General features: G+C 72.6%; 106 protein-coding genes, 2 rRNA genes and 1 riboswitch (2 of these 109 running past the window's edge). Of the genes, 55 read left to right on the top strand and 53 right to left on the bottom strand.

Annotated elements, in window-relative coordinates; genetic code table 11:
* The 12 genes from OHS33_RS06000 to OHS33_RS05945 all read left to right on the top strand — a co-directional run.
* Positions 1 to 1347, top strand: a 23S ribosomal RNA gene (locus OHS33_RS06000) (it extends 1776 nt beyond the left edge of the window).
* Between the two features lie 74 nt (positions 1348 to 1421).
* Positions 1422 to 1538, top strand: a 5S ribosomal RNA gene (rrf, locus tag OHS33_RS05995).
* A 142-nt stretch (positions 1539 to 1680) separates the two neighbouring features.
* Positions 1681 to 2289 carry a CDP-alcohol phosphatidyltransferase family protein gene (locus OHS33_RS05990; protein WP_330329330.1) on the top strand — a complete coding sequence of 203 codons (609 nt, stop codon included), beginning with the start codon at positions 1681 to 1683 and terminating at the stop codon, positions 2287 to 2289.
* A 103-nt stretch (positions 2290 to 2392) separates the two neighbouring features.
* The gene (locus OHS33_RS05985; protein WP_330329329.1) at positions 2393 to 4888 is read left to right on the top strand and encodes a mannose-1-phosphate guanyltransferase; all 2496 of its coding nucleotides are present in this window, start codon (positions 2393 to 2395) and stop codon (positions 4886 to 4888) included.
* 87 nt (positions 4889 to 4975) lie between these two features.
* A complete protein-coding gene (locus OHS33_RS05980; protein ID WP_330334924.1) occupies positions 4976 to 5881 on the top strand; it encodes a DUF881 domain-containing protein in 906 nt (301 codons plus the stop codon).
* Positions 5878 to 6210 carry a small basic family protein gene (locus tag OHS33_RS05975; protein ID WP_125651314.1) on the top strand — a complete coding sequence of 111 codons (333 nt, stop codon included), beginning with the start codon at positions 5878 to 5880 and terminating at the stop codon, positions 6208 to 6210. Before OHS33_RS05980 ends, OHS33_RS05975 begins: the two co-directional genes overlap by 4 nt.
* A 4-nt stretch (positions 6211 to 6214) precedes the next feature.
* A complete protein-coding gene (locus tag OHS33_RS05970) occupies positions 6215 to 7003 on the top strand; it encodes a DUF881 domain-containing protein (RefSeq protein ID WP_330329328.1) in 789 nt (262 codons plus the stop codon).
* 82 nt (positions 7004 to 7085) lie between these two features.
* The gene (locus OHS33_RS05965; protein ID WP_330334923.1) at positions 7086 to 8027 is read left to right on the top strand and encodes an FHA domain-containing protein; all 942 of its coding nucleotides are present in this window, start codon (positions 7086 to 7088) and stop codon (positions 8025 to 8027) included.
* Positions 8028 to 8072: 45 nt separating this feature from the next.
* Positions 8073 to 8840, top strand: coding sequence for a transcriptional regulator FtsR (gene ftsR, locus OHS33_RS05960; protein ID WP_330329327.1), 768 nt, complete (start codon positions 8073 to 8075; stop codon positions 8838 to 8840).
* Between the two features lie 52 nt (positions 8841 to 8892).
* Positions 8893 to 9366: a bifunctional nuclease family protein gene (locus OHS33_RS05955; protein WP_283461037.1), complete on the top strand. Its 474-nt coding sequence runs from the start codon at positions 8893 to 8895 to the stop codon at positions 9364 to 9366.
* 180 nt (positions 9367 to 9546) lie between these two features.
* Positions 9547 to 10188, top strand: a complete 642-nt coding sequence (locus tag OHS33_RS05950; RefSeq protein WP_330329326.1) for a MerR family transcriptional regulator — start codon at positions 9547 to 9549, stop codon at positions 10186 to 10188.
* A gap of 116 nt (positions 10189 to 10304) precedes the next feature.
* Positions 10305 to 11738, top strand: a complete 1434-nt coding sequence (locus tag OHS33_RS05945; RefSeq protein WP_330329325.1) for a DNA polymerase IV — start codon at positions 10305 to 10307, stop codon at positions 11736 to 11738.
* On the opposite strand, the gene OHS33_RS05940 is transcribed toward OHS33_RS05945, so the two are convergent.
* Positions 11735 to 12133 carry a PRC-barrel domain-containing protein gene (locus OHS33_RS05940; protein WP_330329324.1) on the bottom strand — a complete coding sequence of 133 codons (399 nt, stop codon included), beginning with the start codon at positions 12131 to 12133 and terminating at the stop codon, positions 11735 to 11737. The genes OHS33_RS05945 and OHS33_RS05940 overlap by 4 nt on opposite strands.
* A gap of 114 nt (positions 12134 to 12247) precedes the next feature.
* Positions 12248 to 12346: riboswitch (glycine riboswitch) on the top strand.
* A 198-nt stretch (positions 12347 to 12544) separates the two neighbouring features.
* Between OHS33_RS05940 and gcvP the strand changes: the two genes are divergently transcribed.
* Complete coding sequence (gcvP, locus tag OHS33_RS05935) at positions 12545 to 15430, top strand: aminomethyl-transferring glycine dehydrogenase (protein ID WP_330329323.1); 2886 nt, start codon at positions 12545 to 12547, stop codon at positions 15428 to 15430.
* Positions 15431 to 15527: 97 nt separating this feature from the next.
* Here the strand turns inward: gcvP and OHS33_RS05930 are convergent, their stop codons facing one another.
* A complete protein-coding gene (locus tag OHS33_RS05930; protein WP_330329322.1) occupies positions 15528 to 15734 on the bottom strand; it encodes a DUF5999 family protein in 207 nt (68 codons plus the stop codon).
* Positions 15735 to 16032: 298 nt separating this feature from the next.
* On the bottom strand, positions 16033 to 16668 hold the full coding sequence (locus OHS33_RS05925) for a hypothetical protein (protein ID WP_330329321.1): 636 nt from the start codon (positions 16666 to 16668) through the stop codon (positions 16033 to 16035).
* Positions 16669 to 17163: 495 nt separating this feature from the next.
* Here OHS33_RS05925 and OHS33_RS05920 point away from each other — a divergent pair, with 495 nt between their 5' ends.
* Both OHS33_RS05920 and OHS33_RS05915 read left to right on the top strand, forming a co-directional pair.
* Positions 17164 to 18699 carry a glutamate-cysteine ligase family protein gene (locus tag OHS33_RS05920; protein WP_330329320.1) on the top strand — a complete coding sequence of 512 codons (1536 nt, stop codon included), beginning with the start codon at positions 17164 to 17166 and terminating at the stop codon, positions 18697 to 18699.
* A gap of 87 nt (positions 18700 to 18786) precedes the next feature.
* Positions 18787 to 19584: a CPBP family intramembrane glutamic endopeptidase gene (locus OHS33_RS05915; RefSeq protein ID WP_330329319.1), complete on the top strand. Its 798-nt coding sequence runs from the start codon at positions 18787 to 18789 to the stop codon at positions 19582 to 19584.
* Positions 19585 to 19601: 17 nt separating this feature from the next.
* On the opposite strand, the gene OHS33_RS05910 is transcribed toward OHS33_RS05915, so the two are convergent.
* Both OHS33_RS05910 and OHS33_RS05905 read right to left on the bottom strand, forming a co-directional pair.
* Positions 19602 to 20432, bottom strand: a complete 831-nt coding sequence (locus OHS33_RS05910; RefSeq protein ID WP_330329318.1) for a PhzF family phenazine biosynthesis protein — start codon at positions 20430 to 20432, stop codon at positions 19602 to 19604.
* Between the two features lie 77 nt (positions 20433 to 20509).
* Complete coding sequence (locus OHS33_RS05905; RefSeq protein ID WP_330329317.1) at positions 20510 to 20863, bottom strand: hypothetical protein; 354 nt, start codon at positions 20861 to 20863, stop codon at positions 20510 to 20512.
* Between the two features lie 158 nt (positions 20864 to 21021).
* Between OHS33_RS05905 and OHS33_RS05900 the strand changes: the two genes are divergently transcribed.
* Complete coding sequence (locus OHS33_RS05900; protein WP_330329316.1) at positions 21022 to 21636, top strand: PadR family transcriptional regulator; 615 nt, start codon at positions 21022 to 21024, stop codon at positions 21634 to 21636.
* 93 nt (positions 21637 to 21729) lie between these two features.
* Here the strand turns inward: OHS33_RS05900 and OHS33_RS05895 are convergent, their stop codons facing one another.
* Positions 21730 to 22158: a type II toxin-antitoxin system Rv0910 family toxin gene (locus tag OHS33_RS05895; RefSeq protein WP_330329315.1), complete on the bottom strand. Its 429-nt coding sequence runs from the start codon at positions 22156 to 22158 to the stop codon at positions 21730 to 21732.
* A gap of 139 nt (positions 22159 to 22297) precedes the next feature.
* On the opposite strand from OHS33_RS05895, the gene OHS33_RS05890 reads away from it, so the two are divergent.
* Both OHS33_RS05890 and OHS33_RS05885 read left to right on the top strand, forming a co-directional pair.
* Entirely contained in the window at positions 22298 to 23383 is a 1086-nt protein-coding gene (locus tag OHS33_RS05890; RefSeq protein WP_330329314.1) for an EamA family transporter, read from the top strand.
* Between the two features lie 160 nt (positions 23384 to 23543).
* The gene (locus OHS33_RS05885) at positions 23544 to 24542 is read left to right on the top strand and encodes a DMT family transporter (RefSeq protein ID WP_330329313.1); all 999 of its coding nucleotides are present in this window, start codon (positions 23544 to 23546) and stop codon (positions 24540 to 24542) included.
* On the opposite strand, the gene OHS33_RS05880 is transcribed toward OHS33_RS05885, so the two are convergent.
* Positions 24524 to 25213, bottom strand: a complete 690-nt coding sequence (locus tag OHS33_RS05880; protein ID WP_330329312.1) for a pyridoxamine 5'-phosphate oxidase family protein — start codon at positions 25211 to 25213, stop codon at positions 24524 to 24526. The genes OHS33_RS05885 and OHS33_RS05880 overlap by 19 nt on opposite strands.
* 37 nt (positions 25214 to 25250) lie before the next feature.
* On the opposite strand from OHS33_RS05880, the gene OHS33_RS05875 reads away from it, so the two are divergent.
* The gene (locus OHS33_RS05875) at positions 25251 to 26582 is read left to right on the top strand and encodes an aminotransferase class I/II-fold pyridoxal phosphate-dependent enzyme (RefSeq protein WP_330329311.1); all 1332 of its coding nucleotides are present in this window, start codon (positions 25251 to 25253) and stop codon (positions 26580 to 26582) included.
* 78 nt (positions 26583 to 26660) lie between these two features.
* Here the strand turns inward: OHS33_RS05875 and OHS33_RS05870 are convergent, their stop codons facing one another.
* Positions 26661 to 27638: a DMT family transporter gene (locus tag OHS33_RS05870; protein WP_330329310.1), complete on the bottom strand. Its 978-nt coding sequence runs from the start codon at positions 27636 to 27638 to the stop codon at positions 26661 to 26663.
* Between the two features lie 74 nt (positions 27639 to 27712).
* Here OHS33_RS05870 and OHS33_RS05865 point away from each other — a divergent pair, with 74 nt between their 5' ends.
* A complete protein-coding gene (locus OHS33_RS05865; RefSeq protein WP_330329309.1) occupies positions 27713 to 28612 on the top strand; it encodes a LysR family transcriptional regulator in 900 nt (299 codons plus the stop codon).
* 36 nt (positions 28613 to 28648) lie between these two features.
* Here the strand turns inward: OHS33_RS05865 and OHS33_RS05860 are convergent, their stop codons facing one another.
* Entirely contained in the window at positions 28649 to 29107 is a 459-nt protein-coding gene (locus OHS33_RS05860; protein ID WP_330329308.1) for a pyridoxamine 5'-phosphate oxidase family protein, read from the bottom strand.
* 87 nt (positions 29108 to 29194) lie between these two features.
* On the opposite strand from OHS33_RS05860, the gene OHS33_RS05855 reads away from it, so the two are divergent.
* Positions 29195 to 29839: a cysteine hydrolase gene (locus OHS33_RS05855; protein ID WP_330329307.1), complete on the top strand. Its 645-nt coding sequence runs from the start codon at positions 29195 to 29197 to the stop codon at positions 29837 to 29839.
* An 8-nt stretch (positions 29840 to 29847) separates the two neighbouring features.
* Here the strand turns inward: OHS33_RS05855 and OHS33_RS05850 are convergent, their stop codons facing one another.
* The 5 genes from OHS33_RS05850 to OHS33_RS05830 all read right to left on the bottom strand — a co-directional run bounded on the left by OHS33_RS05850 (position 29848) and on the right by OHS33_RS05830 (position 35870).
* Entirely contained in the window at positions 29848 to 30231 is a 384-nt protein-coding gene (locus OHS33_RS05850) for a hypothetical protein (protein WP_330329306.1), read from the bottom strand.
* 350 nt (positions 30232 to 30581) lie between these two features.
* Entirely contained in the window at positions 30582 to 31499 is a 918-nt protein-coding gene (locus OHS33_RS05845; protein WP_330329305.1) for a MurR/RpiR family transcriptional regulator, read from the bottom strand.
* Positions 31500 to 31625: 126 nt separating this feature from the next.
* The gene (locus tag OHS33_RS05840) at positions 31626 to 33398 is read right to left on the bottom strand and encodes an aKG-HExxH-type peptide beta-hydroxylase (RefSeq protein WP_330329304.1); all 1773 of its coding nucleotides are present in this window, start codon (positions 33396 to 33398) and stop codon (positions 31626 to 31628) included.
* 346 nt (positions 33399 to 33744) lie between these two features.
* A complete protein-coding gene (locus OHS33_RS05835; RefSeq protein WP_330329303.1) occupies positions 33745 to 34857 on the bottom strand; it encodes an effector-associated domain 2-containing protein in 1113 nt (370 codons plus the stop codon).
* Positions 34854 to 35870, bottom strand: coding sequence for an alpha/beta fold hydrolase (locus OHS33_RS05830; RefSeq protein ID WP_330329302.1), 1017 nt, complete (start codon positions 35868 to 35870; stop codon positions 34854 to 34856). The genes OHS33_RS05835 and OHS33_RS05830 overlap by 4 nt, the downstream gene beginning before the upstream one ends.
* Before the next feature lie 335 nt (positions 35871 to 36205).
* Between OHS33_RS05830 and OHS33_RS05825 the strand changes: the two genes are divergently transcribed.
* Positions 36206 to 37549, top strand: coding sequence for a cation:proton antiporter (locus tag OHS33_RS05825; protein WP_330329301.1), 1344 nt, complete (start codon positions 36206 to 36208; stop codon positions 37547 to 37549).
* 69 nt (positions 37550 to 37618) lie between these two features.
* Here OHS33_RS05825 and fxsT read toward each other — a convergent pair whose 3' ends face one another.
* From fxsT to OHS33_RS05810, 3 genes are read right to left on the bottom strand one after another with little or no spacing between them, the layout of a single operon-like run.
* Complete coding sequence (fxsT, locus tag OHS33_RS05820) at positions 37619 to 42028, bottom strand: FxSxx-COOH system tetratricopeptide repeat protein (protein WP_330329300.1); 4410 nt, start codon at positions 42026 to 42028, stop codon at positions 37619 to 37621.
* Positions 42028 to 43095 (bottom strand): AAA family ATPase, encoded by a 1068-nt coding sequence (locus OHS33_RS05815; RefSeq protein WP_330329299.1) that lies wholly within the window; start codon positions 43093 to 43095, stop codon positions 42028 to 42030. Before OHS33_RS05815 ends, fxsT begins: the two co-directional genes overlap by 1 nt.
* Positions 43092 to 44603 (bottom strand): VMAP-C domain-containing protein, encoded by a 1512-nt coding sequence (locus OHS33_RS05810; RefSeq protein WP_330329298.1) that lies wholly within the window; start codon positions 44601 to 44603, stop codon positions 43092 to 43094. The genes OHS33_RS05815 and OHS33_RS05810 overlap by 4 nt, the downstream gene beginning before the upstream one ends.
* Before the next feature lie 141 nt (positions 44604 to 44744).
* Between OHS33_RS05810 and OHS33_RS05805 the strand changes: the two genes are divergently transcribed.
* From OHS33_RS05805 to OHS33_RS05775, 7 genes are all read left to right on the top strand, one after another.
* Entirely contained in the window at positions 44745 to 45584 is an 840-nt protein-coding gene (locus OHS33_RS05805; RefSeq protein ID WP_330329297.1) for a HipA family kinase, read from the top strand.
* On the top strand, positions 45581 to 45964 hold the full coding sequence (locus OHS33_RS05800; RefSeq protein WP_330329296.1) for a DUF3037 domain-containing protein: 384 nt from the start codon (positions 45581 to 45583) through the stop codon (positions 45962 to 45964). Before OHS33_RS05805 ends, OHS33_RS05800 begins: the two co-directional genes overlap by 4 nt.
* A gap of 146 nt (positions 45965 to 46110) precedes the next feature.
* Positions 46111 to 46872 (top strand): 3-oxoacyl-ACP reductase FabG, encoded by a 762-nt coding sequence (fabG, locus tag OHS33_RS05795; protein ID WP_330329295.1) that lies wholly within the window; start codon positions 46111 to 46113, stop codon positions 46870 to 46872.
* Between the two features lie 20 nt (positions 46873 to 46892).
* A complete protein-coding gene (locus OHS33_RS05790; RefSeq protein ID WP_330329294.1) occupies positions 46893 to 47654 on the top strand; it encodes an SDR family oxidoreductase in 762 nt (253 codons plus the stop codon).
* 152 nt (positions 47655 to 47806) lie between these two features.
* Positions 47807 to 49390 carry an ABC transporter substrate-binding protein gene (locus OHS33_RS05785; RefSeq protein WP_443065241.1) on the top strand — a complete coding sequence of 528 codons (1584 nt, stop codon included), beginning with the start codon at positions 47807 to 47809 and terminating at the stop codon, positions 49388 to 49390.
* An 88-nt stretch (positions 49391 to 49478) separates the two neighbouring features.
* A complete protein-coding gene (locus OHS33_RS05780; RefSeq protein WP_330329292.1) occupies positions 49479 to 50156 on the top strand; it encodes a uracil-DNA glycosylase in 678 nt (225 codons plus the stop codon).
* A 134-nt stretch (positions 50157 to 50290) separates the two neighbouring features.
* Positions 50291 to 50776, top strand: coding sequence for a hypothetical protein (locus OHS33_RS05775; RefSeq protein WP_330334922.1), 486 nt, complete (start codon positions 50291 to 50293; stop codon positions 50774 to 50776).
* 39 nt (positions 50777 to 50815) lie between these two features.
* On the opposite strand, the gene OHS33_RS05770 is transcribed toward OHS33_RS05775, so the two are convergent.
* Together OHS33_RS05770 and OHS33_RS05765 are read right to left on the bottom strand one after the other, a co-directional pair.
* Entirely contained in the window at positions 50816 to 51280 is a 465-nt protein-coding gene (locus OHS33_RS05770) for a hypothetical protein (RefSeq protein WP_330329291.1), read from the bottom strand.
* Positions 51281 to 51489: 209 nt separating this feature from the next.
* Entirely contained in the window at positions 51490 to 52011 is a 522-nt protein-coding gene (locus OHS33_RS05765; RefSeq protein WP_330329290.1) for a DinB family protein, read from the bottom strand.
* A gap of 97 nt (positions 52012 to 52108) precedes the next feature.
* On the opposite strand from OHS33_RS05765, the gene OHS33_RS05760 reads away from it, so the two are divergent.
* Complete coding sequence (locus OHS33_RS05760) at positions 52109 to 53014, top strand: Gfo/Idh/MocA family protein (protein ID WP_330334921.1); 906 nt, start codon at positions 52109 to 52111, stop codon at positions 53012 to 53014.
* Here the strand turns inward: OHS33_RS05760 and lnt are convergent.
* From lnt to OHS33_RS05735, 5 genes are all read right to left on the bottom strand, one after another.
* A complete protein-coding gene (gene lnt / locus OHS33_RS05755) occupies positions 52959 to 54551 on the bottom strand; it encodes an apolipoprotein N-acyltransferase (RefSeq protein WP_330329289.1) in 1593 nt (530 codons plus the stop codon). The genes OHS33_RS05760 and lnt overlap by 56 nt on opposite strands.
* A gap of 65 nt (positions 54552 to 54616) precedes the next feature.
* Complete coding sequence (locus tag OHS33_RS05750) at positions 54617 to 55084, bottom strand: nuclear transport factor 2 family protein (protein ID WP_330329288.1); 468 nt, start codon at positions 55082 to 55084, stop codon at positions 54617 to 54619.
* 70 nt (positions 55085 to 55154) lie between these two features.
* Entirely contained in the window at positions 55155 to 55331 is a 177-nt protein-coding gene (locus OHS33_RS05745; RefSeq protein ID WP_330329287.1) for a hypothetical protein, read from the bottom strand.
* Positions 55332 to 55461: 130 nt separating this feature from the next.
* Positions 55462 to 56340, bottom strand: a complete 879-nt coding sequence (locus OHS33_RS05740) for an undecaprenyl-diphosphate phosphatase (RefSeq protein ID WP_330329286.1) — start codon at positions 56338 to 56340, stop codon at positions 55462 to 55464.
* A 47-nt stretch (positions 56341 to 56387) separates the two neighbouring features.
* A complete protein-coding gene (locus OHS33_RS05735; RefSeq protein WP_330329285.1) occupies positions 56388 to 57107 on the bottom strand; it encodes a TVP38/TMEM64 family protein in 720 nt (239 codons plus the stop codon).
* 291 nt (positions 57108 to 57398) lie between these two features.
* Between OHS33_RS05735 and tuf the strand changes: the two genes are divergently transcribed.
* The 3 genes from tuf to OHS33_RS05720 all read left to right on the top strand — a co-directional run bounded on the left by tuf (position 57399) and on the right by OHS33_RS05720 (position 60397).
* On the top strand, positions 57399 to 58580 hold the full coding sequence (gene tuf, locus OHS33_RS05730) for an elongation factor Tu (protein ID WP_330329284.1): 1182 nt from the start codon (positions 57399 to 57401) through the stop codon (positions 58578 to 58580).
* Positions 58581 to 58657: 77 nt separating this feature from the next.
* Complete coding sequence (locus tag OHS33_RS05725) at positions 58658 to 59503, top strand: patatin-like phospholipase family protein (protein ID WP_330329283.1); 846 nt, start codon at positions 58658 to 58660, stop codon at positions 59501 to 59503.
* A gap of 102 nt (positions 59504 to 59605) precedes the next feature.
* Complete coding sequence (locus tag OHS33_RS05720; RefSeq protein ID WP_330334920.1) at positions 59606 to 60397, top strand: spermidine synthase; 792 nt, start codon at positions 59606 to 59608, stop codon at positions 60395 to 60397.
* A gap of 18 nt (positions 60398 to 60415) precedes the next feature.
* On the opposite strand, the gene OHS33_RS05715 is transcribed toward OHS33_RS05720, so the two are convergent.
* A complete protein-coding gene (locus OHS33_RS05715; protein WP_443065238.1) occupies positions 60416 to 61726 on the bottom strand; it encodes an MFS transporter in 1311 nt (436 codons plus the stop codon).
* 69 nt (positions 61727 to 61795) lie between these two features.
* Positions 61796 to 62827 (bottom strand): hypothetical protein, encoded by a 1032-nt coding sequence (locus OHS33_RS05710; protein WP_330329282.1) that lies wholly within the window; start codon positions 62825 to 62827, stop codon positions 61796 to 61798.
* 96 nt (positions 62828 to 62923) lie between these two features.
* Between OHS33_RS05710 and OHS33_RS05705 the strand changes: the two genes are divergently transcribed.
* The 4 genes from OHS33_RS05705 (at position 62924) to OHS33_RS05690 (ending at position 67100) form a co-directional block, all read left to right on the top strand.
* Positions 62924 to 63391, top strand: a complete 468-nt coding sequence (locus OHS33_RS05705) for a DUF4442 domain-containing protein (protein ID WP_330329281.1) — start codon at positions 62924 to 62926, stop codon at positions 63389 to 63391.
* An 84-nt stretch (positions 63392 to 63475) separates the two neighbouring features.
* Positions 63476 to 63679 (top strand): type II toxin-antitoxin system VapB family antitoxin, encoded by a 204-nt coding sequence (locus OHS33_RS05700; protein WP_330329280.1) that lies wholly within the window; start codon positions 63476 to 63478, stop codon positions 63677 to 63679.
* Between the two features lie 187 nt (positions 63680 to 63866).
* A complete protein-coding gene (locus tag OHS33_RS05695; RefSeq protein WP_330329279.1) occupies positions 63867 to 66386 on the top strand; it encodes a beta-glucosidase family protein in 2520 nt (839 codons plus the stop codon).
* A gap of 60 nt (positions 66387 to 66446) precedes the next feature.
* Positions 66447 to 67100, top strand: coding sequence for a DedA family protein (locus OHS33_RS05690; protein WP_330329278.1), 654 nt, complete (start codon positions 66447 to 66449; stop codon positions 67098 to 67100).
* Positions 67101 to 67159: 59 nt separating this feature from the next.
* Here the strand turns inward: OHS33_RS05690 and OHS33_RS05685 are convergent, their stop codons facing one another.
* Complete coding sequence (locus tag OHS33_RS05685; RefSeq protein WP_330329277.1) at positions 67160 to 67714, bottom strand: gamma carbonic anhydrase family protein; 555 nt, start codon at positions 67712 to 67714, stop codon at positions 67160 to 67162.
* Between the two features lie 130 nt (positions 67715 to 67844).
* Here OHS33_RS05685 and OHS33_RS05680 point away from each other — a divergent pair, with 130 nt between their 5' ends.
* Positions 67845 to 68630, top strand: coding sequence for an acyltransferase (locus OHS33_RS05680; RefSeq protein WP_443065237.1), 786 nt, complete (start codon positions 67845 to 67847; stop codon positions 68628 to 68630).
* A 328-nt stretch (positions 68631 to 68958) separates the two neighbouring features.
* Positions 68959 to 73008 (top strand): Pls/PosA family non-ribosomal peptide synthetase, encoded by a 4050-nt coding sequence (locus OHS33_RS05675; RefSeq protein ID WP_330329276.1) that lies wholly within the window; start codon positions 68959 to 68961, stop codon positions 73006 to 73008.
* Positions 73009 to 73052: 44 nt separating this feature from the next.
* Here the strand turns inward: OHS33_RS05675 and OHS33_RS05670 are convergent, their stop codons facing one another.
* Complete coding sequence (locus OHS33_RS05670) at positions 73053 to 73916, bottom strand: DMT family transporter (protein ID WP_330329275.1); 864 nt, start codon at positions 73914 to 73916, stop codon at positions 73053 to 73055.
* A gap of 95 nt (positions 73917 to 74011) precedes the next feature.
* Between OHS33_RS05670 and OHS33_RS05665 the strand changes: the two genes are divergently transcribed.
* Positions 74012 to 74590 carry a helix-turn-helix domain-containing protein gene (locus OHS33_RS05665; protein WP_330334917.1) on the top strand — a complete coding sequence of 193 codons (579 nt, stop codon included), beginning with the start codon at positions 74012 to 74014 and terminating at the stop codon, positions 74588 to 74590.
* A 13-nt stretch (positions 74591 to 74603) separates the two neighbouring features.
* On the opposite strand, the gene OHS33_RS05660 is transcribed toward OHS33_RS05665, so the two are convergent.
* Positions 74604 to 75008 (bottom strand): CoA-binding protein, encoded by a 405-nt coding sequence (locus tag OHS33_RS05660; RefSeq protein WP_330329274.1) that lies wholly within the window; start codon positions 75006 to 75008, stop codon positions 74604 to 74606.
* Positions 75009 to 75104: 96 nt separating this feature from the next.
* Between OHS33_RS05660 and OHS33_RS05655 the strand changes: the two genes are divergently transcribed.
* Positions 75105 to 75731, top strand: coding sequence for a YigZ family protein (locus OHS33_RS05655; RefSeq protein ID WP_330329273.1), 627 nt, complete (start codon positions 75105 to 75107; stop codon positions 75729 to 75731).
* Between the two features lie 42 nt (positions 75732 to 75773).
* Here the strand turns inward: OHS33_RS05655 and OHS33_RS05650 are convergent, their stop codons facing one another.
* Together OHS33_RS05650 and OHS33_RS05645 are read right to left on the bottom strand one after the other, a co-directional pair.
* Positions 75774 to 76727 (bottom strand): M56 family metallopeptidase, encoded by a 954-nt coding sequence (locus tag OHS33_RS05650; RefSeq protein WP_330329272.1) that lies wholly within the window; start codon positions 76725 to 76727, stop codon positions 75774 to 75776.
* Positions 76724 to 77119, bottom strand: coding sequence for a BlaI/MecI/CopY family transcriptional regulator (locus OHS33_RS05645; RefSeq protein ID WP_330329271.1), 396 nt, complete (start codon positions 77117 to 77119; stop codon positions 76724 to 76726). Before OHS33_RS05645 ends, OHS33_RS05650 begins: the two co-directional genes overlap by 4 nt.
* A gap of 210 nt (positions 77120 to 77329) precedes the next feature.
* Here OHS33_RS05645 and OHS33_RS05640 point away from each other — a divergent pair, with 210 nt between their 5' ends.
* Complete coding sequence (locus OHS33_RS05640) at positions 77330 to 78514, top strand: exonuclease SbcCD subunit D (RefSeq protein ID WP_330329270.1); 1185 nt, start codon at positions 77330 to 77332, stop codon at positions 78512 to 78514.
* Positions 78511 to 81525, top strand: a complete 3015-nt coding sequence (locus OHS33_RS05635; RefSeq protein ID WP_330329269.1) for an SMC family ATPase — start codon at positions 78511 to 78513, stop codon at positions 81523 to 81525. The genes OHS33_RS05640 and OHS33_RS05635 overlap by 4 nt, the downstream gene beginning before the upstream one ends.
* A gap of 62 nt (positions 81526 to 81587) precedes the next feature.
* Here OHS33_RS05635 and OHS33_RS05630 read toward each other — a convergent pair whose 3' ends face one another.
* On the bottom strand, positions 81588 to 82034 hold the full coding sequence (locus OHS33_RS05630; RefSeq protein WP_330329268.1) for an Lrp/AsnC family transcriptional regulator: 447 nt from the start codon (positions 82032 to 82034) through the stop codon (positions 81588 to 81590).
* A 94-nt stretch (positions 82035 to 82128) separates the two neighbouring features.
* On the opposite strand from OHS33_RS05630, the gene OHS33_RS05625 reads away from it, so the two are divergent.
* Positions 82129 to 82656 (top strand): rhodanese-like domain-containing protein, encoded by a 528-nt coding sequence (locus OHS33_RS05625; RefSeq protein ID WP_330329267.1) that lies wholly within the window; start codon positions 82129 to 82131, stop codon positions 82654 to 82656.
* 94 nt (positions 82657 to 82750) lie between these two features.
* Here the strand turns inward: OHS33_RS05625 and OHS33_RS05620 are convergent, their stop codons facing one another.
* From OHS33_RS05620 to OHS33_RS05605, 4 genes are all read right to left on the bottom strand, one after another.
* On the bottom strand, positions 82751 to 84448 hold the full coding sequence (locus OHS33_RS05620) for a DUF885 domain-containing protein (protein ID WP_330329266.1): 1698 nt from the start codon (positions 84446 to 84448) through the stop codon (positions 82751 to 82753).
* Between the two features lie 165 nt (positions 84449 to 84613).
* Positions 84614 to 86104 carry a GNAT family N-acetyltransferase gene (locus OHS33_RS05615; RefSeq protein WP_330329265.1) on the bottom strand — a complete coding sequence of 497 codons (1491 nt, stop codon included), beginning with the start codon at positions 86102 to 86104 and terminating at the stop codon, positions 84614 to 84616.
* Between the two features lie 120 nt (positions 86105 to 86224).
* Complete coding sequence (locus tag OHS33_RS05610; protein ID WP_330329264.1) at positions 86225 to 87787, bottom strand: alkaline phosphatase D family protein; 1563 nt, start codon at positions 87785 to 87787, stop codon at positions 86225 to 86227.
* A gap of 153 nt (positions 87788 to 87940) precedes the next feature.
* Positions 87941 to 88798 (bottom strand): alpha/beta fold hydrolase, encoded by an 858-nt coding sequence (locus OHS33_RS05605; RefSeq protein WP_330329263.1) that lies wholly within the window; start codon positions 88796 to 88798, stop codon positions 87941 to 87943.
* 316 nt (positions 88799 to 89114) lie between these two features.
* On the opposite strand from OHS33_RS05605, the gene OHS33_RS05600 reads away from it, so the two are divergent.
* Complete coding sequence (locus tag OHS33_RS05600) at positions 89115 to 89897, top strand: GntR family transcriptional regulator (RefSeq protein WP_330329262.1); 783 nt, start codon at positions 89115 to 89117, stop codon at positions 89895 to 89897.
* Between the two features lie 80 nt (positions 89898 to 89977).
* On the opposite strand, the gene OHS33_RS05595 is transcribed toward OHS33_RS05600, so the two are convergent.
* Both OHS33_RS05595 and OHS33_RS05590 read right to left on the bottom strand, forming a co-directional pair.
* The gene (locus OHS33_RS05595) at positions 89978 to 91147 is read right to left on the bottom strand and encodes an ROK family transcriptional regulator (protein WP_330329261.1); all 1170 of its coding nucleotides are present in this window, start codon (positions 91145 to 91147) and stop codon (positions 89978 to 89980) included.
* A gap of 155 nt (positions 91148 to 91302) precedes the next feature.
* Complete coding sequence (locus OHS33_RS05590; RefSeq protein ID WP_330329260.1) at positions 91303 to 91527, bottom strand: hypothetical protein; 225 nt, start codon at positions 91525 to 91527, stop codon at positions 91303 to 91305.
* Positions 91528 to 91739: 212 nt separating this feature from the next.
* On the opposite strand from OHS33_RS05590, the gene OHS33_RS05585 reads away from it, so the two are divergent.
* Positions 91740 to 92102, top strand: a complete 363-nt coding sequence (locus OHS33_RS05585) for a hypothetical protein (protein WP_330329259.1) — start codon at positions 91740 to 91742, stop codon at positions 92100 to 92102.
* On the opposite strand, the gene OHS33_RS05580 is transcribed toward OHS33_RS05585, so the two are convergent.
* From OHS33_RS05580 to bioB, 11 genes are all read right to left on the bottom strand, one after another.
* Positions 92099 to 92692: a hypothetical protein gene (locus OHS33_RS05580; RefSeq protein WP_330334916.1), complete on the bottom strand. Its 594-nt coding sequence runs from the start codon at positions 92690 to 92692 to the stop codon at positions 92099 to 92101. The two genes, OHS33_RS05585 and OHS33_RS05580, sit on opposite strands and share 4 nt — an antisense overlap.
* A complete protein-coding gene (mug, locus tag OHS33_RS05575; protein ID WP_330334915.1) occupies positions 92689 to 93231 on the bottom strand; it encodes a G/U mismatch-specific DNA glycosylase in 543 nt (180 codons plus the stop codon). The genes OHS33_RS05580 and mug overlap by 4 nt, the downstream gene beginning before the upstream one ends.
* Complete coding sequence (purB, locus tag OHS33_RS05570; RefSeq protein ID WP_330329258.1) at positions 93228 to 94661, bottom strand: adenylosuccinate lyase; 1434 nt, start codon at positions 94659 to 94661, stop codon at positions 93228 to 93230. Before purB ends, mug begins: the two co-directional genes overlap by 4 nt.
* Positions 94662 to 94732: 71 nt before the next feature.
* Positions 94733 to 95512, bottom strand: coding sequence for an SGNH/GDSL hydrolase family protein (locus tag OHS33_RS05565; RefSeq protein WP_330329257.1), 780 nt, complete (start codon positions 95510 to 95512; stop codon positions 94733 to 94735).
* Positions 95513 to 95584: 72 nt separating this feature from the next.
* Positions 95585 to 96604, bottom strand: coding sequence for a hemolysin family protein (locus OHS33_RS05560; RefSeq protein ID WP_330329256.1), 1020 nt, complete (start codon positions 96602 to 96604; stop codon positions 95585 to 95587).
* Complete coding sequence (locus tag OHS33_RS05555; protein WP_330329255.1) at positions 96601 to 97989, bottom strand: hemolysin family protein; 1389 nt, start codon at positions 97987 to 97989, stop codon at positions 96601 to 96603. The genes OHS33_RS05560 and OHS33_RS05555 overlap by 4 nt, the downstream gene beginning before the upstream one ends.
* Positions 97990 to 98174: 185 nt before the next feature.
* On the bottom strand, positions 98175 to 98603 hold the full coding sequence (locus tag OHS33_RS05550) for a GNAT family N-acetyltransferase (RefSeq protein WP_330329254.1): 429 nt from the start codon (positions 98601 to 98603) through the stop codon (positions 98175 to 98177).
* Positions 98604 to 98651: 48 nt separating this feature from the next.
* Entirely contained in the window at positions 98652 to 99326 is a 675-nt protein-coding gene (locus OHS33_RS05545; protein WP_330329253.1) for a class I SAM-dependent methyltransferase, read from the bottom strand.
* Positions 99327 to 99459: 133 nt separating this feature from the next.
* A complete protein-coding gene (bioD, locus tag OHS33_RS05540) occupies positions 99460 to 100197 on the bottom strand; it encodes a dethiobiotin synthase (protein WP_330329252.1) in 738 nt (245 codons plus the stop codon).
* A gap of 53 nt (positions 100198 to 100250) precedes the next feature.
* Positions 100251 to 101573 (bottom strand): adenosylmethionine--8-amino-7-oxononanoate transaminase, encoded by a 1323-nt coding sequence (locus OHS33_RS05535; RefSeq protein ID WP_330329251.1) that lies wholly within the window; start codon positions 101571 to 101573, stop codon positions 100251 to 100253.
* On the bottom strand, positions 101566 to 102855 hold the full coding sequence (bioB, locus tag OHS33_RS05530) for a biotin synthase BioB (RefSeq protein WP_330329250.1): 1290 nt from the start codon (positions 102853 to 102855) through the stop codon (positions 101566 to 101568). Before bioB ends, OHS33_RS05535 begins: the two co-directional genes overlap by 8 nt.
* A 155-nt stretch (positions 102856 to 103010) precedes the next feature.
* On the opposite strand from bioB, the gene OHS33_RS05525 reads away from it, so the two are divergent.
* The gene (locus OHS33_RS05525) at positions 103011 to 104183 is read left to right on the top strand and encodes an 8-amino-7-oxononanoate synthase (protein ID WP_330329249.1); all 1173 of its coding nucleotides are present in this window, start codon (positions 103011 to 103013) and stop codon (positions 104181 to 104183) included.
* 14 nt (positions 104184 to 104197) lie between these two features.
* On the opposite strand, the gene OHS33_RS05520 is transcribed toward OHS33_RS05525, so the two are convergent.
* Together OHS33_RS05520 and OHS33_RS05515 are read right to left on the bottom strand one after the other, a co-directional pair.
* On the bottom strand, positions 104198 to 104419 hold the full coding sequence (locus tag OHS33_RS05520) for a DUF397 domain-containing protein (protein ID WP_330329248.1): 222 nt from the start codon (positions 104417 to 104419) through the stop codon (positions 104198 to 104200).
* Between the two features lie 12 nt (positions 104420 to 104431).
* Positions 104432 to 105307: a helix-turn-helix domain-containing protein gene (locus tag OHS33_RS05515; RefSeq protein ID WP_330329247.1), complete on the bottom strand. Its 876-nt coding sequence runs from the start codon at positions 105305 to 105307 to the stop codon at positions 104432 to 104434.
* 195 nt (positions 105308 to 105502) lie between these two features.
* Between OHS33_RS05515 and OHS33_RS05510 the strand changes: the two genes are divergently transcribed.
* A complete protein-coding gene (locus OHS33_RS05510; protein ID WP_330329246.1) occupies positions 105503 to 105949 on the top strand; it encodes an ATP-binding protein in 447 nt (148 codons plus the stop codon).
* Positions 105950 to 105987: 38 nt separating this feature from the next.
* On the opposite strand, the gene OHS33_RS05505 is transcribed toward OHS33_RS05510, so the two are convergent.
* A complete protein-coding gene (locus tag OHS33_RS05505) occupies positions 105988 to 106377 on the bottom strand; it encodes a VOC family protein (RefSeq protein WP_330329245.1) in 390 nt (129 codons plus the stop codon).
* 357 nt (positions 106378 to 106734) lie between these two features.
* Between OHS33_RS05505 and OHS33_RS05500 the strand changes: the two genes are divergently transcribed.
* The 7 genes from OHS33_RS05500 to OHS33_RS05470 all read left to right on the top strand — a co-directional run bounded on the left by OHS33_RS05500 (position 106735) and on the right by OHS33_RS05470 (position 113226).
* Positions 106735 to 107037 (top strand): urease subunit gamma, encoded by a 303-nt coding sequence (locus OHS33_RS05500; protein WP_283456084.1) that lies wholly within the window; start codon positions 106735 to 106737, stop codon positions 107035 to 107037.
* 15 nt (positions 107038 to 107052) lie between these two features.
* Positions 107053 to 107364 carry an urease subunit beta gene (locus tag OHS33_RS05495; RefSeq protein ID WP_330329244.1) on the top strand — a complete coding sequence of 104 codons (312 nt, stop codon included), beginning with the start codon at positions 107053 to 107055 and terminating at the stop codon, positions 107362 to 107364.
* Positions 107357 to 109078 (top strand): urease subunit alpha, encoded by a 1722-nt coding sequence (locus OHS33_RS05490; RefSeq protein WP_330329243.1) that lies wholly within the window; start codon positions 107357 to 107359, stop codon positions 109076 to 109078. The genes OHS33_RS05495 and OHS33_RS05490 overlap by 8 nt, the downstream gene beginning before the upstream one ends.
* Before the next feature lie 13 nt (positions 109079 to 109091).
* Positions 109092 to 109766 carry an urease accessory protein UreF gene (locus tag OHS33_RS05485; protein WP_330329242.1) on the top strand — a complete coding sequence of 225 codons (675 nt, stop codon included), beginning with the start codon at positions 109092 to 109094 and terminating at the stop codon, positions 109764 to 109766.
* A gap of 44 nt (positions 109767 to 109810) precedes the next feature.
* Positions 109811 to 110497, top strand: coding sequence for an urease accessory protein UreG (gene ureG / locus OHS33_RS05480; protein WP_330329241.1), 687 nt, complete (start codon positions 109811 to 109813; stop codon positions 110495 to 110497).
* A complete protein-coding gene (locus OHS33_RS05475) occupies positions 110494 to 111297 on the top strand; it encodes an urease accessory protein UreD (RefSeq protein ID WP_330329240.1) in 804 nt (267 codons plus the stop codon). Before ureG ends, OHS33_RS05475 begins: the two co-directional genes overlap by 4 nt.
* 261 nt (positions 111298 to 111558) lie before the next feature.
* Positions 111559 to 113226, top strand: coding sequence for an alpha/beta hydrolase (locus OHS33_RS05470; protein ID WP_330329239.1), 1668 nt, complete (start codon positions 111559 to 111561; stop codon positions 113224 to 113226).
* Between the two features lie 63 nt (positions 113227 to 113289).
* On the opposite strand, the gene OHS33_RS05465 is transcribed toward OHS33_RS05470, so the two are convergent.
* On the bottom strand, positions 113290 to 113502 hold the 3' end of the coding sequence (locus OHS33_RS05465; protein WP_330329238.1) for a lysophospholipid acyltransferase family protein. 498 nt of this gene lie beyond the right edge of the window; 213 of the gene's 711 nt are visible here — the last part of the coding sequence; its start codon lies off the right edge, out of view; the stop codon is at positions 113290 to 113292.

Raw genomic sequence — 113502 nt, 5'->3', positions numbered from 1 at the left:
TGCTGTCGAGAAAAGCCTCTAGCGAGTTTCATGGCGGCCCGTACCCTAAACCGACTCAGGTAGTCAGGTAGAGAATACCGAGGCGTTCGGGTGAACTATGGTTAAGGAACTCGGCAAAATGCCCCCGTAACTTCGGGAGAAGGGGGGCCATCACTGGTGATCGGATTTACTCCGTGAGCTGGGGGTGGCCGCAGAGACCAGCGAGAAGCGACTGTTTACTAAAAACACAGGTCCGTGCGAAGCCGTAAGGCGATGTATACGGACTGACGCCTGCCCGGTGCTGGAACGTTAAGGGGACCGGTTAGTCACATTTCGGTGTGGCGAAGCTGAGAACTTAAGCGCCAGTAAACGGCGGTGGTAACTATAACCATCCTAAGGTAGCGAAATTCCTTGTCGGGTAAGTTCCGACCTGCACGAATGGCGTAACGACTTCTCGACTGTCTCAACCATAGGCCCGGTGAAATTGCACTACGAGTAAAGATGCTCGTTTCGCGCAGCAGGACGGAAAGACCCCGGGACCTTTACTATAGTTTGATATTGGTGTTCGGTTCGGCTTGTGTAGGATAGGTGGGAGACTTTGAAGCAGCCACGCCAGTGGTTGTGGAGTCGCCGTTGAAATACCACTCTGGTCGTGCTGGATGTCTAACCTCGGTCCGTGATCCGGATCAGGGACAGTGTCTGATGGGTAGTTTAACTGGGGCGGTTGCCTCCTAAAGAGTAACGGAGGCGCCCAAAGGTTCCCTCAGCCTGGTTGGCAATCAGGTGTTGAGTGTAAGTGCACAAGGGAGCTTGACTGTGAGACCGACGGGTCGAGCAGGGACGAAAGTCGGGACTAGTGATCCGGCAGTGGCTTGTGGAAGCGCTGTCGCTCAACGGATAAAAGGTACCCCGGGGATAACAGGCTGATCTTCCCCAAGAGTCCATATCGACGGGATGGTTTGGCACCTCGATGTCGGCTCGTCGCATCCTGGGGCTGGAGTCGGTCCCAAGGGTTGGGCTGTTCGCCCATTAAAGCGGTACGCGAGCTGGGTTTAGAACGTCGTGAGACAGTTCGGTCCCTATCCGCTGTGCGCGTAGGAATATTGAGAAGGGCTGTCCCTAGTACGAGAGGACCGGGACGGACGAACCTCTGGTGTGCCAGTTGTCCTGCCAAGGGCATGGCTGGTTGGCTACGTTCGGGAGGGATAACCGCTGAAAGCATCTAAGCGGGAAGCCTGCTTCAAGATGAGTATTCCCACCTCCTTGAGAGGGTAAGGCTCCCAGTAGACGACTGGGTTGATAGGCCAGATGTGGAAGCCCGGTAACGGGTGGAGCTGACTGGTACTAATAGGCCGAGGGCTTGTCCTCAGTTGCTCGCGTCCACTGTGTAGTTCTGAAGTAACGAACCGTGCCCATATCCGGTTTGGTTAACTTCATAGTGTTTCGGTGGTCATAGCGTTAGGGAAACGCCCGGTTACATTTCGAACCCGGAAGCTAAGCCTTTCAGCGCCGATGGTACTGCAGGGGGGACCCTGTGGGAGAGTAGGACGCCGCCGAACAATTTTTCCGGGAAAGCCCCGCACCTTATGGTGCGGGGCTTTTCTGCGTTCCGGACCAGGAATCGGCACAGCCGGATGGCCGGGACGTTCTCCTGTAGGGTCAAGAGGCATCGTTCGTACGTTTCACAGTGGAGGCCCCCGGGTGGAGGTCCAGGAGACTCGGGTTCAGACGGACCGAATCCTCACCATCCCGAACATTTTGAGCATGGCTCGCCTCGTCGGCGTACCCGTGTTCCTCTGGCTCATCCTGATGCCGGTGTTCGGCGGCCCCAAGGCCGATGGCTGGGCGCTGCTGGTGCTCATGTTCAGCGGGGTCAGCGATTATCTGGACGGGAAGCTCGCGCGGCGCTGGAACCAGATCAGCAGCCTCGGCCGGCTGCTGGACCCGGCGGCCGACCGGCTGTACATCCTGTCCACGCTCGTCGGGCTCACCTGGCGCGAGATCCTGCCGCTGTGGCTGACGGGCGCCCTCGTGGCCCGTGAGCTGATGCTGCTGGTCATGGTGTGGATCCTGCGCCGGCACGGCTATCCGCCGCCGCAGGTGAACTTCCTCGGGAAGGCCGCGACCTTCAACCTGATGTACGCGTTCCCCTTGCTGCTTCTCAGTGACGGGACGGGCGCGCTCGCCTGGTTGGGTTCAGTTTTCGGATGGGCGTTCGCTGTTTGGGGTACAACGCTGTATTGGTGGGCAGGAGTCCTGTACGTGGTGCAGGTCCGTCGTCTCGTGAAGGCGGACGCCACGGCCGACTGAGTTCGGCTCGCCGGAGTAGTCACGCGGAAGAGTTGCGTAGCCACCGTCCGAGACGGGCGAGGTCGGCGCGAAAACGCCGTCTCTCAAGGAGGACTCTTCCGACATGAAGGCCGTCGTGATGGCCGGTGGTGAGGGCACACGCCTTCGCCCCATGACCTCAAGCATGCCCAAGCCGCTCCTGCCGGTGGTTAACCGGCCGATCATGGAGCACGTGCTCAGGCTGCTCAAGCGGCATGGTCTCAGCGAGACCGTGGTCACCGTGCAGTTCCTGGCTTCACTCGTCAGGAACTATTTCGGTGACGGCGAGGAACTGGGCATGGAGCTGACCTATGCCAATGAGGAGAAGCCACTCGGGACCGCCGGCAGCGTGAAGAACGCCGAGGAGGCACTCAAGGACGATGCCTTCGTGGTGATCTCCGGCGATGCGCTCACCGACTTCAACCTCACCGATCTCATCAACTTCCACAAGGAGAAGGGCGCACTCGTCACGGTGTGCCTGACCCGGGTGCCGAATCCGCTGGAATTCGGCATCACCATCGTGGACGAGGAAGGGAAGGTCGAGCGCTTCCTGGAGAAGCCGACCTGGGGGCAGGTGTTCTCGGACACCGTCAACACCGGTATCTACGTGATGGAGCCCGAAGTCTTCGACTACGTGGCCCCGGACGTTCCGGTCGACTGGTCCGGCGATGTCTTCCCGCAGCTGATGAAGGAAGGCCGGCCCATCTACGGCTACATCGCCGAGGGCTACTGGGAGGACGTCGGCACCCACGAGAGTTACGTCAAGGCCCAGGCCGATGTCCTGGAGGGCAAGGTCCAGGTCGAGATGGACGGCTTCGAGATCTCGCCCGGAGTGTGGATCGCCGAAGGCGCCGAGGTGAGCCCGGACGCGGTGCTGCGCGGGCCGCTGTACATCGGGGACTACGCCAAGGTCGAGGCCGGGGTCGAGATCCGTGAGCACACGGTCATCGGCTCGAACGTGGTCGTCAAGACCGGTGCCTTCCTGCACAAGGCCGTGATCCACGACAACGTGTACATCGGGCCGCACAGCAACCTCCGCGGCTGTGTCATCGGCAAGAACACGGACATCATGCGGGCCGCCCGGATCGAGGACGGCGCGGTCATCGGCGACGAGTGCCTGATCGGCGAGGAATCGATCGTCCAGGGCAATGTGCGGGTCTACCCGTTCAAGACGATCGAAGCGGGCGCCTTCGTCAACACCTCGGTCATCTGGGAGTCGCGCGGCCAGGCGCACCTCTTCGGCGCGCGCGGCGTCTCCGGGATCCTGAACGTGGAGATCACCCCCGAGCTCTGCGTCCGGCTCGCCGGTGCCTATGCGACCACGCTGAAGAAGGGGGCGATGGTCACCACCGCCCGTGACCACTCCCGTGGCGCGCGTGCGCTGAAACGGGCGATGATCTCCGCGCTGCAAGCCAGCGCCATCGACGTACGGGACCTGGAGAACGTACCGCTGCCGGTCGCGCGGCAGCAGACCGCGCGCGGCAGTGCGGGCGGGATCATGCTGCGGACCTCGCCCGGCGTGCCGGACTCCGTGGACATCATCTTCCTCGACGAGCGGGGCGCGGACCTCTCGCAGGGCCAGCAGCGCAAGCTCGACCGGGTCTACGCGCGCCAGGAGTACCGGCGTGCGTTCCCCGGCGAGATCGGTGACCTGCAGTTCCCGTCGAGCGTCTTCGACTCCTACACCGGCTCCCTGCTCCGGCACGTGGACACCTCCGGGGTCGCGGACTCCGGGCTCAAGGTGGTCGTGGACGCGGCCAACGGCAGTGCCGGGCTCGTGCTGCCCAGCCTGCTGGGCCGGCTGGGCGTGGACGCGCTCACCGTCAATCCCGGGCTCGACGAATCCCGGCCGACCGAGACCACGGAGTCCCGGCGGGCCGGGCTGGTGCGGCTCGGGGAGATCGTGGCCTCGTCGCGGGCGGCCTTCGGGGTGCGGTTCGACCCGGTCGGCGAGCGGATCTCGCTCGTGGACGAGCGGGGCCGGATCATCGAGGATGACCGGGCGCTGCTGGTGCTGCTGGACCTGGTCGCCGCGGAGCGGCGCAGTGGCCGGGTGGCGCTGCCGGTGACCACGACCCGGATCGCCGAGCAGGTGGCGGCGTACCACGGCACGCAGGTGGAGTGGACGACGACCTCGCCGGACGACCTGACCCGGGTGGGCCGGGCGGAGACCACCATCTTCGGCGGGGACGGCCGGGGCGGGTACATCGTCCCGGAGTTCAGCAGCGTCTTCGACGGGTCGGCGGCCTTCGTCCGGCTGATCGGGCTGGTGGCGCGGACGCAGCTCACGCTGAGCCAGATCGACGCGCGGATCCCGCGGGCGCACGTCCTCAAGCGGGACGTGCCCACGCCGTGGGCGGTCAAGGGCCTGGTCATGCGGCGGGTCGTGGAAGCCGCCGGGGACCGGCAGGTGGACACGACCGACGGGGTGCGCGTGGTCGAGGCGGACGGGCGCTGGGCGCTCGTACTGCCGGACCCCGCGGAGGCCGTGACGCACCTGTGGGCCGAAGGTCCCGACGACGCGTCCGCGCAGGCCCTGCTGGAGGAGTGGGCGGGCGTCCTGGACGGCGCCGGGAACTGACCGAAGTCCCCCGGGCCGGGGCCACGGAGCGTGGTTCCCGGCCCGGCGGGCGGCAGCATTCGGTGTCGGCCGGTGCGACATGCGACGATGTGCGGCATGTCGCAGCCGCCCAACAACCGGAGTTCGGCGAAACCGCCGGTGCGCCCGGACGCCTCCATGTCGCTGCTGACGCACGTGATGGACCACAGTCTCGACGAGGGCTATGCGGAAGCGGCGGCCCGGCGCGAGACGGAGGGCACGTCGGGTCTGCCGCGCACCCTCAAGGCCAAACTGGCGCTGGCCGCCGGGCTCGTGCTCGCCGCCATGGTCGTCACGCTGGGTGCCGCGCAGGCACGCATAGCGGCTCCGGTACTGGCCAAGGAGCGGGAAGAGCTGATCTCCCGCGTCCAGCGGGCCGACGACCACGCGGGCGGCCTGGAGAAGGACATCGAGCGGCTGCGCGCCGACGTCGCGGGCCGCCAGCGCGCGGCCCTCAAGCAGCACGGTGGTGACCAGGGCGAGCTGTTGGCGCTGCTGTCCGGCGCGACCGAGGTCCGCGGGCCCGGCATCAAGCTGACGGTGGACGATGCCAAGGGTGCCTCCACGGGCAACGGCAACGGGCCGCGGGAGAGCGCGGGCTTCTCGGACACCGGCCGGTTGCGCGACCGGGACATGCAGCGGATCGTCAACGGCCTCTGGCAGGCCGGAGCCGAGGCCGTGTCGATCAACGGGCAGCGGCTGACGGCGCTGTCGGCGATCCGGGCCGCGGGTGACGCGATACTGGTCGACAACAAGCCGCTGGTGCCGCCGTACGAGGTCCTCGCGGTGGGCGACAAGAAGCGGCTGAACACGGAATTCCAGGACAGCGTGGACGGACAGTACCTGCACGTGCTCCAGCAGAGCTACGGGATCCGGTACACCCTGTCCGCCGAGAACGAGGTACGGCTGCCGGCCGCGTCGAGCCTGACCGTACGCACAGCCACAGCAGCAGATACGAAGAAGGGTGCATCGTGATCGCGGTACTGGGCCTGGTGGCCGGAGTGGTGGCCGGACTTCTGGTCCGGCCCGAGGTGCCGGCCGTCGTCGAGCCGTATCTGCCGATCGCCGTGGTGGCGGCGCTCGACGCCGTGTTCGGCGGTCTGCGCGCGATGCTGGACGGCATCTTCGTGGACAAGGTCTTCGTGGTGTCGTTCCTGTCCAACGTGGTGGTCGCGGCGCTCATCGTCTTCCTCGGCGACAAGCTGGGCGTCGGCGCGCAGCTGTCCACCGGCGTCGTCGTGGTGCTCGGCATCCGGATCTTCTCCAACGCCGCGGCCATCCGCCGGCACGTCTTCCGGGCGTGAGGCGATGAGTACGGACGAGAACACTCCGAGCGAGCCCGTGGAACCGGCGAAGGCCGAACCGGCGTCTGAGGGACAGACGGGGCGCCAGCGGCTCGCCGCGGGGCTCTGGCCGCCGCGGGTGAGCCGGGCCCAACTGATCGTCGCGCTGCTGCTGTTCGTCCTCGGGCTGGGGCTCGCCATCCAGGTGCGCCACAACAGCGACTCCAGTGCACTGCGCGGGGCGCGCCAGGAGGACCTGGTGCGCATCCTCGACGAGCTGGACGGGCGCACCAAGCGCCTGGAGGACGAGAAGCAGAAGCTGGTGGACCAGCGCAAGGAGCTGGAGTCCAGCTCCAACCAGGCGGACGAGGCACGCAAGCAGACGGTGGAGAAGGAACGTCAACTGGGCATTCTGGCGGGTACCGTGGCAGCGCAGGGGCCGGGCATCACGCTCAAGGTCACCGACGCCAAGGGCCAGGTGCAGTCGGACAAGCTGCTGGACACCATCCAGGAGTTGCGGGCGGCCGGGGCCGAGGCCATCCAGATCAACGGCGTGCGCGTCGTGGCGAGCACGTACTTCTCGGACGAGGGCGGCGGGGTCGCGATCGACGGCAAGAAGATCACACAACCCTATGAATTCAGGGTGATCGGCAAGCCGCAGGACCTGGAGCCGGCCCTCAACATCCCCGGTGGCGTCATCCAGACGCTGGAGAAGGAACAGGCCACCGCCGGCGTCGTCCGATCGACGAAGATCGTTGTGGACGCCTTGCGGGTGGCGAAGCAGCCTGACTACGCTCGGTCGTCATCGTCATGAGACCGGGCGGGATGTGGAGCGGCTCACGTGGGCGGATGCCTGCGGGGGGTCGGCGCACCGAAGAAGCGGTGCGTGGTGGAAACTGTCTGGTGGTGACGGACGTTGTGAGAATGTCCGGGTCGGCAGGTGTGAGTATTCGGAGTTCGTCCTGCCCCACGGGCGGGTCTGTTTCGGTCAAGGGGAATCGCCCGTGAAGTTGTTTGAGAAGTTGTTCGGCAAGAAGAACCGCGAGGAAAGCGGTGCGCCCAAGCACCGTGCGGGGCACGGTGACACGGAGGTGCAGGGCGACCGGCCGCTCTTCCGCGACGAGGTTGCCGGAGCGGGTGACAATTCGGGCGCGTACGGCGCGTCGGCTGTTGACCCTGCCGGTTCCGGACGCATAGGTTTCGGTGAACCATCAACCTCAAGTACGGGTGGAGGGTTTAACCCCGACCCGTATGCCACCAATGCCTCCGCGGGGCACCCGCGGCGCGAGGAGCCGTCCATGTCGGCCGAGCAGGTTTGCAGCAGGTGTGGCCACCGCAGCGATGCGGCCAGCCGGTTCTGCTCCAACTGCGGGGCGCCGCTGCGGCCGGGTCTGACGCCGGAGCGTGCTTCGGAGACCACGTCCACCATCTCGATCTCGGGCCTTGAGGCCTATGAGGCCGAGGTGTCCGGACAGCACGTGTCGTCCTCGCTGTCCCCCGAGGCCCAGGCCGCGGTGGAAGCACTGCCTCCGGGCTCCGCGCTGCTCATCGTGCGGCGCGGTCCGAACTCGGGCAGCCGCTTCCTGCTGGACGGCGAACTGACCACGGCGGGCCGCCACCCGCAGAGCGACATCTTCCTGGACGACGTCACCGTCTCCCGGCGGCACGTCGACTTCCGCAGGGGCCAGGACGGTCTCTTCACCGTCTCCGACGTGGGCAGTCTCAACGGCACGTACGTCAACCGTGAGCCGATCGACTCGGTCGTCCTGCACAACGGCGACGAGGTCCAGATCGGCAAGTACCGGCTGGTCTTCTACGCGAGCCAGCGGGGCATCTGACCGTTCCCCCCGGGCGCCGCCCCGGGGGGACCACAGGGAAGGTCCATGCTGCGTACCTCGACGGGCGGTGCCGGTCACGGCACCGCCGGCTCGGGCGGGCGGCTGGTGAGCATCGGCACGGTGCTCACCTTGCTGCGCGACGAGTTTCCCGAAGTCACGATTTCCAAGATCCGGTTCCTTGAGGCGGAGGGGCTGGTCGAGCCCCGGCGCACACCTTCCGGGTACCGCAAGTTCAGTCCCGACGACGTCGAGCGCCTCGCCCGCGTCCTGCGGCTGCAGCGCGATCACTACCTGCCGCTGAAGGTCATCAAGGACCAGCTCGACGCGCTGGAGCGCGGCGAGCAGATCCACATCCCCGCGCCCGCCGCGCCCGCTGACGGGGACACGGCCGGGGCGGCCGTGGTCGCCGCCGTCCTGGGCGAGATCGGCCGCAGCCGCCCCACCGTGGCGCGGATCGGCCGGGCCGAGCTGCTGGCCGCCGCCGAGGTGGACGAGGTACAGCTGGTGGAGTGGGAGTCGTACGGGCTGCTCGCGCAGGCCCCGGACGGCGGATACGACGCCGAGGCGGTCACCGTGGCCAGGCTGGTGGCGGAACTGGGCCGGTTCGGCCTGGAGCCGCGGCACCTGCGGGCCATGAAGGCCGCCGCCGACCGGGAGGCCGGGCTGGTCGAGCAGGTGGTCGCACCGCTGCGCCGGCACCGCAATCCGCAGACCCGGGCCCATGCCGAGGCCACCCTGAAGGAGCTCGCGGGCATCTCCGTACGGCTCCACGAGGCGCTCGTACAGACCGCTCTCGGGGTCCGTCTGCACTGATCCGAGGGGCCCCGACTACCCAAACCGGCCGGGCAGGTCCTAGGGTTGCTGTGTGAACGAGCTCGACGTTGTGGGTGTCCGGGTTGAAATGCCCTCCAACCAACCGATCGTGCTCCTGCGTGAAGTGGGAGGCGATCGGTACCTCCCCATCTGGATCGGTCCTGGGGAGGCTACCGCCATTGCCTTCGCCCAGCAGGGGATGGCCCCTGCCCGGCCGCTGACGCACGACCTGTTCAAGGACGTGCTGGAGGCGATCGGTGAGGAACTCACCGAGGTCCGGATCACGGATCTGCGGGAGGGTGTCTTTTACGCGGAGCTCGTCTTCGCCAGCGGGGTCGAGGTGAGCGCGAGGCCGTCCGACGCCATAGCGCTGGCCCTGCGCACCGGGACGCCGATCTACGGGAGCGACGGGGTGCTGGACGATGCCGGAATCGCGATTCCGGACGAGCAGGAGGACGAGGTGGAGAAGTTCCGCGAGTTCCTCGACCAGATCTCGCCGGAGGACTTCGGCAGCAGCAATCAGTGAGGTGTCGGCCGAGTCGTCCTCAAGGGATTGTCAGCCCATTCGAGTAGCCTTTCCCCGCAAAGGGATACGGGAAACCACTCTCAGGGTGATTATCACTCGGCGTGCCGAGTGTGGCGATCGTTGACGCACCCCGGGTGACTGCCTACCTTCAAGGTGGCAGGTCAAGGACGGAGGGTCGGCGTGAGGATCACGGGCGACGGTACGACCGGGGGCATCCCCGCACGGAGTGAGGGCGGACCGTACCCGCTGCACGGCGGTGCGGTGGGTCCCGCGCGCCGTCAGCCGGAAGCCGTGCAACGCGGCCCGGAAGGCGGCGGCGAGCCGACGGCCGGGGAGATCGGCTACCGCGGGCCCACGGCGTGCGCCGCCGCGGGCATCACCTACCGGCAGCTCGACTACTGGGCGCGGACCGGGCTCGTCGAGCCCAGCGTGCGCGCGGCGGGCGGGTCCGGCACACAGCGGCTGTACAGCTTCCGGGACGTGGTGGTCCTGAAGATCGTCAAGCGCTTCCTGGACACCGGGGTGGCGCTCCAGAACATCCGCACCACCGTCCAGCACCTGCGTGACCGGGGCTTTCGCGACCTGGAGCGGATGACGCTCATGAGCGACGGCGCGACCGTCTACGAGTGCACCTCCCCGGACGAGGTCGTGGGCCTGCTCCAGGGGGGTCAGGGCATCTTCGGGATCGCCGTCGGCGTCGTCTGGCGGGACGTGGAGAAGGCGCTGTCCCAGCTGCACGGCGAGCGGGTCGAGACCGGCGAGACGCTGGTCGGGCACAACCCGGCCGACGAACTGGCCGCGCGCCGCAACCGGGCCGGCTGACCGCCGCACGACCGGCCGCGCCACCAGGACCGCCCCCGGGCGCTCCGGACGTCCCGACGGGGCGCGCCGGACGCGCTCCGGGGGCGTTGTCAGTGGCGTAGGGCAGCATCGGGGGCGTGAGAGCCGCGCCGACCATCCTGCATCTGGACATGGACGCCTTCTACGCCTCCGTGGAGCAGGCGGCGAAGCCGAGCCTGCGCGGGAAAGCGGTGATCGTCGGCGGGCTCGGTCCGCGCGGGGTGGTCGCGACCGCCTCGTACGAGGCGCGCCGGTTCGGGGTGCATTCGGCGATGCCCACCGCCCAGGCCCGGCGGCTCTGCCCGAACGGCGCCTATCTGATTCCGCGCTTCACCCTGTACCGGGCGGTCAGCGACCTCGTGATGGCGCGGCTGCGCGCGCTGTCGCCGCTGGTGGAGCCGCTCAGCCTGGACGAGGCCTTCGTGGACCTGGAGGCCGGTGAGGCCGCCTTCGACTCGGCCGGAGCGCGCGCGGCGGGGGAGCGGCTGCGGGAGGAGATCCGGGCGGCGACGGGGCTCAGCGCCTCCGTGGGGCTGGCCGGGTCCAAGATGCTGGCCAAGGTGGCCTCGGAGGCCGCCAAGCCGGACGGGCTGCTGCTGATCGAGCCCGGGACCGAGCGGGAGCTGCTGGCGCCCATGTCGGTGCGGACCCTGCCCGGGGTGGGGCCCGCCACGGGGGAGCACCTGCGCCGGGCCGGGATCACCACCGTGGGCGAGCTGGCCGAGGCCGGTGAGGACGAGCTGGTCCGGATGACCGGGCGGGCGCACGGGGTGGCGCTGTACCGGATGGCGCTGGGGCTGGACGACCGGCCGGTGGTGGCGGAGCGGGACGCGAAGTCCGTGTCGGTCGAGGACACCTTCGACGTGGACCTGCACGACCGGGTCCGGATCCGGGGCGAGGTGCAGCGGCTCGCGGAGCGGTGCGTGGGGCGGCTGCGGGCGTCCGGGCACTCCGGGCGGACGATCGTGCTCAAGGTGCGCCGCTACGACTTCTCCACGCTGACCCGCTCGGAGACCCTGCGGGGGCCGACGGACGATCCCGCGGTGGTGCGGGAGGCGGCGGCGCGGCTGCTGGAGGGGGTCGACACCACGGGCGGGGTGCGGCTGCTGGGCGTGGGGGTGTCGGGGCTGGCGGACTACACGCAGGAGGACCTGTTCGCCCAGGCCGAAGCCGAGGCCCGGGCCGAGGCGGCGGAGGGTCTGGACGAGGGGGGCGGGGCCGAGGGGGCCGACGGGGCCGCGGGGGAGCCCGTACCGGCCGAGCCGGAGGGGATGGCGGAGTCATCGGCCGGGGCCGAACCCGCGCAGGAGCGGAGATGGCCGGCGGGGACCGACGTACGGCACGGGGAGTACGGGCCGGGCTGGGTCCAGGGCAGCGGGGTGGGGAGGGTCACCGTCCGCTTCGAGCGGCCCGGATCGGCTCCGGGCCGGGTGCGCACCTTCCGGGTGGACGACCCCGAGCTGGAGCCGTCCGATCCGCTGCCGCTGGTCGGGGAACATGCCGAAGATGACGCGGGAGGAGGGACGGACTAGGTCTCCTCGCCGGCGAGGCGGCCGAAGTCGCGGTCGCGGTCCCGGTCGCGGCCGAGGTCACCGTGGTGGAAGTCACTCGGCAAGGTCACGTCGAGGCCGTAGTGGTGGTAGAGCTGGAGCTCCTGTTCCGGTGAGAGGTGGCGGCCGACCCCGAAGTCGGGGGCGTCTTTGATCAGGGAGCGTTCGAAGGGAACCCGCAGGGTGTCGCCCACCATCTCGCTGGGTTCCAGGGGGACGAACGCGTCCCGGCTGAAGAGTCCGGTCCGTACGGCGGCCCATTCCGGGACGCCCGTGGCATCGTCGAGGTAGACCTCGTCCACGGTGCCGATCTTGGTTCCATTGCGGTCGAACGCCTTGCGGCCGATCAGGCTGCGCGGATCGATCTCGGTCTGCACGGTCGCCTCCTTATGGTCGCAACTCCTCCGTAATGACTACAAAAGTGCATTTCCGGAGAGGGGGCCACTCGAGGGAGGGCCCAGATCCTCGCTGGTAGGCTGGGGAACGGCTGTTGACCCTGTGCGGGAGAGTCCTCCGAGTGAGTTCGACGGAGGCGCCGAAGGAGCAAATCCTCCCCGGAATCTCTCAGGCATACGTACCGCACGTGGTGAGGCCACTCTGGAAAGCAGGGGCGGGTACCGGGCGCACAGTGCCGGTCCCCCTCCTCACCGACGGTGAAAGCCGGACCTCGCGAGCGATCCTCGGGCGGCCCGGTGAAGCTCTCAGGTTGTGATGACAGAGGGGGAGGCCGTCCGGGTGCCCGCGCCGTGGTACCCCTCGCAGGTCGTACGACCAGGAGGCCTCCGTACATGACCGCCAACCGCATTCCGCTCCACCAGCTGGAGCGAGGCATCCCCTTCGAGCAGCGCCACATCGGCCCGGATGCCGAGGCGCAGGCGAAGATGCTGGCCCAGGTGGGCTACGGCTCCCTGGACGACCTGACCGCCGCCGCGGTGCCGGACGTCATCAAGAGCGCCGAAGCGCTGAACCTCCCCGGGGCCCGCACCGAGGCCGAGGTCCTCGCCGAGCTGCGCCAGCTCGCGGACCGCAACCAGGTCCTGACCCCGATGATCGGCCTCGGTTACTACGGCACCTTCACGCCGCCGGTGATCCTGCGCAACGTCATGGAGAACCCGGCCTGGTACACGGCGTACACGCCGTACCAGCCGGAGATCTCGCAGGGGCGCCTCGAAGCCCTGCTGAACTTCCAGACGGTCGTCGCCGACCTGACCGGACTGCCGACCTCCGGCGCCTCCCTCCTCGACGAGGGGACCGCGGCTGCCGAGGCCATGCAGCTCGCCCGCCGCGTGGGCAAGGTCAAGGGCGGGGTCTTCCTCATCGACGCGGACACGCTGCCGCAGACGATCGCGGTGATCCAGACGCGCGCCGAGCCCACCGGGGTCGAGGTCGTGGTCGCCGACCTGTCCGGGGGCATCCCGGCCGAGATCGCCGAGCGCGGCGTCTTCGGCGTGCTCCTCCAGTACCCGGGCGCCTCCGGCGCGGTCCGCGAGATCAAGCCGGTCATCGACCAGGCGCACGGCCTGGGCGCGATCGTCACCGTCGCCGCCGACCTGCTGGCCCTGACCCTGCTCACCTCCCCGGGCGCCCTCGGCGCGGACATCGCCATCGGCACCACCCAGCGCTTCGGCGTCCCGATGGGCTTCGGCGGTCCGCACGCCGGTTACATGGCGGTCCAGGAGAAGCACGCCCGCTCGCTGCCCGGCCGCCTGGTCGGCGTCTCCGTCGACGCCGACGGGAACAAGGCCTACCGCCTCGCCCTGCAGACCCGCGAGCAGCACATCCGCCGCGAGAAGGCCACCAGCAACATCTGTACCGCGCAGGTGCTGCTCGCCGTCATGGCCGCGATGTACGCGGTCTACCACGGCCCCGACGGCCTGCGGACGATCGCCCGCCGCACCCACCGCTACGCCGCCCTGCTCGCCGCGGGCCTGACGGCCGGCGGGGTCGAGCTGGTCCACGGCTCGTACTTCGACACCGTCACCGCGCGGGTGCCCGGCAAGGCCGACGGGGTCGTGGCCGCCGCCCGCGCGGCCGGGGTCAACCTCTACCGGGTCGACGCCGACCACGTCTCCGTCTCCTGCGACGAGACGACGCTGCGCGCCGACATCGATGCCGTGTGGGCCGCCTTCGGCGTCACCGCGGACATCGAGGCGCTGGACGAGGTCACCGCCGACGCGCTGCCCGAGGGGCTGCTGCGCTCGGACGCCTACCTGAGCCACCCGGTCTTCCACCAGCACCGCTCCGAGACCGCGATGCTGCGCTACCTGCGCAAGCTCTCGGACAAGGACTACGCGCTGGACCGCGGCATGATCCCGCTGGGCTCCTGCACCATGAAGCTCAACGCGACCACCGAGATGGAGTCGGTCACCTGGCCCGAGTTCGGCCAGTTGCACCCCTTCGCTCCGGTCGAGCAGGCCGCGGGCTACCTCACGCTCATCACCGAGCTGGAGGAACGTCTCTGCGAGGTCACCGGCTACGACAAGGTGTCCATCCAGCCCAACGCCGGATCCCAGGGCGAGCTGGCCGGACTCCTCGCCGTACGGGCGTACCACCGGGCGAACGGCAACGAGCAGCGCACCATCTGCCTGATCCCGTCCTCCGCGCACGGCACCAACGCGGCCAGCGCCGTGATGGCCGGCATGAAGGTCGTCGTCGTGAAGACGGCGGACGACGGCGAGGTCGACGCCGCCGACCTGCGCGCCAAGATCGAGCAGTACCGCGACGAACTCGCCGTGCTGATGATCACCTACCCGTCCACGCACGGTGTGTTCGAAGAGCACGTCGCCGACATCTGCGCACAGGTGCACGACGCGGGCGGCCAGGTCTACGTGGACGGCGCCAACCTCAACGCCCTGGTGGGCCTGGCCAAGCCGGGTCACTTCGGCGGCGACGTCTCGCACCTGAACCTGCACAAGACCTTCTGCATCCCGCACGGCGGCGGCGGCCCGGGCGTCGGCCCGGTCGGTGTCCGGGCGCACCTGGCCCCGTACCTGCCCAACCACCCGCTGCAGCCGACCGCCGGTCCGGCGACGGGCGTCGGCCCGATCTCGGCCGCCCCGTGGGGATCGGCCGGCATCCTGCCGATCTCGTGGTCGTACGTGCGCCTGATGGGCGGCGAGGGCCTCAAGCGCGCCACCCAGGTGGCGGTGCTCGGCGCCAACTACATCGCCAAGCGCCTGGAGCCGCACTACCCGGTGCTCTACACCGGCCCGGGCAACCTGGTCGCGCACGAGTGCATCATCGACATGCGCCCGCTGTCCAAGGCCACGGGTGTCAGCATCGACGACATCGCCAAGCGCCTGATCGACTACGGGTTCCACGCGCCGACGATGTCCTTCCCGGTGGCCGGCACGCTGATGATCGAGCCGACCGAGTCCGAGGACCTCGCCGAGATCGACCGGTTCTGCGACGCGATGATCGCGATCCGCGCCGAGATCGAGCGGGTCGCGGGCGGCGAGTGGCCGGTGGACGACAACCCGCTGGCCAACGCCCCGCACACGGCGGCGGCACTGGGCGGCGAGTGGAACCACCCGTACACCCGTGACGAGGCCGTCTTCCCGGGCGGGCTCACGGCCGCCGAGAAGTACTGGCCGCCGGTCCGCCGGATCGACGGCGCCTTCGGCGACCGCAACCTGGTCTGCTCCTGCCCGCCGCTGGACGAGTACGACAACTGACACGGCTGAGATGTGAAAGGGGCCGGTCCGGGAGTGCGTCTCCCGGACCGGCCCCTTTCACGTTCCCGTTCCTTTTCGCGTGCCCTGCGACGGTTCCCTAGGCCGCCTTCATCACCTGCGCCGCCGCGAGCGGGCGGTGCGGAGCGATGATCTGGCCGTCCGGCAGCAGCTCACCGGTGTCCTCGAAGAGCAGGACGCCGTTGCACAGCAGGCTCCAGCCCTGCTCCGGGTGGTTGGCCACGGGATGTGCGGCCTCCCGGTCGGCTGACTCGGCTGACGGGCAGGCTGGCTGGTGCTGGCACATGGATACGTTCTTTCGCTGCGGTGTGGTCTGTGTGCTGCGGCTCGATGCGTGGTTCATGGCCGCCCCCCGTATCAATCTCGGTGTGGTCAGGGTCCAGTGTTGCCCTACGGACTGGCGTCCGCAGGGATTTCCGGCAGCTGTCCTCATAGATTGATGACGCATCACCCGTGCGGGCGGTTCAGGTCAACTCCCCTGTCATTTCGGGTGGTTCGGAACTGGTCCGAGCGGGCTAGGCCGAATGGGCAGATCCGGCCAGGTGGCCGTCCGGGGTAGTACCGGGGTGGTACCGGGGCCCTTTTCAGGCCGCGGGCGCCGCCATCGACGGCGGCACCGGCGGACCCTGGGGGCTCGGCCGGTTCTGCGGAGTGAGCCGGTGGGTCAGCACCGGCAGCAGCTCCGACACGGGGTGCGGGCGGTAGGCGGCGATGCCGGGCGGGGCGGGTGCCAGCGGCACCAGCAGGTCCGCGGCCGCGGGCAGTCCGGCGGAGGGGTCGGCGCCGACCCCCTCGTGCAGCCACAGGGTCAGCATGTACAGCTCCGGTACGGACAGCAGCCGGGGCTGGTAGTTCTTGCCGAGGGATTCCGCCTGGCGCAGGGCGCGTTCGGTGGCGGCGACGTAAGGTCCCTCGAAGAAGTGGGAGAAGACCCAGCCGTCCGCCGTCAGCCGGGTGTCCGCCGCGGCCACGAAGCGGTCGCCGCCGCGGATCAGGAACCGCCAGCCGGTGAGCCGGGTGCGGGGCGGCCGGCCCGCCGCCGAGGGAAGGAACTGCAGCCGGTCCAGCACGTGGACGGGCAGGGGGAGTTCGGCGGTCAGTGGCCCCTGGAGGGCGCGCAGCGCCGGAGTGAGCACCTCGCGGACGGCGGTGGGGGAACCGAGTGCCGCGAGGACGCTGCGCAGGGCGGGCGCGGGAGCCGGAGGGACATGCAGCGGCATGGTGGGTCGCCTCTCATGTGGGAGACCTGGGAGAACGGGGGCAGGTGCGGACGGCGCTGTCGCATTCTGGGGCCAGAGGGGGGCTGAGGGGCAATGGCCGCGCGCCAACTCTCTGCCTCGTTTGCGGAGTTTATACGACATGTGTTCACGCAGTGTTTCGGCTACCTGTCCCGGCCATTGCCGGCAAGGCGCATACCGGTCCGACTGCGGAGGATTTGGAGCTGCGCGTACGCGAACATGTCGCGCTGACCTCGGAGGCTACCCGAAGGGTGCTCGGCTGGAAAGCGCCGGTATTGCGTACAGGGAAAAGTCGACGCGGACATTGCAGGACGTCCCTTGCCAGATGAATGTGCCATGGCGCCTGTCGGCCAAACCGGCGCGCGCTGTCCGCCAGTCGTGCCCCCGCCGCGTTATCGATCACCCGGCCGGGGCATCATCGACCGTAACGCGCGCCTGGGTGGACCGGGCCAGGCCCACTCGTGGAGGGACGCTTCGATGGGGGAGAAGGTCGTGGCAGGCGGATTCGACCTGTCCGATCGGCAACGGTATCGGAGGAAGCTTCACGAGTGCCTGGAGGGACTGGAGCGACTTCTGGCGGAGAAGAGGTTCGATCGCCCCAAGAACATGATGGGGCTGGAGATCGAGCTGAATCTCGCGGGTTCCGACGGGTTGCCGAGAATGGTGAATGCACAGGTACTGGAGCGTATTGCGAGCCCCGATTTCCAGACCGAACTCGGAATGTTCAACCTGGAGGTCAACATACTTCCGCACCGGCTCGACGGCCGGGTATTCGACCAGCTCGCGGAGGAACTCAGCGCGAGCCTCGCCTATGCCAACCGGCAGGCCGCCGAGATCGATGCCGGGGTGGTGATGATCGGCATCCTGCCGACGATCTCCCGCCGCGACCTCGTCGCCGCGAACCTCTCCGCGGTGGACCGTTACTCGCTGCTGAACGAGCAGATCCTGATGATGCGGGGGGAGGACTTCGCCCTCGACATCGACGGGGTGGAGCGGCTGACCTGGACCGCCGGGTCGATCGTCCCGGAGGCGGCCTGCACCTCGGTGCAGCTGCACCTCCAGGTGACCCCGGCCCGGTTCGGAGACGTGTGGAACGCGGCGCAGGCGGTGGCGGCGGTCCAGATAGCCGTCGGCGCCAACTCCCCGTTCCTCTTCGGCCGTGAGCTGTGGCGGGAATCGCGGCCCCCGCTCTTCCAGCAGGCCACCGACACCCGGCCGCCCGAACTCCAGGCGCAGGGGGTGCGCCCGCGGACCTGGTTCGGGGAGCGCTGGGTCGATTCGGCGTACGAGCTGTTCGCCGAGAACGTCCGCTACTTCCCGGCCCTGCTGCCGATCTGCGACGAGGAGGAGCCGCTGCGGGTGCTCGATGAGGGCGGGGTGCCCAGCCTCCAGGAACTCGTCCTGCACAACGGCACCGTCTACCGCTGGAACCGGCCCGTCTACGGGGTGGCCGACGGGGTGCCGCACCTGCGGGTGGAGAACCGGGTGCTGCCCGCCGGGCCCACCGTCACCGATGTCGTGGCCAACGCGGCCTTCTACTACGGGCTCGTGCGCACCCTCGCCGACGAACAGCGCCCGGTGTGGAGCCGGCTGCCGTTCGCGGAGGCGGAGGCCAACTTCGACGCGGCCTGCCGGTACGGGATCGACGCGCGGCTGCGCTGGCCGCGCCGCGGCCGGGGCGGGGGACTGGCGAGCGTACCGGCGGTCCGGCTGGTGCTCGAAGAGCTGCTGCCGATGGCAGCGGCCGGACTGGACGCCTGGGGGATCGAGCCCGCGGACCGGGACCACTACCTCGGGATCATCGAGGAGCGATGCCGCCGGCGCGCCAACGGGTCCACCTGGCAGGTGGAGACCTACCACCGGGCCCTGGCGGCCGGGCTGGAGCGGGAGGCGGCGCTCGCGGCGACCACCCGCCGCTACACCGAGCTGATGCACAAGGGGGACCCTGTGCACACCTGGCCCGCCGGGCTGCCGGAGGAGGAGGTGAGCGCCGCGCTGACCGCCGGGCGCTGAGGGCCGCCCGGTGATCCCGTTCCTCCGCCGAGCGGGCAGTATGGGGTGGTCGGAGCGGGATGGCGGGTTGGCGGAACGGAGTCAGGCGTGCGGGCGGATCCGGAGCCGGTGGTCAAGGCCTCGCGCGAGGACGGGCGGCGGGTCCTCGGGACCGAGACGCTGCTGGTCCTCGCCCTGTCGCTGGGCGCGAGCGGGGTCTCGGCGCTGATCAGCTTCATCGGCTCGCTCACCAAACCGGGCGGGCTGAAGGACCAGGCCGCCACGCTCAACGGCTCCTACGCGCCCGGCCGCCCCTGGCTCGACCTGGCCTGGCAGCTCTTCGGGATCGCGACCGCGCTGGTCCCCGTACTCCTCGTGGCGCATCTGCTCACCCGTGAGGGCGCGCCCGGGCTGCGGGTGCTCGGCTTCGACCGCACCCGGCCGGGCTGGGACCTGGGGCGCGGGGTGCTCGTCGCGGCCGGGATCGGCAGCGCGGGACTCGCCTTCTACCTGGCGGCCCGCGCCTCCGGCTTCAACCTGACGGTGGTGCCGGAGGCGCTGCCCGCGGTGTGGTGGAAGTTCCCCGTACTGATCCTCTCCGCGGTGCAGAACTCCGTGGTGGAGGAGGTCATCGTGCTGGCCTACCTGCTGCGCAGGCTGGACGGGCTGGGCTGGTCGCCGATGGCCGCGCTGGCGGCCAGTTCGCTGCTGCGCGGCTCCTACCACCTCTACCAGGGCATCGGCGGCTTCCTCGGCAACGTGGTGATGGGCGTCGTCTTCGTCCTGCTCTACCGGCGCTGGGGCCGGGTCGGACCGCTGGTGGCCGCGCACGCCCTGCTCGACATCGTGGCCTTCGGCGGATACGCGCTGCTCGCGGGCAAGGTCGGCTGGCTGCCCACGCCCTGACGGCCGGGGCGGCCCGGTCAGGGGGCGGAGGTGAGGAGTTCGCCGTCGATGACCGTGACGGCGTACCCGGTCAGGAACGTACGGTCCCCCGCGAGCCGGACCGTGACCCGGCCGGTGCGCGCCGAGCCCTGGAGGCCGGTCAGCTCGGTGCGGCCCAGCCGCGCGGCCCAGAACGGGGCGAGCGCGGTGTGCGCGCTGCCGGTGACCGGATCCTCGGGCACGCCCACGGCGGGGAAGAAGCCGCGGGAGACGAAGTCGTACCCCCGGGCGGGGTCCTCGGCGGCCGCGGTGACGATCAGCCCGCGCTTGGCGTAGGCGGCGAGCACCGCCAGGTCCGGCCGCAGCTCGCGCACCGCGCGCTCGTCGGCCAGCTCGACCACCAGATCGCCGATGTGCTCGGCGGTGTCGTGGACGGAGCGGATCTCCACCCCGCCCAGGGCCAGGGCGAGGGCGTCCGGCAGCTCGTACGGGGTGAGCGAGGAGGTCGGGAAGTCCATGGTCACCGCCCCGTCGGCGGCGGCCTCGGTGGTGAGGATCCCGCAGCGCGCGGCGAACCGGACCGGGCCCGCGGCCAGGCCGGTGCCCGCCAGGACGTGCGCGGTGGCGAGGGTGGCGTGGCCGCACATGTCGACCTCGGCGGTCGGGGTGAACCAGCGCAGCGCCCAGTCGGCCTCACCGCCGGGCGGCAGCGGGTGCGCGAAGGCGGTCTCGGAGAGGTTGACCTCCGCGGCCACGCGCTGGAGCCACGCGTCGGGCGGGAAGCCCGTGGCGCCGTCCAGGAGCAGGACTCCGGCGGGGTTGCCCTGGAAGGGCCGGTCGGTGAAGGCGTCGACGATTCGGATGCGCATGCCCGTGACCGTAGGCCGGTCCGCCGCGCGCGGACAAAGGCCAATCCGCGATCACTGGACCCCGGGCATCCGGGCGCCTACGCGTCCAGCATCCGCAGTGCGTCGGCCAGGGTGGCCGGGCCGTCGTCCCAGGAGCAGACCTCGAGCCAGGACAGGTATCCGTTCCGGGCGAAGGCCAGGACCTCCCCGACGCAGGCCTCGTCGGCGTCGTAGACCTGGGCCTCGGCCGCCACCACGGTGCCGGCGGGGGACGGCGCCGCCATCACGGTGTCCGTGTCCAGGTCGAAGTACGTGGTACCGCAGCCGCAGGTGCAGCGCCCGGCCACCCGCAGGTGCGGTACCTGCCGGCGGAGCGCGAGGTGCGTCGCGTCCTGCGTGCCGAGGAGAAGGGTGAGCGCGTCGGCGACGTCGGAGGGCAGTGCCGGGATCATGCCCGCACCGTATCCCGGCATCGGCGGGCCCCCATCGGCGACAGTCGTAAGAACACTCCCGATATATCGTTGACAGGTCGCGAACGATCAGCGATGGTTGTGATGTCGGACAACGACAGCAAGAAACCAGCGGAAGCAATGACGAAAGGAGCGCGGTCATGCGTTCACATGGACATGAGCACGGGCACGGACACGAGCACGGTCGTGGGCACGGACACTGCGGGCCGGACCGTCAGGGTGACTTCGAAGGCCGGCGCGCCGCCTTCGGTCCGTTCGGGCCGCCGTTCGGCGGGCCCTTCGGCGGACGGGGCGGGCGCGGCGGGCCGCACCGGCGGGCTCGGCGGGGTGATGTCAGGGCGTCGATCCTGGCGCTGCTCGTGGACCGGCCGATGCACGGCTACGAGATGATCCAGGAGATCGGCGAGCGCAGCGGCGGGGCCTGGAAGCCCAGCCCCGGCTCGGTCTACCCGACCCTGCAGATGCTTGAGGACGAGGGGCTCATCACCAGCGTGAGCGAGGGCGGCAAGAAGCTGTTCACGCTCACCGACGCCGGGCGCACCGAGGCCGAGGCGGGCTCTTCGGCCCCCTGGGACGAGGCCGGGCGCGGGTTCGACCGCGAGGCGATGAACGAGATCCGTACGGCCGGGTTCGGCCTGATGGAAGCCTTCGGCCAGGTCTGGAAGACCGGCTCGTCCGAGCAGCGGGAGAAGGCCGTCGCGGTCATCAACGAGGCCCGTAAGAAGCTCTACCTGATCCTCGCCGACGAGCACTGACCCGTCCGGCGGGCGGCACGGCCGAGCGCCCCGCACGTCACGACTCGCATGAGTCGGGGCGTGCGGGGCGCTCCGGCGTGTGCGGGCGGGGGCTCAGGCGACCAGGGCGGCCAGTTTGCGCAGGGACTCGTTCAGGGCGGCGCTCGCCGAGTCCTTCAGTTTGCCCGCCATGAGGGAGACGGCCGCGCCCTGGAAGTCTCCGTCGATGCGCACGGTCGTCGCCCCGCCGTCGGGGATCAGGGTGTAGCGGGTGCCGACGATCACGCCCATCGGGCCCTTGCCGCGGATGGCGAAGACCCGCTCGGTCTCCAGTTCCTCGATGGTCCACACGACCTCGGCCGGGAAGCCCATCATCTTCATGTTCTCGGCGAAGGTGGATCCGACGGCCAGGGTCTCCGGGCCGCCCTTGGGGAAGCCGGTGTGGGTCATGCTCCACTCGCCGTACGCGTCCCAGTCGGTGAGTTGCGACCAGAGCGCGGAGGCGGAGGCCTCGATGCGTGATTCCGCGGTGACTTCGGCCATGGGACCGCCCCTTCTCGTCGGCTGTGTCCGGCGGAACGTAGTCCCGGCGGGCGGAACATTCAAGACTGACGACCTGTCAGGAAATCTCAACAGGCGTCATGCCCGTGACGGTCCTGACGAGGGCTGTCATGATGTGCCGATGCAAGCGTCAGGGAGAAATGCCGGACTGGGCCTCGCCCTCGTCTCGGCGTGCGCGTTCGGTGGTTCGGGGGTCGCGGCGAAGCCGCTGATCGAGGCGGGTCTCGACCCGCTGCACGTGGTCTGGCTGAGGGTGGCCGGGGCGGCGCTCGTGCTGTCCCCGCTGGCCTGGCGCCACCGCGGACTGCTGCTCCGCAAACCCGCGCTGCTCGCCGGCTTCGGTCTGGTCGCCGTCGCCGGGGTGCAGGCCTTCTACTTCGCCTCCCTGTCCCGGATCCCGGTCGGGGTCGCCCTGCTGCTGGAGTACCTCGGCCCCGCGCTGCTGCTCGGCTGGATCCGCTTCGTCCAGCGCAAGCCCGTGACCCGGGCGGCCGCCGCCGGGGCCGCGGTGGCCGTGGTCGGCCTGGCCTGCGTGGTCGAGATCTGGGCCGGGCTGCGGCTGGACCCGCTCGGGGTGCTGCTCGGCGTGGCCGCCGCGTGCTGCCAGGCCTTCTACTTCGTGCTGGCCGACCAGGGGGCGGACCGCGAGGACGCGCCCGACCCGTTCGGGGTGATCGCGTACGGGATGATCATCGGCGCCCTGCTGATGACCGTGATCGCCCGGCCCTGGCAGATGGAGTGGGCGGTCCTGGGCCGGGAGGCCGCCGTGGGGGATCTGCACGTGCCCGCGCTGGTGCTCGTCGGCTGGGTGGTGCTGATCGCCACCGTCGCCGCCTATCTGACCGGCGTGGTGTCGGTGCGGATGCTGTCGCCGCAGGTGGCGGGCGTGGTGGCCTGCCTGGAGGCGGTCGTCGCCACCGTGCTGGCCTGGGTGCTCCTCGGGGAACACCTCTCGACCCCGCAGATCATCGGCGGTGCGCTGGTGCTGGGCGGTGCCTTCATCGCGCAGACCTCGCGGCCCGCGGCGCCGGGTCCGCAGACGCCGGACTCGCAGGCCCCGGGTTCGCAGGCTCCCGACCAGGAGGTCCCGGACCCGGCGGTGGCCGGCCGACAGATGACCGGGATCCCCGGCACCCCGGACCCCGGTGCTCTGGACCGGACCGCCGCGACGGCTTGGGCCGGCGACGGCGTGGGACCGCGGTGCTAGGCTCGCGATCATGCTGACGACCGTGCTTCCGCCTCCCGCCGCCTGACGCGGGCGGCCACGCCTCTGCGCCACCGAATTCCGCCCGGAGTCACCGGGCGGGTCCGTGCTGCCCGCGAAGCGATGACCTTTTCCCTCATCCTTCACGTCACGCGGAGCACACGTGCCGAAGCATCTGCTGTATCTCGTCGTCGCCGGAGCCGCCTGGGGCACCGCCGGGGCGGCCGCCTCACTCCTCTTCCTGGCCAGTGACCTCGGTCCGCTGGCCCTGTCCTTCTGGCGCTGCGCGGGCGCCCTGGTGCTGCTGCTCGGGGCCCTGGCCGTACGCCGCCCCCGGCGCCGCACCGCGCGGTCCGCGCCGTCCGCGCCGCGGCCCCGGGCGGGCTCGCTGATCGGCACCGGTCTGCTCTTCACCCTGTTCCAGGCCGCCTACTTCGAGGCCGTGCGCGAGACCGGGCTCGCGGTCGGGACGGTGGTCACGCTGGGCGCCGGGCCGGTGCTGATCGCGCTCGGGGCGCGGTACTGGATGGGCGAGCGGCTCGGCCGGGGCGGGGTGGCCGCCGTCTGCGGTGCGCTGGCCGGGCTGGCCGCCCTGACGCTGGGCGGCGGGGGCGCCGAGGTGCGGCCCGCCGGGGTGGGCTGGGCGCTGGCGTCGGCGGCCGGGTACGCGGCGATGACCCTGCGGACGCGTGCGCTGGGGCGGCGCGGGGCGGGCGGGGATCCGCTCGTCACCACCGCGTGGTCCCTGCTGGTGGGAGCCGTGTGCCTGCTGCCGCTCGCGGCACTGGAGGGGCTGGTTCCGCACACCGCGCAGCCGGTCCGGGTGCTCTGGCTGCTGGTGTACGTCGCGACGGTGCCCACGGCGCTCGCGTACGTCCTCTACTTCACCGGTGCGGCCGCGGTACGGGCCGCCACCGTGTCCGTGATCATGCTGATCGAACCGGTGAGCGCGGCCGTGATCGCCGTGCTGGTGCTGGGGGAGCGGCTGACCGGGCCGGTGGTGCTCGGCACCGTGCTCCTGCTGACGGCGGTCCTCGCGCTGATCGTCGCGGAGGGCCGCCGTCCGGCGGGGGTGGACGGCGCCTCCGGGGCCGGGGCCCCGGGAGGCGGTGGCGAGGGGCCCGGTGGGGGGCCCGTACCGGCTCAGAGCGCGGTGATGTAGTCCGGTACGTCGATCCCGGGGGCCAGGTCGGCCGCCGGGACGGGGGCGCCGTAGGTCCGCGCGACCGGGACCACGCCGGACCAGAACGGCAGGTCCAGGTCGCGGGCCTCGTCGTTCGGGCCGCCGGTGCGCAGCTTCGCCGAGACCTGTTCGAGGTCGAGGCGGATGACGGCGGTGGCCGCCAGCTCCTTGGCGTCGGCCGGGCGGGAGTCCGCCGCGCGGCCCGCCACCACCTGGTCGACGAGGGCGTCGAGGGCCGCGCGGCGCTCGGCCTCGTCGGTGACCTCGTACGCCGTGCCGTGCACCACGACCGAGCGGTAGTTCATCGAGTGGTGGAAGGCCGACTTGGCGAGCACCAGCCCGTCGAGGTGGGTGACCGTGACGCACACGGGCAGGCCCGGGTCGGCCTTGCCCGCGGCGAGCAGCGGGCGCGAACCGGTGGAACCGTGGATGTAGAGGGCCTCGCCGATCCGGCCGTAGAGGGTCGGCAGGACCACCGGAGCGCCGTCGCGGATGAACCCGAGGTGGCAGAGGTAGCCCTCGTCGAGTATCGCGTGCACCGTCTCGCGGTCGTAGCGCGCGCGGTCGCGCGAGCGGGACGGGACGGTGAGGTCGGTGGGCTCGTATGCGTCGGTCGCGGGGGTCTGGGAAGCGGCGGGCGCGGCGGTCATGATGCGGACTCCATTGCACTAGTGCATACTGTTCTTTGTGCTAGGAGAATACATGATCGTCGGAAGTCGCGCATCGGAGATCGCCGCCAGCGTCGAAGCGGGCGTGGGCTCGGGGGAGCTGGCGCCCGGCGCCCTGCTGCCGCCGATGCGGGAACTGGCGGGCGCGCTCGGGGTCAACCCGAACACCGTGGCCGCCGCCTACCGCACCCTGCGCGAGCGCGGGGTCATCGAGACCGACGGGCGGCGCGGCAGCCGGGTGCGGGCCCGCCCCGCCAGCACCCCGCGGGACGGCCTGCGGGTGGCGGTGCCGCCCGGCGGCCGGGACGTGGCCAGCGGCAACCCCGATCCCGCCGTGCTGCCCGAGCTGACGGGCGCGCTGGCGGCGGCCGCCCTGCGGTACGCGCAGGCGCCCACCCGGTACGGGGACGACCCCGTCGTGCCCGAACTGGCCCGGCTCGCCCGGGCCGGGCTCGACGCCGACGGGGTGCCGGCCGGGCCCGTCGGACTGACCTCGGGCGCGCTGGACGCGATCGAACGGGTGCTGTCGGCCCACCTGCGCCCCGGCGACGCGGTGGCGGTCGAGGACCCGGGCTGGGGCAGCGTGCTGGACCTCGTCCCCGCGCTCGGGCTGCGGATCGCACCGGTCGCGGTCGATGACGAAGGGCCGCTGCCGGGGGCCGTCGAACGGGCCCTCGCGGAGGGGGCCCGGGCGCTGGTGGTGACGGCGCGGGCGCAGAACCCCACCGGTGCGGCGGTCAGTTCAGGGCGGGCGGCCGCGCTCCGGGCGCTGCTGGCCCGCCACCCGCACGTCCTCGTCATCGACGACGACCACGGCCACGGCATCGTCGACCTGCCGCTCGAATCCCTGGGCGGGGTCACCCGGCACTGGGCGCTGGTGCGCTCCACCGCCAAGGCGTACGGGCCGGACCTGCGGCTCGCGGTGCTGACGGGGGACGCGGTGACCGTGGACCGGGTGCTGGGCCGCCAGCGGCTGGGCCCGGGCTGGGTGAGCCGGCTGCTCCAGTACGCCGTCATCGACCTGTGGACCTCGGGGGCCGTGGACCCGGCCGCGACCGCCCGGGCCTACGGGGAGCGGCGGGACGCGCTGGTGGCGGCGCTGCGCGAGCGGGGCGTACGGGCGTACGGCCGCAGCGGGATGAACGTGTGGGTGCCGGTGACGGACGAGACCGGGGCGGTGACCCGGCTCCTCGCGGCGGGCTGGGCGGTGGCCCCGGGGGCGCGCTTCCGGGTGGACAGCGGACCCGGCGTGCGGATCACCGTGTCGCCGGTGTCCCCGGCGGAGATCCCGGCGCTGGCGGACGCGGTGGCGGCGGCGGTCCGCCCGGCGCCGGGGGCCCGCTACGACTGACGGGCCGGGGCCCGGTGGTACGGGCCCCGGCCGGTCGGCGGGCGATGAGGTGCGGGCGGGGCGGGGCGGGTCTGGCCGTCAGGCCGGCTTCCGTGCGCCCGGCCGGGTCTGGCTCAGGGCGGCGCCCGCGAGGACGATCGCCGCGCCCACCGGGGTGTTCCAGTGCAGTTGCTCGCCGAGCACCAGGACGCCCGCCGTGGTGGCGATGACGGGGATGAAGTACGTGACCATCTGGGCCGTGGTCGGGCCGATCTCGGCGACCAGGCGGTACTGCATCTGCAGGGCCATCCCCGTCCCGAGCGCCCCCAGTGCGAGGACCGAGAGCGTCGGCCACAGCGGGAAGGAGGTCGGCGCGCTGGTGAACGCGGCGCTCACCGCCGCCAGTTGGAGGGTGGAGAGGATCAGCTGGGCGGCGGTCAGGGCGACCGGGGAGCCCGGGGTGCCGGCCAGGGTGCGGCGTACGTAGATCCAGCCGATCGGGTAGCAGAGCGCGGCCAGCAGGGCGAGCGCGGTGCCCTTCGCGTCGACTCCCGCGAAGCCCTGCCAGGTGCCGAGGACGGTCAGCACCCCGAGGAAACCGAGGCCGAGGCCCGCGAAGCGGCGGCGGGTCGGCCGGTCCTCGGACAGGGCGACCAGGGAGAGCGCCATGCCCCACAGGGGGGAGGTCGCGTTGCAGATGCCCGCGAGGCTGGACGGGATGGTCAGCTCGGCGTAGGCGAAGAGGGAGAAGGGGACGCTGTTGAGCAGCAGCGCCGCCACCGACAGGTGGGCCCAGGTCCGCAGGCCGCGGGGGAGCGGCTCGCGCCGCACGAGCAGCACGGTGACGAGGGTGAGCGCGCCGAAGAAGACCCGGCCCAGGGAGACGTGTAAGGGGGCGTACGCCTCGGTGCCCACCTTGACGAACAGGAAGCTGAACCCCCAGACCACGGAGAGCACCGCGAAGCGGATCCGCCAGTCGAGGGCGGGGCGGGCGGTGCCGGGGGCGGAAGGGGCGGGTGCGGTGGTGGCGGGTGCGGTGGTGGCGAGGGCCGGGCGGGCGGGTGCTGATGTGCTCATGAGGATCACTGTGCTGCGTACGACGTCGTAGGACAAGCGAGAGTTATTTGGGGTGACGCCGTAGCATCACTTACATGTTGAACTTGGAGCGCCTGCGTACGCTCGATGCCCTCGCCCGGCACGGCTCGGTCAGCGGCGCGGCCGACGGGCTGCACGTCACCACCTCCGCCGTCTCCCAGCAGATGGCCAAGCTGGAGCGCGAGGTCGGCCAGCCGCTGCTCTCCAAGAACGGCCGCGGCGTCCGGCTCACCGACGCGGGGCGGCTGCTCGCCGACCACGCGGCGCGGATCATCTCCCAGGTGGAGCTGGCCCAGTCCGATGTGGAGGCCCAGCGCGGCTGCGTCGTCGGCGACCTGCGGATCGGCGCCTTCCCCACCGCGATGCGCGGGCTGCTGCCGGGCACCCTGAAGGCGCTGCGGGCCGAACACCCCGAACTGCGGGTGCGGGTGACGGAGCAGGAGCCGGAGCAGAGCATGCGCGCCGTGGTGCGCGGGGACCTCGACCTCGCGGTGGCCATCGACTGGCACAACCGGCGGATGCCGGTGCCCGCCGAGCTCTCCCGGGCCCATCTGCTCGACGACTCCGTCGACATCGCCATGCCCGCGGGGCATCCGATGGCCGACCGGAGCCGGATCTCCCTCGCCGACTTCGCCGACGACGACTGGATCTCCTGGAACGAGGGCCAGTTCTGCCACGAATGGCTGGTCTTCACCCTGCGCGGCCTGGGCGTCGAGCCGCGCATCACGCACATCGCCGAGGAGCACCACACCCAGCTGGCCTTCGTCGAGGCCGGGCTCGGGGTGTGCGTGGCGCCCCGGCTGGGGCGCGGGCCGGTGCCGCCCGGGGTGCGGCTGCTGCCGGTCTGCGACAGCCTGCGCCGACACGTGTACGTCGTCTGGCGGGCGGACGCCGACCGGCGGCCCTCGGTCCGGGCGGCCGTGTCTGCGCTGCGGGAGACCGCGGGCCTGCACTGAACCGGCTCCCGCGAAGGGCGCAGCCTGCAACGCCCTTTAGAGCTTGCGGAAGTCCCAGGACACCACCGAGTCCGGGGTGAGGCGGATCCAGGCGTGCCGCCCGTCGTGCGGCATCTCGGTGATCCCGAAGTTCTTCACCGGGAAGATCCGCTCGGGCTCCGCCAGTTCCGGACACGGCTCGCCGGTGCGCGGGGCCTCGCCCACGAAGACCGCGCTGCCCGACAGCTCGACGCCGCGCAGCTCGTCGTACGCCACGCCCGCGTCCACCACGACCGAGATCCGCGGGTCTTTGCGCAGCTCCGCCCAGCGGCGGCTGCGGGTGATCGAGTACAGCCACAGCGAGGTGCCGTCCCAGGCGAACCAGAGGGCACCCACGTGCGGGCGGCCGTCGGCGGAGACGGTGGCGACCCGGCAGGTGCGCTCGGTGCGCAGGAACTCGTCCACCTCTTCCCCGGTCATCATGATCCGGCGGCCGCGCCGCTGTGCGCCGTCCATCTGCCCCACGCCCCTTCACATCTGACTGTGCGTCAGGAACTATGAGGGAATCATGAGGGCTCTTCGGTCATCACGCCAGGGGGATGCATGTCCCAGGACGCCGCCCGACGCGACCGGCTCGGGGCGCAACTCGACCCCGCCACCACCGCGCTGCTGACCGTCGAGTGCCAGAACGGGGTCGTCGGCGCGGACAGCGCCCTGCCCGAACTGGCCAAGGAGGCACAGGCGTCGGGGATGCTGGGGCGGGTCGCCGCACTGGTGGACGCCGCGCACCTGGCGGGCGTACAGGTCCTGCACGCGGTGGCCGAGCGGCGGCCGGACGGGCGCGGGGCCAACTCCAACGCGCGGCTGTTCCGGGCGGCCGGGAAGCTCCCGGTGCAGCAGCTGTCGGGCACCCGGGCGGTCGGTGTCGCCGAGCCCATCGAGGTCGCCCCGCAGGACATCGTCGTACGCCGCCTGCACGGGCTGTCCCCGATGGCCGGGACCGACCTGGACGCCCTGCTGCGCAATCTCGGCTGCCGCACCCTCGTGGTCACCGGGGTCTCCGCCAACGTCGCGATCCCGAACACCGTCTTCGACGCGGTCAACCTCGGCTACACCGTCGTGGTCCCGGCCGACGCCATCGCGGGGGTGCCCGCCGAGTACGCCCCGCAGCTGATCCGCAATTCGCTGGCCCTCGTGGCCACCGTCACCACGACCGAGGACGTCATCGGGGCGTGGGCGCGGGGCTGACCTCTACATCACGCGCGGCGGCCCGCGGCGTGGGTCCGGAGGGCGTCGCCGACGAGGCGGACCCCCCGGGACAGCCGGCCCAGTTGCTGGAGTTCGACCGCGTACATCCGGATGGAGTTCTCGATCACGGACGCGGCCACGCCCATCGCGGGCAGCTCCGCCCGGCTGGTCTCCAGCGCGATCCGCATCGTTCGTACCTCGTGCCGCAGCTGGAGTTCCGCGTGCCGGGCGAGCAGTACGGGATGGCGGGTCAGCGTCGGGTAGGTGCCGTACCGGGCCGGGAGCAGGTCCCGCAGCCAGCGCGTCGCCGTGCGGTCCCAGTCCTGGGTGCCGGGCGCCGTGACCTGGCAGGGCCAGTCGGGGCTGAGCGTGATGGAGGGAGTCTGGCGCATTCTCGTCGCTTCCGAGTGGTGTCGAACTCTGATCGAGACGTTGCTGCGGCGGCCCCGGCCCAGGGGTTGACCGGGGCCGCCGTGCGCGCTCCGGTGGATCCGAAAGCCGGGACCGGACACGGGCGGGACGTGAGGAGGAGGCGTCACACCGCGTGTCTGTTTCCGGGAGGGCTTGGGGTCGCTCTCCTTGGCGTCTGGTGGATCCGGGGCGCTGGGCAAGTAAACATATATACCGTGGAGTACGCAAGCGAATGAAAAATTACATGCGCTGGCATGGCTGAAAATGCCCGGCCCGGGACGCGGGTGACGGACGGGCGGCGAACAGGTGACGGACCGGGCGGGGGAGACGCCTACAGGAAGAAACCGTGCTGGTCGGCGACCTGCTCGTAGTCTTCGAGGCGCGCCTGCGTCCGCTCGGGGTTCGCGTCCGCCATCGCCTGCAACAGGGCCGCGGACAGCATGCCGGGCGCCGCGTACGAGTCGAAGACGAGCCGGGATCCGGTGCCCGCGGTCAGCGTCACGTCCGCCGCGTCCGCCAGCGGCCCCAAGGTGGGATCGGTGATCAGCGCGGTACGGAGCCCCACGCTCCGCGCGGCCCGGAGCGCGCCCAGGGTCTCCTTGGCGTGCCGGGGCATGGCGTAGGCCAGTACCCAGGTCCCGCCCGCCGCCCGGGACTGCAGCAGGGCGTCGTAGGCCACGCTGCCGCCGCGGGTCACCAGGCGCACGTCGGGGTGGATGCGCCGGGCCGCGTAGGCGAAGTACTCCGCCAGGGACACCGAGATCCGCAGGCCGAGCACCGTCAGCGGCACGGAAGCGGCCAGCTCGCGGCCGATCTCCAGCACCTGGTCGGTGTCGGCGAGCAGGCCGCGCAGGTTCTGCAGGTTCTCGATCTCGGCGTCCACCGCCGCCTGCAGTTCGTTGTGCCGGAACTGCCCGCCGCCCCCCGGGGAGCCCGCGACCGCGCTCAGGGCGATCGGCTGGAGCGTGTCCCGCAGCGCGGGATAACCGCTGAACCCGAGGGCGACGGCGAAGCGGGTCACGGACGGCTGGCTGACACCGACCCGCTCCGCCAGCTCGGTGATCGAGAGGAACGCGGCCTCGGTGAGGTGGTCGATCAGGTACTGGGCGATGCGCCGCTGCCCCGGGGACAGCCGGTGCCCGTCGAACAGCGCGCGGACCCGCTCGCCGGGGGCGCGCTCGTGGTCCGTCGACTGGCCACCCGGCGTGATGGCGGCCGCCTGGGCGCGTGCCTGCTGCCCGGATGACACCGGCGGGCCTCCCTCTCATGTCACTCGTCACCCAACATAGCTCACACCCTGTGCCCGCCCCTCCAGCCGCCCACCGCCGCCGGTGTCGGTGCGCCGGGCCGCCCGAGGGCTCGGAAACGGAGTCCGTCACACAGTGGGCCCCGCGCCGAGCCAGTCGGCGGCGCGCCGCAGCTCCTCCGGGGTGACCGGGGCGAGTGCCAGGAGGCGTTCGGGGCGGGGCGGGAGGCGTCGGCGGGCGGGGGAGACCCCGGCCCGGGCGAGCAGCCAGCCGCTGAGGGCGTGCGGATCGGCGGGGGCGCCGCACAGGAGCTCGGCGTAGCGGCGCAGGGCCGTGTGCGGATCACCGGCGGCGAGGTGGGCGTCGGCGGAGACGGGCGCCCGGGGCGGGACGCGGTAGAGGGCGGCGCGCGGGTCGCTCCAGCGGCTGGTGCCGCGGACGAGGACGGACTCGTGGGCGGCGGCCGACGGGGGAGCGGCGCCCGCACGGAACGCCGTGGTCAGCAGGGCCCGTTCCGCCTCGCCGCAGCGCAGATTGCGCAGCCGCCATTCGACGCGGTGGCTGAGGGCGGCCGCGCGGGCCCGTGCCGCGACACCGGGGGCGACGTCTTCGCGGAGCCAGCCGTCGAGGGTGGCCGCCAGGCCGTGCAGGAGGCGGGTGCCGGGACCGGTGAGCGCGGCCCGGGTCAGCAGGGTGCGTACGACGAGCCTGGTCTGGAGGCGGCGCAGGGCGAAATGGAAGGCCGCGAGGTCGGGGGCGGCGGTTTCGCCGGTGGTCTTGTCGGTCATGCGGTCGCGCCAGAACCCGGTGACGCCGGTGAAGGCGTACGCACCCTGGAGCAGGCCGGTGGCATGGCGGGGGTCGGATCGCCAGGGCGCGTAGTGGATCTCGCCGTCGTCGTCGTCGAGGAGCGGGAAGAGGAGGAGCAGGGCGCCGAGTTTGCTGTGCTGGAACTCGTGCACCATGGCCTCGGCCAGGTCGAGCCCGTCAGCGGGCCGGGAGATGACCATCGAACCGAAGGCGTCCGCGGTGGTCGCGCTCAGCAGGTGGGTGTCCTCCGGGTCCGGCCCCGCGGAGGTCCCGGTCCAGGGCACGATGCGGCGTACGTCCTGGACGCGCAGGCGCCCGGGCCCGCTCCCCGAGGGGCTCAGGATGGAGGCCGCCTCGGAGAACAGGCGCTGCCAGTACGCCGCCTCCGCGCCGCCGAGCGGCTGCGGGGCCACCGGCTCGCCGAGTTCGCGGTACGGGTCGAGGTCGTCCAGCCAGGTCGACGTACCGGCGAAGGTGCGTGACGGCGTCCAGTGCGCGCTCCGGGCCCCGTCGGTGTCACACAGGCGGACCGTGATCCCCTCCCCGTCGGAGTCGGAGTCGGACGTCAGGTGGAGATCACCGCCGCGGAGCCGTGCCGAGGCCGTACCGAAACCGGGGGGTCCGCCGATCCGGGCGAGCCCCAGGGTGGGCAGCGACAGCCCGCCGTCCCGTACGGGCACGACGACATCGGCGTCCAGTCCCGCGCGCATCCGGGCGACGAGAGCGATCGCGAACAGGTGCCCGGCGTCCGACCAGAGCGGCGGGCCGTCCTCCGTCCCGTGCAGACGGCGCAGCATGTGCGCGGTCCAGCAGCCGATCTGAGGACTCATCAGCAACTGCTCGGCGGCCTCGGGCCGTACCTCCGCCGCTTCCGCGATGAGCTGCCAGGCCGTGGTGGCGGAGCCCAGTCCGCGCAGCGCGTCCGGGTGCTCGTCGAGCCGGTCGAGCACCTCACCCAGCAGCATCATCCGGCGGGTGCGTTCGACCCCGGCCAGGAAGCCGACTGCCCCGGCCGAGCCGCCCCCCGAGGCGAGTTCGTCGAACCAGTCGACGGGCATGCGCAAGCGCCCGCCGTGCCGAGGCGAGGTCATGTCAAGCGGTCCTGCCGCCACCCGGCGGATTTCCCCCGCCGACGGCGTTGCTCCGGCCCCGCCTCGCCTGGGCCAGTAGCCGCTCGCTGCGCAGTGGCGCGGGAACGGCGCGCAGTGCGGCGAAGCTCACTCCGGTCAGATCCGCCAGATCGGATTCGACGTGCTCCGGGTGGTCCGGACACCCGGGATGCTTCGTGCCGGCCGGCTTATGCAACGTGCTTCCCCCTTAGTGTTCCCCGTTCACGCGCCCCGTTCGTGTGCCCTGCTCGCGATGCCGGAGTCCTTCCATCATGGCGAACCGAAGGCATCTCGGAAAGCCCATGTGATCAAGCCAGTTGAAGATTCGTCAGCCCGCCGGCCGCGGGCCGCCCGCGCAGGCCTGAACGGCCGCCCGTAGGTCCGCCGCCCGCTCCTCGTCGTCGTCCAGCAGGGTGACCGCGTCGTAGAGCAGCCACAGTTCGCCGGGCTGTCCGAGCAGGGCACGGGTGATGCCGATGAGGTCGGTGCGGGGCTTGGCGTTCCGGCGCATCCGCTCCACGGTCCTGGTCCCGAGCTCCGCGACGACGGTCTGGCGCTCCTCGGGGTCGATCATCATCGGATAGGCGAGCAGGGCCGTGACCAGCTGCTCCATCGGGGGGCGGGGCCGGGCCGCGGCGGCGGGCGGCGCCGGGTGCTCCTCGCGTTGAGGGCTGTAGAGGGTGAGCACGGGCAGTTGCCGGATGCCGCGCTCGGTCCCGACCCGCTCGACCCGCTCCCGTACGTTCCGGAAGAGGGCCTCCGGGTCCGTCCACGGCCCGGGCAACCCGTCCAGTACGTCGAGCACGCTGTCGGAGAACAGTCCGGTGCCCCGGGCGGGGTCGTTGGCGGCCCGCTGGCCCCGGGTCGCGGCCAGCAGCACCGTCTGCTGGTGGACCTGGACGCGCTGTCCCACGGGGAGGGTCTCGGCGGGCAGGCTGTGGTGGAAGCCGAGCTGTTCCTCGAAGGTCTGGCAGGCGTCGACGATCCAGGTCTGCCGGGTGGAGCCGGGCAGGATGTCGCTGGCCAGGGTTCTGCGCATGGACTGGAGGTCGAGGTTGCGCTTGTCGGCGGTGGTGGCGTCCCCGCTGAACAGCCGCAGCCGCTCGTCCTGGTCCAGCACGCCGTGGCCGCCCCACCACACCCACAGCATCTCGCCCTGGGCCGCGGTGAGTTCGGAGAGGATCAGCCGGCGCAGCGTGCCGAGGTCACCGGGGTGGTGCGCGACGGCGGGCTCGGTGAGCGGGTCGAGGCAGAGCAGGATGTTGCGCTCCGGTACGCCGCTGCGGAGCAGCCAGTCGCGGAAGCGCAGCGCGTCCCGGGCCGGGCCGGGCAGGTCCCAGGAGGGCCCGGTGGCGTAGCGCTCGATGCCCACGATGAGCGCGAAGGTCCGTTCGGGAGCGGCGGGAGCGGCGGGAGCGGCGGAAGTGGGGGCGTCGTTCACGGCAGTCGCTTGGCGATGGCCCGGTAGACGGCCGGGTTGGTCCAGTAAGCGCTGTGCGAGGCGGGGAACGGCTGCCGGTTGTCGACCTCGATGTCGGTGACCCGGTGGGGGAACAGCGGGGCGCCTATGTATCCGAGCAGATCCCGGGGATCGTACAGATTGAGCCATTCGGGCACATGCTCCGGCAGCGGCTCGGGGTACGCGAGTCCGGGCAGCGCACCGCTCTCGTAGAGGAAGGGCCCCTGGGATCCCACGGTGACCAGCAGCGCGACCTGGGGCAGGGGCGCCGCGATCAGCGTGTCCAGGGCGATGATCCCGCCGAGGCTGTGGCCTATGACGACGACGGGCGGTTCCAGCCCCTCGATCGTCTCGCGCAGGCGTCGGCGCAGGCGCTCGCCCCGGGCCAGGTACAGCATGACGTCCGCGGCCGCCGGGTGCGCGGCCTCGGTCAACGCCCGCCTGCGGCGGACCGCCTGGCGGGAGGCGAGCCGCAGCGCCGGGCGGGCGAGCAGGGTGCCGATGCCGCGCTCCGATCCCCGGGGGCGGGCGCCCATGCGCTCGGCCAGGGCGGCCGCGACCGCGTCCCTGGCGGCGCCGTCGGGGATGAGCGGCGCGTCCTCGGCGAAGACCGCGGAGAGGGCCGCGGCCACCAGGGCCCGGGCGAGCAGCCGGGCGAGTTCCTCGTCGTCGGGCAGGGTCGTGGCGGCCGGGCCCAGCAGCCCGCTGCGGGAGAGTTCGGTGACGGCCGTGGCGAGGTGCGGACCCATCGGGCCGCCCGCCGCGCTGCCCGCGATGTCGCTCAGGTGCCCGTCGAGGGCGGCGAGCAGCGCACGGGGGCGTTCGGCGGGCAGCGGGGCGCCGGGCGACAACTCCGTGCCGTGGCCGCCGGCGGCGGCGGCGAGCTCCAGTTCCGCGAGGGGGTTGTGGTAGAGCTCGGCCCAGAGTTCCGTCTCGTCCACCTGGGCCGCGGCCTCGCCGGGACCGCCGCGACTCCTTCCGTCCGTGAAGGGCACGGAGAGGCCGCCGGCTCCCAAAGTGGCGCCGAGTTCGCCTCCCCAGTAGCACGGGGCCGGACGAACGGCAGGAGCGCATGCGCGGAGCTCGGCCGAAAAGTGTCCGTACAGTTCCGAGAATCCGGGTTCCCGCACACCAGTACCGTGAACGAACAATGCTGTGGTCATCAGGCCCGCCCCGTGGGTCACTTGACGTGTTCGCGGCACATAACGTGCCGTCAACTTGGCAGTATGCTGGAGGAGTGCCCCTTGATCCGGGTGCGCAACCACTCTCGCGCTTGGTCGTGCCCCTGCCGCGGCTTCCGGCCCGGCACCGGATTACACAGGGGGATCGCATGAGTTCTGATGCGATGATCACTCATCTCGTTGGTGTCACCGCGCTCATCCTGATCATCGCCCACACAGCCGGCTGGCTCGCCCGGCGGCTGGGCCAGCCGACGATCATCGGGCAGCTGATCGCCGGCATCGCACTGGGGCCGAGCGCACTGACGGCGGCCTTCCCGAATCTGTCCGAAATGCTGTTCCCCGCGGCGCTCACCCCGGTTCTGACCGGGCTGGCCCAGATCGCCCTCGTCCTCTTCCTCTTCGCGGTCGGGTACGAGCTGGACCTCGGGGTGCTCAAGGGCCGGGCCCGCTCGGTGCTCAGCGTCTCCGTCGCCGCGTTCCTGCTTCCCATGGCGGTCGGGTCGGGCGTGGCGCTGCTCTTTCACGACCGGTTGGCCCGGTTGGGCGCGCCCAAGGAGATGACGGTCTCCTCGGTGCTGTTCTTCGGCGTCGCGCTGTCCATCACGGCGGTTCCGGTGCTCACCGCCATAGTGCGGGAGAACGGGCTGGCCGGGACCGTGCCCGGGATCGTCGCCGTCTCGGCGGCAGGACTGATCGACGTGATGGGCTGGACGGTGCTGGTCGGCACGCTGCTGGATTCCGGCGGTCACGAGGGGCCCTCCCTGCGGGTGCGGCTGCTGCTGCTGGTGCTGTTCACCGTGGCGATGCTGCTCGGCGCACGGCGGGTGCTGCGCCGCGTGCTGTGGCGCACGGCGGTCGATCCCTCGGTGCGCCTGGCGGTGCTGGTGGGCTTCGCCTTCGCGTCGGCTTGGGTGACCAATGCCCTGGGGCTGCACGTCATCTTCGGAGCGCTGCTCGCCGGGGTCGTGACGCCCCGGGAGCGGGGAGCCACACTGGACCCGGATCTGCTCCGGCCCTTGCACGACATCGGTCTGCTCCTGCTGCCGTTCTTCTTCGTGGTCTCCGGCAGGAACGTCGCGATCGGCGGACTCGACTCCGCGGGGGTGATCGCGCTGGCGGGGGTGACCGTCCTCGCCGTCGTCACCAAGGTGGTCAGCGGGACGGTCGCGGCCCGTTTCTCGGGCCTGGACCGCCATGACGCGCGGACCGTCGGCGTGCTGTTGAACACCCGCGGTCTGACCGAGCTGATCGCCTTGAACGCGGGGCTCCAGGCGGGACTGGTGAGCGGTCCGCTCTACACGGCGCTCGTCCTGATGGCCCTGGTGACGACCGTACTCACCCAGCCCTTCCTGGTCGTGGTCCGCCGCCTGCGGGAACGGGCGGCCCGCTCGGCGCCGGCGGCCGACGCCCCGCCAGCCGGTCCCGGTGGCTCTGATGGTCCCGGTGGCACCGACGACAGCCCGCTGCCGTCGACGGCACCGGGCACCCTCTGACCCCGGTCCCCTCGCGGCCGCTGTGGGTCCGGGACCCGGTACGCGGGTCCCGGAGCCACGGCGACTCCGTTACAGCGGCATCGGTGCGATGTCGCACTCGATCCGCTGGTGCAGCCGGGCCGCCGTCAGCCAGGGGTGATCGCCTCCGAGGACCCTCGTGAAGCCCTGGACGGCTTCCGCGTTGAGGCCGTCGGCCTCCTGGATCCGGCCGAGCCCGCGCAGGTCGAGGGCCAGGTTCGCGCGGCACGAGAGGGTCAGCGGGTGGTCGGGGCCGCAGGTCAGCACGAGCTTCGGCAGGTTGGCCTCGTCGACGCTCCTGGCCGCGGCGAAGTCCAGCCTGGCGTAGTGGTTGTTCGCCAGCCCCAGCGCCGCGGTGAGCGTGAAGGGGTGCATGTCGCCCAGCGTCGCGTCGAAGGCTTCCGAGGCCTCGCCGTCCAGGGCTTCCGCCTTCTCGACGTCCCCGAGGCCGCGCAGGGTCGCCGCGAGGTTGGTCAGGGTGATCAGCGTGTACGCGTGCCGGCGGCCCAGTGACGACCGGTAGCGCGCCAGGGTCTTCTCCCCGAGGTCGCGGGAGGCGACGAAGTCACCGCGCAGCCGCCGGTCGACGGTGGCGTTCACCGCGCAGGCCAGGGTGTCCGGGTACTCCGCGCCGTAGCGCACGGTGAAGCGTTCGAGCGTCGCCTCGGTGAGTTCCGCGGCCTCCTGGAGCGCGCCGTCGCGGCGTCGGCAGACGGCCAGGTTGCGGGCGGCGCGGATGGTGGACGCGTTGTCCTCGCCGAAGACCGTGCGGTAGATCCGGTAGGTCTCCTCCTGCATGACGCGGGCGGCCGGGTAGTCGCCGCTCTCGCGGATGTCGATGGCGAGGCCGTTCATCGTGTTGAGCGTGAGCCCGTTGCTCGACCCGTACAGCGTGTCCCACTGCCGGGCCGTCTCCTCGTCCAGCACGCGGGCCGCCGCGAACTGGCCGCACGCGCGCAGGGTCACGCCGTAGCCGTGGGCGGCCAGCAGGGTGGGCGGTTCCTCGGGCCCGAACAGGTCGCGGGCGCGGCTGTCGGCCTCCTCGTCCAGGGCGCGGGCCGCGTAGAAGTCGCCCCGGTAGCGCAGGGCGCCGGCCATCTGGGTCATGGAGTCGATGAGCTCCTCCTCGGGGATGGAGTCCCGCCGGGAGATGTCGAGGACGGTCTGGTTGATCTCCGAGGCCTCGGCGACCTCGCCGGTCTGCAGCAGCAGGAAGGCGAGGTGCTTGCCCATCTGGAGGACCTGGGGGTTCTCCTCGCCCGACTGGGCGTTCCAGGCGGTCCAGGCCTCCCGGGCCATCTCGGCGCCCGCGGTGTGGGCGCCCCAGAAGTAGAGGTAGAGCACGACGGACGTGATGAGTTCACGGACCCAGGGGTCGGAACTGCGGACCGCTCCACTGGTCATCACGTGCGGCAGCAGGGTCTGGTACGCGGGCCACTGGTCGGGCGAGCCGGGGGCGCCGGGCTTGGCGGTGGCGAGCAGGATGTGCGCGGCGCGGCGCAGCTCCTGGGACTGCGCCTCGCTCAGGCCCGCGGTGAGCACGGCCTGCATCAGGCGGTGCATGTGCAGGGTGCGGTTCTTGTGGTCGAGCTTGATCAGCGACAGCTTGCTCAGGTCGCGGGTGGCCCGGGCGAGCAGGACCGGGTCGCGCAGGACCGGGTCGAGGTCCGGGGCGATGTCGACGTTGCGGGTGCCGCGCAGCATGCTCAGCGGAATCGGCTCGGGGGCCATGCAGGCACAGATCTCCAGCAGCTGCCGGGCCGCGGGATTGGTCTCGGCCAGCTGGTCGAGGGAGATGTTCCAGGCGGCGGCGACGGAGAGGGGGTAGTCCGGTGAGGGATCCAGCTCCAGGATGCCGGGCTTGCGCTGTTCCAGCAGCGCCAGGTACTCGGTGACGGGCATACCGGTGGCGGCGTGCCAGGCCCCGGCCTGCTCGATTGCGAGCGGCAGGTCTCCGAGGGCCTCGGCGAGGCGGTTGGCGTCCTCGGCGCTCAGTTCCCTCGCCCTGCGCTGCAGCAGGGAGATGCTCTCCTCGCGTTCGAAGACGTTGACGGTCAGCGGCGTGGCGACGCGCTCCCACTCCCGGTTGCGGGAGGTGACGATGATCTTCCCGGGGCCGCCGGTGGGGAAGTAGGCGCGGACCGCTTCGATGTCTTCCGCGTTGTCGAAGACCAGCAGCCAGTTGTCGTACGGATTCCCGGTGCGCAGTGCCTCGCGGACAGCGGGCACGGCGGTGTTGGCCTGCGGGCCGACCTCCAGGTTCAGGGCGCGGGCGAGGTCCACGAGGGCGCCGAGGACGAGGCTGTCCCGCTCGGCGGGGATCCACCAGATGACGTTGTACTCGTGGCTGTGCCGGTAGATGTACTCGATGGCGAGCTGGGACTTTCCGACGCCGCCCATGCCGTGCAGGGCGTGCGGGAGCACGGCCGCGGTCTCCTCCGACCGAAGTTGTTCCTCGACCGCCGCCAGCAGGCTTTCCCGACCGGTGAAGTTGGGGTTCTTCGGTGGGACGTTCCCCATGACCCTCGGCTGGCCGGTTCGGACGAAGAGGGGTTGGGAAGCTTTGAGCTCCATGGTCTGGTCAGCCTTCCGGACTACAGCGTCAGAGGGGTTCGGGGTGGTCGTCGGCACTAGTTCTCCAGGCGGTATGGCGTCGTTCCGGGGGCCCTCGGTCTCGCGTGCACCTATGCCCCCCTTTGGCCGCGGGTCCGCCTCGACACCCGCGGAGCCACTCGGTCCGGTGACAAGCGTCGTGGTGCCGCTGACACCGGCCGGCCCGGCGCCGACGCCCGCCGACACCCGGGCCGCCCGGCGGGCGTACGGACCCGCGAGCGCGTTGAGCACGGCCAGTTCGACGCGCAACCAGGGCTGGTTCGCGGGAGTTCTCTCCGGGAGTGCGGCGCCTTCCGGGTCCTGGAGCGCGGCCTGCAGGCGCACACCGCGGTCGCGTGCACTGGGGAGATCGGCGAAGAGGTTCACGATCCTGGCGAGCTGGCTGCGCGTCCCGGTGGCGAGCAGCGCCTCGCGGATGCCCTCGGCGAAATCGGGTCGGCCGTCGTCGGCCGGGCCGCGCCAGTCGATGAGCCCGCCCATCAGGATCTCGGCCACGTGTTCGATGCCCGCCTCGGGCATCGCCCGGTTCCGGAGCTCCTCGATCAGCTGGAACTCGAAGGGCAGTGCGGCCAGATGGGCGGCCAGCCGGCGCGCGGTCGGGGTGGCCAGCGAGGTGAACCGGCGGACGGCCGCGTCGGCGGAACCGGCCCCGGCCGTCTGCGGCGTCCGCAGCCCGGGGGTCGGCCTGCTTCTGGCCAGGGTGCCCGCGAGGAGGAACGGCAGGGTCCGCCGTACGCCGCGCTCTCCGGCGACCAGCTCCGCCCAGGCGGTGAAGGACTCGGGCTTCAGGCTCAGCACCGGGATGGGGATCAGGGCGGCGGCGGTCCCCTCGGGTGGCTGCGCTGCCGTCTCCTCCTTCGGGAAGCCGTGGCCGATGCGCGTGTTGGGCGCGCCGAAGCCACCCGAGTCCAGTTCGGCGCGGTACGGGTGCGCCGAGGAGCGGTGCCAGAGGTAGGTGGGCAGCAGATGGACCAGGGCGGTGGGGCCGCTGCGGGCGAGGCGCAGCAGCAGGTCGTCCGCCGCCGGGCTCGCCCAGCCGTGCGTCATCCCGTCGGTGACCAGGAGGTGGACGCGCGTCCCCCGGGAGTCGATCAGTTCCGCGGGGTCGCCGGGCCGGTCCCCGGGCCAGCGCAGCCGCGCTTTCCCGCGCTGGGGTAACTCCAGCCGCACCGTGCGTACATCGCGGAAGGCTCCACTCCGGGCGGCCTCCAGCGAGATCGAGGCGACCCGGTCCTGCCAGATCGTCATGGTGGGCGCGGAGTCGATCAGCAGAACGAGGTCCAGGGCCTTCTCGGTGGCGGGCCGCACGTACGGAATCCAGAGGTCGTCGGAGATGCCGTGCCGCGCGGTCCGCTCCTCGTCCAGCACCTCGCGGCCCCGCGAGGGCACGCTGCGGCGCAGCCGGTGCAGTGCCTTGGCGAGCCGCGGTGGCGGCGCCGGTGGCCGCACGAGCCGTGGCCCCGGGGGGACTTCGGCCGCGCCCGGGGCCGCGGCGGGCGGGGTGGACCGGGTGGTCTCGGTTGTCCGGGTGCGGTCGTCGTCCCCGGCGGGCGTGAGCACGAAGGAGGAGCCGTCGGCGTCAGCGAGGGGAGCCGGTGGCCGGGTGGACTCTTCGGCGCGCGGGGACGCTTCGGGTTCCTCCGGCGGCAAGGGCTCGCTGTCCGGGGCTTCCTGGCGCGGGGAGCGGGGCTCCCGGGTCACCGGGGGAGGCGGGGCGGCCGAGGCCGCCCGGGCAGCCGCCAGCCACACGGCGTCGGCGATCTCCTGCCAGGTCGGACCGTCGGCGGAAGTCCCCTCCGCCCCCTCGTCGTGGGCATCGGGTGCGCGCTCCCTGGGAGTGCCGTCCATCAGCGGCCTTTCGCGAGGTCGCGCAGCAGCAGTTCCATGAGTTTACGCCCGTGGGCGTCCGCCTGAAAACCACCCGCCGTAGTCATGTGGACGGCATTGAGCAACTGATCGACCGACTGTGTGCCCCCCTCGCGCACCCGGCGCTCGAAGTCGTCGACGAGGGTGTCCACCCCTTCCGGCCTGCTCCGGAGGTGGCTCAGCACGATGGAGACGAGCTGCTCGCGGGTGGGCGGACGCATCTCCAGGGGCAGACAGCGGCGGCGGAACGCGGCCGGAAATTCCCGTTCGCCATTGCTGGTGATCACCACCAGGGGGAACTCGCGGCACTCGACGCGGCCACCGATGATCTCGGCGCGGCCGCCCGGGTCGTCCGTGAAGACACTGACCGTCGGCAGCGCACTGCGCACCAGCTCGGGCACGTCGTAACTGCCGTTCTCCAGGACGTGCAGCAGGTCGTTGGGCAGGTCGATGTCGCTCTTGTCGAGTTCGTCGATCAGCAGGACACGCGGCCGTTCGTAGGCGAGCAGGGCGCTGCCCAGTGGGCCGAGGGTGACGAAGTCGCCCAGGTACGGGGCCTGTTCGGCCGCCTGCTCGGCGGCTTCGGGGGCGGCGCCGGCCCGCCAGGCGGCGATGGCCTGGGCCCGGCCGATGGAGTCGTACTCGTAGAGCCCGTCGCGCAGTGCCGTACGGCTGACGATGCTCCACTGGAGGACCCGTCCGAGGCCCAGTTCGCGGGCGACCAGATGGGCCAGGGTCGATTTGCCCACCCCGGGCGGCCCGGTGACCAGCAGCGGGCGCCGCAGCAACAGTGCGGCGTTGACGGTGTCGATCTCCTCGTCGCGCAGGCTGGGCCGGGGGCCGTTCGAGCCCAGGCGGCGGCGGACCGCCCGGTCGTCGGCGGCGAGGGCGGTCTGGAGCGGTTCGCCCGCGAACTCGCGCCAGGGCGGGGCGGGCGGCAGGACCGGGGGATCCCCGGCCGGTGCCGTCCCGGTCGCGTGGAAGACCCGCCAGGATCGGTGGGCGCCGTCTCCGTCGACCGCGGCGTCATCCTGTTCCAGCCCGGTCATGCCGGTACCTCCTCGCAGTCGATGAGCCTGAATGGGTCGTCGTAGAAGAACGCCACATGCCTGCCCGGAAGTTGGAAGCCGTTCAGGTCGGTCTCGGCCTTCATGCGCAGCCGGTGGATCGTCTCGGGCAGCTGGTCCCGGGGGTAGCCGACGAGCATGTCCAGCGGTGCCACGAAAGACTGTTGTGAGGGATCTCGGCGGTCCCACAGGGCCACTCCGACACCCTCGGCTATCGCCGCCTTCAGGGGCTCCAGTGCCTGCCCCTCCAGCGCGGGTGAGCCCAGGGTCACGGCGGTGAGCTGCGCGTTCGTGGCGAGCTTGTTGCGCCAGATCGGAAGCCCGGTCATCCGGTCCTCGCTCGTCCAGCCGTGCGGCCGGGCCGCGGTGGCCGCCCTGAGCGTCTGCCAGCGCAGCCGCCAGCGGCGCAGCTGGGCCGGGTCGCGCGTGCGCATCCGCTCAAGGCTGCGCAGATGGACGTAGTAGCGCAGTCCGATGGGGACCGTATCGTCGGTGTCCGCGGCCCCGCCCAGGCCGGCCACGTCATGGTTGAGCATCGTGTAGGGCAGGACGAACTCGACGTGGATCGGGCTGGAGTCCTCACCGGCGCTGTCCGCGTCCGCCCAGGATTCCTCGCCGCGGCGGATGGCCCGCTCCACGGCTGCGCCCAGCGTCCCCAGCGTGGTCCTCTCCGTGCCCTCGGACGAGGGGGACCAGAATCCCGCGGTCCGGTTGACCCAGTGCCGTACGTAGATGTCGGGCGAGCCGTCCTCGGCGGGATCCACCATGATGATCAGACAGCGGGGGATGTCCCGGTCCGGCGGGCCCGACGTCTCGATCCGCTCACGCCGTCGCATCAGGATGTCCCGGGATCCGGCGCTCGTCGACCAGTTGTCGCACCAGTCGTGCAGCCGCCGCCGGTCGCTCTCGCGGGGCGTGAGCACGGCGGTGAACTCCATCATGACCACGGCGGCCGGCAGCCCGTCGGCCTGGGCATTGACGTCCAGCAGGTGGTCGAAGAGCTGGACGGGAGTGAGGCGGGACGGCAGGTCCAGCCGCAACTCGTGGGCCAGCCGGTCGAGCAGTCTGTTCCGGTCGACCCCGATGGGCCCGGCGAGCAGGGCCCGGGCGGCGTTCACGTCCTTGTCCTCGAACGTCTCGAACAGCGGCACCACGGCACTCGGCCCGGGAGTCCGGAAGCTGGGAAGCCGCTCGCGCAACCCTCCCGCCACATCACTGCCTTCGTGCAGCCCCACGGCGTAGAGCAGCGCCTCGACGCCCGACTCCACGTCCTGCGGCTGCCGTAACACCGCGTGTACGAGGACCACCGCATCGCTGCGCGCGTCCCGGCCCGGCAGATCCAGGACCCGTCCGAGGTATTCGCCGACGCTCTGCCCGAACATGACCCGCTGGCCCGGGTCCCGGACACAGTCCAGTTCGCAGAGCTCGTTCACGAGCGGCAGGAGCAACTGCACCTTCTGCGGCGGCGGATGCCGCGGCGTGTTCATCATCACCGACCATCCCCCAGAAGTCGGTCGATTCCCCTTCTCGGTCCGCGAAGTTATCACGGCGGTTTCATTGCCACCAGGTGATCTGATCAATCGTGTCCGGCCGCCGCGGCGCGGGCGGGGGCTGGTGACTAGCCTGGGAAAATGCTCACAGAAGTGATCGCGACCCGCTACGTCACGCCCCTGCGTGAGGGCGGCTCGCTCCCGGGGATCGTCGAGGCCGACGACCTCGGGACCTACGTCATGAAATTCACCGGCGCCGGCCAGGGGCGCAAGACCCTGGTCGCCGAAGTCATCTGCGGGCGACTGGCCCAGCGGCTCGGGCTGCGCGTCCCGCCGCTGGTCCAGATGCAGCTCGACCCCGTCATCGGGCTCGGCGAGCCCGACCAGGAGGTCCAGGAGCTGCTCAAGGCCAGCGGCGGGCTCAACCTCGGCATGGACTACCTGCCCGGGTCGATCGGCTTCGACCCGCTCGCCTACCAGGTGGATCCGGCCGAGGCGGGCCGCGTGGTCTGGTTCGACGCCCTGATCAACAACGTGGACCGGTCCTGGCGGAACCCGAACATGCTCGTCTGGCACGGGGACCTCTGGCTCATCGACCACGGCGCCACCATGATCTGGCACCACAACTGGCCCACCGCCGCGGCCGCGGCCGCCAAGCCCTACAACGCCTCCGACCACGTGCTGGCCCCGGTCGGCCCGGACATCGCGGCGGCCGCGGCCGAGCTGGCACCGCTGGTCACCAGGGCGCTGCTCACCGAGGTCGCCGCCGACGTCCCGGACGAGTGGCTGGTCGACGAGCCCGGTTTCGACTCCACGGACGCGCTGCGCCGCGCCTATGTGGAAGCGCTGCTGCCGCGCGCCGCGACGATCCACGAGCGGATCACCATGGAGGCCGAGGTGAAGGCCCGCAGCGGCCCTCCCGGCTGGCTCGCCGAGCGTCTGACCCCCCTGCCCCAGAAGAAGAAGAGCGACAGCCGGTGACCAAGCGGGACGTGTTCGAATACGCGCTGGTGCGCGTGGTGCCCCGGATGGAACGCGGGGAGTGTTTCAACGCCGGGGTGATCCTCTACTGCCGGGCGCACGCGTACGTCGCCGCGCGCGTCCACCTGGGCGAGGCCAAGCTCCTGGCGCTGGACCCGAAGGCCGACGTGGCCGGGGTACGGGCGGCGCTGCGCGGGGTCGAGGGCCTGTGCGCGGGCGGCGCGGCCGCCGGACAGGCGGCGGGCGACGACGCGGGGCGGCGCTTCCGCTGGCTGATCGCGCCGCGCAGCACCGTCGTACAGCCGGGGCCGGTGCACACCGGGCTGACGGCCGACCCGGAGGCGGAGCTGGCCCGGCTGCTGGAGCTGCTGGTGTACTGACGTACGCGGACCCGGAGCCCTGGGACCCGGTGCCGTTGACACCGGGTGCCAGGGCTCCTAGCGTCTCTTCAGCCGAAGCTACTAAGCGGTTGCTCACCCACCGGAGCCGCCGCCGTCAGGGCATTCCCAGCGCGAGGAGAACCAGCATGTCCACCACCGAGCAGCGCGTCGCCATCGTCACCGGGGCGGCCCGGGGCATCGGCGCGGCCACCGCCGTGCGCCTGGCCGCCGAGGGCCGCGCCGTCGCCGTCCTCGACCTCGACGAGGCCTCCTGCAAGGACACCGTGGAGGCGATCACGGCAGCGGGCGGCACCGCCCTCGCGGTCGGCTGCGACGTGTCGGACAGCGCCCAGGTCGAGGCGGCGGTGGAGCGGGTGGCGAGCACGCTCGGCGCGCCGACGGTCCTGGTCAACAACGCGGGCGTGCTCCGTGACAACCTGCTCTTCAAGATGAGCGACACCGACTGGGACACGGTCATGAACGTGCACCTGCGCGGTGCGTTCCTGATGGCCCGGGCCTGTCAGAAGTACATGGTGGAGGCGAAGTTCGGCCGCATCGTGAACCTCTCCAGCAGCTCCGCGCTGGGCAACCGCGGCCAGGCCAACTACGCGGCCGCCAAGGCGGGCCTGCAGGGCTTCACCAAGACCCTCGCCTTCGAGCTGGGCAAGTTCGGCGTCACGGCCAACGCCGTGGCCCCCGGGTTCATCGTCACCGAGATGACCGCGCAGACGGCCGCCCGCATCGGCATGGGCTTCGAGGAGTTCCAGGCCGCCGCCGCGACCCAGATCCCCGTGCAGCGCGTCGGCCGTCCGGAGGACATCGCCAACGCCATCGCCTTCTTCACCGGCGAGGCCGCGGGCTTCGTCTCGGGCCAGGTCATGTACGTGGCCGGCGGCCCCCTCAACTGACGAGAGGCAGGGCGTACGTCATGACGTACAACGGCATCGACAGCGGCAAGACCGCGCTGATCACCGGAGCCAGCCGGGGCATCGGCTACGGCATCGCGGAGGCCCTGGTCGCCCGCGGCGACCGGGTCTGCATCACCGGCCGCAACGAGGACGCCCTCAAGGAGGCCGTGGAGCGGCTCGGCGCGGACCGGGTGATCGGGGTCGCGGGCAAGGCGCACGACGAGGCGCACCAGGCGGTCGCCGTCGAGCGGACGATGGAGGCCTTCGGCCGGGTCGACTTCCTGGTCAACAACGCGGGAACCAATCCGGTCTTCGGGCCGATGGCGGACCTGGACCTCGGGGTCGCCCGCAAGGTCTTCGAGACGAACGTGATCTCGGCGCTCGGCTTCGCCCAGCGGACCTGGCACGCCTGGCAGAAGGACCACGGCGGCGCCATCGTGAACATCGCCTCCATCGCGGGCGTCTCGGCCTCGCCCTTCATCGGGGCGTACGGGATGAGCAAGGCCGCGATGATCAACCTGACCCTCCAGCTCGCCCACGAGATGGCCCCCGGGGTCCGGGTCAACGCCATCGCGCCCGCGGTGGTCAAGACGAAGTTCGCGCAGTCCCTGTACGAGGGGCGCGAGCAGGAGGCGGCAGCGGCTTATCCGCTGGGCCGGCTCGGGGTGCCCGCCGACATCGGCGGCGCCGCCGCATTCCTCACTTCGGCACAAGCGGAATGGATTACCGGGCAGACGCTGGTGGTCGACGGGGGGATTTTTCTGAATGCCGGAGTCGGCTGACCGATAACCGGACGGATTGCCTTCCGGCCGGGTGGTAAATGCATATCGAATATGCACGGAACCGGTCAAGTGCCCCACGGAACCTCCCCATCGGATCCGTGGGGCACTGCGGTAGGGTCTGCCGCACCCCTGGCCGATCGAGGAGCGTGCACGTGTTCAACCGGACCAGATGCCTGCAGATCACTGCGGCCCTTGCGTCCATATCCCTGCTCGCCGGCTGCGGGCTGATTTCGGATTCGAGCGCAGATCAGACAAAAAGAATCGTCGTGGGTACGACGAGTGCGCCGAGCACCCTTGATCCCGCGGCGGCCTGGGACGGTTCCTGGGAGCTTTACCGGAACGTCTATCAGACACTCCTGGCATTTCCCACGGGAAGCACCAAACCGCAGCCGGACGCCGCGCAGAGCTGTGAGTTCACGGACTCCGCGAACGAGGCCTACCGTTGCACCCTGCGCAAGGGGCTGAAGTTCTCCGACGGCGAGACCCTCGACTCCAAGGCCGTCAAGCACTCCCTCGACCGGATCCGGAAGATCGGCTCCAAGGTCGGCCCCAAGGACCTCTTCGGCAGCCTGGAGCGCATCGAGACCCCGGACCCGCTGACGGTCGTCTTCCAGCTGAAGACACCCGACGCGACCTTCCCCTTCGTGCTCGGCTCGCCCGCCGCCTCGCTCGTGGCGCCCAACGAATACCCGGCCGACAAGATCCGCAAGGACGGCAAGGTCACCGGCTCCGGCCCGTACGTGCTCGACTCCTACAAGGACGGCGTCGAGGCGGTCCTCACGAACTACGGCAACTACCAGGGCTTCGCGCAGAACCACAACAACGGCGTGACCATCCGCTACTACACGGACTCCAAGAAGATGTCCGCGGACCTCAAGAGCAAGGACATCGACGCGATCTACCGCGGTCTCTCCGCGCCCGAGATCAAGGACCTGCAGAGCCCCGCCTCGCACAACGCGGGCGTCCAGGTCGTCGACAACGTCGGCGCCGAGATCCGCTACCTGGTCTTCAACCCCAGCGACCCGGCGGTCGCCAAGCCCGCCGTCCGCCAGGCCGTCGCCCAGGTGGTCGACCGCGGAGCGCTGGTCGCGAAGGTCTACCAGGGCACCGCGGAGCCGCTGTACTCGATGGTCCCCAAGGGCGTCGTGGGCCACAAGACGCCCTTCTACGACGTCTTCGGCCAGCCGGACGTCGACAAGGCGAAGAAGATCCTCCAGAAGGCGGACGTCAAGACGCCCGTGGACCTGACGTTCTGGTACACCACGGACCGCTACGGCTCCTCCACCGCGCCGGAGTTCGAGGAGCTCAAGCGCCAGCTGGACGCGAGCGGACTGTTCCGGATCACCCTGCGCAACAAGCCCTGGAAGGCCTACCAGGAGGGCTACAAGAACGGCGAGTACCCGGTCTTCGGCCGCGGCTGGTTCCCCGACTTCCCGGACCCCGACAACTTCATCGCGCCGTTCGTCGGCAAGGAGAACGCGGTCGGCACCCCCTACGAGAACCCCGAGATCCTCACCGACCTGCTGCCCAAGTCCCGGCGCGAGAGCGACCGCTCGGCGGTGACCCCGGAGTTCGAGCGGGCCCAGAAGATCTTCGCCGACGACGTCCGGCTGCTGCCCCTGTGGCAGGGCAAGCTGTACGTCGCCACGCGCGACGACATCGCCGGCGGGGAGCGGGCGCTGGACCCGCAGACCGCCATGCAGATGTGGGAGCTGTACCGCAAGACCAGCTGGTAGCCGGGGGAGCGGGGCGGCCGGGGCCGTTGTCAGTGGGTGCCGGTAGGTTCTGGAGCAATTGCACGAACGCGTACCGGAGGTTGTCGACGTGACCCAGCTGCTGCCCGAATCCTGGCTGCCCGTCCTCGGTGAGGAACTGGACAAGCCCTACTTCAGCGAACTCCTGGAGTTCGTGGAGAAGGAACGGGCCGACGGACCGGTCTACCCGCCCCGCGAGCAGGTCTTCGCGGCCCTGGAGGCCACTCCGTTCGACCGGGTGAAGGTGCTGGTCCTCGGCCAGGACCCCTACCACGGCGCGGGCCAGGGCCACGGGCTGTGCTTCTCGGTGCAGCCGGGCGTGCGGACCCCTCCCTCCCTGCGCAACATCTACAAGGAGATGAAGGAGGAGCTGGGCCTGCCCGTCCCGGACAACGGCTATCTGATGCCGTGGGCCGAACAGGGCGTCCTGCTGCTCAACGCGGTGCTGACCGTCCGTGAGGGCGAGCCCAACTCGCACAAGGGCAAGGGCTGGGAGAAGTTCACGGACGCGGTGATCCGCGCGGTCGCCGCCCGCCCGGACCCGGCCGTCTTCGTCCTGTGGGGGGCGTACGCGCAGAAGAAGCTCCCGCTGATCGACGAGGAGCGCCACGTCGTCGTCAAGGGCGCCCACCCCTCGCCGCTGTCCGCCAAGAAGTTCTTCGGCTCCCGCCCCTTCACCCAGATCGACGCGGCCGTCGCCGCCCAGGGTCATGAGCCGATCGACTGGCGGATCCCGGACCTGGGCTGACCTCCGACCGCGCCTCGGCGCCAATGCGGGCGGCTCCGGCTAGCGTCTGGACGATCAGACCGCAGCGGGTCTGACCCAGAAAGCCGGAGGCCGCTTTGACCGAGCAGCAACAGGAGGCGTCGGAGGACGCCGTCATGACCAGGATCGGCCAGGCGATCATCCTGCTGCACGCCGGAGACCGGGAAGAGGCCCGCAACCGCCTCGGAGACATCTGGAACGAGATCGGCGAGGAGGGCCCCGCCCTCCACCGCTGCACCCTCGCGCACTACATGGCCGACGCCCAGGACGACCCGGCCGACGAACTCGCCTGGGACCTGCGGGCGCTGAACGCCGCCGACGGGCTGCGGCAGGAACCCATCACGCTGCCCCTGCCCCAGCCGCACGCCGCCGTGCGCGTCTTCTACCCGTCCCTGCACCTGAACCTGGCCGCCGACTACGTCAAGCTGCGCCGCCCCGAGGCGGCCCGGATCCATCTGGCCCGGGCCCGGGCGGCCACCGGGGCGCTCGCCGACGACGGCTACGGGGACGGCGTACGCGCGGCCATCTCGCGGCTCGAACTGCGGCTCGGGGCGGGATCGGGGGAAGGGGGCCGCCCGGCACCCTTCCCCGGCCAGCCGTAGCGCGCGGGGCCCGTACCGGATCTGTCCCCGCGTGCCCGGTCAGCCGCCCTGGACGCCCGCGCAGATCCGTGCCTCCGGACTGTCCGGCTGCCAGCGGCCGTGCTTGCGCCCCAGCGCGCACACATCGGCGGGCCGCACCGGCAGCGCGGGCACCAGCTGCCGCTCCAGCTCCGCCTGCGGGCCCCCGGCGCCGCCGTCGTGCCCGCGCCCGTGATGGCGCACGGCGGGCCCGGAGGGCGGACGGGGCGGCTCCGGAATGTCCGGCACCGGCGGCGCCGCCTGCCCGGGCCCGGACTCCGGCCGGGCCGCTCCGGTCGGCGCGCCGCGGTGCGCCGCGCCGCCCTGCGGCTGCCCGCGGCCCGCCGGTACGGCCTTCAGCGCCTCCAGGGCGGGGGCCATCACCACCACCGGTGTGGCCCCCGGGCCGCCCTGCGGATCGTGCTGCCCCTGCGGCGGCGGCTCGGCGGACGCGGCCCCGGCGGGCTGCGGGGCATGAGGGCTCACGCTCACGCAGCCGGAGACGGCAGAGACCGCGCAAGCGACTCCGAGCAGCAGTTTTGTCGTGGTTCGGGTTGGATGCACCCGCGCAACTCTGCTGTGCGAACACCCGGTTGCGAAAACCCGCGGACGATATTCACCCCGCACGGGTGACACCTACTGGCCGGTTGCCGCCCGGTGTTGTCACGTGTTGTCACCTGTTGTTGCCGCCCGCGCTACTCTCCCGTCGCCCCGTCGATGTGCTCCCGCAGCAGGTCGGCGTGGCCGTTGTGGCGCGCGTACTCCTCGATCATGTGCGTGTAGACCCAGCGCAGATTGAACTGCTCGCCGCTGCGGCTGCTGCGCCCGATGGACACCTCGTCGAGCGAACGGCCCGCCGAGGCCTGCCGCGCGCGCTCGATCTCCTCGCGCCACACCTGCTCCGCCTCGGCCCAGGTGTCCTGCTCCGTGAGGTGGAACTCGGCGTCCGGGTCGTCCTCCGTGCAGTACAGGTCGTCCAGGTCCTCGCCCAGGGTGATCTCCCGGAACCAGTACCGCTCCACCTCCGACATGTGCCGTACGAGCCCCAGCAGGCTCAGTTCGGAGGGCGCCAGCGGCGTGCGGCGCAGCTGTTCGTCGCTCAGCCCCTCGCACTTCCAGGCCAGGGTGGCGCGGTGGAAGTCGAGCCACCCGTCGAGCATGTCGCGTTCGTTGGCGGTGGTGGACGGTTCGTGGCGGTCGGTCGCAGGAGTGCTCATGATCCGAATACTGGTCGAAGAGGGCCCCTCCCACCAGGCATTAAGCTGCGAGCAGTACCACGAGCAGTACCACGAGCCACGAACGAGGAGGATCCCCGTGAAGGTCGGATGCATCGGACTCGGTGACATCGCCCAGAAGGCGTACCTGCCCGTGCTCACCGCCCGCCCGGGGGTCGAACTCCACCTCCAGACCCGGACCCCGGCCACCCTCGACCGGATCGGCGCGCTGCACCACATCCCCGCGGAGCGCCGCCACACCGACCTCGACGACCTGCTCGCCCAGGGCCTCGACGCCGCTTTCGTGCACGCCCCGACCGGTGTTCACCCGGAGATCGTCGCGCGGCTGCTGGAGGCCGGGGTGGCGACCTACGTGGACAAGCCGCTCGCCTACGAACTCGCCGCCTCCCGGCACCTGGTCGAACTGGCCGAGGAACGCGGGGTGTCGCTGGCCGTCGGCTTCAACCGCCGCCACGCGCCCGGCTACACGCAGTGCGCCGACCACCCGCGCGAGCTGATCATCCTGCAGAAGAACCGGGTCGGCCTGCCCGAGGACCCCCGCACCCTGGTCCTCGACGACTTCATCCACGTCGTGGACACCCTGCGCTTCCTGCTGCCCGGCGAAGCCGACCACGTCGACGTACGGGCCGTGGTCAAGGGCGGCCTCATGCACCAGGTGGTGCTCCAGCTCTCCGGCGCCGGTTTCACCGCGCTCGGCATCATGAACCGCCGCTCCGGGTCCACCGAGGAGATCCTGGAGGTCTCCGGGCAGGACACCAAGCGGCAGGTGGTCAACCTGGCCGAGATCATCGACCACAAGGGCCAGCCCACCACACGGCGGCGCGGGGACTGGGTGCCGGTCGCCCGCCAGCGCGGCATCGAACAGGTCGTGGACACCTTCCTGGAGGCCGTCGCGGCGGGCACCACGCTCAGCGCCCGGGACGCGCTGCTCACCCACGAGCTGTGTGAGCGGGTGGTCCTGTCGGCTCTGGAGCAGGCCTCCTGAGCGGACCGCCGCGCAGCCCGCGCACGCCCTCGCCCGCGCAGTACACCGCGAGCGCGCCGAGGGCGACGGCCACCGGCCAGGCACCGAAGCGGACGTAGAGGGTGGTGCCCCGGGCGAGCGGGACGGCGTACACCCGCGCCGCGGAGGCGGAGCCCGGCAGGGGCGCGCCGATCCGCTCGCCCGACGGGCCGTACACCGCGCTGATGCCGGTGAGGGTGGCGTGCACCACGGGCCGCCCGGTCTCGGCGGCGCGCAGCGCCCCCAGCGAGGCGTGCTGCGCCGGTGCCCAACTGCCCTGGAAGGTCGCCGTCGAGGACTGGTCGACCAGCAGCGCCGCGCCCTCCCGGGTCAGGTGCCGGGTCATGTCGGGGAACGCCGACTCGAAGCAGACCAGCGGCCCGATCCGGACCCCCGCCCCGCCCGCGGCGCCGGGCAGGTCCATCACCACCGGAGCGGTGCCCGGACGCCGGTCCTCCGCGGCGGCCTTGCCCGCCGAGGTGACCCAGCCGAGCACCGCGCGCGCCGGTATGTACTCCCCGAAGGGGACCAGCCGCATCTTGTCGTACCGGTCCCCCGTGGGTCCCTCCGGGCCGACCAGCACCGCGCTCTTGTAGATGCCGGGCGCGCCACCGGTCTCGGCGGAGCCGCGCCGGGCGTCCACATTGACCAGCAGCGGAGCACCGACCCGCGCGGAGAGGTCCGCGAGCCGCCGGGCCAGGTCCGGCCGCGCCCCCAGACCGGCGCCGACGCTGCTCTCGCCCCACACCACCAGGTCGAGCCGCTGCCCGGCCAGTTGCCGGGTCAGCTGCTCACCGGTGTCGAACCGCTGCTCCACGCTCTCCGAGACCCCCCGCGGACCGATCTGTACGACGGCCACCCGCAGCTCACCGGCGGGCGCGGGCCCCGGCAGCCACAGCCACACCGCCCCGGTGAGCACCGCGCAGCCCGTCACCCCGGCCGCCGCCGGGATCCGCGCGGAGGGCGCCGCGACCAGCAGCACCAGCGCGCAGTTCACCGCGACGATCAGGAGGCTCAGCAGCCACACCCCGCCCACCGACGCGAGCCGCAGCGCGGGCGGCACCTGCCACTGGCTGGCTCCCAGCAGCCCCCACGGCCCGCCGAGCCCCTGCCACGACCGGACGAGTTCCGACAACAGCCAGCCCGCCGGTACGAGGACCAGCGCGGCGCTCGCCCGCCCCGCGGCCACGGCCCCGCCGAGCAGGCGCCGCACCAGCAGCCCCCAGGGGATCCACAGCGCCCCGAGCAGCGCGGCCAGCGGGAAGAGGAACAGGCGCAGGCTGGGCAGCAGCCAGTGATGGACCGCCAGGATGAACCCCGCGCCCCCGAGCCAGCCCTCCAGGGCGGCCCGCCGCCCGGTCGGCGCCGTGCGCAGCAACAGCATCCAGGGCACCAGGGCGACGTACGCGAACCACCAGAGCGCGGGCGCGGGGAAGGACAGCGCGGGCAGCGCCCCGGCCGGTACGGCGGCCGCCGCGCGCCACCACCGGTACCGGCCGGTCCGCGGGGTGGTCTGCATGGCGCGCCTCCGCTTCCAGTGTGCGGCCACGGTCCTGCGACGGACAGCCGTGGGGAAACGGCTCCTCAGGCGGACAGGTGGCGCCACTTCTCGTGCACGGTGACGCCGGACAGGCGCCACCCGTCGCGGGTGCGGGCGAGTACGAAGGTGTAGCGCCCGGCCGCGACGAAGTTGGGCGCGGTGACGCTCCCGTCGAAGTCTTCCCCGGCCAGCCGCATCGGATTCAGGAAGTCCGCTTTCACCTCGGCCCGGTCACCGGCGGAGCCGTCCAGGGTCTCCAGGTCGATCCGCCGGTTGACGATCAGGTGCTGGCGTACGGGGAAGAGCTTCATCGTCTCCTCCAGCCACCGCGCGACCTCGTGGGCCGGGCCCTCGATCCCGCCCGCCGAGCTGTAGTCGGCCCGGCCCGCGGCGGTGAACAGGGCCCGGTACGCCGCCCAGTCGCCGTCGTCCACGGCGACCGCGTACCCGGTCACCACGGAATCGATCGCCAGCCGGTCCATCACCGTCGCGAGTTCCACACGCTGCGTCATCGGGTCAGTGTGGGTCAGCGGACCCGCGAGTCCAAGGGGCGTGCGGCCCCCGGATCTGCTCGCGGGCCGCTCAGTGACCGGATTGCGCCTCCCGCTGCCTGACCACGACGAGGAACGCGTCGCTGGCGAGATCCATGACGACCTCGGCCGGCACCCCCTCGCGCGTGCGCTGGGCGGCGTACTCCTCGGCCGGCCAGCTCCCCCTCGGACTTCCGGCCGGAAAACGCTCCAGTACCACTCGCCTCATGGGACCGCACCCCCTGCTGTGCCGTTGTTCTCGCCGTGCCGCTGTTCTCTCAGGCACAACGACGCGGGGGCCGCCCGGGAACGTTCCCGGGCGGCCCCCGCATGTGTCCGTCATGTCTGCGCGAACCGCGTCAGCCCGCGGACTCGCCCGCGTGCGGGCTCAGCACGCCCATGCTGATCAGCACGATCAGCACGATGCCCAGCAGGATCCGGTAGATCACGAACGGCATGAAACTCTTCGTGGTGATGAACTTCATGAACCATGCGATCACGGCATAGCCGACCACGAAGGCGATGACCGTCGCGAAGATCGTCGGACCCCAGGAGAGGTGCCCCGAAGTCTCACCGAGGTCCTTCAACTCCATGCCGCCCGAGGCCAGTACGGCCGGGATGGCGAGGAGGAAGGAGTAACGGGCCGCCGCCTCACGGGTGTAGCCCATCAGCAGACCGCCGGAGATCGTCGCGCCCGACCGGGAGACGCCCGGGATCAGCGCCATCGCCTGGGCGACACCGAAGATCAGACCGTCCTTGACGCCCAGCTCCTTGAGCGACTTGCGCTGCTTGACCACCCGGTGCTTGCCGCCCGACTCGTCCCGCGAGGCCAGCCAGTCGGCGAAGCCGAGGACGATGCCCATCACGATCAGGGTGGTGGCGATCAGCCGCAGATCACGGAACGGGCCCTCGATCTGGTCCTTCAGCGTGATGCCGAGGACACCGATCGGGATCGACCCCACGATGACCAGCCAGCCCATCTGGGCGTCGTGGTCCGAACGCATCGCCTTGTTCGTCAGCGACCGGAACCAGGCGGAGACGATCCGCGCGATGTCCTTGCGGAAGTAGATCAGCACCGCGGTCTCGGTGCCGATCTGGGTGATGGCGGTGAAGGCCGCTCCGGGGTCGTGCCAGCCGGCGAACGCCGCGGTCAGCCGCAGGTGGGCGCTGGAGGAGATCGGGAGGAACTCCGTGAGCCCCTGGACGAGACCGAGGATTAGGGATTCGAACCAGCTCATGTCGGGGTGCGGCGTCCTTGTGATCGTCGGGAAGGTCGCGTCCGATGCTAGGGCGTACGGGTGACGCCGCCGACCACTGGGGTCTGCTGGGGCGTCAGCCCGTTCGCCGCGGGCGCCGCCAGCCGGTGGCGCCTGCGCCACGCGACGGCCGCCGCGAGCACCCCGGACACGGCGATGAACCCGAACGAGGCCAGGAAGGCGGGCGAGGTCGGCGAGGAGGCGCTGCCCCCGGCGATCACGTACGCCGCCGTGTTCGGGATCGTGCCCAGCGCCGTCGCCAGCAGGAACGGCACCCAGCGGCACCGCGAGACCGCCGCGAGGTAATTGGCGGCCGCGAAGGGCACCCCGGGGAAGATCCGCACCGCCAGCATCGACCGGAACCCGTGCCGGCTCAGCTGCCCGTCCGCCGCCAGCAGCCACCGCCCGCGCAGCAGCGGCCGCAGCGCCTGCTGCCCCAGGGCCCGGCCCAGCCCGAAGGAGACGGCGGCGCCGAGCACCGTACCGGCGACCGCCGCCACCAGACCGAACTGCGCGCCGAAGACCGCCCCCGCGCCCAGGTTCAGCAGCGGGCGCGGCACGAACGCCGCCGTGCACAGCCCGTACGCCACCGCGAACAGCAACACCGCCGTGCCCAGCGGAAGCGAACCGGTCCAGCCCCGCGACAGCATCCGCTGGGGCTCGTACAGCAGCACGCACACACCGGCCGACACCAGCAGCACGACGAGCAGGGCCAGCCGGAACCAGGGCGACAGAAGGAGGGGGGACATCCGCCGAGTGTAATTCGTTCGACGCGGCGGGGACCGGTCGGCAAGGATCGGGTCCATGTTCCGGCACCCCTTCCCCGCAGCGCCGTCCGCAGTCGCGGACGCGCCGAAGGCTGCCGCCGCGGACATCGCACCCGTGCACCCGGCGCCCCTCGGCGGCGCCCGAAGCTGACCCTTCCCGGATCGTCCGGCGGACCCCGCAGGGGGAGGGTCGGCAGGATCCAGGGGTCCCGTTCAGGCTTCCGGTCACCGCAACGCCCGTGACCGGAACACACGGGAAAGCGAACACCAGTCATGGCCAAGACGGCCTTCGTGCGGACCAAGCCGCACCTCAACATCGGCACCATGGGTCACGTCGACCACGGCAAGACCACCCTCACCGCCGCCATCACCAAGGTCCTCGCCGAGCGCGGCGGAGCCTCCTACGTGCCCTTCGACCGGATCGACCGGGCGCCTGAGGAGGCGCGGCGCGGGATCACCATCAACCTCTCGCACGTGGAGTACGAGACGGACACCCGCCACTACGCCCACGTCGACATGCCCGGCCACGCCGACTACGTGAAGAACATGGTGACCGGCGCGGCCCAGCTCGACGGGGCGATCCTCGTCGTCTCCGCGCTCGACGGGGTCATGCCGCAGACCGCTGAGCACGTGCTGCTCGCCCGGCAGGTCGGCGTCGACCACATCGTCGTCGCCCTCAACAAGGCCGACGCCGGGGACCCCGAGCTGACCGACCTGGTCGAGCTGGAGGTCCGCGAGCTGCTCAGTTCCCACGGGTACGGGGGCGACAGTGCCCCCGTGGTCCGGGTCTCCGGGCTGGGGGCGCTGGAGGGCGACCCGCGCTGGACGGAGGCGGTCCTGGCGCTGCTGGACGCGGTGGACACGTACGTACCGATGCCGGTGCGCTACACGGACGCGCCGTTCCTGCTGCCGGTGGAGAACGTGCTGACCATCACCGGGCGCGGGACGGTCGTCACCGGCGCCGTCGAGCGCGGCACCGTCCGCATGGGCGACCGGGTCGCGCTGCTCGGAGCGGCCGGGGAGCCCACCCTGACGGTGGTCACCGGCCTGGAGACCTTCGGCAAGCCCATGGACCGCGCCGAGGCCGGGGACAACGTCGCGATCCTGCTGCGCGGGGTGCCCCGCGAGGGGATCCGGCGCGGGGACGTGGTCGCCGCGCCGGGCAGCGTCGTGCCGCGCCGCCGGTTCACGGCGCAGGTGTACGTCCTGTCCGCCCGGGAGGGCGGCCGGACCACGCCACTGGCCAGCGGTTACCGGCCACAGTTCTACGTCCGCACCGCCGATGTCGTCGGGGACGTGGACCTGGGGGAGGCGGGGCTCGCCCGCCCCGGGGAGACGGTCGCCATGACCGTCGAGCTGGGCCGGGACGTGCCCCTGGAGGCGGGGCTCGGCTTCGCGATCCGTGAGGGCGGGCGGACGGTGGGCGCCGGAACGGTGACGTCCGTTCTCGGCTGACCCGATGGCCCCCGTGGTGACGGCGGCCCGCCTGCGGCAGACTGCCGTCACCACAATCGGGAAGAGCGGGGGCTGCGATGAGCGGCGAGACGGCGCTGGTGCTCGGCGGCGGAGGCCTGACCGGGGTCGGCTGGGAAGCCGGGATCATCTACGGGCTCGCCGAGGCGGGCATCGACCTGTCCGCCGCGGAACTCGTCGTCGGCACCTCCGCGGGTTCTGTCGTCGGCGCCCAGCTCACCTCCGGCCTGCTCACCCCGCGCGAGCTGTACGAGCGCCAGCTCGCCGGAGCGGGCGGGGAGATCCCGGCCAAGCTGGGCGCCGGGCTCGTCGCCCGCTACGCCGTCGCGATGATGCGGGCCAAGGACGCCACGGCCTACCGGCGGCGGGTCGGCGAGATCGCGCTGGCCGCGGACACCGGGGACGAACACGCCCGGCGCAAGGTGCTGGAGGGGCGGCTCGTCTCCCACCAGTGGCCCGAGCGCCGGTTCGTGGTAACCGCCGTGGACGCGCGGACCGGGGCCGCCGCCGACTTCGACCGGCACAGCGGGGTCGGCCTGGTCGACGCCGTCTCGGCGAGCTGCGCGGTACCGGGGGTGTGGCCCCCGGTGACCCTCGGGGAACGCCGCTACGTCGACGGAGGCGTCCGTTCCGCCGCCAACGCGGACGTCGCGACGGGCTACCGGCGGGTGGTGGTCCTCGCGCCGATGGCCCTGGGATCCGGGGTCGCGCCCTCGCCCGCCACCCAGACCGAACGGCTGCGGGCGGACGGGTCCAAGGTGCTGCTGATCACCCCCTCCGCCGAGGCCCGCAAGGTCTTCGGGCGCAATGTGCTGGACCCGGCCCGGCGGGCCCCGGCGGCCCGGGCGGGCCTCGCGCAGGCCGCCGCGCACGCGGCCGAGGCGGCGGCCGTCTGGTCGGGCTGACCACTGCCCGACAATGGTGGCGTGAGCGACGAGCAGCACGACGATCAGTACGACGAGCAGATCCCGGTGATCCGGGAGGTGGGCCAGGGCACCGCCAAGCTGATGCCGGACGTCGACCGGCGGCGGGCCTGGCTGCTGACGGTGGACGGGGCCCCGCAGTCGTATGTGGACCTCGACGATCCGCGCCACCTGGAGTTCGAGTACGTACGCCGGCTCGCGCACGTCCTGGACTGCGCGGCCGAACCGGGCGCGCCGCTGGACCTGCTGCACCTCGGCGGCGGCGCGCTGACCCTGCCCCGCTACGCCGCCGCCACCCGGCCCGGGTCCCGGCAGCGGGTCGTCGAGTTCGACCGGGGGCTGCTGGAGCTGGTGGCCGAGCGGCTGCCGCTGCCCGCGGACGCCGGGATCGAGCTGCACGCGGCGGACGCGCGGGCCTGGCTGGAGGCGGCGCCCGGGAGAAGCGCGGACGTGCTGGTGGCCGATGTGTTCGGGGGCTCGCGGGTCCCGGCCCAGCTGACCTCGGTGGAGTACGCGCGCCAGGCGGCCCGGGTGCTGCGGCCCGGCGGTGTCTACGTGGCCAACCTGGCCGACGGGGCGCCCTTCGCGTTCCTGCGGGGACAGTTGGCGAACTTCGCCACCGTGTTCCCGGAGCTGGCGCTGATCGCGGAGCCGGGAGTGCTGCGGGGGCGCCGGTTCGGGAACGCGGTGCTGGTGGGATCGGACCGGGAGCTGCCGGTGGCGGCCCTGGCGCGGGCCTGCGCGGGCGACGCGTTCCCGGCGCGGGTGGAGTACGGGGCGGGGGTGGCGAAGCTGACCGGGCGGGCCGCGGTCGTGGCCGACGCCGAGGCGGTGGCCTCGCCGGAACCGCCCGAGGGAGCCTTCAGCATCGGCTGAACCGCGCGAGCGGAGCCCTCAGGCCGACGAGGCGGGGGCGCTGGACGCGGTCACGGTGGCGGCCTCACCCGCGACGACCGGCGCCGTGGGCTTGCGGGTCAGGTGGCGGACGTCGGGGACGGCGAGGACGGCCGCCGTGACGATGACGACGAGGGCCGCGCAGCCCCACAGGGCGTTGGTGCGGCCGAAGACCGATTCGGCCGGGCCCGCGAGGGCCGTGGCGACCGGAAGCATCGAGATCGAGCCGAACCAGTCGTAGGCGGAGACCCGGGAGAACTTCTCCTCCGGGATCTCCTGGTGCATCGTGGTCATCCAGTTCACGCCGAACACCTCGATGGCCACGCCGCTGAGCAGCATGACCCCGCACAGCCCCCACGTCGGCAGGGGGATCGCCAGCCCCGCCGACGGCAGCGCCAGCGGGAACACGCAGAGCGTGCCGACCAGCAGCAGCCTGCGCGGCTTCCAGGCCATCATCAGAACCGACCCGCCCAGCGTGCCGACCCCGAAGGCGGCCAGCGCCAGGCCCCAGGGGGCCGGCCCGCCGAGTTGCTCCCGGGCGACCAGCGGACCGTAGACCGCCTCGGCCGCGCCGACGACGGCGACCACCACGGAGAACTGGAGCACGATGCTCCACAGCCAGGGGCGGCTGCGGAACTCCACCCAGCCCTCGCGGAGATCGGCGAGCAGGCTGCCGCCCTTCTCGCGCGGCGCGATGTGGCCGACGTCGAGGAAGGAGCGCAGCGCGCCCGCCAGCGCGAAGGCGACCGCGTCGACGGCGAGCACCCAGCCGGGGCCGATCGCGGCGATCATGGCCCCGCCGAGCGCGGCGCCGCCGATGCCCGCGCCGTTGACCGCCATCCGGAAGAGGGCGAAGGCGCGGTTGGCGTGTTCACCGGAGACGCTGGAGAGCAGCATGCCCTCGGCGGCCGGGCTGAAGAAGGCGGTGCCGGTGCCGCACAGCGCGGTGAGCAGCATCATCTGCCACAGCTGTGGATCCCCGGCGAGGACGAGCACGGCGAAGGCCGCCTGCGAGAGGCAGTTGAGGGCGTTGGCCGCGACCATCACGTGGTGGCGCGGTATCCGGTCCGCGAGCGCGCCGCCGACGAGCAGGAAGAGGACGAGGGGGAGCGTACGGGCCGCGGCGACGAGGCCGACGTCCCCGCCCGAGCCGCCCGCCTCCAGCACCGCGAACGAGGCCGCGATGAGCGCCCCGTTGCTGCCGAGGTGGGTCACCACCGCGGCGCCGGTCAGCAACGAGTAGTTGCGGCCCGCCCACGCGGGGCGGCGACGGCGTGCGGACGGAAGACCGGGGGCGGTGCGGATGTTCACCCCCGGACTATCCCCGTCCGGGGCCGGGAATCCAAACGGATTACCGGCCCCGGGGCGGGGTGGCGGAGATCATCCGGTGGTGAGCCGGACCGAGCTGAGGATCTTCTCGTAGACCTCGGGCTTGACCTCGTCGGGGACGTTGGCCGGGCCGTAGAGCACCCAGCTGGAGAAGTCGCCGTTGGTGGTCTTGAAGCTGAAGGCGATGGACTTGCCGTCGGTGTCGCACTTGTTCTTCTTGGGCAGGCCGGTGACGCTCGCGGTGGCCATGTGGCCCTTGAGGCCGGAGAGGGTGGTGTACTCCTTGGCCGCGACCACCTTGGTGGTGCCCTTCGGCGCCTTCTGCGCGTAGGCGGCGAACACCCAGTTGCCGGCCTCGTTGTAGGCCGCCTCGGCGGTGTCCTTGGCGCCCTGGCCGCCCTTGGTGCCGGTGGTGGCCAGTGCGGTCGACTCCTCCTTGCCGTTCTTGTCGGAGTCGACCTTGCACCACTCACCCTTGTACTCCGCGGGTGCGGACATGCTGATGAGGGGGGAGCCGTCGTTCTTGGAATCGTCGGTGATGCCGTACGTCATGCCCGAGCCGTCGACCTTCCAGTCCGCCGGGACGTCGAAGGCGGTCCCGTACTTCGGGTTGACGACCACCTTCCAGCCGGGGATCACGGGGGCGACGTCGCCGCCCGCGCGCGGGTTGCCGGTCGGCGGGGCCGGTGCCGGAGCGGAGGGTGAGCTGGCGGCGGGCTTCGGGTCGGCCACGTCCTTCTTGTTGTCGTCCCTGGTCAGGACGAAGGCGCCGGTGACGGCGGCCGCCACCACGACCGCGGAGGCGGCCACGATGGCGACGGTCTTCGTCGCGAAGGGACTCGAACCCCCGCCGCCCTGCGGGGGCTGCGGAGGCTGTCCCGGGTGGGACGGTGTCTGGCCCCACGGCTGAACCGGAGGGGGCTGCTGGTAGTCCGGCTGCGGGTACCCATAGCCGGGCTGCTGCTCGCCGTACCCCGGCTGCTGGTACGGATTCGGCTGTCCCGGCTGCTGCTGGTACGGGTTGTTCTGCGCGTCCTGCGGGTTCTGCTCGCCCCCGGGCGGCTGCTGCTGTCCTGGCCACATGGCCGGTAACGATAGTGGGAGCGGGGCGCGGGAACCACGGCCGGTCCCGTTACGGCTCTGGTCAAGCTCATCTACTCACGGGTAACATCGCTTTTCATGAGCGCAGAACAGATGGCAGATCCGATGAACAACGTGGGCGAACTGCTCGCCGCGACGGTGCCGATGGCCCGGACCCTGAACCTCCAGTTCCTGGAGACCACCCCCGAGCGCGCGGTCGTCCGCCTGCCGGACCAGCCCGACTTCCACAACCACGTCGGCGGCCCGCACGCGGGCGCCATGTTCACCCTCGCCGAGTCCGCGAGCGGCGCGATCGTGCTGGCCGCCTTCGGCGAGCAGCTCTCCCGCGCCGTCCCGCTCGCCGTCAGGGCCGAGATCGGCTACAAGAAGCTCGCCAAGGGCGTCGTCACCGCCACCGCCACCCTCGGCCGCCCGGCCGCCGACGTGATCGCCGAACTCGACGCGGGCGGCCGCCCCGAGTTCCCGGTCACCGTCGCCATCCAGCGCGAGGACGAGGCCGTGACGGGCGAGATGACCGTCGTCTGGACGCTGCGCCCCAACGCGTAACCCCCACGGTGGACTTGCGACGCCCCTACAGTCGTCCGTGAGTCGTCCGCGACGGACGAGCACGAGGGACACGAGGGGGAAGCCGTGGCCAAGGTCAACATCAGCCTCGATGCCGAACTGGTGGTGGAGGTGATGGTCCTCGCGGGGGTCGGGTCCCCGCAGGACGCCGTCGAGGCGGTCGTCCGCGACTACATCGCCCGCGGACACCGTACGGAGGCCCGCGTCGTGCGCCGTGACGACGAGCGGCGGGACGCGGACGCCGCGGTGGTGCGGCCGCCCCAGGGCTGAGGGCGGGTCCCCGGAGCCGCCGGACGCGTCGCATCGGACGCGTCCCGTCCATCGGGTGCGTCCCATCAGTGGAAGGGCGTGCCCGCGAGGGCGCGCCCCGGCGGGGCCCGGCGCCCGGTGGCGCACAGTGGGCCGGGGCGGTCCGGCGCGGGCCGCCCCGGCCCACCGCCGCTTCCAGGGAGCCCCCATGAGCGAAGCCGTGTCCCGCCGCGACGCCATCAGGCTGCTGGGCGCGGCGGGCGCCGCCCTCGGCGCGGGCGGCTGCGTCCCCCAGGTGCCGACGGGGGCGCGGGCACCCGCGGCGGTCCGCGCGAGCGGGGCCGGGGCAGCCGCCCGGCCCGGTGGCGGCGCCCGGGTGGACGCGCTGCTGGAACGGCTGACCCTGGACGAGAAGACCGCACTGTTGCACGGCGCCGTGGATCCGGCCCCGCTCGGTCAGGCGGGCTACGTGCCGGGCGTACCGCGCCTGGGGATCCCGCCGCTCCGGCTCGCCGACGGACCGGCCGGGGTGCGGGTGGGCCGGCCGGCGACCGCGCTGCCCGCGCCCGTCATGCTGGCCTCCGCCTTCGACCCGGCCCTCGCCCGCGCCTACGGCCGGACCCTAGGCCGCGAGGGCCGCGCACTCGGCCAGGACGTGCTGCTCTCGCCCATGGCCAACCTCATCCGCGCCCCCTACGCGGGCCGCAACTTCGAGACCTTCGCCGAGGATCCGAAGCTGACCGCCGACGTGGTCGCGGAGGTGGTCCGCGGCATCCAGGACGAGGGCCTGATCGCCACCGTCAAGCACTTCGCGCTCAACAACCAGGAACAGGGCCGCGACACGATCGATGTGATCGCCGCCGAACAGACCCTCCACGAGACGGAACTGCGCGGTTTCGAGGCCGCCGTCGCCGCCGGGGCGGGCTCGGTGATGGGCGCCTACAACAAGGTCAACGGCACCCACGCCTGCGAGAGCAAGCCGCTGCTGGACGAACTGCTGCGCGGCCGCTGGGGGTTCGACGGCTGGGTGGTGTCCGACTGGCAGGCCACCCACAGCACCGTCGCCGCCATCACCGCGGGCCTCGACATGGAAATGCCCGGCGGCACCCACTTCGGCGGCCCGCTGCGCGAGGCGGTGCGCGCCGGATCCGTCCCGGAGCGCGCCGTGGACCTCGCCGTCCGCCGGGTGCTGAGCACCATGGACCGCTTCGGCCTGCTGGAGGCGTCACCCACGCCCCGCCCGGCCCGCGACCCCGTCGCCGGGGCCCGGCTCGCCCGGCGGGTGGCGGTGGCCGGCGCGGTCCTGCTGCGCAACGAGAAGGGCGCCCTGCCGCTGTCCGGGGCCGCCGCCCGCTCCCTCGCCGTCATCGGGCCCACCGGCCAGGTGCCCTTCGTCAGCGGCGGCGGCAGCGCCCACGTCGTGCCCGACCGGGACCGGGCCGCGAGCCCGCTGGCCGCGATCCGCACCCGGGCCGGGAAGGGCGCCGAGGTCCGCTACGCCCTCGGCGAGGACCTGTACGGCCGCCCGCTCCCCGGGAACCTGCTCACACCCCCCGCCGCCCTGGACGACCAGCCCGTGGACGCGGGCAAGGAGCACCGCTACGAGGGCGCCTTCACCCTCCCCGAGGCCGACGAGTGGACCCTGCTCGTCCACTACACCGGCAAGCGGCCCGACGTCCGCCTCGACGGCGAGGAGGTCTTCCCCGTCCGCCCGGGCGTGGCCGAGTACTTCGTGGGCGGGCTGCTCGGCACGGCCCCCGACGGACTCGCCGTGCGCCGCCGTACGCTCGCCCTCGCGGCCGGGGCCCACAAGCTGACCGTCGCCGCCCAGGGCGGCGACCGGGGTGCGCGGTTCCGCTTGCGCCACACCACCCGGGCGACCCGGGCCGCCGATGTCGCCGAGGCGGTACGGACGGCCGCGGCGGCCCACAGCGTGGTGCTCTTCGCCTACGAGGACGCCACCGAGGGCAGCGACCGGACCGGCCTGGCGCTGCCCGGCGGCCAGGAGCGGCTGATCGAGGCGGTCGCCGCCGCCAACCCGCGCACCACCGTGGTCCTCAACACGTCCTCGTCCACCACCATGCCCTGGCTGGCCCGGACCGCGGCCGTGCTCCAGATGTACTACCCCGGCCAGGAGGGTGCGGGAGCCACCGCCGACGTGCTGTTCGGCGACGCGGACCCGGGCGGGAGGCTCACGCAGACCTTCCCGGCCGACGAGCGGGCCACCCCGGTCGGCGGCGATCCGGTGCGCTACCCGGGGGTCGGCGGCCGCCAGGAGTACAGCGAGGGCGTCCACGTGGGCCACCGCTGGTACGACGCGCAGCGGGTGGCCCCGCTCTTCCCCTTCGGGCACGGGCTCTCGTACACCACCTGGCAGTACGACAAGCTGACCGTGCGGCCCCAGGGCGGCGGCCTTCGCGTGGAGTTCACCGTGCGCAACACCGGCCGCCGCGCGGGCACCGACGTGGCGCAGGTGTACGTCGGCCCCTCGCCGGACCTGCGGCTCGACCAGCCCGTAAGGGCCCTGGCCGGATACCGGCGGATCACCCTCGCCCCCGGCCGCTCCGAGCGGATCACCGTGGACCTCGACGCGCGCACGCTGTCCTCCTGGGACCCCGGCCCGCATGCCTGGGCGCTGGGCACCGGACGGCGGGAGGTGTGGGTGGGGCGCTCCTCGCGGGAACTCCCGCTGCGGGCGGCCGTGATGGTGCGCGCGGTGGCCCGGTAGTCTGGCCGGTCGGGGCGTCACAGGGGGCGCGCCGCGACCACGTTGCGGAAGGACGTACCGGTGCACATCCAGGAATGGCTGGAGACCATCCCGGCGGTGAGTGTCTATCTGCTGGTGGCGGTGGTCATCGGGCTGGAGAGCGTGGGCATTCCGCTGCCGGGCGAGATCGTCCTCGTCAGCGCCGCCCTGCTCGCCTCGCAGAACGGCGGCATCGACCCGCTGGTGCTCGGCGCCTGCGCGAGCGCGGGCGCGGTCGTCGGGGACTCCATCGGCTACGCGATCGGGCGCAAGGGCGGCAAACCGCTGCTGGCACGGCTCGGCCGGCGCTTCCCCCGGCACTTCGGGGAACACCACGTCGCGATGGCGGAACGGTCCTTCGAGAAGTGGGGCATGTGGGCCGTCTTCTTCGGGCGGTTCGTGGCGCTGCTGCGGATCTTCGCCGGGCCCCTGGCGGGCGTGCTGCGGATGCCGTACTGGAAGTTCCTGATCGCCAACGTGCTCGGCGGGATCATCTGGGCGGGCGGCACGACGGCGGCTGTCTACTACATCGGGAAGGTCGCGGAGGCCTGGCTGAAGCGGTTCTCCTGGCTGGGACTGGTGGCGGCCGTACTGATCGGGCTCACCTCGATGCTGGTGCTGCGCAGCCGGGCGAAGAAGGCCGAGGCGGCCGCGGTCGCGACGGCCCCGGCCGACGCGGCGGTGGCGGCCGACTAGGGGTGTCCGGGGCGGGCGGGAGTCTCCGGAACCTTCGCCCGCCCGGGCCCGGCCCGTCGCTACGCGGGGTCCTCGACCGCCGCGCGGTGCTGCTTCGCCAGCTCGACGTACATCGTCGCGTTCAGGCTGATGCCCGCCCGCTCCTCCTCCGTCAGCGGACGCCGGACCTTCGCCGGGACGCCCGCGACCAGGGAGCCCGGCGGGACGACCATGCCCTGCGGCACCAGCGCCTGGGCGGCCACCAGGGAGCCCGCGCCGATCACCGCGCCGTTGAGGACGGTCGCGCCCATGCCGATCAGGCAGTCGTCCTCGACGGTGCAGCCGTGCACCACCGCGTTGTGGCCGATGGAGACGCGGTCGCCGATGGTCACCGGGAAGCCGGGGTCGACGTGGAGCGTGCAGTTGTCCTGGACGTTGCTGTCCGCGCCGAGCGTGATCCGCCCGCAGTCGGCCCGCAGCACCGCCGAGTACCAGATGCTCGCTCCGGCGGCGAGGCTGACGTCGCCGACGACGACGGACGTCGGCGCGGTGAACGCCTCGGGGTGGATGGCCGGCTTCTTCCCGCCGACGCCGGCGACGAACGCGCCGGATCCCTGGTCCGCCTGAAACGTCATGATCTCTTCCTCTGCTTGTGATGTCGCGCTCCTCGCACCGTAGGGCACGCGCCCGGCCGCCTCCCCGATGGGGTGAAGATCACAGGAGGGCCGTCCGGGCGCCCGGGGCGGGGCCCACTACCGTGGCCGGGTGCCGAAGAACAGAAACACGTTCTCATCCGTCTCGCCCGCGGAGCTGCGCGCGGCCCTGACCGCCCTGCGCCGCCGGGCCGCGAGCCGGGTCGTCCACGCGGGCTGGCGCTGGGCGCAGCAGGCGGGCGCGGTCACCGCGCGGACCCCCGGGCGGCTGCGCTTCGGCGCCATCGGCCCCAGCACCCGCCTCGCCTTCCCGCAGGGCACCGTCTTCGGCGAGCGCTGGATCCACCTGGGCGACCACTGCATCATCGCCGAGCAGGTCACGCTGACCGCCGGGATGATGCCCGACCTCGACCTCGGCCGCGATCCGGTGCTGGTCCTCGGCAACGGCGTGGTGCTCGGCCGGGGCAGCCACGTCATCGCGGACACCCGGATCACCATCGGATCGGACACCTTCTGCGGGCCCGGTGTCTACATCACGTCCACGAACCACAGTTACGACGACCCGCACGAGCCCGTCGGCAAGCAGTGGCCGCGCAGCGCGCCGGTGGAGATCGGCCCCGGCTGCTGGCTCGGCACGGGCGCGGTGATCCTCCCCGGGGCCCGGCTCGGCCGCAACGTGGTGGTGGCCGCGGGAGCCGTCGTCCGCGGCGAGGTGCCCGACCACGCCGTGGTCGCCGGGGCGCCCGCGCGGATCGTCCGCCGCTGGGAGCCGGAGACGGGCTGGCAGCCGCCGCTGCGCACCCCGGCCCCGGTGCCGATACCGGAAGGGGTGACTCCGGCGCAACTGCGGGCACTGGAAGAGGCCGAACGTATCGCCGAGTCCCGCCGGATTCCGTAGTACCGCGCCCTCGGATCCCGCGCGGTGCGCGCGGAACGGGTGAGTCCGATACCGAACGTCAGCCCAGTGAACGGCCAAATCCTCCCCACGGGTCACCGATGACCGAACGCGCCCCGGCGGCGCGTGTCGGGGCGCGATCCCGCCCGCGGCAAGGCTCTTGACGTGCCGTTGGGGTTCCGGGCGGCCTGTTCGATTTACGGAACCATGGCTTCCGGACGGTGAACCGGAGCGCGCCGGACGGTATCTGTGGATGCGTGCGGCGGACGCCGGAGCCAGGCATCCGACCGTGCAGAATACGCACGTCACACAGCCGAACAGAGGCGCACCGATGCCAACTCACCCGTCCGGCCCCCTGCACCGCCCGGCGCCCGCCGAAGCGGCGCGGGGCGCGTGTCACTTCGGTGCGCCCTCCGCCCCCGCGCGCACGCTCCTGGACGTCCTCGACGCCACCGCCGCCGCGCACCCCCGGGCCACCGCCCTCGACACCGGCGCCGAACGGCTCGACTACCGGACGCTGACCGCCGAAGTCGCCGCCCGGGCCGAACTGCTGCGCCGGGCCGGAGCCGGGGTGGGGGACCGGATCGGGATCCGCGTCCCCTCCGGCAGCGCCGAGCTGTACCTGGCGGTCCTGGCCGTGCTGCGCTGCGGCGCCGCCTACGTCCCGGTGGACGCGGACGACCCCGACGAGCGGGCCGCGACCGTCTTCCGGGAGGCGGGCGTCTGCCTGGTGCTCGGCGCGGACGGCGCGATGGCGCCGGGCGCGGTACCGCCCGCCGGGGCAGGTGGCGCCGCCCGCCGCGCCCCCGGCCCGCAGGACGACGCGTGGATCATCTTCACCTCCGGCTCCACGGGCGCCCCCAAGGGCGTGGCCGTCACCCACCGCAGCGCCGCCGCGTTCGTCGACGCCGAAGCCGGGCTGTTCCTGCCGGAACGCCCGCTGGGCCCCGGCGACCGGGTGCTCGCCGGACTGTCGGTGGCCTTCGACGCCTCCTGCGAGGAGATGTGGCTGGCCTGGCGCCACGGCGCCTGCCTGGTCCCGGCCCCGCGGGCGCTCGTACGGGCCGGGCACGAGCTGGGTCCCTGGCTCGTCGAGCGGGGCATCACCGTCGTCTCGACCGTGCCCACGCTCGCCGCACTGTGGCCCGCCGACTGCCTGGACCGGGTCCGGCTGCTCATCGTCGGCGGCGAGGCCTGCCCCGCCGAACTCGTCGACCGGTTCGCGGTCGGCGGGCGCGAGATGTGGAACACCTACGGCCCCACCGAGACCACCGTCGTGGCCTGCGCCGCCCAGCTGCGGCCCGGCGACCCCGTGCGCATCGGACTGCCCCTGGACGGCTGGGACCTGGCCGTCGTCGACGAGGCCGGGGAGCCGGTCGCCCGCGGCGCCGAGGGCGAACTGGTCATCGCCGGGGCCGGCGTCGCCCGCTACCTCGACCCCGTCAAGGACGCGGACCGCTTCCGGCCCTGCCCCGCGCTGGGCGCAGCCCGCGCCTACCGGACCGGTGACCTGGTGCTGGCCGACCCCGACGGCCTGATCTTCACCGGGCGGGCCGACGACCAGATCAAACTCGGCGGCCGCCGGGTGGAACTCGGCGAGATCGACGCCGCGCTCAGCGCCCTGCCCGGGGTCCTGGGGGCCGCCGCGGCCGTGCACACCACCCCGGCGGGCGGTCAGGTGCTCGCCGGGTACGTCGTCCCCGCGCCCGGATACGACCGTGCGCGGGCCAGGGAGGCACTGGCCCGGGGGCTGCCCGCGGCGCTGGTCCCGGTGCTCGCCGAGATCGCCGAACTGCCCACCCGAACCTCCGGCAAGGTCGACCGGGACGCCCTGCCGTGGCCGCTCCCGGGCGCCGCGGAGCCGGAGCCGTCCGGGCTGCCGGACGCCACCGGCCGGGAGCCGCTCGGTCCGGCCGAGGCGCGGCTGGCCGACGTCTGGGCGGAACTGCTCGGCACCCGCCCCGGGCCCGGATCCGACTTCGTCGCGCTGGGCGGCACCAGCCTGACCGCCGCCCGGATGGCCTCCGTGCTGCGCGAGCGCCACCCCGGGGTCTCGGTCGCGGACCTCTACCGGCACCCCGTGCTGCGGGACATGGCCGCGCATCTGGCGGGCCTCGCCCCGGCGGCGGACCCGTCGCGGTCGGGGTCGGCCTCGTCGGCTTCGTCGTCCGCCCCGTCGTTCTCGGGGGAGCCGGTCCCGCGGACGGCGCCGCCGCTGCGCCGCCGGACCGGCGCGGCCCAGATCCTCGTCCAGTGCGCCCTGTTCGGGGTGACCGGGCTGCGCGGGCTGGTCGGCCTGGCGGCCATCGACAACGTCCTCGCCGTGCTGGCCCCCAAGGCCTGGACCCCGTACACCTCGTGGTGGCTGGTGCTGGCGGGGTGGGTGGTGCTGTTCAGCGCCCCGTCCCGGTTCGCCCTGGGCGCGGCCGCCGCGCGGCTGCTGACCCGGGGGATCACCCCCGGGGCCCACCCGCGCGGGGGCAGGGTGCACCTGCGGCTGTGGGCCGCGGAGCGGACCGTGGCCGCCTTCGGAGTCCCCGCGCTGCTCGGCACCCCGTGGGCCGCCTGGTACGCGCGCTCGCTCGGCTGCACGACGGGGCGCGACGTGGCCCTGCACGCCATGCCGCCGGTGACCGGGCTCGCCGAGCTGGGCGACGGCTGCGCGGTCGAGCCCGAGGCGGACCTGTCCGGGTGGTGGATCGACGGCGCGACCCTGCGGGTGGGGGCGGTACGGGTGGGCGCCGGGGCCCGGGTGGGGCACCGGTCGATGCTGATGCCGGGTGCCGTGGTCGGACCCGGCGCCGAACTCGCCGGGGGCGCCTGCCTGGACGGCGAGATCCCCGCGGGCGCCGACTGGGAGGGCTCCCCGGCCCGCCCGGCCGCACATCAGCGGCCGCGGCCGTTCGCTCCGGAACCGTTCGCTCCGGAAGCGTACGAGCCGTACGAGCCGTTCGCGCCGGAGCCGACCGCGCGGGTGCGCGGCGGGCGCTGGAAGACCGCCTACGCCGTGTCCCTCGGCGTGCTCCCGCTGCTGCCGCTCGTCGCCGCCGCGCCCGCGCTCGTCGGGACGTACTACCTGATCAAGGAGTGTGTGACCCTCGGGGCGGTCGCCTGGTGGCTGCTGCTCACCGTGCCCGTCTCGACCTGCGTCACCACCCTCGGCTGGATCCTCACCGTGGCCGCCGTCGTCCGGCTCCTCGGCCGTGGCATCACCCCCGGTGACCACCCCGCCGACGGCGGCGTCGCCTGGCGGGTCTGGCTGGTGCACCGGCTGCTCGGCGGCGCCCGGGCGTCCCTCTTCCCGCTGTACGCGGGCCTCGCCACCCCCCTGTGGCTGCGGCTGCTCGGAGCCAGGGTCGGCCGCCGGACGGAGATCTCCACGGTCCTGACCCTGCCCTCGCTCCTCACGGTCGAGGACGGGGCCTTCCTGGCCGATGACGTGCTGGCCGCCCCCTACGAACTGCGCGGCGGCCGGATGCGGCTGGGCGCGGTCCGGATCGGGCGTCGCGCCTTCGTCGGCAACTCCGGCATCGTCGGGCCCGGCCGCACCGTCCCCGACCACGCGCTGATCGGGGTGCTCTCCGACGCCCCCCGCCGCAGCGAGCCCGGCACCTCCTGGCTCGGGCGTCCGACGATGCCGCTGCCGAGGGTGGCGGACACCCCGGACGCGGGACGCACCTTCGAGCCCGCCGCGCCGCTGGTCCTGGCCCGCGGGCTCGTCGAACTGTGCCGGCTGGTCCCGCTGATGTGCGGACTGGCGCTGGCGGAGGGTGTCCTGCTCGCCCAGCAGAACGCCCTCGACTCGGGCGGCCTCTGGCTCGCGGCCCTGGTCGGCGCGCCCCTGCTGCTGGCCGCGGGGGTGGCGGCCGCGCTGACGGCGACCGCCGCGAAGTGGATGCTCGTAGGCCGCTTCCGGGTGACCGAACGCCCCCTGTGGAGTTCCTTCGTCTGGCGCAACGAGCTGTACGACACCTTCGTGGAGTCCCTGGCCGTGCCGTGGCTGGCCGGGCCCTTCACCGGGACGCCCGTGCTCAACTGGTGGCTGCGCAGCCTGGGGGCCCGGATCGGCCGGGGCGTGTGGTGCGACACGCACTGGCTGCCGGAGACGGATCTGATCGCGCTCGGGGCGGGGGCGACCGTCAACCGCGGCTGTGTGCTCCAGACACACCTGTTCCACGACCGGATCATGCGGATGGACACGGTCGATCTCGCCGAGGGCGCCTCGCTCGGCCCGCACAGCATCGTGCTGCCGGGCAGCGCGGTCGGCGCCCACGCTTCGGTCGGTGCCTCCTCCCTCGTGATGCGCGGCGAGACGGTCCCGCCGGCGACCCACTGGGCGGGCAACCCGATCGCCGGGGCCGCCGCCCCCGCCATCGAATGACCCCCACCGGCCATCCCCTGGCCGGCCCTCCCTGGTCCGGACTGCTACCCCGCGGCCAGCAGGACGGTGCCGGCCAGGGCGAGGCCGGCGCCCGCCGCCTGGACCGTGCGCAGCCGTTCCTTCAGGAGGGCGAAGGCGGCGAACGCGGTGATGACGGGGTACAGCGAGGACAGTACGGCGGCCACCGTCACCGGACCGTTCTGCGCGGCGACCGAATAGGTGCCGTTGGCCGCGACGTCCGCGAGCCCGACGAAGGCCAGCGCGGGCAGCATGGACCACAGCGTCGAGCGGCCGCCCGCCGGGAGCACCGGGTTCCCGCGGCGCGCCGAGGCCCAGAGCGCGGCCCCGCCCGCCGCCACATTGGTCACGCGCTGCACGAACAGGGCGAGGAACAGGCTCGTGAGCCCGCTGGAGGCCTCCGAGATGAGGGCCATGACCGCGCCGAAGCCGAAGGCCGCGCCGAGGGTGAGCAGCAGCGCCTGCCGCTGTACGGGCGCCCCGCGCAGCTCGGGCCCGCCCGCCAGCAGGATGCCCACCAGGGCCACCGCGATCCCCGCGATCTGGCCGAGCCCCGGCCGCTCGCCGAGCATCAGCCCGACCCCGACCGGTACGACGACCCCGAGCGAACCGAGCGGCGAGACCACGCCCATCGGACCGAGCGCGAGCGCCTTGTAGAAACTCAGCATGGCGAGGGGCCCCACCAGGCCCGCGGCGACCGCGAACCACAGCTGCGGTCCGGCCTCGCGCCACGCGCCGGTGCCGAGCACGATCGAGCCGAGCACGACGACGGCGACGGCCTGGGAGGCGACGACCACGGTGAGCGCCGGGATCCTGCGCGTCAGCAATCCGCCCCCGAAATCGGCGAGACCCCACAGAATGGCTGTGGCCAGGGCGAACAGGGCGGTCATGGCAGGACCTCGCAGTACAGTGCATTGAACCAGTGAGTGCAATGCACGATAGTTCAACCCATTGAACTCTGTCATCCAGAATATTGGACGGTATGGTGTCGGATCTCGAACAGCTCACCCAGGCGCTCGCCCGGAACCTCAAGAAGTGCCGCGGCGAGCGGGGTTTCACCCTGGACGCGCTGGCGGCCCGCGCGGGGGTGAGCCGGGGGATGATCATCCAGATCGAGCAGGCCCGTACGAACCCCAGCGTCGGCACCACCGTCAAACTGGCCGACGCCCTCGGCGTCAGCATCACCACCCTCCTCGACCACGAGCCCACCCCCCGGGTGCACGTGGTGCTCCCGGGACAAGCGGTGCGGATGTGGTCGACCGAGGGCGGCAGCGGCAGCGACATGCTGCTCGGCGACGACCGGCGCGGGCCGCTGGAGATGTGGGCGTACCGGCTGGAGCCCGGCGAAGGCACCGCCTCGGACCCGCACCCGGCCGGCACCGTCGAGATGATGCACGTCACGGCCGGGGCCCTCACGCTCCTGGTCGACGGCCAGGAGTACGCCGTACCGGCGGGCGGAGCCGTGTCCTTCGAGGCGAACGCACCGCACGCCTACCGCAACGACGGCCCCGTCCCGATGGAGATGACCATGGCGGTGTCCATCCCGCCGCTGGGGCGCCCGTAGGCAGTCCTTGCCGTTACAGGGCCGGGATCTCGATCGCCGGGCATCGGTCCATGACCATGTCCAGCCCGGCGGCGGTCGTCCGGGCGAAGGCTTCCTCGTCGACCACGCCGAGCTGGAACCAGACGGCCCGGGCACCGGCCGCGACGGCCTCGTCCGCGACCGGACCGGCCAGCGCGCTGTTCACGAAGACGTCCACCACGTCCACCGGGAACGGGATCGCGGCCAGCGAGGGGTACCCCTGCTCGCCGTGGACCGTTTCCGCCTTCGGGTGCACCGGGACCACCCGCTTCCCGAACCGCTGGAGCACCCGGGCCACGCCGTAGGCGGCGCGGTCGCTGTTGTTGGACAGCCCCACCACCGCCCAGGTGTCGCCGTGCTCGGTGAGGATCCTGCGGATGGTTGCCGGGTCGCCGTACACGCGCGCCGCCTCCTGCTCTCGCGGGCCGGCCGGGTGCCGCCCGCACCCGGCTTCAACAGGGAGGACACCTGTCCGATTCCCCTTAGGGTGGAGCGGGTGAAGGCAGACCAGTACGTCACGGTGGCCCGCGAGGGCGTCCACGAGTCCGAGATCAACCGCTCGCGCTTCCTCTGCGCGCTCGCGCCCGCCGCGACCGAGCGCGAGGCCCAGGACTTCGTCGCCCGCATCCGCAAGGAGCACCCCACCGCCTCGCACAACTGCTACGCCTACGTCGTCGGAGCCGACGCCTCCGTCCAGAAGGCCAGCGACGACGGCGAACCCGGCGGCACCGCCGGAGTGCCCATGCTGCAGATGCTGATGCGGCGCGACATCCGCTACGCCGTGGCCGTGGTCACCCGCTACTACGGCGGCGTGAAGCTCGGCGCGGGCGGGCTGATCCGGGCCTACGGCGGCGTGGTCGGCGAGGCCCTCGACACCCTGGGCACCGTCACCCGCCGCCGCTACCGCCTCGTCACCGTCACCGTCGACCACCAGCGGGCCGGCAAGACCCAGAACGACCTGCGCTCGACCGGCCGGACCGTGGTCGACCTGCGCTACGGCGCCGCCGTGGAGATCGAGATCGCCCTGCCCGAGGCCGATCTGCCCGCCTTCGAGGCGTGGCTCGCCGACAGTACGGCGGGCAGCGCGACCCTCACCCTGGGCGGCGAGACGTACGCCCCCTGAGGTGGGACCAGCGCCCCTTGAACGGAGCGGTGGGCGGCGGGGTCACTTCCCGGCGGACTCGCCCTGCGCCGCCTCGATGCCCGCGTGCAGGTCCCGCGCCGCGTCCAGGGCCGCGGCGCCGGACAGGACCAGGCAGGCCAGCAGGGCGGCGGCGGTGAGCCGCCGGGCCGTACGGGTACGCGGCGCGGGCGCGGCCTCCACCGGACGGCCGAGCAGGGCCGCCACCCGGCGCGGTACCGGACCGGCCGTCGCGGCCAGCGCGAAGGCGGGCCGGGCCGGGCCGGGCGTCCCGGCGGCGCGCGCGGCCAGCGCGGCCCGGCCGATCGCCCGGGCCGTCAGACCCCGGTCGCCGGTGGCGCGCGCGGCCGCCTCGTCGGCGCTGCGCTCCAGGGCGTAGGCGAGCGGTTCGCGCAGCGCGCGCAGCGCCGGATGGCACAGCGCCGCCAGGTCGACCACGGCCGCGAAGAGGTGGTGCCGCTCGCGCAGGTGCGCGCGTTCGTGGGCGAACAGCGCCTCGCGCTCGGCGGCCGACAGCGCGTGCAGCATGCCGGTGGTCACCACGATCCGGCCCGGGCTTCCGGGCAGCGCGTAGGCGTCCGGCCCCGGCTCGTCCAGGACCACCAGCTCGCCGTGGGCGTGCGCCGCCAGCCGCCCGGCGCGGCGCACCTGGGCCCACCGCCGGTTCGCGCCCCGCACCAGCCGCGCGACGGACCAGGCCAGCAGGGCCGCGGCCACGACGGCCACCGCCACCACGGCGTCGGGCGAACCCGTCCGCAGGGGGGTGAGCAGCCTGCCCAGGACCGCCACGACGCGCAGGTGCGTGGCGCCGGGGACGACGAGCAGGGCGAGCGCCACCGAACTGCCGAGGGCCAGACCGGCCGCGGCGACGGTCAGCAGCCACGCGGCCTGCCGGGGCGGCAGACAGGCCGCCAGCCGGTGGCCCACGGGTCCGGCGAGGAAGGGGACGAGGAGCGGCAGCCAGACCGCGTAGATCATGCGGTGCCCCCGTCGGTGCCTCCGTCGCCGCCTCCGTCGAGCAGGGACCGCAGCAGCTGTTCGTCGTCGTCGCTCAGCTGGGAGACGAAACGGGTCAGCACCGCGCCGCGGTCCTCGGTCTTCTGCAGCTCCGAGTGCATGCGCCGAGCCGTGAGCCCGGAGGCGTCCTCGGTCGGGAGGTAGGCGAAACCGCGCCCGGAGCGGGTGCGGGACACCGCGCCCTTCTCGTGGAGCCGGGACAGGATCGTCGTGACGGTCGTCCGCGCGTGCGAGGTGCCCAGCGCCCCCTGGACCTGGCCGGGGGTCAGCGGCGCGGCGGCCGCCCACAGGACGGCGAGCACCGAGGACTCCAGCTCGCCGGCCGGTAGCCGTTCCGGGTTGGCCTCACCCATCGGGACGCTCCTCGCTTCTGCCGTCTACGGTGATGTAGACCGTCTACGGCAGTGTAGTGCGGCGGTGCTCCGCCGTCCGTAACGGTTCCGGTCCCGTCCGCCGGTGCACCGGCATTAGAGTGGAAGCCGCCGACCGCCGCACACCCTGCCGGTCCGAGCGGGTTCCGCGGGTCGAGGAGGATCGGTACACGTGCAGGTCGGGGACGCGTCATGAGACTCCTGCACACCTCCGACCTCCACCTCGGCCGGGCCTTCCACCGGGTGAACCTGCTCGGGGCCCAGGCCGCCTTCGTCGACCACCTCGTCGAGACCGTCCGCGCGCGCGAGGTGGACGCCGTGCTCGTCGCGGGCGACATCTACGACCGGGCCGTGCCGCCCCTGCCCGCCGTCGAGCTGTTCGATCAGGTACTGCACCGCCTCGCCGACCTCGGTGTGCCCACCGTGATGATCTCCGGCAACCACGACTCCGCCCGGCGGCTCGGCGTGGGGGCCGGGCTGATCGGCCGGGCCGGGATCCACCTGCGGACCGACCCCGCCGGGTGCGCCGACCCCGTCGTACTGGGCGACGTACACGGCGAGGTCGCGCTCTACGGGTTGCCGTACCTCGAACCGGCCCTGGTCAAGGACGCCCTCGACGCACCGAAGGTGAGCCACGAGGCGGTGCTCGGCGCCGCCATGGACCGGATCCGCGACGACCTCGCCACCCGCGGCCCCGGCACCCGGTCCGTCGTCCTCGCGCACGCCTTCGTCACCGGCGGCCAGGCCAGCGACAGCGAACGCGACATCGCCGTCGGCGGGGTCGAATCGGTGCCCGCCTCCCTCTTCGACGGCATCGACTACACCGCACTCGGCCATCTGCACGGCTGCCAGACGATCAACGAACGGGTCCGCTACTCCGGTTCCCCGCTCGCCTATTCCTTCTCCGAGGTCCACCACCGCAAGACCATGTGGCTGATCGAACTGGGCGCCCCCGGCACGGACGTGGTGGCCGAGCGGATCGACACCCCCGTGCCGCGCCCGCTCGCCCGCATCCGCGGCCCCCTGGAGGAACTCCTGGAGGACCCCGCGCTCGCCGGACACGAGCAGGCGTGGGTCGAGGCCACCCTCACCGACCCGGTCCGCCCCGAGGACCCGATGGCCCGGCTCACCGTCCGCTTCCCGCACACCCTCAGCCTCGCCTTCGACCCCCAGGGCCGCGAGGAGGACGACGGCGCCTCCTACGCGCAGCGCCTCAAGGGCCGCAGCGACCAGGAGATCGCCGAGGACTTCGTCACCCACGTCCGCGGCGGGGGCGCGGCCGACGAGGGCGAACGGGCCGTGCTGCGGGCCGCCTTCGACGGCGTGCGCGTGGACGGCGCGCTGCTCGACAACGGACACCGGGAGCGGGAGCGATGAGGCTGCACCGGCTCAAGGTCACCGCCTTCGGGCCCTTCGCCGAACCCCAGGAGATCGATTTCGACGCGCTCTCCGGCGCCGGGATCTTCCTCCTGCACGGGCCCACCGGCGCGGGCAAGACCTCCGTGCTCGACGCGGTCTGCTACGCCCTGTACGGCTCCGTCCCCGGCCCGCGCCAGGCACCCGGCACCAGCCTGCGCAGCGACCACGCCGCCCCCGAGACGGCCACCGAGGTCACCCTCGAACTCACCGCCGGCGGCCGCCGCCTGGAGATCACCCGGCGCCCCGAACAGCCCCGCCCCAAGAAGCGCGGCACCGGCACCACCAAGGACAAGGCCCAGAGCCGGCTCCGCGAACACCTCGGCGAGCCGGGCTGGCAGGGACTCAGCCGCTCCCACCAGGAGATCGGCGAGGAGATCGAGCAGCTGCTCGGCATGAGCCGGGAACAGTTCTGCCAGGTGGTGCTGCTGCCCCAGGGCGAGTTCGCGCGGTTCCTGCGCGCCGACGCCGAAGCCCGTGGCCGACTGCTGGGACGGCTCTTCGACACCCGCCGCTTCGCCGCCGTCGAAACCCTGCTCGCCGAACAGCGCCGGGCCGCCGAGGCCAAGGTGCGCGCGGGCGACGAGAAGGTCCTCGGCACGGCCCAGCGCCTCGCCCAGGCCGCCGGGGACAGCGCCGACCTGCGCGCCTGGCCGCATCCCGCGCACCAGCCCGGCGACCCCGGGCTCGCCGAGGCGGTACGGGCCTGGGCGGCCGTGGCCCGCTGCTCGGCCCGCGAACGGCTGACCGTACGCACCCACGCCCTCACCGCCGTCGAACACCGGCACGCGGCGGCCCGCCGGGCCGCCGAGGACGCCCGCGAACTCGACCGGCTCCAGCGGCGCCACGCCGAAGCCGTGCACCGCGCCGAGGTCCTCGCCGAGGCCGCACCCGAGCGGGAACGGGTCCGCACACTCCTCGACCGGGCCCGCCGGGGCGCCCTGGTGGCCCCCGCCCTCGACCTGCGTGAAGCGGCGGCCGCGGCCCACCGGGCCGCCGCGCACGCCGTCGACGACGCGCGGCGACGGCTGCACCCCGACCTCGCCGAGGCGGGCGCCGAGCAGCTCGCGGCCCTCGAACAGCGACTGCGCGGGGAACTCGGCGCGCTCGGCGCCGCCCAGCGCGCCGAACAGCGCAGCGCCGACATCTCCCGCGAACGCGCCGCCCTGGACCGCGAGTCCCGCGCCGCCGAGGAACAGCAGCAGGAGTCGGCCGACTGGCTCGCCCGCTGGGAACCCCTGCGGGCCGCCTTGCGCGAACGCGTGGACACCGCCCAGCAGGCCGCGACCCAGGCCGAACACCTGGCGGGCCGGCTGGAGCCCGCCCGGCAGCACCTGGCCGCGGCCCGGCGCCGGGACGCGCTCGCCGCCGAGGCGCGGGCCACCTCCGGCGAGCTGCTCTCCGTACGCGAGGAGTCCGCGGCGGCCCGGGAGCGCTGGCTGGAGCTGAAGGAGACCCGGCTGCGCGGGATCGCCGCCGAACTCGCCGAGGCACTCGTCGCGGGGGAACCGTGCACCGTCTGCGGCTCGGCCGACCACCCCGCACCGGCCCGCCCGGCCCCCGGCCATGTGGACCGCGCCGCGGAGGACGCCGCCCACGCCCGCTTCGAACGGGCCGAGGAACGGCGCGCGCGGACCGAACGCGAACTGGCCGCGGTGCGGCAGGCCCACACCGACGCGGCGGCCGCCGCCGGGGACGCCACCACGGCCGAACTGCTCGACCGCGCCCAGGAGCTGACCGCTCTGCACGCGGCCGCCCACTCCGCGGCGGCGGGACTGCACGGAGCCCGAGAGCGGCTGGCCCATGCCGAACGCGAACACGCCTCCCGCAGCGCCGACCGGCTCGACGCCGAACGCCGCATCGCCGCCCGCTCCTCGCGCCGCGAGGCCCTGGACGAGGAACAGCAGGCGCTGGAGGAGGAACTGGCCCGCGTCCGGGCCGGCTCGGCCAGCGTCGGCGACCGCGCCCGGCTGCTGGAGACCCGGGTCCGGCTGGTGGCGGACGCCGCCGCCGCACTGCACCGCGCCGAAGCAGCCGCGGAACGCCTGAAGGAAGCCGACGGACGGCTCGCCGACGCCGCCTTCCGGGCGGGCTTCGACACCACCGAGGCGGCCGCCGACGCGGTGCTCAGCGCCTACGAACACAGCGCCCTGCAACGCCGGATGGACGCCTGGCAGGCCGAAGAGGCGCTGCTGGCCGACCGGTTCGCCGAGGCCGACGCGGCCCGGGCGGCCACGCAGCCCCCTGCCGACCCGCGCGCCGCCGAGGAACGGGCCGAACGGACAGCGGCCCGGCTGCGCACCGCCGGTTCGGCCGCGGACGCCGCGCGGCAGCGCTGCGCCGAACTGGACCGGCTGTCCCGGCAGGCCGAGAGCGAACTGCGCGCGCTCGGCCCGCTCCGCGAGAGCTACGACCGGGTGGCCGGCCTGGCCGGTCTCACCGCGGGCACCTCCGCCGACAACGAGCGCAAGATGCGCCTGGAGGCCTACGTACTGGCCGCCCGGCTGGAACAGGTCGCGGCGGCCGCGACGGTACGGCTGCTGCGCATGTCCGGCGGCCGGTACACGCTGGTCCACTCCGACGCCAGGGCGGGCGGCCGGGGCCGCTCCGGACTCGGCCTGCACGTGGTCGATGCCTGGACCGGCAGTGAGCGGGACACCGCCACCCTGTCCGGCGGCGAGACCTTCTTCGCCTCGCTCGCCCTGGCGCTCGGGCTCGCCGACGTGGTGACCGACGAGGCGGGCGGGATGCGCCTGGACACCCTCTTCATCGACGAGGGCTTCGGCAGCCTGGACGAACAGGCCCTGGACGAGGTGCTCGACGTACTCGACTCGCTGCGGGAGCGGGACCGCAGTGTCGGGATCGTCAGTCACGTCGCGGACCTGCGCACGCGGGTCCAGACCCAGTTGGAGATTGTCAAGCAGCGAGGTGGTTCGGTGGTGCGCCACCACACGGGCGACGCCCCGTCGTAGTCAAGGGTGCCCGCGCGGGCGTCACCCGACCGTCACGGAGGGTGAGTATCCATTGCTTTCCGTCAGGGACTGAGCGGGCGCCGGGACAGTGGCGAGGAGTAGATGACGCTGGTCGTCACCGAGCCGAGCCCGGCGATCCTGCCGGTGACCTCTTCGAGGTGGGACATCGAGCGGGACACGACCTTGAGGACGAAGCAGTCGTCACCCGTGACGTGGTGGGCCTCCAGGATCTCCGGCGTGGCCTCCAGGAGATCGTGGAACGGCTTGTAGTTCCCGTGCGGATAGCGCAGCCGCACCAGCGCCATGATGGACTTCCCGAGCTTCTGCGGATCGACCGTCGCGGTGTACCCGGTGATCACGCCCGCCTCCTCCAGCCGCCGCACCCGCTCGGTGACGGCGCTCGGGGACATCGCGACCGCGCGGGCCAGCTCGGCGAAGGTGGCGCGGCCGTCGGCCTGGAGCGCCTCCAGGATGCGCCAGTCGGTGGCGTCAGGGGAATAGTCGGTCATGTGCCAGGTCTAGCAGGGGAAATCCCGGCGGAGCAAGCGGAAGCCAGTGGAATTCCACTTCCAAAGATGATCACGCGATCGTAGATTTTGAGCCATGACGACGACGCAGCAGCCCACCGCCACCGGCACCGCCCACACCGCCACCACCAACTCCGTGCTCCGGGTGCCCCCGGCCACCCCCGCGGCGGCCGCCGCGTACTTCGCCGCCAGCCTCGCCTTCCACGCGGACGTCTCCGACGTCGCCGGCGCCCTCAAGGCCCACCGTGAGCACGGCGCCGAACTCGGCTTCCAGATCATCGACTCGCGCTCCACCCCCTCCTGGGACCAGGCCCACATCCCCGGCGCGGTCCACCTGCCCACGGCCCTCATCCCCGAGCAGGCCGAGCGGCTCCTCGACAAGAATGTCCCCGTGGTCACGTACTGCTGGGGCCCCGGCTGCAACGGCGCCACCCGCTCCGCCCTCGCCCTCGCGCAGCTCGGCTTCCAGGTCAAGGAGATGCTCGGCGGCATCGAGTACTGGATCCGCGAGGGCTTCGAGGTCGAGACCTGGCAGGGCCGGGAGCAGCGTCCCGAGGCCGACCCGCTGACCGCCCCCACCGACTCCGACGACTGCGGCTGCTGACACCGGGGCACACCTGGCCCCTGACTTCTGGCCGCAAGACGACGGGCCGTTCACTCCCCGAGGGGAGCGAACGGCCCGTCGCGGTGTGCGGCGGTCAGAGCTTGGACAGCTCGTCCACCAGGTCGTCCAGGCCCAGCGAACCCTGCGAGAGGGCCGCCATGTGCCAGGCCTTCAGGTCGAAGGACTCGCCGTGCGCGGCGCGGGCGTTCTCCCGGCCCAGCAGCCACGCGCGCTCGCCCAGCTTGTAGCCGATCGCCTGGCCGGGCATCGAGACGTAGCGGGTCAGCTCGCTCTCGATGAAGTCCGCGGGGCGGCCGCTGTGCAGCCCGAAGAACTCCTGCGCCAGGTCCACGGTCCAGGTCTCGCCCGGGTGGAACGGCGAGTCCGCCGGGATCTCCAGACCCAGGTGCATGCCGATGTCGACGATGACCCGCGCGGCGCGCATCATCTGGCAGTCCAGGTAGCCCAGGCGCTGCTCGGCGTCCGTGAGGTAGCCCAGCTCGTCCATCAGGCGCTCGGCGTACAGGGCCCAGCCCTCGCAGTTGGCACTGACCCAGCCGACCGTGGCCTGGTAGCGGGAGAGCTGGTCCGCCACGTGCGTCCACTGCGCGAGCTGGAGGTGGTGACCCGGGACGCCCTCGTGGTACCAGGTCGAGACCAGGTCGTAGACGGGGAAGCGGGTCTGGCCCATGGTCGGCAGCCAGGTGCGGCCCGGACGCGAGAAGTCCTCCGAGGGGGAGGTGTAGTACGGGGCCGCGGCGCCGCCCGCCGGGGCGATCCGGGACTCCACCTTGCGCACGCGCTCGGCGAGTTCGAAGTGGGTGCCGTCGAGGTTCTGGATGGCCTCGTCCATGATGCCCTGCAGCCACGCCTGGACCTCGTCGACGCCCTCGATGTGGGTGCCGTGCTCGTCGAGGTGGCGCAGCGCGTCCCAGGGGCTCGCGTCGGGCAGGATCTTGGCCGCCTCGGTCTTCATCTCGGCGAGCAGCCGGTGGTACTCCGACCAGCCGTAGGCGTAGGCCTCGTCCAGGTCCAGGTCCGTGCCGTTGAAGTAGCGCGACCAGCGGGCGTAGCGCTCGCGGCCCACCGGGTCCGGGGCGCCCTTGACCGCCGGGGCGTACACGTCGCGCATCCAGTCGCGGAGCGCGACGACGGCCTCGTTCGCCCCCTCGACGGCGGCGTCGAGTTCGGCCCGCAGGGCCTCGGGACCGGCCGCGGCGAAGTCGGCGAAGAAGCCGGGGCCCTCGCCGTCCTCGCCGGCCCAGGTGCCGAGCTGGCCGATGAAGGTGGCGGTGGGGCGCGGGCTGCCGAGCAGGCCGCGGTCCAGACCGAGCTGGAGGCACTCGCGGTATCCGGCGAAGGCGGTGGGAACCGCGCGCAGCCGTTCGGCGATCGCGGCCCAGTCCTCGTCCGTGTCGGCGGGGGTCAGCGTGAAGACCTCGCGGACGCTGTGCGCCGGGGAGTGGATGTTGCTGACGGCGCGCAGGTCCTCGTCGGCCTCGTGCACGGCGAGTTCGGCGGTCAGGCGCTCGCGCAGCAGACGGGCGCAGCGGCGCTCGGCGTCGCTGTCGCCGCCGGGGAGCAGTTCGGCGGCGTCGAGCTTGGCGAGGGTGGTGCGGGCGAGTTCGGCGGAGGCCTCGCGCCCGGCGGGGGAGAAGTCCGGGAGTTTGGCGGAACTCGCGGCGACACCGAGGTAGGTGCCGGTGATCGGGTCGAGTGCGATGAGGTCGTCGACGTACGCGTCCGCGACCTGGCGGGGCAGCTGGTTGCCGCTGTGGAGGGTGTCTGACATTCGGACATCTTCATACGGGAGACCCGTCCGCGTCACTACCGTTCGCTCTCGGCAGCCTGACGTGCGCGAAAGCGCCGGGACACGGCGGCTCGCCGCCGCTTTCCGGTGGCGTGGGGGGCGGGTGCGCCACCCGGAAAGCGGCGGGCCGGACGCCCGGAGTGCGTGTCAGTTCTGGTGGCGCGGGCTCTCGTACGGGCGCTGCTCGCCCTGGCCGTGCGCCGGCCGGGAGCCGGCCGTGACGGCGTCCAGGCGGGCCGTGATCACCAGGGTGCCCTCCTCGATCTGGTAGTCGAGCGGGAGGCCGAGGCCGCGCATGGCGGCCACCATGCCGGTGTTCGAGGCCTGGGTGACGGCGTACACGCTGTCGCAGCGGGCCTCGACCGCCATCGAGATCAGCCTGCCGAGCAGTTCGGAACCGATGCCCCGGCGCTGCCAGTCGTCCTCGATCAGCAGGGCCACCTCGGTCTCGTCGCCGTCCCAGAGCAGGTGCCCGAGGGCCACCAGCTTCCCGGAGGCGGTGGTGGCGGCCAGGGTACGGCCGAAGCGCGGGCTCAGCAGGTGGCCGAGGTAGCGGTCGGCGTCGGCGACCGGCCCGTGGTAGCGCAGGCCCAGCGTCCGCTCGGAGCAGCGGTCGTGCATGGCGCGGGCCGCCGGGAGGTCGGATCCGTCCGCGCGGCGCACGGTGATCTCATTGCCCTCGGGCAGGGTCAGCACGTCCTGGCTGCGCGGGACGCGCGGGCCGAGCCGGGCGTCCAGCTCGACCAGGGCGCGGGCCCGCGCGAACTCGGTCGGGGTGAAGGGAAGGTAGGGGCGCTCCACGGTGATCGCACCGCCCGAGGGGTCGCGCAGCCGCATCGTGGTGGACTCCAGCACGCCCTCGACGGGAGCGTGGGCCGCCGCGTTGGGGCGGCCGGTGAGGGTGGTGGCCGGGATCGAGTGGATCGTGCAGCGGCCGAGCAGCTGGCGCAGCGCGAGCGGCAGTTCGGCGGCGTCCAGGGCGGTCCGGGTGGCCAGCCCCAGCATCCGGGTCGGGGTGTCGACCAGGTCGTGGGCGTCGGCGCGCTCGATCCAGGTGCTGTGGCCGCCCGCCTGGGCGACGGCGCGGGTCAGCTCGGCGGAGGGCAGGTCCTGCGGGGCGCGCAGCAGGAACTCGTCGACCGTGCCCCCCTCGGGGAGCGGGTGGGTCTGCAGGGTCAGGATGTCGACGCGGTGGCGGGCCAGCGCGGTGCAGAGCGAGGCGAGGCTGCCGGGCTCGTCCCGTACGGTCGTGCGCATCCGCCACAGGGCGGTGGAGCCCGCGGTCACCGGGTCGGCCACGGCGTCCGCCGCACTCGCACCGGTACGTGCGTGCGCGGACCCCGTCACCTCGGCCCCGGCCGGGGCGCCGGTATCGGAGGGGGCGGTCGGACCCGGCGGCGGCGCGTGGCTGTGGCGGCGGGCCCACCAGGTGTGGAAACCGGCGGTGACCAGGAGCGCGACCGCCGAGGCGACCAGCATCAGGGGCCCGCTCGGACCGTGCACCACGAGATTGGCCAGGGCGTCGGCGACGGACACGGCGCAGAACAGCGCGGCCAGCTCGACGAGGTCGTGGCGCCAGTGGTGGGTGCGCTGGGGGCGGTGGGAACGGTGGGCGGCGGCGGGGCTGCGGTCAGTCATGCACACCACTGTGACGCGGGGGTGTTGCGTGATCACGAACGGTTTGTGACCGACTGGTTAAGTGTCGATCCGCTCGATTTCGCCCTGTTTTCCGGGCTCTCGGCAGCGTCGACGGCACGGCTACTGGCCCACCTGTCCCGGCCGGAGCGACTTGGTGAACAGTACGCCGCCACCCTGGCGGCGCAGCCGCACGGTCAGCTCACCGCTTGCCCCGTCGATCTCGACCTCCCCGTAGTACGGCGGGTTCTCGGCCGGCGACATGTTGCCCACCGGCGCCGACTGTACGTAGGCCCGCTCGGGCCCGAAGGTCGCGTCGAGCGCGCCGTGCGGGAAGCCGCCCGCGCCGATGGGCCCGGACACGAACTCCCAGAACGGCGCGAAGTCCTGGAAGGCCGCCCGCTCGGGGGCGTAGTGGTTGGCCGCCGTGTAGTGGACGTCGGCCGTCAGCCAGAGGGTGCCGGTGATCCGCTGGTGCTTGATGTGGCGCAGCAGTTCCGCGATCTGGAGTTCCCGGCCGAGCGGGGCGCCCGGGTCGCCCTGGGCGACCGCCTCGAAATTGGCCGTACCGTCGGCGACGACGATGCCGAGCGGCATGTCGGCGGCGATCACCTTCCAGGTGGCGCGGGAACGGGACAGCTCCCGCTTCAGCCAGGCCAGCTGCTCGGCGCCCAGGATGCCGACGGGGTCGGCGGCCTGGCGGTCCGGGGAGTTGGCGTTGCGGTAGGTGCGCATGTCGAGGACGAAGACGTCGAGCAGCGGGCCGTGGCGGACGACGCGGTGGACCCGGCCCTCGGCGCGCTCGCCGGGGTCGATCGCCCGGCCCGGGAAGTACTCGCCGAAGGCGCGGCGGGCGCGTTCGGCCAGGACGTCGACCTCCTTGACCGTGTAGCGCGGGTCCTCCAGCAGCTGGCCGGGGTACCAGTTGTTGCGCACCTCGTGGTCGTCCCACTGGGCGATCACGGGGACCTGCGCGTTGAAGGCGGTGAGGTTGCGATCGAGCAGGTTGTAGCGGAAGTTCCCGCGGAACTCGGCGAGGGTCTCGGCGACCTTCGACTTCTCCTCGGTGGTCACATTGCGCCAGGTCCGGCCGTCGGGCAGGGTCACGCTCGGCTGGAGCGGCCCGTCCGCGTAGATGGTGTCCCCGCTGAAGAGGAAGAAGTCCGGGTCGCGCAGGCGCATCTCGTCGAAGACCCGGTAGCCACCGAGGTCCGGATTGATGCCCCAGCCCTGGCCGGCGAGGTCCCCGGACCACAGGAAACGGACCCCGGAGCGGCGCGAGACGGGCGTGGTGCGGAAGGTGCCGTACACGGGTTCCCCGGTGCGCCGGGGGTCGTCCGGATCGGCCACCACCACGCGGTAGTGGACCTGCTGGCCCGGCGGGAGGCCGCGCAGGGGGGTGGTGCCGGTGAAGTCGGTGGCCGGGCCGAGCAGCGGGCCCGGGTGGCGGCGTACCCCGTGGCGGAACGATTCGGTGGGCGAGGTTTCCACGTACATCCGCGCGGGGCGGTCCGAACGGGTCCAGATCAGCGCGGACCGCTCGGTGACCTCACCGGACTGGGTGCCCCAGGAGGCACTCGGGCGGCCGGACCGGGCGAACGCCGGAGCGGCCAGGCCCAGCGGGAGGGCGAGCGCGGCGGACGCGGCGAGCGAACCGGTGAGCAGGGTCCGGCGGGTGTGCGGCATCGGTGCGGCTCCAGGGTTCCGGTCGGTCTCGCACGGGCCGGACCAGTGTGCCGCCGGCACACCGGCCCGCCCGCGTCGCGCACGCGAACCGTGGATGAACAGCCGTCAGCCGGACGGCTGCCCTTGGGTGAGTGCCCGTCAGGCGGTGGCCCGTCAGGCGGCGGCCGGGGCCGGGAGTCCGGCGCGGGCCGTGTCGAGGATGACCCGTGCCACCAGAGCGGGTGCGTCAGACATGGGAACGTGCCCGCAGCCGGGCAGCCGGACCAGCCGCGCGCCCGGGATGGTGTGCTTGGCGCGTACGCCCTGACGGCGCAGCAGCAGCCGGTCGCGTTCGCCCCAGGCGATGGTGACCGGCACCCCGGGCACGTCGTGAGTGAACCGTACGGAGCCCCCCGCGGCCAGGGTCGGCTCGAAACCGGCCGCCCCGCGCAGGGCCAGGGTCTCGGCGACCACGGCCTCGGGGGACCGGCGGGCGGGGCGGGCGTAGATGGTGCCGGTGAGGGCGGCCCGGCCCACGGCGCTGCGGGCGAGCCGCTCCACGGCGGGGCGCGGCAGGGCGTGGGCCCCGGCCCGCATGGCGCGCAGCGCACCGAAGGCGTAGCGGCGCTCGGCCTCGCTCCAGAACCCGGCGGGCGAGAGGGCGGTCACCGAGCGGGCCAGACCGGCGCGGCCCATTTCGAGCGCGAGCAGTCCGCCGAGGGAGTTGCCCGCGACGTGCGGACGCTCGACGCCGAGGGCCGCGCAGAAGGCACCGAGGGCGGGGGCGACGGTGGCGAGGTCATAGGGGACCCCCTCCGGCAGCGGCGCGGAGGCCCCGAAACCGGGCAGGTCGACGGCGATGACGTCGTGGTCCGCGGCCAGGATGTCGGTGACCGGCCGCCAGGCCTGGAAGTGGTGGCCGATGCCGTGGAGCAGCAGGAGGGGTTCTCCCGCGCCCTTGCGCTCGTAGGTGACGGTCGTGGTGCGGGGGCCGAGCGGGGAGTCGACGGCGAAGGAGGCGGTGCTGGTCATGCTGCTCCTCGGGTGCGGCGCGGACGGGTGTCGCGTGGACGGGTGGCCGGGTGTGGCCGGGACAGCTGTGAGACTCGCTGTCAGTAATGATTACCGCCCGGTAGCACCCGACTACAAGCCTCCGGAGCCGTCGAGAACATCCTGTGAACGGCTTGATGCGAATACCCGTTATGCCCGGCATAGGGATGAGGATTGGTCTTGACCAAGTCCAAGTGCCGTCCTATCGTCGCAGGGATAGTGCAAGGACCTTTAATAAACAAAGGCGCGGAACTGCCGCTGGAACACGGCGATTGCAGCGATGGCAGGAGGAGTCAGGGTGGGGACCACGCAGCTCGAATCGGTGCCGGAGCCGAAGTACTGGCATCTCAAGACCGTGCTCAGCGAGGCGCTCGACCAGGACTTCGCCGTGGGCGAGGTGCTGCCCAACGAGCGTGATCTGGCCGCCCGTTTCGGCGTGGCCCGCGCGACCCTGCGCCAGGCCCTCGAACAGCTGGAACTCGAAGGCAGGCTCCAGCGCCGCCGCGGCGTCGGCACCACCGTGGCCCCGCCGCGGGTCGGCGTCGCCGTCGGCAGCGCCCAGCACTCCTGGCCCGGCGAGGCCGTCGACGGGTGGCAGCTCGTGGACGCCGCCGAGACCCTGCCGAGCGCCGCCGTCGCCAAGCTCCTCGGCACCGCGTCCGCCGTCCCCTTCGGGACCGACCAGACCGTGCACACGGTGCGCCGGACCCGCGTCACCCAGGGCCAGGCCGTCGCCGCCGAGCTGCTGTACGTCCCCGGCTCCTCGGTGCCCGGCCTCTCCGGCATAGACGCCCCGGCCGGCCCCGCCCGCGCCCGCGCCGTACTGCGCGAGCTGCAGCGCCTGGTGCTCGAAGGCCAGGACCGCTCCGTGGAACTCGGCTCGGCCCGCGCCGACGACGCCAAGGAACTCGACCGGCTGCCCGGAGCCCCGGTCCTGCTGGTCACCACCCGCTACTTCACGGCCGAGGGCACCGCGGCGGTCTCGGTCGCGACCTACCGCGCGGACACCTGCCGGCTGACCTTCGGGGACTCGGGCGACGTCCAGATAAGCCACCACCCGGAAACCCGCGTCGCCTCCTGACGCCCCGTCCCGCCCCCTGGCTGCTCATTCCCCCCTCGCACCACCCCGAGGCGGCCCCCTTCCGGGGGGCCGCCTCGCGGTCAGCCGCGGCCGCGGGCCGTGACCGTCTTCTCGACCTTCTCCACCGCGAAGAGTTCTTCCTCCGCCTGGTCCAGCGCAAGGCGCAGCGCTCCGGTCGCCACCGCCGCCTCCCCGAGGTGGGACAGCGTCACGCGGGGCGGGCGCAGGCAGTACCGCTCCAGCTCCCGGCGCAGCGGGTCCAGGACCCCGTCCAGCCCGGCCGCCCAGCCGCCGACGACCACCAGCTCCGGGTCCATCGCCAGGACCAGGGCGGCCACGTCGTGCACCAGGCGCTGGATGAACCGCTCCACCGCGGCCACCGCCCCCTCGTCACCCCGCTTGGCCAGCGCGAACACCGCGGCGACGGCCTGCTCGTCCAGCGGGTGCAACGGCTCGCCGGTGGTCGACAACAGCTTCTCCGGCGTCACGTCACGGCCCAGCAGGTGCAGCGCGCCGATCTCGCCCGCCGCGCCGCCGAAGCCCCGGTGCAGCCGTCCGTTGATCAGCGAACCGGCACCCGGGCTGAGGCCCGCCATGACGAACACCAGGTCGTCGGTGTCCCGCCCCGCGCCCTTCCAGTGCTCGGCGACCGCCGCCGCGTTGGCGTCGTTCTCCACCTGGACCGGGCAGCGGAACGACCGCTGCAGCCGCTCACCGAGCGGGAGACCGGTCCAGCCCGGCAGGGCGGTGCACAGGCGCACGGTGCCGTTCGCCTCCACGATCCCGGGGCTGCCGACGCCGACCGCGCGCAGCGAGTCCCGCGGGACCCCGGCGCGCCGCAGCAGGTCGGCGACCGTGCTCCGGACCCGGTCGAGCCGCTCGTCGGCCGTGGCCGACTCGGCGACCTCCTTGGTACCGGCCCCGATCACCCGCCCGTCCAGACCCGACAGCAGTGCCGCGACACGGTGCGAGCCGATCTCGATCCCGAGGAGGTGGCCCGCCTCGGCGCGGAACCGGAACCGCCTGGCCGGCCGCCCCTGTCTGCGAGCGCCCTCCTCCGCCTCGGCCTCCATGACGAGCCCGGTGCCGATGAGCCCCTCGACGACTCCCTCGACCGTGGGCCGGGAGAGCCCGGTGAGCCGGGTCAGATCCGTGAGCGTCGGTGAATCGGCCGCGCGAAGCGCCCGCAAGACCACGGCGGAATTGATCCGCCGGAGCAGCGAGGGGTCCCCGCCGGTCAGCTGCCCCAACGTGTGTCCTCCCAGCTAGCGCGCTTGTTCAGCCGGATCGTACTGCGCGCCTGGGGTGACGGCGAGAAGCGACCCCCCATCGGCCGGAACCCGCCCCTCCTCCCCGCACCCCCAGGGCGGGGCCACCAACCCCGATACGGTGGCCGGGAGCGGCGTCAGACGCGTTCGCGCGCGAACAGTTCGAGGTGTCCGCACCGCGGGCAGCGGAAGGCGTCGATCTGCCAGCGCGGCCGCCCCATCCGCTTCGCGCCGCCGAAGACCCCGCGCTCCAACGCCCCGGCTATCCAGCGCGCGTACCCCCGTGAGTTCTCTCCGGAGTCCTCGACGAAGCCCTGTTCGAGGCCGACGGCACCGCACTGGGTGCACTTGATGGTGTTCACGCGGCGAGTGTAGGCAGGCACGGGTTTCTCCCCCGCGCTGGGGAGGAGTTCCCCCCGGACGGGGGAGGAACAGGGAGGGGTCCGCCGGGACACGTGACGCCAGGCCAGTTGTCAGTGGTCCTGGGGATACTGACGGCATGACGACGGCAGCGCACCTCGTGGCAATCGACCGGCTCCGGACTCGCGGGTTCCCCGCGGCGCGGAGCAGATCGGTGACCGAGCGGAGCGGTCCGGGCTACCACCTCGTCGAGCTGGGCGAGAGCCATTGGTACGGCGATGAGGACGCGGCCGACCGGATAGCCGGGGCCGACCAGATCTCGGCCGAGTACGGGGCGCTCACCCAGGGGTTGACGGAGCGCTGGGGGGAACCGCAGGTGTTCTCCCTGGGGAGTCTGCTGGACCGGGTGGTCTCGGGGGAGGAGGTGCCGGAGCCCTGGGGGGAGATGAGCGGCACCACCGACCACGTGCACGTGTGGCGGGCCGGTGAGCACTGGGTGGTCGTGTACGCGGCCGAGTGGGGGGCCGACCACTCACCGCAGCTGATGGCCGCGGTGACCGTGATCGATCCGCCCTAGCGCGGTGCCGGATCCCCGGGGGACGGTTGGCCGGAGAGGGCGCGGAGCCAGTCGGTGAGGGCGGCGTAGTCCGGGCCGGTGAGGCCGCGCCGGGGGTCGACCCGATGGAGCAGGGCGAGGCCCGGGTGGTGTGCGCGGACCCAGGCCCGGTCAGCGTCCGTGATCTCGTCATCGACCCAGATGAACGGCCGGCCCGCGGCACGGGAGACCAGCCCACGGGTCTTCCAGTGGAGGCCCATCCGCAGGTCCTGCGCCTCCTGTGCCACCTGTGCTTCCCGGTCCGCTCCCTCGTCCGCGTCGGACGGGTCCGGCCAGGAGAGCACTTCCAGGGGTGGCAGGCCGAGTCGTGGTGCGAGCTGGGTGTTGGCGTCGGCCATCCAGGTCGTGGCCCAGATCAGGGTGCAGGGCAGTGCCGACAGGCGGGGGCCGTGACCGGGGTCCAGACGGGAGAGGAGCGGGTTCGTCCCGGCGGTTGCCGGAGGGAGCGGGGGATCCGGGGGCGGGTACTCGGGCGACGGCCCGCCGAAGGGGATCAGCGGGCCGTCCACGTCGAGGAAGAGGAGGGGGCGGGGGCCCTCCGGGGTGGTCAGTGGTCCGCCTCGGCGGCGAGGCGGAGGCGGGCGTACTCCTCGGCCATGGTGTCGGCGGTCCAGTGGGCGTTGAGGCCGCTCGGGTTGGGCAGGGCCCAGATCCGGGTGGGGCCGATGGTCCGTTCCTGGGGGCCGATCTGGGCCTTCCGCTCGCCGAAGGCGGTGCGGTAGGCGGTGACGCCGACCACGGCCAGCCACTGGGGGCGCAGGAGTTCCACCTTGGCCGTCAGGAGGCGGCCGCCCTCGCGGAATTCCTCGGCGCTCAGCTCGTCGGCGCGGGCGGTGGCGCGGGCCACGACGTTGGTGATGCCCAGACGGTGGGTCAGCAGCTCTTCCTGCTCCGCCGGAGCCAGGCGGCGCGGGGTGAAGCCCGACAGGTGCAGGACCGGCCAGAAGCGGTTGCCGGGGCGGGCGAAGTGGTGGCCCGTCGCGGCGGACAGCAGGCCGGGGTTGATCCCGCAGAACAGGACGCGCAAACCGCCCGCGACCACATCCGGGAGGATGCGGTCGCGGGCGGCGGCCAGCTCTTCGGGGGTCAGAGGATCGACCCCGGGGTGTAGCCGGCGGCCTCCGGGTGCTGCTTGGTGATCTCCTCGATGCGGGAGACGACCACGGCGACCTGGTCGCCCGCCGCGCCGGTGAAGGACAGCTTGTCGGCCATCAGCGCGTCGAGCTGTGCGCGGTCCAGCGGCATGCGCTCGTCGGCGGCCAGCTTGTCGAGCAGCTCGTTGCGCTCGGCGCCCTGCTCGCGCATCGCGAGCGCGGAGGCCACCGCGTGCTCCTTGATGACCTCGTGGGCGGCCTCGCGGCCGACCCCGGCCCGTACCGCGCCCATGAGGACCTTGGTGGTGGCGAGGAAGGGGAGGTAGCGGTCCAGCTCGCGGGCGACGACCGCCGGGAACGCGCCGAACTCGTCCAGGACGGTCAGGAAGGTCTCCAGCAGACCGTCGAAGGCGAAGAACGCGTCCGGCAGGGCGATCCGGCGGACGACGGAGCAGGAGACGTCACCCTCGTTCCAGGTGTCGCCCGCCAGCTCACCGGTCATCGAGGCGTAGCCGCGCAGGATGACCATCAGGCCGTTCACGCGCTCGCAGGAGCGGGTGTTCATCTTGTGCGGCATCGCCGAGGAGCCGACCTGGCCGGGCTTGAAGCCTTCGGTGACCAGCTCGTGTCCGGCCATCAGGCGGATGGTCTTGGCGATCGAGGACGGGGCGGCGGCGAGCTGCACCAGCGCGGTGACCACGTCGTAGTCGAGCGAGCGCGGGTAGACCTGGCCGACCGAGGTGAAGGCGTGCGCGAAGCCGAGGTGGCCCGCGATGCGCTGCTCCAGGTCGGCGAGCTTGGCGGTGTCGCCGCCGAGCAGGTCGAGCATGTCCTGGGAGGTGCCGACCGGGCCCTTGATCCCGCGCAGCGGGTAGCGCTCCAGCAGGTCCTCCAGGCGGCCGTAGGCGACGAGCAGCTCGTCGGCGGCGGTCGCGAAGCGCTTGCCCAGGGTCGTGGCCTGCGCCGCGACGTTGTGGGAGCGCCCGGCCATGACCAGCTCGGCGTGCTCGGCGGCCAGCTTGCCGAGGCGGGCCAGCACGGCGACCGTGCGGTCACGGGCCAGTTCCAGGGAGAGCCGGATCTGGAGCTGCTCGACGTTCTCGGTGAGGTCGCGCGAGGTCATGCCCTTGTGCACGTGCTCGTGGCCGGCGAGGGCGTTGAACTCCTCGATCCGGGCCTTCACATCGTGCCGGGTGACCTTCTCGCGCTCGGCGATGGAGGCCAGGTCGACCTGTTCCAGGACGCGCTCGTAGTCGGCGAGGGCCGCGTCGGGCACCTCGATACCGAGGTCCTTCTGGGCGCGCAGCACGGCGAGCCACAGCCGCCGCTCCAGCGTCACCTTGTACTCGGGGGACCACAGGACGGCGAGCTCCGCGGAGGCGTAGCGGCCGGCCAGGACATTGGGGATGCGGGGCTTGGCAGTCACGTGTAGGGATTCTACTTGCGCTTCGGCTGTGCGTTTACGCAGGTCGGTGCCCCGCCCCCGGTTGTGGTTTGCTACGAGGCCCCGGGGGCGTACGGCAGCAGCTCCGGCCGCTTCGCCGGGCGGCCGTCCCCGGAGGAGCGGCCCGTCAGGCGGCGGCCGATCCACGGGAGCAGGTGCTCGCGGGCGAAGCGCGCGTCGTGGACGCGGCGGACGCCCCAGCCCGGCGGCGGGGAGGCGGGCAGCGGGCTGCGCCAGTCGTCTTCCGCGGGCAGGCCCAGGGCCTGCCACACGGCCTCGGCGACCCGGCGGTGGCCCTCGCCGGTCAGGTGCAGCCGGTCGGCGTGCCAGAGCCGCTGGTCGCCGAGGACGGGGGCGCCGTAGAGGTCGACGACCAGCGCTCCGTGCCGCGCCGCCAGTTCCTCGATGATGACGAACAGCTCTTCCATGCGCGGGCGGAAACGTTCCATCACCGGTCCCCGGCGGCCGGGCGAGCGCATCAGGACGAGCTGTCCGCAGGCGGGGGCCAGCGTTTCCACGGCGGCCTCCAGGTGGCCGCGTACCCGCCCCATGTCGACCTTGGGGCGCAGGGTGTCGTTCAGCCCGCCCACCAGGGTGACCACGTCCGCGCCCATCGAGGCGGCGAGGGGGGCCTGCTCCTCGGCGATCTGGCCGATCAGCTTCCCGCGGACCGCGAGGTTCGCGTAGCGGAACCCGGGTTCGCGGGCCGCGAGACGGGCGGCGAGCAGATCGGCCCAGCCCCGGTAGGAGCCGTCCGGCAGCTCGTCGGACATGCCCTCGGTGAAGGAGTCGCCGACCGCGACCAGACTCGTGTAAGACGCATTCATCTCCATGGCGGAGCGATGTTACCGCGCGGTTCCCCGGTCCTGCGAGCGGACCGGGGCACCGCCCGGCGTCCCGGGCCGCTACGCCGCGGGCTGGTTCCCGAACAGCTCGCGCAGCACGTCCTCCATCGTGACCAGGCCGGTCATGACCCCGTCCGCCCCGAGGACCGCCGCCAGGTGCGTGCGGCTGCGCCGCATGGCGGTCAGGACGTCGTCCAGCGGGGTCTCGGCCCGTACCTGGGCGATCGGCCGCAGCGCGGAGACCGGGAAGGCCTCGTCGCGCGCGGTCACCTCCAGGGCGTCCTTGACGTGCAGGTAGCCGAGGATCTTCTGCTGCGCGTCGAGCACGGGGAACCGCGAGTACCGGGAGGCGGCGGAGAGCCGCTCCAGCCCCTCGGGCGTGATGCCCTCCCCGGCCGAGACCACCCGGTCCACGGGCAGCGCCACGTCTATGACGGGCCGGCGGCCCAGTTCCAGGGCGTCGTGCAGCCGCTCGCTCGCCCGGCCGTCGATCAGCCCCGCCGCGCTGGAGTCCTTGACGATCCGGGCCAGCTCGTCGTCCGAGAAGGTCGCGGCGACCTCGTCCTTCACCTCGACGCGCAGCATCCGCAGCAGTGCGTTGGCGAAGGCGTTGATCGCGAAGATCACCGGCCGCAGCCCCCGCGTCAGGGTCACCAGCGGCGGACCGAGGAGCAGCGCCGTACGGACCGGCTCGGCCAGCGCCACGTTCTTCGGCAGCATCTCGCCGAAGAGCATGTGCAGGTACGTCGCCAGTGCCAGCGCCACCACGAAGGAGATCGCGTGGGTCACCCCGGACGGCACCCCGATCAGGTCGAAGAGCGGGGTGAGCAGGTGGGCGATGGCCGGCTCGGCGACCACACCGAGCACCAGGGTGCACAGGGTGATGCCCAGCTGGGCCGCCGCCATCAGGGCCGACACGTGCTCCAGGCCCCACAGCACGGCCCGGGCCCGCCGGTCGCCCTGCTCGGCGTACGGCTCGATCTGGCTGCGCCGGACCGAGATCAGCGCGAACTCCGCGCCGACGAAGAAGGCGTTGACGACCAGGGTCGCCAGGCCGATCAGCAGTTGGATCGCGGTCATCGGCCCTCCTCCGGGTGCGTGTCGCCGCTCTTCTTGCCGTGTCTCCTGCGGGTGGCGCCGCGGGATTCTTCCGCGGGCTCCTCGACCGGAACGTGCAGCAGCACGCGCGCGGCCCGCCGCCCGCTGGCGTCCACGACCTCCAGTTGCCAGCCGCCGAGGTGCACGCTGTCGCCGACCACCGGTATGCGGCCCAGCTCGGTCGCCAGCAGTCCGGCCAGGGTCTCGTACGGGCCGTCCGGCACCCGCAGCCCGATCCGCTCCAGCTGGTCGGTACGGGCCGCGCCGTCGGCGGAGTAGAGCAGGCGGCCGGAGGCGTCCGTACCGGCCGGGGCCAGGTCCGGGGTCTCGTGCGGGTCGTGCTCGTCGCGGACCTCGCCCACGACCTCCTCGACGATGTCCTCCAGCGTGGCCACGCCGGCCGTGCCGCCGTATTCGTCGATCACCACGGCCATCGTCTGCTTGCCGGACAGCCGGTCCAGCAGCCGGTCCACGGTCAGCGACTCGGGGACGAGCAGCGGCTCGCGCAGCAGCTGCGACACCGGGTAGCGGTGGCGTTCGGCGGCGGGCAGCGCCAGTACGTCCTTGATGTGGACGGTGCCGACGACGCTGTCGAGGCTGCCCCGGTAGACGGGGAAGCGGGACAGGCCGGTGGCCATGGTCGCGTTCGCCACGTCCTCCGCCGTCGTCTGCACGTCCAGGGCGGTGACCTGGACCCGCGGGGTCATCACGTTCTCCGCGGTCAGATCGGCCAGGTTCAGGGTCCGCACGAACAGTTCGGCGGTGTCCTTCTCCAGCGCTCCCGCCTTCGCCGAGTGCCGCGCGAGCGCCACCAGCTCCTGCGGGCTGCGCGCGGAGGCCAGCTCCTCGGCGGGCTCCATGCCGAAGCGGCGCACCATGTGGTTGGCCGTGGTGTTGAGGTGGCTGATCAGGGGCCGGAAGGCCCGGCTGAACATCCGCTGCATGGTCGCCACGCGCTTGGCGACGGCCAGCGGGGAGGAGATCGCCCAGTTCTTGGGCACCAGCTCGCCGACGACCATCAGGACGACGGTGGACACGGCGGTGCCCAGGACCAGGGCGGTGGAGGACGCGGCTCCGGCCGACAGTCCCATGGCCTCGAACGGACCCTTGAGAAGGGCGGAGATCGAGGGCTTGGAGATCATGCCGATGACCAGGCCGGTCACGGTGATGCCGAGCTGGGCGCCGGAGAGCTGGAACGTCAGGCTCCGGACGGCGGCGAGGGCGCTGTCGGCCCCGCGCTCGCCGCGCTCGACGGCCCGTTCGAGCTCACTGCGCTCGATGGTCGTCAGCGAGAATTCGGCCGCGACGAAGGCCCCGCACGCGAGACAGAGCAGCAGCGCGACGACGAGCAGAAGCACTTCGGTCATCGGTTCACCTCCGTCCCATGGTCAGACAGGAGGAGGGGTATCGCGCGATGTCGCCGAAATGGAGGAAGAGGAAGGGGACTGGGAGGCTCGCCCATGGGCGGACGCTCACACCTTTCGTTTGAGGGAACGGCTCGAGGGGAACCGTCCCCCACAGGGTAAAGGATCAGCAAAGTATCCGCATCGTGCTACCCCAGGCCGAACGGCTTGACCCAGCGCCGCCAGCGCTCCTCGCGGTGGTACCCGGCCGCGGCCCACGCCCGCTGCGCCCGCTCGTTCGCCTCCAGCACCATGGCGTCCCCGCGCCGCCCGCCCACGTCCAGGAAGCGCCGCTCGGCGGCGTCCAGGAGCGCGGTGGCGATCCCCTGCCGCCGGTGCGAGGGAAGCACCGCCAGCCGGTAGAGCGAGCAGCGCCAGCCGTCGTAGCCCGCGATGACGGATCCCACCAGGACCCCGTCGGCCTCGGCGAGGATCAGGGCGTCCGGATCGCGCCGGATGAGCCGGGTCACTCCGTCCACGTCGTCCGTGATGGAGGTGCCTTCCGCCGCTTCCTTCCAGAAGGCGAGGACGTCCTGGGCCTCGGCCGGGTCGGCGGCCCGTATGCGCAGATCGATCATGGCCGAGAGCCAAACACGGGCACCCGTCCCCGCGCAATGGCCGACCGTTCAGTCGTCGGAGCGCCGGGCCGATCCGATCACGCAGTACGAGGTCGGCAGCGCGGGTCCGCGTTCCGGCACCCGCACCCCGCGCTGCTCGACGATCCGGAACCCGGCGGCCTCGATCGCGGCCAGCGTGTCCCGCGCGGTGTGGCAGCCGCCGAACAGCCGGGGCCACACGGTCCGGTCCAGCGCGCGCTGGAACCCGGCCATCGTGGGCCCGGGTGCCAGCCCGTGCTCGAAGAAGCGCAGCTCACCGCCCGGCCGGATGACCCGGTGCAGTTCGGCGAGCGAGCGCGGCAGGTCCCGTACGGTGCACAGCACCAGCGAGGCCACGGCCGCGTCGAAGGCCTCGCTCTTGACCGGGAGGGCCTCGGCGGCGCCCGGTACGACGTCCACGGGGACCTCGGCGCGCAGCGCGGCGGAGGCCGCGAGGCGGCGCAGGGTCCGCTCGGGTTCGACGGCGACGACCTCGCTCACGGCGCGCGGGTAGTGGGCGAAGTTCAGCCCGTTCCCCGCGCCGATCTCGATGATCCGGCCGGAGAGGCCGTGCAGCAGCTCCGCGCGCAGCGCGGCGAGTCCGCCGCGGACATCGGCCTGGACACTCATCCGGGCGTAGAAGCGGGCGAAAACGGGGTGGTGGACGGCGTCCCGGGGCAAGGCCTGCGGGGGGCGCGGTGACATGACGAACCTCCTACGACGGACGTACGCATGTCTTCAGTCTCCCCCCGTCGGGGGCCGCCACCCCCTCCGGCGCGGGGTTCACCACGACGCGCCGCAGGGGGTGGTGCTCAGGCCCAGGTCTCAGGCCTGGGTCTCAGGCCCAGGTCCGCAGGAACTCCGTCGCGGACCAGCCGCCGCCGAGGGCCGGGGCCAGCCAGCCGGGCGCGGCCGTACGGAACGCCGTCGGCGCGAGGGTGCCCGAGGCTTCCGGGACCGCCCCGAGCAGGGGCATCGCGGAGACCGTCGGGAGGTCGGCCAGATTGCAGCGGGAGGCGAGGTCGGGTGCGGTGGGCCAGCTGCCCACCACGAGCCCGAGGCCCGTCAGCTCACGGGCCCGCAGCGCCTCGCCGGTCAGCGCGGCCGAATTGAGGGTGCCGAGTCCGGCGGGGACCACGAGCAGCACCGGGGCCCGCAGCAGCCGGGCCGCGTCGGCGAGGGTGTTGCCGGCCTCGTCGAAGCGCACGAGCAGCCCGCCCGCGCCCTCGACGAGGACCAGGTCGTGCTCCGTGGCCAGCTTCGCGGCGGCCTCCGCCACCTCGGCGGGCCCGACCGTCGCCAGCCCGGACCGCCGGGCCGCGGTGTCCGGAGCCAAGGGCTCCGGGTAGCGCGCCAGCTCCAGCGTGGTCACCCCGGCGCCCGCGAGCCGCCGCACCTCGGCCGTGTCACCGTCCTCACCCGGCCCGACCCCGGTCTGCGCGGGCTTGAGCACGGCCACCGAGCGCCCGGCGGCGACGGCCGCCGCCGCGATCGCCGAGGTGACGACGGTCTTCCCGATCTCGGTGCCCGTACCGGACACCACCACCACACCCGCGGGAAGCGGCCCCGTACCCATCGCACCCTCACTCATCGCACCCGTACCCATCGCACCCGTACCCATCGAACCGGTCAGCCTTCCCGCGCCGCCGCGCACACCGCACGGCAGATCCGTGCGACATCACCGTCGCCCGTCACGAACGGCGGCATCGTGTAGATCAGGTCCCGGAAGGGACGCAGCCACACACCCTCCCGGACGGCCGCCCGGGTCGCCGCCGCCATGTCGACGTCGTGGTCCAGCTGCACCACGCCGATCGCGCCGAGCACCCGTACGTCCTTCACCCCGGGCAGGCCGGCCGCCGGAGCCAGTCCCTCCAGCAGCCCGGCCCCGATCCGCTTGACCTCCCGCGCCCAGTCCTGCGACAGCAGCAGGTCGAGCGAGGCCAGCGCCACCGAGGCGGCCAGCGGATTGCCCATGAACGTCGGCCCGTGGGCCAGCACCGGCACCTCGCCCCGCGAGATCCCGTCCGCCACCCGTGGGGTGCAGAGCGTCGCCGAGAGCGTCAGGTACCCGCCGGTCAGCGCCTTGCCGAGGCACATCACGTCCGGGGTGATCCCCGCGTGGTCGGCGGCGAACAGGGCACCGGTGCGCCCGAATCCGGTCGCGATCTCGTCCAGGATCAGGAGCACGTCGTACTCGTCGCACAGCTCGCGCAGCACCCGCAGGTAGCCGGGGGAGTGGAAGCGCATGCCGCCCGCGCCCTGGACCACCGGCTCCACGATCACCGCGGCCAGTTCGTCCGCGTGCGCGGAGATCAGGCCGCGCAGGTGCTCGACGTACGCCGGATCCACGGGTGCGTCGAAGCCGCCGGGCGGCTCCTGCGCGAAGAGCTGACGCGGCAGCATGCCCTGCCACAGCTCGTGCATCCCGCCCTCGGGGTCACACACGGACATCGGCTGCCAGGTGTCCCCGTGGTAGCCGCCGCGCCAGGTGAGCAGGCGGTGCTTGCCCGGGCGGCCCACCGAAGTCCAGTACTGGAGGCACATCTTGACCGCGACCTCGACCGAGACCGAGCCGGAGTCGGCGAGGAAGACGTGCTCCAGGCCGTCCGGGGTGATCTCGACCAGCTTCGCCGCGAGCCGGACGGCGGGCTCATGGGTGAGCCCGCCGAACATCACGTGTGACATCCGGCCGAGCTGGTCCCGTACGGCCTCGTTGAGCACCGGGTGGTTGTAGCCGTGGATGGCGGACCACCAGGAGGACATGCCGTCGACCAGCTCGTCATGGCCCTCCGAGGCCTGGGCGAGCCGCAGCCGGACGCCCGAGGCGGAGGAGACGATCAGCGGCTCCTGGCGCCCGGGCATGGGTCCGTACGGATGCCAGACGTGCTGCCGGTCCAGCGCGAGGAGATCGGCGGCCGGCAGCGGGTCGTGCGGGTGGTGCGGATCAGGCATTGGGCGCGAGTTCCGTTCCCGCGCCGCGGCGGCGCACGGCCACCAGGTCCGGGCGCACCTCACCGGCCGCGGCCTGCCCCGACGGGGACTGAGGCGCCGCGGCCTGGGCCGGTACGGCAGCGTCGGCCGGCTCCGCGGAGTGGCCGGAGCAGCCGCCGCACGCCGAGCCGCAGCCCGCGCCGCCCGTCCCCGCGTCGGCGGAGGAAGCCGGGGCCGAACCGCATACGGAAGCGCCCCCGCCGTGCGAGCCGCAGCCACCGGCCGCCGCCGAGACGTCCGAGCGGTGCGCGGGGAGGGTCGAGGTACCCGCGCCCTCCACCTCGAAACCGGCGTCCGCGATCATGTCGAGGTCGGCCTGACCGGCCTGGCCCTCACTGGTGAGGTAGTCGCCGAGGAAGATCGAGTTGACCAGGTGCAGCGCGAGCGGCTGCATCGTGCGCAGGTGCACCTCGCGCCCGCCCGCGAGGCGGACCTCGACGTCGGGGCACACGAAGCGGACCATCGCGAGGATGCGCAGCGCGCGCTGCGGGGTGAGGTTCCACTCCTTGGCGAGCGGGGTGCCCTCGAACGGGATCAGGAAGTTGACCGGCACCGAGTCCGGGTCCAGCTCGCGCAGCGAGTAGACGACGTCGACGAGGTCCTCGTCGCTCTCGCCCATGCCCGCGATCAGGCCCGAACAGGCGGAGAGGCCCGCCGCGTGCGCCTTCTGCACGGTGTCCACGCGGTCCGCGTAGGTGTGGGTCTTGGTGATCGCCCCGTACGTCGCCTCGGACGTGTTGAGGTTGTGGTTGTAGGCGTCGGCGCCCGCGTCGCGCAGCCGCTCCGCCTGACCGTCCGACAGCAGACCCAGGCAGGCGCAGACCTCGACGTCCTCGTTCTGCTCCTTGATCGCGGCGATGGTCTTGCCGACCCGCTCCACGTCCCGGTCGGTCGGCCCGCGGCCGCTCGCCACCAGGCACACGCGCTTCGCGCCGCCCGCGACCCCGGCCGCGGCGGCCTGCGAGGCCTCCTCCGGCTTCAGCCACGTGTACTTCAGGATCTCCGCCTTCGAACCCAGACGCTGGGAACAGTAGGAGCAGTCCTCCGGGCACAGGCCCGACTTCAGGTTGACCAGGTAGTTCAGCTTGACCCGGCGCCCGAACCACTGGCGGCGCACCTTGCCGGCAGCGGCCACCACGTCGAGCAGTTCGTCGTCCGAGGTCGCCAGTACGGCAAGTGCCTCTTCGCGGGTCGGCAGCTCGCGCCGCAGCCCCTTGTCCACCAGGGTGTTCAGCAGGTCCATGACGCCGATCCTGGACCACACGACCACTCCCGGCCAAGGAGAGATCGCACAACATGGCCGGATCGGAGTGTGTGTATCACCACACCTGGCGCTGGAGTCACGGCGGCTAGGGTCGGGCAGGTCTGTCGACTGCCGACAAAAACGAGGATCCGCCGATGCCCCAGCACATCCCCGACCCCGCCGATGTCTTCGCCTGGACCGATGACGCGGAGCGGTCCCGGGAGCGCGCCGGGCTGGTCCGGACGCTGCGCCCGCGCCCTGCCTCCTCGCCCCTCCTCGACCTCGCGAGCAACGACTACCTCGGACTGACCCGGCACCCCGAGACCGTCGAGGGCGCGCGGGCGGCGGCCGCACGCTGGGGCGCCGGAGCCACCGGGTCGCGGCTGGTCACCGGGACCACCGAACTGCACGCCGAGCTGGAGCGGGAGCTGGCCGCCTTCTGCGGGTTCGAGGCGGCGCTCGTGCTGTCCTCCGGGTACGCCGCCAACCTCGCCGCCGTCACGGCGCTCAGCGACCGGGACACCATGGTCGTCTCCGACGCCGGGAACCACGCCTCGATCGTCGACGGCTGCCGGCTCTCGCGGGCCCGGACCGAGGTGATCCCGCACGCGGATCCGGCCACCGCGCGCAAGGCGCTGGCCGGGCACCAGGGGCGGGCGCTGCTCGTCAGCGACTCGGTGTTCTCCGTGGACGGGGACGCCGCGCCGCTCGCGGAGTACGCCGCCGTGTGCCGGGAGTCCGGCGCGGCCCTGGTCGTGGACGACGCGCACGGGCTCGGGGTGCTGGGCGAGGGCGGCCGCGGCGCGCTGCACGCCGCCGGGCTCGCGGGCGCCCCCGACGTGGTGGCGACGCTGACCCTCTCGAAGTCCCTGGGCAGCCAGGGCGGGGCGGTCCTGGGGCCGGCCCGGGTGATCCGGCACCTGGTCAACACCGCCCGGACCTTCATCTTCGACACCGGGCTGGCGCCGGCCGCCGCGGGCGCGGCCCTCGCGAGCCTGCGCCTGCTCCGGCGCGAACCGGAACGGGCGGCGCGGGCCCGTGAGGTGGCCGACCGGCTGTACAGGCGGCTCACCGCGTCCGGCCTGACCGCGGCCCGGCCGGACGCGGCCGTGGTGTCGGTACGGGCCCCGTCGGCCGCGGCGGCACTGCGCTGGGCCGCCGACTGCCGCGAGGCAGGTCTTTCCGTGGGCTGTTTCCGGCCACCGTCCGTGCCGGACGGCATCTCCCGGCTGCGGCTGACCGCCCGGGGGGATCTCACGGGGGAGGAGATCACCCGGGCCGTGGACACGATCCTCGCGACCGCGCCGGCCGGAGCCACGGACCACTAGTCACGGACCACTGGTTACGGGGCGAGGTCCGCCCGTACCAGCGTGAGGAAACCGTCCCAGGCCGGCCCGGTGAAGAGCACGGCCGGGCCGTCCGCCCGCTTGGAGTCGCGGACGGCCAGCAGGCCGCCGCTGAGGGCGGCGGTTTCCACACAGTTGTTCATTCCGGTGCTGCGGCTGCTGCGCCGCCACCGCGCGCTGTTCAGAAGTCCGCTGGTGGATAAGGGGGTTGCGGACACGGGGGTGCCTCCTTACGCGTCGTCAGCGAGTGCGCTGATCAGATCCGACGAGTCATGGGGCGGGAGGGCGTGCGCCTGGATGGTGCGGAACGCGGCGCTGTACGCCTCAAGGTCTTCCTTCCGCTCCAGATAGAGGCTACTCGTCAAATGGTCGAGTACCACCACATCCAGATCGGCGATGTTCGGAAATGAGAAAATTACGAACGGTCCGGTCAGGCCGAGATGACCCCCCACGCTGAACGGCAGTACCTGGAGCCGGACTTGGGGCAGCCGGGCCACCTCCACCAGGAACCGGAGCTGCTCCGCCATCACCCCCGGACCGCCGATCTGCCGCCGCAGCACCGCCTCGTCGAGCACCGCGCTCAGCTCCAGCGGCGGATCCGTCCGCAGCACCGACTGCCGGGCGAGGCGTACGTCGACCAGCGCGTCCACCTTCGGTTCCGGCAGCCCGCCCAGCGCGGCGCGGGTCACGGCCCGGGCGTACGCGGGGGTCTGCAGCAGACCGGGAACCACCGACAGCTCGACCGTGCGCGCGGAGCGGGCCCCCGCCTCCAGGCTGATGAAGTCCCGGTACTCCTGCGGCAGCAGGCCGCGGTAGTCGTGCCACCACTGGGGTCCGCGGCCGATCTCGGTGCCGGGGCCCGCGGCCGAGACCGAGAGCGCCTCCAGCAGGGCGCGCTGCTGGGCACCCACGCCGCCGTAGGCGTCGAGGAGCAGCCGCACGTCCTCGGGCTTGACGCCGCTGCGGCCGGTCTCGATCCGGCTGATCTTCGATTGGTGCCACCCCACGATCCGGGCCGCCTCACCACTGGTGAGTCCGGACCGGTCGCGGAGCGCACGCAGTTCCTCGCCGAGCTTGCGCCGGCGCACCGCGGGACCGTGCTGCACACCCGCCTCCTTCCACCGGCACAGCTCGCACCAGTCTGCCGTCCAAATACGGTCTTCCGTAGCAGAGTTCACCGCAACGAGGGACAGATATATGCAGATCTTGGGTGAACGGCAGCCGGGCCGGGACAATGAGTGGCACTCTGGCGCTCAGCACAGATCCGGGGCATTGCGCTCCGGTGGGAAAGGGACCGCGCCATGGCAGACCACCAGGAAGCATCCGTCACTCTGCCGAGCGATCCCGCCTCGGTCTCCACTGCCCGCCGCTATGTGGCGGACGTGCTCAGCGGATGGGGACTTCCCGATGACGCCGACACCGCGGACACCGTCCGGCTGATCGTCTCGGAACTCGCCACCAACGCGGTGCAGCACACCTTCGGGCAGTCGCCCACCTTCACCGTCGACATCCGCCTGGAGCGCGAGGAACTGCTCCGGGTCGGGGTGACCGACAGTCACCCGCGCTGGCCCAAGCGGCTCCCGGCCGCGGTCCAGCAGGACAACGGCCGGGGTATGGTCATCATCCGCTGGCTCACGGCGGAATCGGGCGGGCGGCTCTCGGTGAGCCCCACCGAGGACGGCGGCAAGACCGTGTGGATCGCCCTGCCCTGGACCGCCCCCGCGGCCCGCCCCGCCTGTCAGAACTGACCGCGCCCAGACGTGGCCGCGCCCAGACCTGACCGCTGTCAGCCCTGACCGCGCTCCGGGCCGCTGCGCTCTATGCACAGCTCGTTGCCCTCGGGGTCGGCCAGGACCACCCAGCCGGTGCCGTCCGCGCGGCGCTGGTCGTCCACGACCCGCGCGCCGAGGCCCAGCAGGCGCTCGACCATTTCGTCACGGGTGCCCGTGGGCGGCGAAATGTCCAGGTGTACCCGGTTCTTCACGCTTTTGGCGTCGGGCACCCGGATGAAGAGCAGTCCCGGCACCCCGGGCTGGTCGGTGGTCAGCAGGATCTCGGGGTCTCCCTCGAAATCGTCCGCCTGCATCGAGTAGCCGGTCACCGCGGCCCAGAACCCGGCCACCTTGTAGGGGTCGAGTGCGTCGAAGGTGATGTGGCGTACGGGGTTGTAGTACACATTTCTCCCTTGTCGGGGGCGGGTCGCCCGGGGTCAAGCTACCGCCGTATACGACGCGGAGCCCGGGAATAAGGGGCCGCTGAACCCGGTCCCCGGTGGAAACGTGAGTTAACGAGACGGAAAACCCGGCGCCCTAGCGTGACGTCGGCCTGGCATCGGACAGAGGGCCGGGCCGGGGCTCCAACCGTCTGTATTCAGCCAAGACATGGCAAAGCCAGGGTGTGCGCTCCGGAAAGTCTTGTCCCTCGTTGGACAAGAACTGCTTGAGCGGCATATGGGCAGGTCAACAAAGTGTTGAAGGCGGATAGGGTCTCGCACGGCGCGCAGTCGAAGATGTCGAGAAACCGGGTGATACGGGTGCAACTCACACCGCACGAGCAGGAAAGACTCCTGATCCATGTGGCAGCCGATGTGGCTGAGAAGCGAAGGGCGCGCGGGGTCCTCCTCAACCACCCCGAGGTGATCGCGCTGATCACCACCCACATCCTCGAAGGGGCCCGCGACGGCCGGACGGTGGCCGAACTGATGGCCTCCGGGCGGACCGTGCTGACCAGGGCGGAGGTCATGGAGGGCATCCCCGAGATGATCCACGACGTCCAGGTCGAAGCGACCTTCCCCGACGGCACCAAGCTCGTCACCGTTCACGACCCCATCGTCTGAGAGGCAGTACCCGTCATGATCCCCGGCGAAATCCGCTTCGGGGACGGGCCGGTGCGCCTCAACGAGGGCCGCGCCGTCACCCGTCTCACCGTGCTCAACGCTGCCGACCGGCCCGTCCAGGTCGGCTCCCACTACCACTTCGCCGAGGTCAACCCCGGCCTGGACTTCGACCGGCCGGCCGCCCACGGGCTCCGGCTGAACATCGCGGCCGGTACGGCCGTCCGCTTCGAGCCGGGCATCCCGGTCGCGGTGGAACTCGTACCGCTCGCCGGGCTGCGGGTCGTGCCCGGGCTGCGCGGGGAGACCGGAGGGCCGCTCGATGGCTGAGCTGACGCGGCAGGAGTACGCCGACCTCTTCGGGCCGACCGCGGGTGACCGGATCCGGCTGGCCGACACCGACCTCTTCGTCGAGATCGAGCAGGACCTCAGCGGCGGTCCCGGACGTTCCGGCGACGAAGCGGTCTTCGGCGGCGGCAAGGTGATCCGCGAGTCGATGGGCCAGGCCCGCACCACCCGCGCCGAGGGCGCGCCCGACACCGTGATCACCGGCGCGGTCGTGCTGGACCACTGGGGCATCGTGAAGGCCGATATCGGCATCCGCGACGGCCGGATCTGCGGCATCGGCAAGGCGGGCAACCCGGACACCATGGACGGGGTTGAGCCGACACTCGTCATCGGCCCCGAGACCGAGATCATCGCGGGCAACGGGAAGATCGTCACCGCGGGCGGCATCGACACCCACGTCCACTTCATCTCGCCGACCATCATCGACGAGGCCCTCGCCTCCGGCATCACCACGCTCGTCGGCGGCGGCACCGGCCCCGCCGAAGGCTCCAAGGCGACCACGGTCACCCCCGGTCCCTGGCACCTCGCCCGGATGTTCGCCGCGCTGGAGAACTCCCCGGTCAACATCGGCCTGCTGGGCAAGGGCACCACCATGTCCCGCGACGCCATGTACTCCCAGCTGCGCGGCGGCGCCCTCGGCTTCAAGATCCACGAGGACTGGGGGGCCACCCCCGCCGTCATCGACGCCTGCCTGAGCGTCTGCGACGAGACCGGGGCGCAGGTCGCCATCCACACGGACACCCTCAACGAGGCCGGGTTCGTCGCCGACACCCTCGCGGCCATCGGCGGGCGGACCATCCACTCGTACCACACCGAGGGCGCGGGCGGCGGGCACGCACCCGACATCATCACCGTGGTCTCCGAGCCGAACATCCTGCCCAGTTCGACCAACCCGACCCGGCCGCACACCGTCAACACCATCGAGGAACACCTCGACATGCTGATGGTCTGCCACCACCTCAACCCCGCCGTGCCCGAGGACCTCGCCTTCGCCGAGTCCCGGATCCGGCCCTCCACCATCGCGGCCGAGGACGTCCTGCACGACCTCGGCGCCATCTCGATCATCTCCTCCGACGCCCAGGCGATGGGCCGGATCGGCGAGGTCGTCATGCGGACCTGGCAGACCGCGCACGTGATGAAGAAGCGGCGCGGCTTCCTGCCGGGCGACGGACCCGCCGACAACCACCGGGTGCGGCGCTACGTCGCCAAGTACACGATCAACCCGGCCGTGGCCCAGGGCCTCGCCCGCGAGATCGGCTCGGTCGAGACCGGCAAGCTCGCCGACCTGGTGATGTGGAACCCCGCCTTCTTCGGGGTCAAGCCCGACGTGGTGGTCAAGGGCGGCCAGATCGCCTACGCGCAGATGGGCGACGCCAACGGCTCCATCCCCACCCCGCAGCCCGTGCTGCCCCGGCCCATGTTCGGCGCCACCGGCCGGTCGGCCGCCTACAACTCGCTCAACTTCACTTCCCAGCCCGCCATCGAGGACGGCCTGCCCGAACGCCTGGAGCTGGGCAAGTCGTTCGTGGCGATCGAGAGCACCCGCAAGGTCACCAAGGAGGACATGCGCAACAACGACGCGCGCCCGCGCGTCGAGGTGGACGCGGACACCTTCACCGTGACCATCGACGGCGAGGTCGTGGAACCCGCCCCCGCGGCGGAACTCCCCATGGCCCAGCGTTACTTCTTGTTCTGATGGGCCTGTTCTGATGAGCCTCGCAGCCCTGCTCGTCCTCGCCGACGGCCGCTTCCCCGCCGGAGGCCACGCGCACTCCGGCGGGGCCGAGGCCGCCGTCAAGGCGGGCCGCATCCATGACGACGTCACGCTCGAAGCGTTCTGCCGGGGACGGCTGCACACCGCGGGACTGGTCGCGGCCGCGCTGGCCGCCGCGGCCGCCCTCGGCATGGACCCCGCCGTCCTGGACGCCGCCGCCGACGCCCGTACGCCGTCGCCCGCGCTGCGGGCCGCCGCCCGGCGGCTCGGCCGCCAGCTGCTCCGGGCCGCCCGGGCCACCTGGCCCTCGGCGGAACTCGAAGCGCTGGCCGCCGCCTTCCCGCGCGGGGCCCACCAGCCCGTGGTGCTCGGCGTCACCGCCCGGGCCGCCGGGCTCGGGCCGCTCGACGCCGCGCACGTGGCGGCGTACGAGGCCGTCGGGGGACCGGCCACCGCGACCGTGCGGCTGCTGGGCCTGGACCCCTTCGAGGCGAGCGGGGTGCTCGCCCGGCTCGCTCCGGCCCTGGACGAGGTGGCCGCCCGGGCGGCGGACGCCGCCCGGCTCGCCCTCTCCGCCGGGCCGGAGGCGCTGCCCGCCGCCTCCTCCCCGCTGCTGGAGATCGCCGCCGAGGCGCACGCGGCCTGGCCCGTACGCCTCTTCGCCTCCTGAAAGCACCCGACTCACCCGACCCGCCCCGCCCCCAAGGAGCCCCCATGCACCTCGACCACGCCGGGACCTTCCCGCACCGGCACTCCCACAGCGCCGCGCCGCTGCGCGCCGACGGCTCCCGCCGCGCCCTGCGCATCGGCCTCGGCGGACCGGTCGGCTCCGGCAAGACCGCCACCGTCGCCGCGCTGTGCCGGGCGCTGCGCGCGGAGTTCTCGATGGCCGTCGTCACCAACGACATCTACACCCGCGAGGACGCCGAGTTCCTGCTCCGCGAGGCGGTGCTGCCGCCCGAGCGGATCGCCGCCGTGGAGACCGGCGCCTGCCCGCACACCGCGATCCGCGACGACATCTCCGCCAACCTGGAGGCGGTGGAGGAGCTGGAGGACGCGATCGGTCCGCTGGACCTGGTGCTCGTCGAATCCGGCGGCGACAACCTGACCGCCACCTTTTCGCGCGGTCTGGTCGACGCGCAGATCTTCGTGATCGACGTGGCGGGCGGCGACGACATCCCGCGCAAGGGCGGACCCGGTGTGACCACCGCCGACCTGCTCATCGTCAACAAGACCGACCTGGCCCCCTACGTCGGCTCCGACCTGGACCGGATGGCCCGCGACGCCGCCGAGCAGCGCGGTGAACTCCCCGTCGCCTTCCAGTCGCTGCGCGGCCCGGACGGGGTGGCCCCGGTCGCCGAGTGGGTGCGCGGACACATCGCCGCCTGGGCGGCCCGGTGACCACCGCCGCGGCCCCGGCCGGGGCCCCCGCTCCGGCCGTACCGGCCGCGGGGCTGCGGGCCACCGCCCGCATCCGCGCCGTCGCCGACGGCCGCGGCGGCACCGCCCTGCCCCTGCTCCACGGGGAGGGTCCCTTCGCGCTGCGCCGCACCCGGGGGAGCGACCCGGGGGAGGCGCGGGTCACCCTCGTCGGGGCGATGAGCGCACCGCTCGGCGGGGACCACCTCACCGTCGAGGCGAGCGCGGGCCCCGGCGCCCGGCTCGCCCTCGGGACGGCCGCCGCCACCCTCGCCCTGCCCGGCCGGGGCGGCGCGCCCGCGCTGTACGAGACCACGCTGACCCTGGACGAGGGCGCGGCGGTGCGCTGGCTGCCCGAGCAGCTGGTCTCGGTCCAGGGCAGTGACCTGTGGGTGCGCACCCGGGTCGAACTGGCCGCCACCGCACGGCTGGTGCTGCGCGAGGAGCAGGTGCTGGGCCGGGCCGGCGAGCCGTCGGGCCTGCTGCGCAGCCGGCTCACCGTCCACCGGGACGGCTCGCCGCTGCTGGACCAGGAACTCGCCTGCGGTCCGGGCGCCCCCGGTGGCTGGGACGGCCCGGCCGGACTCGCCGGACACCGGGCGCTGGGTCAACTGCTCATCGTCGACCCGGCCTTCGACGGGCGGCCGCCCGCCGCCGCGATGCTGGGCGAGCTGGCGGCCGTCACCCCGCTGGCCGGGCCCGCCGTGCTGGTCACGGCGCTGGCCGCGGACGCGCTGGCGCTGCGCGCGGTGTTGGACGAGGCGTTGCGCACGTACAGCTAGCGTTCGCCGTGTCGCGGCCGCCTGGCGGCCCTTCTGCCCTCCGGGGGCGCCTCAAACGCCGGCGGGGCTGATTTTGCTGATCCCGGGACGAACCGGGACACCGCTCAGCGGTACACCTCAATCCGGATATCGGGTTGGCAAAAAACATGACCGCGCTCTGTTGTCGCGTATAGGTCAGGCGCGAAGATCCCCCTGCACGTCATATGCACGTGTCCGAAGTCGGCCGCCCACGGCGGCACCTGACGCAGGGGGAACAACCACGTGATACGCAACGCAGCGCTGGGGAGCGCTGCCACTCTCATCACCGGCACGCTGGCGGCGAGCCTGCTGCTGGCGCCGTCCGCCTCGGCGGCCCCGGCGAGCTACGACAACGGCGCCGCCGAGTCGGTGGGCGTCCAGATCGCCGCCGCCCGCGCGGCGCGCAGCGGGATCGAGTGGAAGGACTGCCCGGCCGACTGGGGCTTCGCGGCCCCCATCCAGTGCGGCTGGGTCAAGGTCCCGCTCGACTACCGCAAGCCGTTCGGCAAGACCATCGACCTCGCGGTCGACCGTGCCGTCAGCACGGGCACCAAGGACGAGCGCCAGGGCGCGCTCGTCTACAACCCCGGCGGCCCCGGTGGCTCCGGCATGCGCTTCCCGAAGCGGACCACCACCAACAGCCCGCTGTGGGTCAACACCGCCAAGGCGTACGACTTCGTGGGCTTCGACCCCCGCGGCGTCGGCCACTCGGCGCCGATCTCCTGCATTGACCCCCAGGAGTTCGTCAAGGCCCCCAAGGCCGACCCGGTCCCCGACTCGGTGGCCGACAAGAACGCCCAGCGCAAGCTCGCCGCCGACTACGCGGACGGCTGCAAGGCGCGCAGCGGCGAGATGCTGCCGTTCATGACCACGCCGAACGCGGCGCGCGACCTGGACGTCATCCGCGCCGCCCTCGGCGAGAAGAAGCTGAACTTCCTCGGCGTCTCCTACGGCACCTACATGGGCGGGGTCTACGCGACCCTCTTCCCGACCCACGTGCGCCGCATGATCGTCGACTCCGTGGTCAACCCGGACCAGTCCAACATCTGGTACGAGGCCAACCTCGGCCAGGACGTGGCCTTCCAGATGCGCTGGAACGACTGGGAGGACTGGGTCGCCAAGAACGACAACGTCTTCCACATCGGCGACACCCGCGCCAAGGTCGAGGCGAAGTGGCTGCAGCTGCGCGCCCAGGCCAAGGCCAAGCCGCTCGGCGGAACGGTCGGCCCGAACGAGCTGCTCGGCTTCTTCCAGAAGGCCCCGTACTACGACTCCTCGTGGGTGCCCACCGCCCAGGCCTTCGCCGCGTGGGTGGCCGGTGACGAGAAGCCGCTGATCGAGGCCAACACCCCGGACATGAGCGACATCCAGGGGAACATCTCCGCGGAGAACGGCAACGCCGTCTACACCGCGGTCGAGTGCGCCGACGCCAAGTGGCCCACCAGCTGGACCAAGTGGGACCGGGACAACACCAAGCTGAACGAGAAGTACCCGTTCCTGACCTGGTCCAACGCGTGGATGAACCTGCCCTGCGCGACCTGGAAGTCCAAGCAGTACAACCCGATCGAGGTCGGCGCCAAGCGCGGCACCATCGCTCCGGTGCTGATCGTCCAGTCCGAGCGCGACGCGGCCACGCCGTACGAGGGTGGCGTCGAGCTGCACCGCCGCCTCGCCGGTTCGCGTCTGATCACCGAGCAGAACGCGGGCTCGCACGGTGTCACCAGCCTGGTGAACCCCTGCATCAACACCCGGGTGGACACCTACCTGCTCACCGGCAAGGTCGACGCGCAGGACGTGAAGTGCGGTCCGCACGCCACTCCGGTCGCCCCGGCCCCGGCCGCCGCGAAGTCGCTCACCAAGAGCGCGGCGTCCGACCTGCCGGCCCGCGAGGAGCTTCCGGCCGTCCGTTGAGGACGACCGGCTCCTCGTAGCCGAGCGGGACAGCCGTAGGGAGAAATCTCAGCGGGAGAAGGCTCAGCGCCCCGTGCGCCGGGCCTTCTTCCGCGTCTCCTCCTCCTCGGCCTTGACCTCGGCGGCGTACCGGTCGACGTACTCCTGCCCGGACAGGCCGAGGACGGCGTACATGATCTCGTCGGTGACGGCGCGCAGCACGGCGCGCTCGTTCTCCAGCCCTTCGTAGCGGCTGAACTCCAGCGGCGCACCGAAGCGGATCGTCACCCGCCGGAT

The sequence above is a fragment of the Streptomyces sp. NBC_00536 genome, assembly GCF_036346295.1.
Lineage (GTDB): Bacteria > Actinomycetota > Actinomycetes > Streptomycetales > Streptomycetaceae > Streptomyces.
This window is presented reverse-complemented; position numbering and strand designations above follow the sequence as displayed.

Coding starts and splice junctions, on each gene's coding strand:
- tuf (WP_330329284.1), top strand. CDS start 57,399: ATGGCCAAGACGGCCTTCGTGCGGACCAAGCCGCACCTCAACATCGGC.
- OHS33_RS05980 (WP_330334924.1), top strand. CDS start 4,976: ATGTGCGGCATGTCGCAGCCGCCCAACAACCGGAGTTCGGCGAAACCG.
- OHS33_RS05625 (WP_330329267.1), top strand. CDS start 82,129: ATGACGACGACGCAGCAGCCCACCGCCACCGGCACCGCCCACACCGCC.
- OHS33_RS05870 (WP_330329310.1), bottom strand. CDS start 27,638: ATGAGCACATCAGCACCCGCCCGCCCGGCCCTCGCCACCACCGCACCC.
- OHS33_RS05790 (WP_330329294.1), top strand. CDS start 46,893: ATGACGTACAACGGCATCGACAGCGGCAAGACCGCGCTGATCACCGGA.
- OHS33_RS05705 (WP_330329281.1), top strand. CDS start 62,924: ATGAGCGCAGAACAGATGGCAGATCCGATGAACAACGTGGGCGAACTG.
- OHS33_RS05930 (WP_330329322.1), bottom strand. CDS start 15,734: ATGTGCCAGCACCAGCCAGCCTGCCCGTCAGCCGAGTCAGCCGACCGG.
- OHS33_RS05695 (WP_330329279.1), top strand. CDS start 63,867: ATGAGCGAAGCCGTGTCCCGCCGCGACGCCATCAGGCTGCTGGGCGCG.
- OHS33_RS05720 (WP_330334920.1), top strand. CDS start 59,606: ATGCCGGACGTCGACCGGCGGCGGGCCTGGCTGCTGACGGTGGACGGG.
- OHS33_RS05640 (WP_330329270.1), top strand. CDS start 77,330: ATGAGACTCCTGCACACCTCCGACCTCCACCTCGGCCGGGCCTTCCAC.
- OHS33_RS05725 (WP_330329283.1), top strand. CDS start 58,658: ATGAGCGGCGAGACGGCGCTGGTGCTCGGCGGCGGAGGCCTGACCGGG.
- OHS33_RS05815 (WP_330329299.1), bottom strand. CDS start 43,095: ATGACCGGGCTGGAACAGGATGACGCCGCGGTCGACGGAGACGGCGCC.
- fabG (WP_330329295.1), top strand. CDS start 46,111: ATGTCCACCACCGAGCAGCGCGTCGCCATCGTCACCGGGGCGGCCCGG.
- ureG (WP_330329241.1), top strand. CDS start 109,811: ATGCACCTCGACCACGCCGGGACCTTCCCGCACCGGCACTCCCACAGC.
- OHS33_RS05895 (WP_330329315.1), bottom strand. CDS start 22,158: ATGGCCGAAGTCACCGCGGAATCACGCATCGAGGCCTCCGCCTCCGCG.
- OHS33_RS05485 (WP_330329242.1), top strand. CDS start 109,092: ATGAGCCTCGCAGCCCTGCTCGTCCTCGCCGACGGCCGCTTCCCCGCC.
- OHS33_RS05745 (WP_330329287.1), bottom strand. CDS start 55,331: ATGAGGCGAGTGGTACTGGAGCGTTTTCCGGCCGGAAGTCCGAGGGGG.
- gcvP (WP_330329323.1), top strand. CDS start 12,545: ATGACCGCCAACCGCATTCCGCTCCACCAGCTGGAGCGAGGCATCCCC.
- OHS33_RS05565 (WP_330329257.1), bottom strand. CDS start 95,512: ATGGAGATGAATGCGTCTTACACGAGTCTGGTCGCGGTCGGCGACTCC.
- OHS33_RS05910 (WP_330329318.1), bottom strand. CDS start 20,432: ATGCGCATCCGAATCGTCGACGCCTTCACCGACCGGCCCTTCCAGGGC.
- OHS33_RS05525 (WP_330329249.1), top strand. CDS start 103,011: ATGCCCCAGCACATCCCCGACCCCGCCGATGTCTTCGCCTGGACCGAT.
- OHS33_RS05890 (WP_330329314.1), top strand. CDS start 22,298: ATGCAAGCGTCAGGGAGAAATGCCGGACTGGGCCTCGCCCTCGTCTCG.
- OHS33_RS05880 (WP_330329312.1), bottom strand. CDS start 25,213: ATGACCGCCGCGCCCGCCGCTTCCCAGACCCCCGCGACCGACGCATAC.
- OHS33_RS05710 (WP_330329282.1), bottom strand. CDS start 62,827: ATGTGGCCAGGACAGCAGCAGCCGCCCGGGGGCGAGCAGAACCCGCAG.
- OHS33_RS05775 (WP_330334922.1), top strand. CDS start 50,291: ATGACCAGGATCGGCCAGGCGATCATCCTGCTGCACGCCGGAGACCGG.
- lnt (WP_330329289.1), bottom strand. CDS start 54,551: ATGCAGACCACCCCGCGGACCGGCCGGTACCGGTGGTGGCGCGCGGCG.
- OHS33_RS05510 (WP_330329246.1), top strand. CDS start 105,503: ATGGCAGACCACCAGGAAGCATCCGTCACTCTGCCGAGCGATCCCGCC.
- bioB (WP_330329250.1), bottom strand. CDS start 102,855: ATGGACCTGCTGAACACCCTGGTGGACAAGGGGCTGCGGCGCGAGCTG.
- OHS33_RS05605 (WP_330329263.1), bottom strand. CDS start 88,798: ATGACCAGCACCGCCTCCTTCGCCGTCGACTCCCCGCTCGGCCCCCGC.
- OHS33_RS05905 (WP_330329317.1), bottom strand. CDS start 20,863: ATGATCCCGGCACTGCCCTCCGACGTCGCCGACGCGCTCACCCTTCTC.
- OHS33_RS05805 (WP_330329297.1), top strand. CDS start 44,745: ATGCTCACAGAAGTGATCGCGACCCGCTACGTCACGCCCCTGCGTGAG.
- OHS33_RS05675 (WP_330329276.1), top strand. CDS start 68,959: ATGCCAACTCACCCGTCCGGCCCCCTGCACCGCCCGGCGCCCGCCGAA.
- OHS33_RS05750 (WP_330329288.1), bottom strand. CDS start 55,084: ATGACGCAGCGTGTGGAACTCGCGACGGTGATGGACCGGCTGGCGATC.
- OHS33_RS05985 (WP_330329329.1), top strand. CDS start 2,393: ATGAAGGCCGTCGTGATGGCCGGTGGTGAGGGCACACGCCTTCGCCCC.
- OHS33_RS05840 (WP_330329304.1), bottom strand. CDS start 33,398: ATGACCTCGCCTCGGCACGGCGGGCGCTTGCGCATGCCCGTCGACTGG.
- OHS33_RS05850 (WP_330329306.1), bottom strand. CDS start 30,231: ATGCGCCAGACTCCCTCCATCACGCTCAGCCCCGACTGGCCCTGCCAG.
- OHS33_RS05650 (WP_330329272.1), bottom strand. CDS start 76,727: ATGATCTACGCGGTCTGGCTGCCGCTCCTCGTCCCCTTCCTCGCCGGA.
- OHS33_RS05635 (WP_330329269.1), top strand. CDS start 78,511: ATGAGGCTGCACCGGCTCAAGGTCACCGCCTTCGGGCCCTTCGCCGAA.
- OHS33_RS05855 (WP_330329307.1), top strand. CDS start 29,195: ATGTCCCAGGACGCCGCCCGACGCGACCGGCTCGGGGCGCAACTCGAC.
- fxsT (WP_330329300.1), bottom strand. CDS start 42,028: ATGGACGGCACTCCCAGGGAGCGCGCACCCGATGCCCACGACGAGGGG.
- OHS33_RS05765 (WP_330329290.1), bottom strand. CDS start 52,011: ATGAGCACTCCTGCGACCGACCGCCACGAACCGTCCACCACCGCCAAC.
- OHS33_RS05560 (WP_330329256.1), bottom strand. CDS start 96,604: ATGACCGCGATCCAACTGCTGATCGGCCTGGCGACCCTGGTCGTCAAC.
- OHS33_RS05610 (WP_330329264.1), bottom strand. CDS start 87,787: ATGCCGCACACCCGCCGGACCCTGCTCACCGGTTCGCTCGCCGCGTCC.
- OHS33_RS05925 (WP_330329321.1), bottom strand. CDS start 16,668: ATGCCGCTGCATGTCCCTCCGGCTCCCGCGCCCGCCCTGCGCAGCGTC.
- OHS33_RS05555 (WP_330329255.1), bottom strand. CDS start 97,989: ATGACCGAAGTGCTTCTGCTCGTCGTCGCGCTGCTGCTCTGTCTCGCG.
- ftsR (WP_330329327.1), top strand. CDS start 8,073: ATGCTGCGTACCTCGACGGGCGGTGCCGGTCACGGCACCGCCGGCTCG.
- OHS33_RS05630 (WP_330329268.1), bottom strand. CDS start 82,034: ATGACCGACTATTCCCCTGACGCCACCGACTGGCGCATCCTGGAGGCG.
- OHS33_RS05685 (WP_330329277.1), bottom strand. CDS start 67,714: ATGACGTTTCAGGCGGACCAGGGATCCGGCGCGTTCGTCGCCGGCGTC.
- OHS33_RS05545 (WP_330329253.1), bottom strand. CDS start 99,326: ATGTCACCGCGCCCCCCGCAGGCCTTGCCCCGGGACGCCGTCCACCAC.
- bioD (WP_330329252.1), bottom strand. CDS start 100,197: ATGGGTACGGGGCCGCTTCCCGCGGGTGTGGTGGTGGTGTCCGGTACG.
- OHS33_RS05620 (WP_330329266.1), bottom strand. CDS start 84,448: ATGTCAGACACCCTCCACAGCGGCAACCAGCTGCCCCGCCAGGTCGCG.
- OHS33_RS05860 (WP_330329308.1), bottom strand. CDS start 29,107: ATGGACGGCGCACAGCGGCGCGGCCGCCGGATCATGATGACCGGGGAA.
- OHS33_RS05740 (WP_330329286.1), bottom strand. CDS start 56,340: ATGAGCTGGTTCGAATCCCTAATCCTCGGTCTCGTCCAGGGGCTCACG.
- OHS33_RS05735 (WP_330329285.1), bottom strand. CDS start 57,107: ATGTCCCCCCTCCTTCTGTCGCCCTGGTTCCGGCTGGCCCTGCTCGTC.
- OHS33_RS05490 (WP_330329243.1), top strand. CDS start 107,357: ATGGCTGAGCTGACGCGGCAGGAGTACGCCGACCTCTTCGGGCCGACC.
- OHS33_RS05970 (WP_330329328.1), top strand. CDS start 6,215: ATGAGTACGGACGAGAACACTCCGAGCGAGCCCGTGGAACCGGCGAAG.
- OHS33_RS05865 (WP_330329309.1), top strand. CDS start 27,713: ATGTTGAACTTGGAGCGCCTGCGTACGCTCGATGCCCTCGCCCGGCAC.
- OHS33_RS05615 (WP_330329265.1), bottom strand. CDS start 86,104: ATGACTGACCGCAGCCCCGCCGCCGCCCACCGTTCCCACCGCCCCCAG.
- OHS33_RS05810 (WP_330329298.1), bottom strand. CDS start 44,603: ATGATGAACACGCCGCGGCATCCGCCGCCGCAGAAGGTGCAGTTGCTC.
- OHS33_RS05535 (WP_330329251.1), bottom strand. CDS start 101,573: ATGCCTGATCCGCACCACCCGCACGACCCGCTGCCGGCCGCCGATCTC.
- OHS33_RS05645 (WP_330329271.1), bottom strand. CDS start 77,119: ATGGGTGAGGCCAACCCGGAACGGCTACCGGCCGGCGAGCTGGAGTCC.
- OHS33_RS05495 (WP_330329244.1), top strand. CDS start 107,053: ATGATCCCCGGCGAAATCCGCTTCGGGGACGGGCCGGTGCGCCTCAAC.
- OHS33_RS05825 (WP_330329301.1), top strand. CDS start 36,206: ATGAGTTCTGATGCGATGATCACTCATCTCGTTGGTGTCACCGCGCTC.
- OHS33_RS05920 (WP_330329320.1), top strand. CDS start 17,164: ATGGGGGAGAAGGTCGTGGCAGGCGGATTCGACCTGTCCGATCGGCAA.
- OHS33_RS05900 (WP_330329316.1), top strand. CDS start 21,022: ATGCGTTCACATGGACATGAGCACGGGCACGGACACGAGCACGGTCGT.
- OHS33_RS05550 (WP_330329254.1), bottom strand. CDS start 98,603: ATGATCGATCTGCGCATACGGGCCGCCGACCCGGCCGAGGCCCAGGAC.
- OHS33_RS05670 (WP_330329275.1), bottom strand. CDS start 73,916: ATGACCGCCCTGTTCGCCCTGGCCACAGCCATTCTGTGGGGTCTCGCC.